Origin of the sequence: Gallibacterium melopsittaci (assembly GCF_042433085.1) — a bacterium.
In the GTDB taxonomy this organism is placed as follows: domain Bacteria; phylum Pseudomonadota; class Gammaproteobacteria; order Enterobacterales; family Pasteurellaceae; genus Gallibacterium; species Gallibacterium melopsittaci.
In genome coordinates, this window is sequence record NZ_JBHLWA010000001.1 from 57,672 (window position 1) to 144,924 (window position 87,253).

Below are 87,253 nucleotides of genomic sequence, written 5' to 3' on the forward strand. Positions count from 1 at the left end.
CGGATCAAAGGTTTACCTAACTCTAAAGCACGCATTCTTGCCATTTGGAAATGTTGCCAAGGACCAATTGAAGTACCAAACCACGCGTCATTAGATACGGTTAGAATAAAATCTGCGCCATTCTGGACACTATGTCGAACTTGATTATCGAAAATAATTTCGTAACAAATAGCATTAGCAAATTTTGCACCTTTTACATCAAGTGGTACTTGAGTATAAGGACCTTCGCTCATATCAGAAAAAGGAATATCCAGTATATTTTTAATCCAAGACAATGGAATATATTCACCAAATGGCACCAAGTGATGTTTTAAATAACGAGGGACGTTATCAATGGAATAAGGTTGTTCAGGCTTTAATGCAATAAGGGAGTTAAATAATTGCTCGGTATTTGGTTTTTGATAAATTGTGCCTAATAAAATAGCACTATGCGATTGCTGTGAAAAACGAGAGAGCATCGTAATATAAGGCTCAAGTTGATTTTCTAATAGTGGCAATACTGATTCAGGTAAAATAATAATGTCGCTTTTACCGAGTTGTGATTCAACCAAGTTTTTATGAATATCTAATGATTGATAGAGATAATCAGGATTCCATTTTAGTTGTTGCTCAATATTGCCTTGAACTAAAGTAATAGTCAGTGGTTTTTCAGTTGTATTGGGTTTGATAAATGAAATTTGTTGGCTGTAATAGCTGATCCCTACTAGTAAGATTGCTAGTAATGCTTGCGAGCTTGTTAATAGCCAATGGCGTTGTTTATTGATAAAAAGGCTATCAATCACATTTAAAACTAATGCAGATAACCAAACCATTACAAACGTAATACCTTGCACACCAAAAAATGGGGCGATGCTAGCAAAGAATGTATCAATTTGCGTATAGCCGAATTGTAACCAAGGAAAGCCTGAAAATAGCCAGCCACGCAAGAATTCAGTGAACGTCCATAAGATTGCAAAAATAATCGATTGGTTAATTGCTAATTTGCGAATTAACCAAGCAAATAGCATTGGAAATAGTGATAGATAAGCAGCGAGTAAAACGACTAACGCATAAGCAGCAATGGTAGGCAAACCGCCAAATTGATGCACACTAATGTTGATCCAATTTAACCCAAATGTGAAATATCCCATTCCCCAAAGGAAAACAGAGAATAATGTTTGTTTATTGGTTTTACTGTATTTGATAACGGTTAAAAGTAATAGGAGTGAGATAAATGCAAGGAAACTGTAATTAAATGGTGCATAAGCAAATACACCAATAATACCGCCCAATAAAGCACTAATCGGGAATAAATAAGTCAACATATCAATTCTCTGGTAAGTAAAAATATAGGTAGATTATTTTTGTAGGGTCAATAAATTGTCGGATACAAGTATCCGACTGGTTTTAATCCGCTTCAATAGATGAGTTTTGTTGTTCCATTTTTTCTAATTGTTCATCAGGCAAAATAACACGAAGTTGAATGATGCGACGACTATCGGCGGAGGTAACTTTAAATTCAATATTATCTAATTGAATACTTTCACCACGAGATGGCAAATAGCCAAAGGCTTGCATAATAACCCCACCAATCGTATCGACTTCTTCACCCGTAAAACCAGTACCGAAGTAATGGTTGAAATCTTCAATATCAGTTAATGCTTGTACTGCATAAGTATGTTTAGATAGTTGGCGAATATCTTCTACTTCTTCTTCATCAAATTCATCTTCAATATCTCCAACGATCTGTTCCAAAATATCTTCAATCGTTACTAGACCTGAAATCGAACCGAATTCATCGACAACAATTGCCATATGGAAACGTTCAGAACGGAACTCTTTCAACATTCGGTCAACTCGTTTACTTTCAGGAATAATCACGGCTGGGCGTAATACTTCTTGGATCGAAAACTCTGAAGAATCAGGGCGTAAATATTTAAGTAAATCTTTAGCGAGGAGTAAGCCGATAACATTATCACGTTCATCTGCGATCACAGGAAAACGGGAGTGAGCAGAATCAATGATAATATCTAAACATTCAGATAAGCTATGTTCTGCATTGATAAAGACAATCTGTGAACGAGGGATCATAATATCACGAACCCGTAACTCAGAAATTTCAATCACCCCTTCAATCATTTGACGGGTTTCTTGATTAATAATGTCGTTTTGTTCTGAATCTCGAATGGCTTCGACTAACTCTTCTCGATTTTTAGGTTCGGCAGGGAAGAAATTACTTAATAAAGATTGAAAGAAATTTTTCTTCTGATTGGACTCAGTTGAATGTTCGTCACTCATAATAATTGATTGCGTACTCCATATAAATTAACGTTGAAAAGCTATCACATTTGCTAGGGTTTTTCTAGGCTATATTGTGAGTATTGCATAAATATCTGATAAAAAATTCCCTTTTGTATTGAACAAAAGGGAAGTCATCAATTATTTGTAAAATTACGCAGCAACAAATGCTTGAGCGGTTTGTTGAAAACGTTTTAAGCCTTCTTCAAGTTCTTGGGCTGTAATATTCAGTGCAGGAGCAAAACGTACTACATTTGGCCCAGCTACGAGTAGCATCAAACCATATTGATTTGCTACATGACAGAAGTCCATCGCTTTACCTTGATATTGTTCGACCAATTCTGCACCAATTAATAGTCCTTCACCGCGTATTTGTTTAAATAGTGATACTTGTTGATTAATTTCAGCAATGGCTTGTTTGATCTGCTCGCTTTTTGCTCTTACTTGAGCTAAGAAATTTTCATCTGCAATAATTTCAACTACTTTGTTAGCAACGGCACAAGCGAGAGGATTACCACCAAATGTTGTACCGTGTACACCTGGTTTGAAACTTGCCGCAATTTTATCAGTAGTCAGCATGGCGCCAATCGGGAAACCATTCGCTAATGCTTTCGCACTGGTCAAAATATCAGGCACAACACCATACTTCATATAAGTATAAAAATAACCAGAACGTCCCACACCAGTTTGCACTTCATCAAAGATTAATAGTGCTTGGTATTGATCACAAAGTTGGCGTAAGCCTTGCAAAAATGCAGGATCAGCAGGTAAGACACCACTTTCACCTTGGATTGGCTCAATAATTACCGCACAAGTATGATCGTCAATCACCGCTTTCACAGCCTCTAAATCATTGTAAGGAATATGCACAATATCAGCAGGTTTAGGGCCAAATCCATCGGAATATTTTGCTTGACCGCCGACACTTACCGTGAAAAGAGTACGTCCGTGGAAACTCTGTTTAAAAGAGATAATTTTACTTTTTTGATAACCGAAATGATCAACAGCATAACGGCGAGCAAGTTTAAGCGCAGCTTCGTTTGCTTCGGCGCCTGAATTGACGAACATCACACGCTCGGCAAAGGTTTTTTCCACTAAAGATTTTGCTAAAGCGATAGTCGGTTCACTGGTAAACCAGTTACTAGAATGCCACAACGTTGAACCTTGTTGTTGCAATACAGCTAATAACTCATCAGGACAATGTCCTAGTGCATTCACTGCAATCCCACCAGTTAAATCAATGTATTCTTTGCCTTGTTGATCCCAAACTCGGCTACCTTTACCTTTTACGGGGATAAAGTCTGCTGGAGAGTAATTTTGTACTAGATATTGATCAAAATCGCTGCGTGTAATTTGTTGTGTCATATTATTGCCTCAGATCATTATTCGTCTAACTTGTTTGATTCCTCAAATAAATGAAGATTGGGGAAGATTCTTTTATCCGAAAAATACCCCTCTATAGTATAGAGGGGATATTTTTATGGTTTATGTTCTACTTAAAAGCCAAATAAGCATACGACTGATTGCATATATAGTCAATAAAATGAATAAAAATTCATTTTAATTGGTGCCCCCAACAGTAATTTTCTCAATTTTTAACGCTGGTTGTCCTACGCCGACAGGGACACTTTGTCCTTGTTTACCACAGACACCAATACCGTGATCAATCGCCAGTTCATCTGCCACCATGGAAATATTGTTCATTACTTCAATACCACTACCAATCAAGGTTGCACCTTTAATTGGTTTGCTAATTTTTCCTTTTTCAATCAGATAGGCTTCTGAAGTGGAGAAAACAAATTTTCCAGAGGTAATATCCACTTGCCCACCACCAAAATGTGGGGCATACACACCATAATCCACCGATTGGATCAGATCATCAAACTTACTTTCACCTGGCAACATATAAGTATTGGTCATACGTGGCATTGGCAGATGTGCATAGGATTCACGGCGTGCATTCCCTGTTGGCTGCATTCCCATTAATTTTGCATTTAATTTATCCTGCATATAGCCTTGTAAAACACCGTCTTTGATTAATACATTGTATTGGCTTGGTACACCTTCATCATCAATCGTTAATGAACCACGTCGATTAGCAAGCGTACCATCATCGACAATAGTGCAGAGTGGAGAGGTAACTAATTCACCTAATTTGCCACTGAAAATTGAAGATTGTTTTCGATTAAAATCACCTTCTAAACCATGCCCAACGGCTTCGTGGAGTAAAACGCCTGGCCAGCCAGCACCGAGAATTACAGGCATCATACCTGCTGGTGCAGCGATAGCATTCAGATTAACCAACGCTTGACGTACTGCTTCTTTTGCAAAATAAATCGCACGTTGTTCACCTTGATACTGCTCAAAGAACCAATTCAATCCACAACGTCCACCAACGCCAGCACTACCACGTTCACGTTTGCCATCTTGTTCCGCTAAAACGGAAATGGATAAGCGAATTAATGGGCGAATATCAGCGGCTAATGTGCCATCAGTGGCAGCAATTAAGACTTCTTCATAGAGTGTAGATAAACTCACAGAAACACGAGTAATACGTGGATCTTCTGCACGAGCAACACGATCGACGAGATGTAATAACTCAATTTTCTTTTCTCGACTTAAGCTATCTAAGGGATTAATCGCTGCATAACGTAGAATTGGATTAACGGGAGTAAAACCTTGTGGAACAAAAAGTGGTTTCGCAGGAGTTTTACTTTGTGCAATCCCTTTTGCTGCTAAGGCACAATCTTGTAAAGCGGCTAAACTAATGACATCAGAGTAAGCAAACCCCGTCTTTTCACCACTAATCGCTCGAATGCCTACGCCACGATCAATATGAAATCCACCTTCTTTGATAATACCATCTTCTAAAGTCCAGACTTCGTCCATTGAGGTTTGAAAAAAGAGATCGGCAAAATCAATCTGCCGATCAGCAAAAATATCAAAAATGGTGGGTAACTGTTGAATGGATAATTGGTTTGGTGAAAGTAAAGAATCGGTTACTTGTTCAATAATCATTATTTTATTCCTACATTAATCTTACATCACAACGACATCAAACTGTTCTTGCGTATAATAAGGCTCCATTTTAATTTGTACTTTTTTGCCAATAAAGACTTCAACTTCAGCCAGTAAAGCGTGAGTTTCTTCATTGATAAGATGTTCTGCGACTGCACGAGAGGCATAGACCAAAAATTGTTCGCTTGAGTATAAATGGTGAACACGAATAATTTCCCGAGCAATTTCATAACATACGGTTTCCACACTTTTGACTCGACCACGACCTTGACAGTTTGGGCATTCTTCACATAAGACGTGTTCCAAACTTTCGCGTGTTCTTTTGCGGGTCATTTCCACTAAGCCAAGTTGAGTAAAGCCATTTACCGTTGTTTTAACACGATCTTTCGCTAACGCTTCTTTTAGCGATTGCAATACCCGTTCTTGATGTTCTTCAATTTGCATATCAATAAAATCGATAATAATGATGCCACCAAGATTGCGTAATTGTAGTTGGTGTGCAATCGCTTGTGTCGCTTCAATATTGGTATTAAATATGGTTTCTTCTAAATTACGATGTCCAACGAAGCCACCAGTATTGATATCAATCGTTGTCATCGCTTCAGTTTGCTCGATAATCAAATAGCCACCAGATTTTAAATTAACGCGTTTATTCAAGGCTTTTTGAATACTTTCTTCAACACCATACAAATCAAACAATGGTTGAGGACCCGTATAAACGGATAATGTTTGCGTTAAGTGTGGTAAAAACTCTTCAATAAACTCTTTAACTTCAAGATAAATCAATTTGGAATCAATTCTAATACTATCAATCGTCATGCCAACGAAATCACGAATAATACGCTGTGCTAATGCAGGTTCGGCATAGAGCATTGCTGGTGCGGTAGAACGTACTTTACGTTCTAACACTTTACGCCATAAACGTTTCAAAAAGTCAGCATCTTGTTGCAATTCATCTAAAGAAACATTTTCCGATGCTGTACGAATAATGAAGCCCCCAAGTTCATCACAAAACGGCGTCACTAATTCTTTAAGCCTTGCCCTCTCTTCTTCACTTTCAATACGTTGTGACACACCAACATGACTATTTTCTGGCATAAAAACCAGATAACGAGAAGGTAATGTGATGTCAGTCGTTAGGCGGGCCCCTTTTGTACCCAGTGGATCTTTGACGACTTGTACAATAATATCTTGTCCTTCACGCACTAATTCGGCGATATCTTTTACGACAAATTGTTTTTGTTCATTTTCATCTACACATTCAGTGTGAGAAACAATATCAGAAGCATGTAAAAATGCGGCTTTTTCTAAACCAATATCAACAAAAGCTGACTGCATTCCAGGTAAAACTCGTGTTACTCGACCTTTATAAATATTTCCGACAATTCCCCGCTTTGTTTCCCGTTCAACGTGAACTTCACGCAAAATGCCCGCCGCAACGAGCGCAATCCTTGTTTCATTCGGGGTAACATTGACTAATAATTCTACTTTGTTACCGTTTTCCATAAATGTTATACCTATTAATATGACAACTGCGCGTTAGTCTAACGAAATCGAAAATTAAATCCTAGTGCATTTTGTATTGTTCTACATAATCTTTGCTTAATATCATTTCTTAAGGGATTATTTTGTTGGTGAGGAATGAGGAAAAGGGAGAGAAGTAATAATCCCCACATAATGTGGGGATTGATAGACTTATTAAGCTAATTCTGCACGCAATTTTTTCGTGACTTTAACCATATTTTCTAGTGCAGCAAGCGTTTCTGGCCAAGCACGAGTTTTTAAACCACAGTCAGGGTTGACCCATAAACGTTCTTTTGGAATGACATTTAATGCTTTGCGTAACAGATGTTCAATTTCTGCTTCCGTTGGTACACGAGGGCTGTGGATATCATACACACCTGGACCAATTTCATTTGGATATTTGAAATCTGCAAATGCAGTTAATAGCTCCATATCTGAACGAGAAGTTTCAATCGTGATGACATCCGCATCTAATGCAGCGATTGCTGGCAAAATGTCGTTGAATTCTGAATAACACATATGAGTATGAATTTGTGTACTGTCCTCACAGCCACTAGAAGATAGGCGGAATGCTTCACCAGCCCAATCTAAGTATGCTTGCCAATCTGCACGTTTGAGTGGCAGACCTTCACGAATGGCTGGTTCATCAATTTGAATCACTTTAATTCCTGCTTTTTCTAAATCCAATACTTCATCGTTTAATGCTAATGCGATTTGCTTACATACCGTTGCACGGCTAATATCATTACGCACAAATGACCATTGTAAAATTGTGACAGGGCCAGTTAACATTCCTTTCATTACACGATTTGTTAAACTTTGAGCGTAGGTTGACCACGCAACTGTCATTGGTTCAGGACGTACCACATCACCAAAAATAATAGGTGGTTTCACGCAACGACTACCGTAACTTTGTACCCAACCAAATTTAGTAAATGCGAAGCCGTCAAGTAATTCACCAAAGTATTCCACCATATCATTACGTTCTGCTTCACCATGTACTAAAACATCAAGATCTAATTTTTCTTGTTCACGAACAACAAACTCAATCTCTTTTTTCATTGCAGCTTCATAATCCGCAGCAGAAAGTTCACCTTTTTTAAATTTTGCTCGCGCGTGACGAATTTCTGTTGTTTGTGGGAATGAACCAATATTAGTTGTTGGTAATAATGGTAAATTTAACCATGCTTTTTGTAGTTTAATTCGTTCGGCGAATGGCGATTTACGTTGATCAGCATTAGCTGGCAAAGCGGCTAAACGAGCAGCCACTTCTGGGCGGTGGATCACTTTGCTGTTTGCACGAGCTTCTGCAGCAGCCTGACTTGCATCTAATTCAGTTTGTACTGAAGCACGTCCTTGATCTAATGCTTTTTTCAAAATGCTTAGCTCTTCAACTTTTTGTAAACAAAATGCTAACCAAGAATAGAGATCTTTATCTAATTGAGTTTCAACCGATAAATCATAAGGAACATGTAGTAATGAACAACTTGGAGCAATCCATAGTCTTTCTGCAAAGATATCTTTTAATGGTTCAAGAATATCTAATTCTTTATTTAAATTTGCACGCCAGATATTACGGCCATCAATAATCCCTACCGAAAGTACTTTGTGATAATCGGCAAAGGTTGCTAATTGTTCTGGTGCTCGCACTACATCAATATGTAATCCAGCAACTGGAAGTGATTTTAATAAATCCGCATGTTCAGCGACTGAACCAAAATAAGTAGCTAATAAAATGTTAGCTTTTGTTGCTAGGTGAGTATATACCGCTTGGAATTTTGCTAACCATTCATCAGGTAAATCTAAAGTTAATGCAGGTTCATCAATTTGAATCCAAGTTGCACCTTTTGCAACTAAAGCATCGAGGATTTGTTCATAAACAGGTAGTAATTTATCTAGTAAGGATAGACGATCAAAGGCTTCGCCTTTCTCTTTACCTAGATAAAGGAAGGTAATTGGCCCAACTAAAGTTGGTTTTGCTTGATAACCTAATGCCTGAGCTTCTTCTAATTGTTGTACATAGTGCGTTGGATTCGCTTTAAATTCCGTATTTTTATGAAATTCAGGGACAAGATAGTGATAGTTGGTATCAAACCATTTCGTCATTTCAATCGCAAATTGGCTTTCATTACCACGTGCTAGTTGGAAATATTGATCCAAGGTTAAATTTTGGCTATCGAAACCGAAACGAGCAGGGATTGCACCTGTTGCGACTTGTAAATCTAAAATATGATCATAGAAAGTAAAATCTGCGACACTGACAAAATCGGCATTCGCTGCTGCTTGATGTTTCCAATTCTTTTCACGCAATAATTTTGCGACAGTTAATAAATCTTGTTCGGATAATTCTTTACGCCAATAACGTTCTTGAGCAAATTTTAGTTCACGTTTGGCACCGACACGAGGAAATCCTGCTAGATGAAATGTTGTCATAATCGCTTCTCCATATCTTTTTTTCATTAATTCGGTAAAATAGACGGCTAAACGTCTATCTGCAATGCAGAATAACGAAAAATGTTATATGATGAAAGCTCATAATTTTCATAAATAAGATGAATTAATTTAATACAGATGAAACCAACTTTTTTAGAATTACGTCATTTAAAAACCTTACTCGCATTGAAAGAAACGGGTAGTGTGTCGTCAGCAGCGAAACGAGTGTATTTAACTCAATCAGCCCTTTCACACCAATTAAAATTAATGGAAGAACAATTTGGTTTACCTTTGTTTGAACGTAAAACAAATCCAATTCGTTTTACAGCAGCAGGTGAGCGTTTAATCCAATTAGCCCATGAAGTATTACCTAAAGTGGCGATGGCGGAACGAGATCTTGCACGTGTTCAGCAAGGTGAAGCGGGTGAGTTACGTATTGCAGTAGAATGTCATACTTGCTTTGATTGGTTAATGCCTGCAATGGATGAATTTCGTCAGCATTGGGGATTGGTCGAATTGGATATCGTTTCTGGATTCCATACCGATCCTGTTGGATTATTATTAACTGATCGTGCCGATTTAGCGATAGTTTCTGAGCTAGAAGAGAATAGTGATGTTATTTATCGTCCGCTATTTGCTTATGAAATGGTAGGAATTTGTTCACGTGATCATGAGTTGGTGAATAAAGATATTTGGCAAGCAGAAGATTTTATTGATCAAACTGTGATTACTTATCCAGTGCCAGATGATATGTTGGATCTATTACGCAAAGTATTAAAACCAGCTGGAATTAACCCAATTCGTCGCACAACTGAATTAACCATTGCGATGATCCAATTAGTTGCCAGTAAGCGAGGTATAGCAGCTGTGCCTTATTGGGCAGTATTGCCATATTTAGAGCGTGGCTATGTGGTCGCACGTAAAATTACGAATAAAGGGTTATACAGTAATTTATATGCTGCGATTCGAGCGGAAGATCAGAATATTGCCTATATTGATGACTTTTATGAAACAGTAAAAAATAAAAGTTTTGCTACGTTACCAGATTTGATTGTTTTAGATTAAAGAGGATTTTAAATATGTCGTTACAGTTCAATGGGATTGCCTTGTTTTTGGTTGCACTTATTGCATTAGGTGTCATTGGGCATAATCATTCTATTACTGTCGCTGCGTCAGTATTGCTATTAATGCATGAAACGGTGTTGTCAAAATATATTGTTTGGTTAGATAAATATGGCTTAACAATCGGGATCATTATTTTAACGATTGGAGTACTGAGTCCATTGGTATCAGGCAAGATTAGTTTGCCTGAAATAAAAGAGTTATTACATTGGAAAATGTTATTAGCTGTTGCTGTTGGGATTTTAGTTGCTTGGTTAGGTGGACGAGGTGTTACTTTGATGAGTGGAGCACCAACGCTTGTCACTGGATTATTGATTGGCACAATTATTGGTGTAGCCTTTTTAGGCGGTGTGCCAGTTGGGCCGTTAATTGCTGCGGGGATTTTATCTTTAGTATTGAGTAAATAAACTGAAACATATCGCAGGAATAACACTAAAAAGTCAAATAAGCAGCGAAATAGAGATAAGTTGTTGAAAATAGCAACGAACAGATATTTTCTCTCATTTTCTGCTTGCAACGAGTTGAAACATCCGTATAATTTGCTCCGTTCATTACTTGCCTGGGTGGCGAAATTGGTAGACGCAGCGGATTCAAAATCCGCCGCCCTTAAAAGCGTGTCGGTTCGAGTCCGACCCTAGGCACCAATAAAAAGATTTCAAAAAAAAGACCGCCGATAAAAAGGCGGTTTTTTATTATGGCTAGCTAACGTCTAACTATAATAAAAAAACTTCATCTTTTTTTACGAGATGAAGTTTTTTGTATTGTTATCAAAGATTATTTCACTTCACGAATCATAATTTCTGCAGGAATGGTTTCTCCTTGCCAGTATAGTTCTGCCGCAACAGTTTGTGCTAACTCAAGGAATGATTGGGTGATTTCGTGTTCTGGTGCAGCAATAACTGTTGGTTTACCTTGATCAAGATCTTCGCGTAAACGGATATGTAATGGCAGTTGCCCTAACAGTTTGATCTGGTATTTTTCCGCCACTTTTTCTGCACCGCCAGTACCGAAAATAGCTTCGTGATGTCCACAGTTTGCACAAATATGTACACTCATATTTTCAATAATACCTAATACAGGAACGGAAACACGTTTGAACATTGCAATACCTTTAATCGCATCCAGTAATGCAATATCTTGTGGTGTGGTAACAACTAAAGCACCTGTTACTGGGATCTGCTGTGACAGGGTTAATTGAATATCACCAGTGCCTGGAGGCATATCAATCACTAAATAATCTAAATCCGTCCACCAAGTTTCATTGAGTAATTGACTTAATGCACTACTTGCCATTGGGCCACGCCAAATAGTGGCGCTATCTGCATCCATTAAATAACCAATCGAGTTAGATTGTAAACCGTGTGCCACGATTGGCACCATATGTTGATTATCTGGTGAGGTTGGACGTTGTCCTTCGGCACCTAACATATAGGGAATAGATGGACCATAAATATCAGCATCTAAGATACCTACTTTTGCACCTTGTGCTTGTAATGCTAACGCTAAGTTCACGGCGGTTGTTGACTTACCTACGCCTCCTTTACCAGAACTTACCGCAATAATATTTTTTACTCCATTCACTGCAGGTTGATTATTGGCCCGTTTTAAAGTGGCAATTTGGTATTGAATTGACCATTCTACTTTAGAAACTTTGGCTAATTGAGCAAGTGGTGCTGTAAGTGTTTGTTTTAAATCAGCAAAACCACTATTCCATGCGAATGGCATAGTTAAAGTAATGTGTAATGTTCCCTCTTGAATAGAGAGTTTTTTGAGGGCTTTTAGCGTTAGTAAATCTTTTTGTAAGGTTGAGTGTTGGAATTGTTGGATTTTTTCTGCAATTTGCTGTGCAAGTGCTTCATCCATATTGGAAAAAGTAAAGGTTAAATTACTCATTTATCCATCCTTTTTTGTTTGTAGAGTTAATTTGCCCGCTTATTTAACCACGCAAGCTACCACCTGTTAAGCAAAATATTGCGTTAATCGAGAAAGTTACTCGATGGAGTTAGCATGCTGGAAAAGTTAAGGGCAATAGAGTAACATTAGCCGTTATTTTGCAAATTGAAAAAATGATTATGATAGAAGGAAAGTTTATGTCTAGTTGCCGTCAAATACTTGTTACTTGTGCATTACCTTATGCTAACGGCCCGATTCATTTAGGTCATATGCTTGAGCATATCCAAGCAGATATTTGGGTACGTTTTCAAAGAATGCGTGGAAATGAAATTTATTTTGTTTGTGCAGATGATGCACATGGCACGCCGATTATGCTGAAAGCGGATCAAATGGGAATTTCACCAGAACAATTAATTGCGGATGTACAACAACAACATATCTCTTCTTTTGCAGGGTTTAATATTAGTTATGACAACTATTATTCAACGCATAGCCCAGAAAACCAAGAATTATCAGGCATTATTTATCATAAATTAAAAGAGAACGGTTTTATCAAAAGTCGCACGATTTCTCAATTATTCGATCCTGAAAAAAGTATGTTCTTGCCAGATCGTTTTGTGAAAGGGACTTGCCCAAAATGTAAAGCAGAGGATCAGTATGGCGATAATTGTGAAGTCTGTTCGGCAACCTATAGTCCAACAGAATTGATTAATCCTCGTTCTGTTGTTTCTGGTGCTACCCCAGTATTAAAAGAATCAGAGCATTTTTTCTTTGATTTACCTGCTTTTGAGTCAATGCTAAAAGAGTGGATTAAATCAGGTACATTGCAAGCAGAAGTTGCCAATAAAATGATGGAATGGTTTGAGTCTGGCTTACAGCAATGGGATATCTCGCGTGATGCACCTTATTTTGGTTTTGAGATCCCAAATCAACCAGGTAAATATTTTTATGTTTGGTTAGATGCACCAATAGGCTATATGGCATCATTTAAAAACCTTTGTTCTCGTCAAGGTATTGACTTTGATCGTTTCTGGAATCAAGCAAGTACCACTGAGCTTTATCATTTTATTGGTAAGGATATTGTTTATTTCCATAGTCTATTCTGGCCAGCAATGCTAGAAGGTTCGGGTTATCGTAAACCAACCAATATTTTTGTCCATGGCTATGTGACCGTAAATGGCGAAAAAATGTCAAAATCTCGTGGTACATTTATTCAGGCGAAAACCTATTTAAATCATCTTGATCCTGAATGTTTACGTTATTACTACGCAGCGAAATTGAGCAATAGAATTGATGATTTAGATCTGAATTTGGAAGATTTTGTCCAACGTGTAAATAGCGATATTGTGAATAAATTAGTCAATTTAGCTAGCCGTAATGCAGGCTTTATTCAAAAACGCTTTGCAGGTAAATTAGCAAATCGCTTACATGACCAAGCATTATGGCAAGCATTCTGTGAACAAGCAGAACAAATTGCACAATATTATGAGAATCGAGAATTTAATAAAGCTATCCGCGAAATTATGAATTTATGCGACAAAGCGAATAAATATGTTGATGAGATGGCACCATGGGTGATTGCGAAAGATGAAGCACGTACACAAGAATTACACGAAATCTGCTCAATGGGTATTCAGTTATTCCGTATGCTAATGGGGTATTTGAAACCAGTATTACCGAAGTTAGCGGAACGTGCAGAAGCATTTCTCAATGATCAATTACAATGGGCAAATTTAGCAACACCATTACTCGATCATCAAATTGCACCATTTAAAGCCTTATTTAGTCGTTTAGAGATGAGTCAGATTGAGACATTAATTGAGGCTTCAAAAGCCGAAAATGCAGCAGTAAATGCGGCACCAGCCAAAGCAGTGGATAGTAATATCGATCCGATTGCCGACACAATTTCAATCGATGACTTTGCAAAAATTGATTTACGGGTGGCAAAAATTGTCAAAGCAGAAGCGGTACCAGAAGCGAATAAGTTGGTGAAATTAACCTTAGATATTGGTAATGAAACTCGCCAAGTGTTTGCTGGGATTAAGTCAGCCTATAAACCAGAAGAATTGGAAGGACGTTTAACGGTGATGGTGGCAAATTTGGCACCACGCAAAATGAAATTTGGTGTGTCTGAAGGAATGGTGTTAGCAGCAGGACCTGGTGGTAGTGATATTTTCTTATTAACACCAGATCAAGGTGCAACACCAGGAATGCGAGTCAAATAATTGTTTAATTATGATGAAAAATAGCGATCTTGGTGTCGCTATTTTTAGCTTGCTAACATTATATAAATTAGCATTTATTGTATTCTTAACTAAGTTTAGATTTAGGTTTCGCCCTAAAGGTCGACTTCATTTTTTTGCTCGTGCAAAAAAACGAAGCAAAAAAAGCACGCCCTAGTGCCTTGCTATTTCCTCATTCCGTCAAGATTTTCCGGGCGGCAAAAAACTGATATTTTTCTGCGAAAAATTAGACGTTTTTTGCCTGAAAATCTTTCCTGCATTCGGGCAAGACACAAGGGGATTTTTAGCATTTATAGAGATTTATTCTTGAAGTTAGGTTTGTTAGTAGTTTACCCATTTTTTATTTTAATCAAGAAAATATAGAGGAAATATCCCGTGATACTCACCCCAGAAAGCCAAGTATTAGCTCGCCATTTAGATCTATTTACTGATAAAAAAGTACTTTTTCTCGGCAATGTACAAGATGATTTTCCTGCGACTTGCCAACAAACTGCACGTGAAGTGCGAGTGGTGAGTAGTTATTTCGATTATGTACAACGTGCAAAATTAACCCCTATTTTTGCCCTAGAAGCCGAATATCAAGCAGAAGATTTGATCGTCTTTTATTGGGGTAAAAATAAACAAGAGTGCCAATTTCAACTACAACAGATGTTGTCGCAAGTCCCAATCGGTCAATCAGTATTGATTGTGGGAGAAAATCGAGGCGGTGTGCGTTCTGCAGAAACGTTCTGTGAAAAATGGGGAAATATTGCCAAAATTGATTCGGCTCGCCGTTGCGGTTTATACCATTTTGAACTACAACAAGCCCCTGATTTTCGGTTAGCTGAGTGGTGGAGAGAATATACCTTAGCAAAATATGCTGATTTAACGGTTTGTTCGTTACCAGGGGTGTTTAGTGCTACTGAATTGGATCAAGGAACAGCACTGCTATTGAGTACGTTACAACAACCAATTCAAGGCAATGTACTGGATGTTGGATGTGGGGCAGGTGTAATTGGTGCTTATTTGAAACAACAAAATCCAACGATTGAATTAACGATGACGGATATTCATGCGATGGCACTAGCATCTGCACAACAAACATTAGCTAAAAATCATTTAGCAGGAAATGTGATTGCAAGTAATGTATTTTCTGCCATTCCACAAAAGTTTAATTTGATTGTATCTAATCCACCATTTCATGCAGGAATTGATACCGCATATGATGCGGTAGAAACGTTAATTCGTGAAGCGAAAGCACATCTATATAAAGGCGGTGAATTGCGTATTGTAGCTAATGCGTTTTTACCTTATCCAGATGTGTTAGATCGTTATTTTGGTAGTCATCAAGTATTAGCGAAAACAGGGAAGTTTAAGGTTTATCGAGTGATTAATTAGATAAAGAAATTGGATGCAATGTATCCGATTTATAAGTAGAAAAGTACCTATTAATAGGTACTTTTTTATAATAATAACTTATTGAATTACTTAAAATAAATTAAATCCCCCCCCCCCTAGTAATTTCTTGAAAATCTGTTAAAATCGCGCGCCAATGTCAACAATTGTAAAAATTAACTTACAGCAACATTTAAATAACATTTATTTTTCATTTTCTTTAAGGGTATCTATATGAACAAAATTTATCGTGTAGTATGGAATAGCGCTTTAGGGCTTTGGCAGTGTGTTTCGGAACTCGCAACTGCAAAAGGTAAAAGCAAATCGCAAACCTCAACCTCGCAAAATGTGATGGGGGGGGGTACAGCACTAATCATTCTTCTTCTTTCAAATTAGCCTTTCTTCCTTTAGCAGTAAGTCTGCTAACTCTTCCTTCTATTAGCTGGGCAAGTATTACATCGAAAACTGATTTAATAAGCCAATCGACAGGCTCAGTTTCTACTCAGATATTTTCAAATAACGGTAAAATTGCCTTTAGCGGCACCATTGATATTACTGGAGAGACAAGAAGCACAGCCGATGCTACAGCCACAATGTTTAGAGAAGCGGGATATGGTGTGGTATCAGAGGATGCAAACTATACTAAATATGGCAAAGATATTTATGTAGGCGCTAATAATAAAGCAGGGATATTGAATATTTCAGGTTCTACGTTGGTTTTTGGCGGTGATTTTGGGCTGTCTAATAATAATAATACGGGTTATCAATCAAAGCCTTCTCCTTTGTCTATGGGGGATTCAACTGTAAACATTACCGGTTCCACCGTAACCACTGAAGGGAGTTTCAGAATCGGTGGTAGTTATAAAAGATCTGAGGGTGAAGCATATAAAAATGCAACGGTCAATATTGAAGGCTCTACTGTAAATGTTAAAGGCAATGGTCTTTATTTTGTTGCTGCGCCTGCAAGTCAGAGTGGTAATGCCGGTGGTGATGTCACTTTGACTATGAATGATGGTGCACATGTAAAACTTCAACAAATGTATATTGGCAATGGTATCACGGGAGCATATACTGGGACGACTGCGATTACGTTAAAACAAGGCTCTGTTATTGAATTTACGGGTATGCGGGGCGGTTCTGAGGCAACAGGTAGCTGGAACGGTTTTTCAAAACAAAATAACCATGTTAAGGTTAATCTTAACTTGGAAGGTGGTACAATTATTCTAAACAGTAGTGATGCTGATCGCGTATTGTTCAATAGCTTTAGCGCTACGGATAATATCACGTTAAAAGATGGCACAATGACAACCATCAGCGTAACTTCTCCAAAAGAAGATGTGGATGGTTTGTTCTACCAAGCGCAACCAAGCGTAACAGGTAATGTTGCTGTTATGAAAGGTACTGGTGGGCTTATCAAAGATGGCAAAGGTACATTGGTTATCAACCAAGATAACACCTATTCTGGCGCAACCAATATCGATAAAGGAACATTACAACTCGGTAATGGCGGTACGATTGGTTCTTTAAATGCCGATAGTGTTATTACTGTTTCCAATGACGCCAATTTAAAAGTTAATCGTTCTAATACCTATCAAATTGATAACAAAATTTTGGGCGAAGGTAATTTAATACAAGCTGGTAGAGGTACAACGATTATTACCAATACTGCAAATAATTTCAGTGGTGATACTTCAATCATTGGTGGTGTTTTGCAATTTAATAGTTTGGCATCAATGGGCGCAGGTGAAACTGATATTTCTACTGGTGTCGGTGCAACTAAAGGGACATTAAAACTCAATTTTGCGGACGCAACTACCTTAGCGCGTGATGTAAATGGTACAGGTAATTTTGAAAAATCGGAAGCAGGCGTATTAACACTAAATGGCGATTTGACCCATACAGGGAAAACAACCGTTTCTGGCGGTGAAGTAATTGTTAGCGCAGGCAAAAAAATCGAAGGCACTAGCGATGTCTTAATCGATAATGGTAGTGATTATGCGACCAACAGCAATGTGGCGAAATTAACCGTTAATGGCTCATTAACTACGGCGCAAACTGGCGATGATTCTGGTGATGTCGAAATCAATAACGGTACCTTTACTGTCGCAGCAGGCGGAACCGCAACAGTCGGTAATATTAAAACCACTGATGAAGCTGGTGCAGATCAAGCAACGGTTACTGTATTAGGTGAATTAACCACTAATTTAGTGAATGGCGATGTGTTATTCCAAAACTTCAAAAAAGCCGCTGCAACCGACACTATTACCTTTAATGGCACTTGGAACGCTAATGTCGCCGAAGGTGCAACTGTTAAACAACAAGAAGGCGCAGGCTTTACTGGTACTGGTACATTTAACAAAGATGGTAAAGGTGAATTAGACTTTACTGCTGATAATACAATTGCCAACGCCAATATTAACGATGGTACGGTGAAAGTTAAGGCAGGTACAAAATTTAAAACAACTGAAACGTTAACAGTTGGCAATACAAAAGACGGTAAAAATACTGCAATATTAGATAATGCTGGTGTTGTTGAAGCTAAAAATATTATTGTAAATTCTGATGGAAATTTAATTAATAGTGGTACAGCTAGAGCAACTAACGACTTAACTGTAGATGGCGGTCAATTAGATTCGAGTGGTACTACTGCTGCGAAAAATTTAATAGTGGATAATAACGGTACTGTAAACATTACTGCTGGTAGAGTTGTAGCATCTGTTGGTGCTAAGGTTAACAGTGGCACAGTAACAGTTGGTTCTGATGGAACATTAAGTGTTGGCACGGGTACCAGCAGTACGGAAAATTTAGAGCTGAACGGCGGTGATCTTAAAGTTGCTGGTACAGTAAACGCGAAAAATATCATTTCTAATCCTGCTGAAGGTAGTGATATCGATGCCAAAATTGCTATTGATTCCACAGGTAAATTGAATTTGAAACCAGCTAGTGGCGATACCTTGTTTAACGGTATTGATACCACTCAAGGTGATGAAATTAAAGTTAATGGTGAATTAAATGTGACCGTTGCTGACGGCACTGTGAATCAAGCAGAAAATGCAGGATTAAGCGGTACAGGTACACTCAATAAAGACGGTGCAGGCGAGTTGGCATTACAAGCGGATAATACGATCGGCACAACCAATGTGAAAGACGGCAAAGTCAGTGTTGCGACTGGTAAAACGTTAAACAGTGGTACTGTGAACGTTGGTGATAGCACAGGTAGTGCAGGCAGTGCTGCATTAGATATTCTTGGTACGCTGGATAATGTAACTAACTTAAATGTGAAAGCAGATGGTAGCGTCAATGTGGGCGATACGACTAACACAGGTACAGTAAATACCGATAATTTAACTGTAGATGGCGGTACTGTAGATGTGAATAAAGGTACGGTAGGATCTAAAGCAACCAATCTCAACGCGGGTAATGTAACTGTCGATAAAGACGGTACCTTAAATGGTGGCGTTGTGAAAGTTGGTGACGGTAATGGTGATGCTGGTACAGCAACCTTAACCAATGAAGGACAAGTGACTGCGTCAAGTGTAACCGTTGAGAAAGACGGTAATGTCACCAACAATGACGGTAAATTAGATGCAGGTGATGCATTAACCGTAAATGGCGGTACCGTAGATGTGAATAAAGGTACAGTAGAAGCGGATGCGACCAATATTAACGATGGTACAGTTACGGTTGATAATGGAGCTAAATTAGATGGTGGCGCTATTACCGTTGGTGATGGTGATAGTGATGCAGCTCAATTAGTGGCTAATGGTGAAGTAACTGCTGACAGTGTTACTGTGAATAAAGATGGTACCTTAAACGTAGGTGATGACACCAATAAGGGTTCATTAGCTGTAGAAGGTTCAGACGGTTTAGTCGTTAATGGTGGTACTGTAGATGTGAATAACGGTAGTGTAGAGACACCGAAAACTACGATTAACGATGGTGATATGACTGTTGTAAAAGAAGGTACCTTAAATGGTGGTGAAATCAAAGTTGGTGACGGTAATGGTGATGCTGGTACTGCAACCTTAACCAATGCAGGACAAGTGAATGCGTCAAGCGTAACCGTTGAGAAAGACGGCAAAGTCACCAACAATGATGGTACATTAGATGCTGGTGATGCATTAAGCGTAAATGGCGGTACCGTAGATGTGAATAAAGGTACGGTAGGAGCTAAAGCAACCAATATCAATGATGGTGATGTGACTGTCGCAAAAGACGGTGCCTTAGATGGTGGCGTTGTGAAAGTTGGTGACGGTAATGGTGATGCTGGTACTGCAACCTTAACCAATGCAGGACAAGTGACTGCGTCAAGCGTAACCGTTGAGAAAGACGGCAACTTAACCAACAATGACGGCAAATTAGATGCAGGTGATGCATTAACCGTGAATGGCGGTACCGTAGATGTGAATAAAGGTACGGTAGGAGCTAAAGCAACCAATATCAATGATGGTGATGTGACTGTCGCAAAAGACGGTACCTTAAATGGTGGTGAAATCAAAGTTGGTGATGGTAATGGTGATGCAGGTACAGCAACCTTAACCAATGCAGGACAAGTGACTGCGTCAAGTGTAACCGTTGAGAAAGACAGCAACTTAACCAACAATGACGGCAAATTAGATGCTGGTGATGCATTAAGCGTGAATGGCGGTACCGTAGATGTGAATAAAGGTACAGTAGAAGCGGATGCAACCAATATTAACGATGGTGCAGTAAACGTTGCAAAAGATGGTACCTTAAATGGTGGCGATATTACTGTCGGTGATGGTAATGGTACACCAGACTCTGCAAAACTTACTTCATCAGGTACAGTGAATGCGGATACACTTGATGTGAAAAAAGATGGTAATTTAACTATCGAAAATGGCGAAGTTACCGCAGCAAATGGTGCAACTGTTAATGGTGGTAATGTTCAAGTAAATCAAGATGGTACGTTAACATCTGGAACGTTGCCAAATGACTTGAAAGACTTTGCGGTAAATTCAGGCAATGTACAAATTGACGGTACCTTGAATGCGAAAAATATCACGTCTGATCTAGCACAAGATGACAGTGCGGATGATGCGAAGATTAACGTAAGCAAAGATGGCAACCTAAACTTAAAACCAGCTGATGGGGATACACTCTTTAATGGTTTAGATACAAGTAAAGGTGATGCGATTAATCTTGATGGTGCGTTAAATGTTGATGTTGATGAGGGTACTGTTAGCCAACAAAATACAGCTGACATTACAGGTTCAGGCACATTGAATAAAGCAGGTGAGGGTGAACTCAAACTTACCGCAGACAATAAAGTCGCTGAAACCAATGTGAATGATGGCACATTAACCATAGCGCAAGGTTCAACCTTAGACAGCGATAAGATTAATGTTGGTAATAAAGATATTGATGCTGGTTCAAATGATAGTAGCTCACCAGATACCTTAAATATTGAAGGTAAAGTGAATACGGATGCCTTAACAGTAAAAGATAATGGTGAAGTTAATCTCGATAATGGTGGTAAATTGACTACCGATAACAATGTTGTGGTTGATGGCGGTGCGTTAAACGTGAATAACGGTGAGCTTACTGCAGATAATATCATCACAACTGATACCAATGATGAGAAAGCCTCTAGCGTCAATGTTGGTGCAAATGGCACATTAACCTTAAATCCAAATGATGGTGATAAACTCTTTGATGGTTTTAATACAACGGCAACAGGTAAAGATGCGATTGAAATTGCAGGTAAATTAAATGTTAACGTTGCGGATAATACGACCGTCACGCAAGATGTGAACTCACCAATTAATGGTACTGGCGAGTTCAATAAGAATGGTAAAGGAACATTTGATGTGAAAGCCGATAATCCATTTAGCGGTGATGTAAATGTGAATGACGGTACATTATACATCTCTAAAGGCGGTAAATTAGGTAATGCCACAGTGAATGTGAAACCAGATGCGACGTTATCTGTGAATGAAGAAGGTACTTCTTTAGGTAATCTCAATCTTGATGGTACGTTAAAAGTCGTTGCGACACCTGATGGCCATACGAAGATTAATGTTGCAGGCAATGCAGATATTAGTAACGGTAAACTCTTTACAGATATTGCTGGTAGTAACGAAGAAGATTTGAAAAACGGTAGGTTTGAAAATGTGATTACAGCTGGTGGCAATATTATCGGCGATCAATTTGCAAGCTATGATGACAATAGTGCATTGTTTGATTTTGTGCCTTATGTTTCACCAGATAAGAAATCTGTTGGTTTAACGCCGTATTCTTCTGAAGGAAATAGCTTAGTAGAGATTGCGAACCAATTTGGCTTAGATCGTGCTAGCGGTGCAGCTCGTGCTTTAGATACGAACTTTAAGAACTCGCCAGCGAATGAATTATCACGTCTGTTCTATACCATTCGTGATAAACAACAAGCTGCAGATGCCTTATTAGCTTCATTACCAACCTTAGCAGGCGCAAGCAGTCAAGTGATTGCCGATACCAGCAGAGCGTTGGCAGATTTAGCGACGATTTATGATCGTTGTGAAAGTGACTTACTGCAAAAAGATAAAAATCTTTGGGTAAGAACATTCGGTAGTTTCGGACAACAAAATGCGTATAAAGGGGCAGCAGGTTATAATGACGATACTTATGGCTTTGCGGTTGGTGCAGAAAAATGTCATCAACAAACCCGTTTAGGTGTAATGATGGGCTATGCGTATGACAATGTTCATAGTCGTGAATCTGTGTCTGATCAAAGCGTGAAAGCGGAAACTATTCAGTTAGGTGTGTATGGTAATACGCCAGTAAGTTCGTTGATTGATTTAGATTTCCGTGCAGGTATAGGTTATAGCGATGTGAGTACGCAACGTACTATCAACTTTGCAAATCGTAGCGCAAAAGCGGATTACGGTAATAAATTGGCGTATGCTGGTTTAGGTGTGAACTTCTCTGCTTATAGCAGCGATAATGCAGAAATCAAACCATTTGTCCGTATGGATTACCAAGTAGTACGCAATAATCATTACCAAGAAAAAGGCGCTGGTGTATTAAATCTTCAAGCTGACGCAGGTACAAACCAAGCGTTAGTGAGCAAAGCAGGTATCGCAACACAATTCCGTGTAGCGGATAAAGTATCTGTTGGTGCAAGAGCAGCCGTTGGTTATGACCTCATTGGTGAACCAGCAGAAGTTCGCGCAGCCTTTGCAGGCGCACCAGATCTAAAATTCACCACAAAAGGCGCACAACATGGACGTGTGAGCGGTGAAATGGGAGTAGATATTCGTTATCAAATTACCCCAGCGGCGAGCTTATCATTAAGTTATGATGCTGATGTGCGTAAAGGTTACGTTGAGCATACTCCGACTGTTTCATTTAAGATGGCATTTTAATTAGTCCTCTTAATTGAACATTTATAACTTATCACGCCACTTTCTCCCCTAAATAGAGTGGCGTGATTTTTTTTACTTACTGAAAAGTGGTGGCAGTTTTGTTAGAATTTAGCAGATTTTGCAGATGAACAAAGGAGTTGATATGCAACAAATTATTGAGGTGAATACACAAAATTTGGCTGAAGTGCTAGAGATGGGAAAAACACAGCCATTAGTCTTTGTCTTTTATGCGGCCACAGACAGTAGTTCACAAAATTTTGTGACAGGATTAGAACGATTAACAGAGCAGTATCCGAACCAATTTCTTCTCGCTAAAGTGAATTGTGAAACTGAACAAATGATTGCTGCACAATTCAGAATTCAAGCACTGCCAACCACCTATTTATTTAAAGATGGTGCGCCTATTGATGGTTTTCATGGTGTGTTACCAGAACAAGAGTTACAGCAACGTTTAAGCGTTATTTTGCCAAAAGAAGATGAGATCAAATTTAATCAAGCATTGGATTATCTGGCTGTTGAGAATTACGAACAAGCATTACCTTTGTTAAAAGAGGCGTGGGAACTTTCTGATAAGAAAAATAGTGATGTCGCTTTACTTTATGCTGAAACCTATATTGCGATGAAGAAAGTTGAACCAGCACAGGAGATTTTAAAACAGATTCCATTGCAAGATCGTGATAGCCGTTGGCAAGGATTGCAAGCACAAATTGAGTTATTAATCCAAGCGGCAGATACCCCAGAAATTCAACAATTACAGCAAGATTATCAACGTAATCCAACCCCTGAAATTGCGATAAAATTAGCAGTACAATTACATCAAGCGAATCGAAACGAAGAAGCGTTAAATTTATTATTGGCGATTTTACAAAAAGATCTCAATGCAGAAGAGGGCGAGGTAAAACGTCAGTATCTCGCGATTTTGTCGGCAATGGGGAATAGTGATCCATTAACGAATAAATATCGCCGTTTCGTCTATTCATTGCTTTATTAAGTCGTGAAGCAGAATAAATAACAAATTACATCGGAGCAAAATATGACAAGCAAGCATAGTAAATTATTAATCCTAGGATCAGGCCCTGCAGGTTATACCGCAGCGATTTATGCGGCACGTGCTAATTTAAAGCCAGTATTAGTAACAGGTTTACAGCAAGGTGGGCAGTTAACAACCACCAATGAAATTGAAAACTGGCCAGGAGATGCAGGTGAAACAACAGGCCCAGAATTAATGCAGCGAATGCTGGAACACGCAGAAAAATTTGAGGCAGAAATTATTTTCGATCATATTAATCAGGTCGATCTCTCTAAGCGTCCTTTTACCCTTTATGGCGATAGTCAAACCTTTACCTGTGATGCGTTGATTATTGCAACGGGGGCTTCAGCGAAATATCTTGGTTTGCCGTCAGAAGAGGCTTATAAAGGACGTGGTGTGTCAGCTTGCGCAACTTGTGATGGTTTTTTCTATCGCAATAAGCCTGTGGCGGTAATTGGTGGCGGAAATACGGCAGTGGAAGAGGCATTATATCTTGCGAATATTGCTTCAGAAGTGCATCTTATTCATCGCCGTGATAGCTTCCGTAGTGAAAAAATCTTATTAGATCGTTTAATGAAGAAAGTCGAAGAGGGCAAGATTGTTTTGCATACTAACCGTACGCTTACCGAAGTGTGTGGCGATAATATGGGGGTAACGCATTTACAGTTACAAGATACCCAATCTGATTTGCAAGAAAAAGTTGAGGTGGAGGGCGTCTTTATTGCGATCGGACACGCACCAAATACCGATATTTTTTCAGGACAATTAGCCTTAAATAACGGCTATATTGTGGTGAAATCAGGATTACAAGGTAATGCGACAGCAACGTCTGTTGAAGGGGTCTTTGCAGCGGGTGATGTGATGGATCAACATTATCGTCAAGCGATTACTTCTGCTGGCACAGGTTGTATGGCAGCACTAGATGCGGAACGTTATCTTGATGCCTTAGACGCTCAAAACGCATAATATTTTAATTCACTCCCCTCATTATTGAGGGGATTTTATTGTATTTTTCTCGATTTTTTAGGTTATGGATAAATCTCGCCAGAAACAGCTACAAACTTGGCTTAGACAGCAAAGTCAAATCATTAAAAAACCGCTTAAACTCAATCTGCTTTTTGCGATTATTTCGACCATTTTATTAGTTGTGCAAACGTGGTTATTAGCTTCGTTGTTGCATAATCTGATTATTGTTGGTATGCCACGAGAGCAGTTATGGGGAATATTTCTTATATTGCCGTTGATTTTTGCGGTAAGGGCTGGATTGTTATATGCACGAGAAAAAGTAGGCTTTTATAGTGGTAAGCTATTACGCCAACATCTACGCCAACAAATTTTGCATAAATTAGAACAAGTTGGTCCAGCAACATTAACTTATCGTCCAGTGGGAAGCTGGGCAACGTTGGCATTGGAACAAGTCGAGAACTTACACAATTTTTATGCACGCTATTTACCACAACAATATTTATCTGGTATTGCACCATTAATTTTATTAATTGCCGTGTTTCCAATTAATTGGGCAGCAGGATTAATTTTATTATTAACTGCTCCTTTGATCCCATTATTTATGATTTTAGTTGGGAAAAAAGCATCTGAGGCAAATCAGCGTAATATCAATATGTTGGCACGTTTAAGTGGGCAATTTTTGGATCGTTTACAAGGATTAGAGAATTTACGCATTTTTAATCGTACTAAAGAGCAAACAGAACAAATTGAAGAACGAAGCGAGGATTTTCGTGAAACGACAATGGATGTATTAAGAGTTGCGTTTCTTTCCTCTTCGGTGTTGGAATTTTTTACTTCTATTTCGATTGCGTTAACTGCGGTTTATTTTGGTTTTAGTTATTTAGGGCAGATTAATTTTGGTGGATATAGCACAGGTGTAACCTTGTTTTCAGGTTTTTTCTGTTTAATTTTAGCACCAGAGTTTTATCAACCATTGAGAGATCTTGGGACTTATTATCACGATAAAGCAGCTGCAGTAGGCGCAGCAGAAACGATTGAGGAATTTCTTACACAAGACTTTTTAATTGCTCAACAAGGTGAGCAGGAATTGAATACAGATGCAATTCAGTTGCAAGCGGAACAATTAGTCGTACTGTCGCCGACAGGTACTCCATTAACTAAGCCACTCAGTTTTTCTATTAATTCAGGAGAAAATGTTGCCTTAGTTGGGCAAAGTGGTGCAGGTAAAACATCATTAATGAATGTATTACTTGGCTTTTTACCCTATCAAGGGAGTTTGCGGATCAATGGCATTGAGTTAAATCAGCTTAATGTCACATCGTGGCGTAATAAATTGGCGTGGGTAGGGCAAAATCCTTTTCTGTTACAGGGAACGATCCGTGAGAATTTACGCTTAGCCAATCCACAGGCAACGGAAGAACAATTACAGTCTGCTTTGACGCAAGCCTATGTTACAGAATTGATTCCTTTACTCGATAAAGTACTACAAGATGGCGGTTTAGGGGTATCCGTAGGGCAGGCGCAACGATTGGCGGTGGCGAGAGCATTACTAAAAACAGAAACACCGTTACTGCTATTAGATGAGCCAACAGCTAGTTTAGATGCACGTTCAGAAAATCAAGTATTGGCAAGTTTACAGCAACTGAGTCAGGGCAAAACAACCTTAATGATTACACATCGAATTGAAGATCTGAAACAGTCAGATCGAATTTTAGTGATGCAAGCGGGCGAGATCGTGCAACAAGGTACCTTTAGCGAACTGCAACATCAAGGTTATTTTGCTGATCTCTTAGCACAACGTGAAACCGTTCTTAACTAAGGATAATTTAATGCGTTCATTACTTCCTTTTTTTGCAATGTTTAAACATTCCCCAAGTCGTCTGTTATTGGGAATTGTGCTAATGCTGACAGGGCTAGCGGCGAGCATTGGACTATTAACACTTTCAGGCTGGTTTTTAGCAGCATCGGCATTAGCTGGCGTGTCGATTCTATTTAATTTCTTTTATCCTTCTTCTGGCGTAAGAGGTTTAGCGATTGGCAGAACGGTAGCTCGTTATTTTGAAAAGATTGTTACGCATGATGTTACCTTTGAAATTTTAGCCAAATTGCGGGTAATGGTGTTTGCTAAAATTATTCCACTTAGTCCAGCGGTATTAAGCCGTTATCGTAATAGCGAGTTGTTAAATCGATTAGTGGCTGATGTGGATACCTTGGATACATTATATTTACGTCTGCTCGCACCATTTGTAAGTGCTATTTGTATGATCATTTTTATTGGCATTGGGATCAGTTTTCTTGATGTCAAAATTGCGTGGTTTATTGCGGGCAGTTTGCTATTTTTATTATGTGTAATTCCAACAGTCTTTTACCACTTAGGGCAAAAATTTGGTGCAACATTGACCGCAAATCGAGCAAAATATCGTAGCCAATTTGTGGAATATATCCAAGCACAAGCGGAGTTATTGTTGTTTAATGCGACCGATAGGGTTACACAACAATTACAACAAACCGAACAGCAATGGCTGCAAAATCAACAGCGAGAAGCACAATTAGCTGGGTTATCTAGTGCAGTATTATTGTTTGCTAATGGTGTGATTGTGGTGATTACTCTTTGGTTGGCAGCAGCAACACCTATGGGCGAAGGGGATTTTAAATTAGCACTGATTGCGTTAGTCACCTTTTCGGCATTAGCCTCATTTGAAATTTTAATGCCAATCGGAGCGGCATTTTTGCATTTAGGGCAAGTGATTGCTTCGGCAGAACACGTAACAGAGATTATTTCGCAACAACCTTTGGTGAAATTTGATGGAACAGTAACCGAGTTTGTGCCACAAGAGAAGTTGATTCAATTTGAGCATCTTTCTTTTGCTTATCCTGATATGTCAGAAAAAGCGTTAGATGATGTTAGTTTTTCGCTTGCTAGAGCGCAAAAAATCGCTATTTTGGGGAAAACAGGCAGTGGTAAATCGACCTTATTACAACTGCTTATTCGCAACTACTTACCAACGCAAGGTGATATTTTGTTAGCGGGCAAGCCGATAGCACAATATAGTGAAGCAACGTTACGCGAGCAGATAATTTTATTAACGCAACGTGTACATATTTTTAGCGATACCTTGCGTGAGAATTTATTATTGGCTAATCCAACGGCGAGTGATGAGCAACTGGCAGAATTATTGACGAAAGTAGGGTTAGGTTATTTATTAACACAAGAACAAGGCTTGGAAACGTGGTTAGGTGATGGTGGACGCACCTTATCAGGCGGTGAACAACGCCGTTTGGGCATTGCTCGTGTGTTATTATCGTCTGCTTCAATCATTTTATTAGATGAACCAACGGAAGGGCTAGATCGGGAAACTGAACGGCAAGTGTTGGCATTATTGCTTGAGTACTGCCAAGATAAAACGGTTATTATGGTTACCCATCGATTAACAGGGTTATCTCAGTTTGATCAAGTCATTGTGATGGATAATGCTAAGTTAGTGGAGCAAGGCGATTTTACGCAGTTATCACAAACAGCGGATTCATTGTTATTTAAATTGGTTAATCGGATTTCTTATTAAACATCGTGTGGATAGCTAGTGGTTATTGGCTATTTAAATTACTTAGGCTTATAAGATAAAGATTTTTTATTTATCTTATATTATATTATGCGAAGTTTTAGATAGGAGGCGATATGTCTGATTTTGTTTGGTCTTATATGGTTGTTCCTGTAGCTATAATTAGTATGGTAATAATTGGCATTAAATTATTTTGGCCACAAGATTATGCACCGGATAGAAGAATAGCGGCAGCAGAATATAGAAAATATATGAAAAATAGAAAAAATAGAAAAAATATAGAAGATGAGCCTCATATTGATGATTGGCTCTTTGAGAGAGGCATTCCTTATCTTGGCTTTTTTATATTTATAATTTATTTGGCTGCACTCTTTCTGGACTTCTTAACTTATTTGGCTGCACTCTTTCTGGACTTCTTAAAATATTTATTTTTTTGATAAGCCCCAGCCAAATCATTATTTAAGTGGAGCTTTGAGTTTTTCGTTATGTCTATGATAAATCGTTATGTGTATCATCAAAAACAAGATTCATATAATGTTCATACTGTTTCAAAATATCCATGATTAATTCATCTTTACTTATAATTGTACATTATATATACGCAGGGTTTTGATAGGGGGATGTATGTCTGATTTTGTTTGGTCTTATATGGTTGTTCCTTTAGCAGTAATAGGGTTGATACTGGTAGTTCTTATGTTTTTATCATCGTATAATACAGCTCGGGCACAGGTTTCAGCATTTTTATTACCAGGTATTGTTGCTCTTTTTGGGTTGGCACTTGCATTGTTTTTTGGTTCGACAATATTTGAGTTTATCTTTCCCTGAAAATATTTATTTTTTGTAGGTAATAAGCCCCACTCAAATCGATATTTAAGTGGGGCTTTTAGTTTTTCGTTATGTCTATGATAAATCGTTAAGTAATAAGCTATGTGTATCATCAAAAGCAAGATTCATATAACGTTCATATTGTTTCAAAATATCCACGATTAATTCATCTTTACTCATATATTGCACATCATAACCTTCACGCCCATCATTAAAAAACGTAATTGGTTCATAAATATTATGGCGTTCGATATGTGGCAAGCTATCATCTTCAATTAATAGATTGGACAATGATCGCTTTTCACTAGATACGCCATACACAAAATTATGAATATTGTCATTTTTAACAATTAATGCGATACGTAATGGGGCATAATGTTTAATCGCAACATTTAACCCATAACTTTTAAGTTCGGTTTCTAATTCAGTAAATGCTGGTAATACAATTTTATCAAAGAATGCTTTGATGTCGGCACGTTGTGGTTGCGTCATAATTTTACTTAACCGTTCACGCCATTGTTTACCTGTCCAAACTGAACTACCGTGGGCAAATTTTTTCGAAAAGTATTGGCTATCTACCATCAAACCACGCCATAACCCAACACAAAGTAATAACATAATTAAGGTGAAAGGTAAGGCAATAATTAAGGTCATTGTTTGTAGTGCAGCTAATCCGCCAGAACGTAATAAAGCAATGGCTAAAGCAGCTAATAAGATAGCCCAGAATGCACTTTGCCATGCTGGTGAACGATCTTTACCTTGTGAAGCAATGTTATTAATGACATAGATACCTGAATCAGCAGAGGTAATAAAAAATAGTGCAATAATTAACATTGCAATCAATGAAGCAATAGTTGACCCTGGTAAATGTTCAAAAAAGGTAAACAATAATGCTTCAGTATTGCTACTCAATGCCGCAAGTTCGCCTTGCGTTTGTTGATCGATCCAAATTGCGGTATCACCGAAGATTGTCATCCAAAGTGCATTAAAGAGCGATGGAACGAATAATACACCGAGAATAAATTCACGGATTGAACGTCCTTTAGAAATTTTCGCAATAAATAAACCAACAAATGGTGCCCATGAAACCCACCATGCCCAATAAAGAACAGTCCAACCATTAAACCAACCTTGTTTTTCAGGTTGATTAGCAAAGGTACGGAAACTTAATTCAATAAAGTTACTAAGGTAATTACCAATGTTTTCCGAAAAATTACTAAATAGATAGATCGTAGGGCCAGCAACTAAGACGAATATCATTAATAAGATCGCCATACCTAAGTTAATTTCACTTAAACGGCGAACCCCTTTAGCAACGCCTGTAATTGCAGAAATTGCCGCTAATGTCATCACAATAAGGATAATGATAGAAAGCGTTGTTAAACTACGATCATCCATCCACCCAACAGCATGTAATCCTGCATCTAATTGCAATGCGCCATAACCTAAGGTAGTAGTGACCCCGAATACGGTGCTACATAAGGCGACAATGTCAATCACATGCCCCCAGAAGCCAGATACTCTATGTTTTAAAATTGGGTAAAAGCCAGAACGGATTGTTAGTGGTAATTTGTAACGGAAACTGAAATACGCAAGCGTTAGACCGATAACGGCATAAATTGCCCAAGCATGGATACCCCAATGGAAAAAGGAGAGAAGTAACGCATTTTCAACTTTTTCCGTTTGAGTAGCATTAGTAGCCAGAGGAGCAACATAATGTGAAATAGGTTCAGCAACACCGAAATACATTAAACCAATTCCCATTCCAGCGGCGAATAACATTGCCATCCATGACATAAATGGATACTCAGGTTCTTCATTTTCAGTACCTAATTTAATATCTCCTAGGCTACTAGCACAAAGTAGCAGTAAGAAAAGGATAAAAATGGATACTGCCATAACATAAAACCAACTAAAGTTAGTAAAAATATGACTTTTAATACTATTCAGTAAGGTTTCTGTTGTTTGCGGTGTAAAAATCCCTAATCCTGTTACACCTAAGATAAATATAATACTTGGCACAAAAATTGGTGCTTTAAATGTACTCGTTGTTTTGAAATAACGTAGTAAATTCAAAATAAGATCTCCCATATTTTTTTATTTAGATGATAAGTATGCATAAGGCCTTATCATTGAAAGCAAAAGCGGTTGTAACAACAGTTTTGCAAAGTGGTAGATAACTTAAGAATTAAGCAATCTAAATTAGATGGAAACATAATGTTTCCGATAAAAGTGTCAAAAAACTTAAAGAGGGTAACAGATTATATCTTTAAAGGCAAATTTTTAGATTTTAATGCTGCTTTAATGATTAAAGCAGCATTTTTATCTAGTTAATTTTCAGGTTGGTAACCGTTGTCTGTTTGTGTTGGTTGAGCTGCGGCTTGTTTTGCTAATTGATCGCATAATTCATTTTCTGGATGTCCAGCATGCCCTTTTACCCATTGCCAATGAATATGATGGGCTTGAATTGCTTGATCTAATGCTATCCATAAGTCTTGATTTTTAACTGGCTTTTTTTGACTGGTTTGCCATTGATTAAGTTTCCATTTACTGATCCATTCAGTGATACCTTTGCGTAGATATTGGCTATCACTGTAAAGTGTGACTTCGCAAGGTTCTTTTAGTGCATTTAATGCCGTAATGGCAGCTAATAATTCCATTCGATTGTTAGTGGTTAGGAAATAACCAATAGAAAGCTGTTTTTGGTGTTGTTTATAGCGTAATACGACCCCTATCCCACCTGCACCAGGATTACCTAAACAAGAACCATCTGTAAAAATCTCGATTTTTTTTCGCATAACAAAATTTGAATTGTTAAAATAGCGTTCAATTATAGAGAGTCCATTGAGAAAAGAAAAACAAAGTATGCAAATTAATGAAAATAGAATTGTTGTGCTAGATACAGAAACCACGGGGATGAGTGGGGGTAGTGAACCGCAAATTGGGCATCGCATCATTGAAATTGGTGCGGTGGAGTTGCTTAATCGGCGACATACAGGACGTAATTTTCATGTTTATTTACAACCTGATCGTGAAGTTGATCCCGCTGCGATTGAAGTTCATGGTATTACTAATGAATTTTTAGCAGATAAGCCGCGATTTGCTGATGTATTCAACGAATTTATTGAATTTATTAAAGGTTCTGAACTAGTTATCCATAACGCTCCCTTCGATGTTGCTTTTATCAATCAAGAGTTTGAATTATTACATCAAACCTTAAAAACAGATGAACTGTGTAAAGTGACGGATTCATTAAAAGTGGCTCGTCAGATGTATCCAGGGAAGAAGAATTCATTAGATGTGCTTTGTGGGCGTTTAGGTATTGATAATAGCAAGCGTACTTTGCACGGTGCGTTACTGGATGCGGAGATTTTGGCAGATGTTTATTTAGCAATGACAGGTGGGCAAGGAAGCCTAATGTTAGATGCAGAGCCATTAGCAGTGACATCTGGAAATATGGCACAAAATGAAGAAAAAAGCGTGATAAAGCGTCATAATTTAGCCATTTTAAAACCTACTGCAGAAGAATTAGCAGCCCACCAAAAATATATTGAACTGATAAATAAAAAAAGTGGCAATCAATGTTTGTGGGAGAAGTTACTCGCAGAAGCATCATCAACACAATAGGCTTCCAATTAGCCACTTGCATTCTTAGCGGTGGCTGATTAAAATTCTTGCCCCATTATTTATGCCTTATTAATGGCATAACCTGACCTGAGATCAGAAATAAGAGATAATTATGACAACTGAATATAACAAACCAGAGCTGCTTTCTCCTGCAGGCTCATTAAAAAATATGCGTTATGCCTTTGCTTATGGAGCAGATGCGGTTTACGCAGGACAACCTCGTTATAGTTTACGTGTGCGGAATAATGAATTTAATCATGCTAATCTTAAAATTGGGATTGATGAAGCACATGCATTAGGTAAGAAGTTTTATGTGGTAGTAAATATTGCACCGCATAATTCCAAATTAAAAACTTTTATTAAAGACCTAACACCCGTTGTAGAAATGGGACCAGATGCGTTAATTATGTCTGATCCTGGTTTGATTATGCTGGTGCGTGAGCATTTTCCTGATATGCCAATTCATTTATCAGTACAGGCCAATGCGGTGAATTGGGCGAGTGTAAAATTTTGGCATCAAATGGGCTTAACTCGAGTCATTTTATCGCGTGAATTATCGTTAGAAGAGATTGCCGAAATCCGTCGTCAAGTACCAGATATTGAAATTGAAGTGTTTGTACATGGTGCATTATGTATGGCGTATTCTGGGCGTTGTTTATTATCTGGGTACATTAATAAACGCGATCCAAATCAAGGTACTTGTACCAATGCGTGTCGTTGGGAATATCAAGTGAAAGAAGGGCAAGAAGATGAGATTGGCAATATTGTTGATGGCAATAAGTTGATCCCAATTAAAAATGTTGCTCCAACGTTAGGTGAAGGTGCAACTACAGATAAAGTCTTTTTGTTAACAGAAAGTCAACGGCCAGAAGAACAAATGCAGGCGTTTGAAGATGAGCATGGTACTTATATTATGAATTCTAAGGATTTACGTGCTGTACAACATGTGGAAACGTTGGCAAAAATGGGCGTACATTCATTAAAAATCGAGGGTCGTACAAAATCTTTCTATTATTGTGCAAGAACCGCACAGGTTTATCGTAAAGCGATTGATGATGCAGCTGCAGGTAAACCATTTGATGAAAGTTTATTAACAACTTTAGAATCATTAGCACATCGTGGTTATACAGAAGGTTTTTTACGTCGTCATACACATGATGAATATCAAAATTATGATTATGGCTATTCAATTTCAGTGCGCCAACAATTTGTAGGAGAATTTACTGGTATTCGCCGTAATGGTATGGCAGAAGTTGCCGTAAAAAATAAGTTCCTATTAGGCGATGAAGTGGAGATGATGACACCAAATGGTAACATTATTTTTACAATTAAAGAGATGTTTAATCGTAAAGGTGAAGCAGTAGAAGCAGCTTTAGGAGATGGGCACTTTGTAATGATACCAGTGCCTGAGGACGTTCAGCTAGAGTATGCACTCTTAATGCGAAACCTAGTTGATGCAGATACGCGTAATCCACACGGAGAAAAGAAAAGTTAAAAAAGTTAAAAAAATATTAAAAATGTTATTGCATTATAACATTTAACTAATTATAATCCGCTTCGTACCCTAAAATATGACTCCAAATGTTTTCCCCTTTATTTATCCCGAATAAAGGGGATTTTTTTATTTGTAGTATTTCTATTTTTAAATCATATAGATACAAAAAATCAATGCCATTTTTTACAGTATAATTACTGTATATTTATACAGTATTGAATGCTATAATATTGTCTGTTTAATGATCCAAAATGATCACTAAAGAAATGAATTGCACCAAAATTGCACCAAAAAATTTCTTTAAATGTTACAAGATTTAACAAATTTAACAGCAGAAAATGGCAACTATATCCAAGTTAAAAAAAGGCTGGCGAGTCCAGATTCGACGCAGAAATATCACTCGATCTGCTAATTTCAGAACTAAGGCAGAAGCTCAAGCGTGGGCGTTAAAAATTGAATCAGATATAGCTCTTGGTGTGTACGATACTGCACCAAAAGATATAACATTTGACGATTTGATAGATAAATACATCCACGAAGTGTCTATCAATAAAAAGACATACCGAGCCGAAAGTTTACGATTACTCAAAATTGCGAAAATTAACAACATCGGGAAAATCCAATTATCAGATCTCACTGAAGAACATTTTATAAAATGGCGAGATACAAGATTGACGCAAATAAAGTCATCCTCTGTTGCCAGAGAATTTGCAACGTTATCTAATTTGTGCAAAATCGCGACAAATCAATGGAAATTACTTAAAGTCAATCCCATTGAGAATATTAAACGCCCAAAGCCTCTACCATCAAGAACAAGACGCTTTGAAGAATCTGAAATCAAGTCTTTAGTTTTTGCAGCAGAATACGACAGCGAAAAATTATTATATTCCCAATCTGAAAAAACCGCTGCCGCGATGCTGTTTGCTATAGAAACAGGAATGCGTGCTGGAGAAATCTGCAATGCAAAATGGGAACATTTAAACCGAAAAATTCGCGTTTTACATTTACCCGCAACAAAGAACGGCTACGCAAGAGATGTTCCGCTATCAACGAAAGCTTATCAAATTATTAAACAGCTTGAACAAAATAGCGGTGAATCTGATTTTATATTTAGGCTTACAGCTAAGCAGCTTGATTATTCATTTCGGAAGCTAAAAGAAAAAGCAGGTTTAAAAGAGAGTAACTTACATTTCCACGACACCCGCCGTGAAGCGCTAACACGGCTCGCCAAAAAAGTTGATGTAATGACACTTGCAAAAATATCAGGGCATAGAGATATTAAAATTCTGCTTAATACTTACTATGCCCCGAATATGGTTGATGTGGTTAAATTGCTTGATTAACTAATCTATATAAAAAACCGCTTTTAGCGGTTTTTAATCTTGTTACTGTTATAATTCTTTCATATTATTTTTCATATCTTAATAATGCAGATGCCATCTTTTCTGCATCACATCTATTTTTAAAAATTAAACCATTCCTCAATAACATTATATGTGCAACTGATTCTGAACAAAAAACAATCTCTTTTGCTCCGCTTACATATTCATAATCTACAGTATAATAAACCTCGTTGTCTTTTACATATAATTCATTCAAGCCAACATAAGTATCATTAACTTTTTTAACAAATTTAATCATTCTTTTGCTAGCTAGACATAATCTATTACTTTTATCTCTTTCAAAATCATTATCAAAAATCAATAAACAATCACCATTTTTATCATTTAGCAATATATTACGATCCGCATCAATAAGAACAAATCTTACACCGCCCAAAAGAATTTCAGATAAATCATCACGACTTTTACATCCAAAATCAAATACTACATCTGCTATAGTGGAATCATTTAATTCCACTTTCATATTTTCTGTTGTATTTGCATATTTATGAATAAAAACTCTAAAGTTTTTTAAAATATCTTCAAACATTTTCTTTTCCCCTAACATCTCTTTGCTTTCTTACGTTCTGCATACCGCACAACATCGCCTGCAATCCAACGTAAACTTGAGCTTTTCTTTCTAATGTCACGCTGAGATGGAACTTGCACTGGTTGCGGAAAATATGGATCCGCAATGACCGCGCCGCGAATATGACGCTCGCTTAACTTAAAATAAGCCGCAATATCTGCCACTGTCCAAAGCTCTTTACTATCTTCTGTTAGAGTTTCTTTTTGCTGCAGTAATAACGCTTCTACTGCTTGCAATTTTTCTAATAGTGCTTGGACTTGGTTTGTAATTTGTTCCATAATCACCTCACATCGTTAAATGTTTCATCACGATTTTTCATTAATAATCGTTCATTTCTTAGCTCTAAATAGTTAAACCTTGTTATATACAACCGATTTCCGTTCAATAAATAATCAATGTGATGTTCTGTTGCTGTTCCTAATATCAAATTCAGCTCACTTCTTAGCAATTGTTTAATATTTGAACGGTTACAGTTATTGACACAAGTCCAAGGGCGGGCAAGCCCGCCAATTTGAGCAGATTCACGATTTGCGGTTGTGGCGACATCTTCGCTTTGCGATTTCTTTTTGATTGCCCATTTCTTTGTTCTGGTTTTAATTATTTCAGGGGTCGGGTTGTTTTTTGGATTTTCCATCACGCCAACGACCTTTTTATAAGTTTGTCCATCGGCGTTTGGTTCGCTTTCTTCATATTTCAATACCGCAAGCCATTCCTTGCGGCTTGCTCCTGCTCCGCCTTGACGCTGTAAAAATGCGGCTTGATCGCCAATATCTGCACAAATGCGTAATTCTTCTAATTTGTTGTTTTCTAATGCTCGTGTTAAACGACGCAATTCACGCCAAACGCCAATGCTGGAAGCTCCGTAAAATTGAAATTGACGAATTCCCCAAATACTTGCCCACGCTTTTACGCGTTTTGCATTGTCTTTTAGTGATAAGTTTTCGACTTCGTCCGACATTTCGCCATTTTGAGCAAAACCATCAATATTTTTTGCGAGATATTTACCAAGATAACCAGCTGCCGATCCCTTTTCTTTGTCGATTTCATCTACTTTTAAACGATGTTCTTTCGCCCCTTTTTCGTCACCGTCTTTCTCAAGGGCTTTTTGGCGAAATAGCTCGATTACGGCAGCTTTGTGATCTGCGTGTACAAATAGCAATAAATGCCAGTGCGGTGTTGCGTCGTGATGTGGTTCAGCAATTCTCACACCGTAAAATTTAATATCCCTTTTTGCTAATAACGCACGATAACGTTGCCATACGGCATTTAAATATTGATGAGTTTCGCGAGGGCTTGCACCATTCCATTTTTTATTTTGTGCGCCATTCTGATGTTGTGCGTGATAGGCTGACGGAGCTGTTAATGTGATAAATAAACCGACGGCGTTTTCACTTTCTGCCCATTCTTCTATGCCCCGCAATCTTGTCATCATCTCCAAACGACGCAAAGATGGATTAGATGAGGAGCGGAGATACATATCAAGTAAATCGACCTGTTCGTTAGGGTCGTCGATATTCTCAAGCACCATTTGCTTTAAAAAATCGTAATTCTTTTTGACTTGCTGTGCGTGTTGATAAAAGGCACTGTTTGAGATATACGGTGCAACACGTTTTTGCACTTCACCGCACGCAATAGCGATATGCTCAACTTGTCGCTTTTGCGTTTGTTGCATACGTTTTAGCCAATATTTTTTACGAGCAATTTCTGCTAGGGCTTTATCGACTTGTGCATTAGATAACGGTTTGCTATCTACATCATTAAATTGTTGCCAATAACGAATCGGGAATCCAATATGCTCTAACAGATCCCCTAATTTTTGATATAGTTCGACAAAAATAGCGTCTTTACCCGCTGCTGATAACTCATGCTTTTTATCAACAAATTGCAAAATAAAATCATATTGATAGTTTGAGATAAGCTTACTTAATGTTTCTGCAACTTCTTCAACACGCCCAGGCGACAACATAAAAAACGGCAATTTTGCCTTTTCTAGCGTTTTAAATTTTGATTTTTCTGCTGTAATGCGGTTTTTAATACGTCTGATTGTGTTATCACGTTTAATTTGTGCTTTTTGTTGTTCGCTTAATTGTTCTCGTTGTACGTCTGTAAGTTCGTCTGATTCTGCGAGTTCTTCTTCTCTTCGTGATAATCCGACTTCCAATATATCGACCCACGCCACATCAAAATCATAGCGTTGCATAACCATATCTAAACGGTTTAGTAAAATTTCGCGGATTGCTTCGTTAGCGTGCTTACGTTGTTTGTTGCCGACCTTAAATGCAATAGTTCCATCATCTTTAACGGATTTATATTCACGGATATAAATTTTTCTAAAATGTTCACGTTGTTGCTGTCTAGGTAACTTCAATAACCATTGCTCGATAAGATCATAATCATCAGAATTAAGCTTAAACAGTTCTAATTGTGCTTTTGTTGGATTAGGGTTAGACAGCGTTCTTTGAACATTCTGCGGTTCACTTAAATTAGGCACATAATTTGGCACATAGTTAAACTGCTGTTCTTGCTGCCACCCTGAATAAATCACAATAAACTCCTACAAATCTCTTACTCGAATCACTTCTTCTTTCATCTGCCCGATAACCGCATTGGCGGCATTAAACACAGCGACAGGGGAGCGATCAGTCTTAGCAAATTGTTCCTTAAAAATCGCTAGCAATAAGTCTTCAAAATTAGTGTATTCTGTGATTTCAGCTGGTTTCCAAACCCCATGTTTCACATCAAACACATATGATGTCTTACAAAAACCTTGACCGTTTTCTGCACGTTGTACGCAAAAACGCTCGCCCAAATCGAAAAAGATACGTTCTCCCATTGTTGTTACTCCTAATGTAAAGTGATATAAGTTGCCGCTAATGTTTTATTAATTCTTGCTCGTAACTGCATAAATTCCGCTGCAGCTTTTCGTTGCAGGCTTGCCTTAGCTAATAACTTCACTCGTTCAGCACGAGGTTTATGCTTACACAACCCTAAATAACCCAAGCAATTCTCCGTAAAGTAATAAATTGACCCGTTCACCATTTCACGGTTAACACTTAATTTTTGTTTAATCTTCATACACCACCTCATAATCTATTTTTGTAAAATCATTCACACTAACGGGTAACACAAACGCTTGCGCAATCTGCCTAATTCGACTAATAGCCGTAATGATCTTTGCTTGCTCGTTGGCATCGTATTGCGGCAAATGCTCCCGAAACTCAACCTCTGCCACTCTAGCCACTAACATCTTCTGCATTGACGTTAACCGCTCAAATTTTCGTGCCGCGCAACTCATTTCCGACTCGACTAACACCTGCTGCACATAAGCAAAAAATGACATTTTGCTTAGCTTGGTGTTCGCTAAATAGTCTGGTAATGCCCCGAACATCTGATCGATCCGTTTCATCTCACGAATGACATGACCAATACTGCGTTGTACACTAACAACGTAATCACGCAAATGCCGCTTAAACTCAACGCTAGCCGCTCTCGCCACCGCCGTTTTTTGCATTAACGTTAACTGTTCAAAAAGTCGCTCCGCCGCAAATTCTGACTCGTTGTAAAGTCGATGAAATGATTTAAAAAACTCATCTTTTGCTAAATTTGCAGCAGCCATAGCCAACCCCTTACTTACCTAATTTCCCAAATAACCAACTCAAAAACGTTGGCTTGTAGTGCAATGCTTCTAATGCTTCCACCCGATCTAACAAGCTTTCGTTTGCCAAATTGATAATCTCATTACGGCTTGTTAAGTAATCGTTCATTCTTTGCTGTTGTGCGACAATTCGCTCCAACGCTGTAACACGCTGTTCTAATGCAAAAAAGTTTGTTCGTTTTTTCTGCTGTCTAACGACTTTGTAGCGATAAGGTTGTTTAATCATTGTTCAAATCCTCGAATTTAGGGTGCAAAAAAAACTCGCCCTTTACTAAAAAGGCTATAATTTGCACAGTGTTTTAATTAAAAAAGAATTACGACTGTTGTTCTGCTTCGAACATATCTAGCGTTTTATTGTCTATTTGTAACAACGGCTTATTTATTCGCAATGCTTCCGGTCGCTCATGATATGTCGGCGTGAATACACGCATAATCTGACTTTTTACCTCAAGTTTTGTCCCGCAGTTATTACAATAAAGAGTAGTACTAATGACGAGTAGCCCCACCTTTTCCGATGTCCTTACTCTTAAATTTGGACTCCCGCAGTTTGTGCAACGATGATCGATATTTGCCATTTACACCACCTTTCCTTTATAAACTTGCTTTAATTGTGTCCCAATCAACATCAGGACGGAGATCTCTTGCAGTTACTTCACCGTTGCTAATCTCGATAATTTTCGGAATGTATTTCACATCCATTTTCCTACCGTTTACCCACTTAAATACAGTTGGCTGACTAACATCACAGGCTTTTGCCAAATAAGATTGACCACCGAATTTATCGATAAAAGATTTTAATTTTTTATTCATTTTAATACCTTTAGTTATTGATTGGATCTAATATTAATTCCTTAAGGTATTAAAGTCAATACTTAAAAGTTCATTTATTTTTATAACTTAGGGTATAAAATGAGTATAGGAGAAAATTATGAAAACATTAGCAGACAGACTTAAATCATTGTTAATAGAGAAAAATATATCTCAAGCTGATTTAGCTAGAGATGTTGGTGTTGCTCAACCAACTATCTTTAAAATAGTTAATGGAGATACCAGAAACCCTAAAAATATAGTAGAAATTGCTAACGCATTAGGTGTAGATCCTCACTGGCTAAAAACTGGCGAAGGTGAGCAGAAGCAAATAGAAAACAATGTAATTTCTGCGATGAGCTATGAAGAAGATGAAGAACATCAATATTGTATTCATCAATTAGATGCTTATGCCGTTGCAGGCAGACAGGGTTTTATTAATCAAGAATTTCCCGATATTGTGCGATCAATCTATTTTTCGCAACAAGGATTAGCTGAAATTGTTGGAATTAAAAACGCTGACGGTATTAGCATGATTTCCGTACCAACAGACTCAATGTCCCCAACAATCGAAAAAGGAGATATTGTGTTTATTGATACTCGTATTGATTGCTATAACGGCGAGGGGATTTATATTTTTGATTTAGATGGAGAAACCTATATTAAACGTTTACAGAAAATTCCATTCCAAGGAATGTTAGCATTATCTGATAACGAACGGTATAAGCCGATTCCAATTAGCGATAAAGATTTTAGTTCTGCTGTAATTCGCGGCAAATTTATCAGAGTTTTACCAATCAACCCAAGAGATCTTTAAAATGAAAAAGTTAGTTTTATTTTTTGCTTTATTATTCAGTATTAATACTTATGCACTTACTCCACAAGAAGAGTTAAAAGATTATAAATTTACTCAAAATGACGTAGGAGTAGTTCAATTTGATAATGCAGTTGATATTTTTGATAGCTTTGGTGATTACTACAATGAAAATAATTCTTTAAAAATTGAGAGTAAGAAACCACTGAAACTAAGAATATCACCTATCGTTTTATCAAATGATGATAAAGAAGTGATAAAAAATATGGTTGATCGTGCTTTTTTATATGCAGTTTATAATACTTTTACTTATTCCACTCTTGATAAAGTGACAGTTTCATCTATTCCTGTTGATATGGAATCATCTAAATTATTAAAAAATATTTATCAAATAAAACCAGTTACTGTTACTAGAGAGAAAGCTTTAGAAGCATTGAATAAATTTAATATAGCATCGTCATTTAATGATTTAGTTGTATTGAAGACAGATAGTGAGATTTTGACAGCTGGATTAAGCCATTCAGATAAATATAAAGAGTTAATGTATAACGATAAGAAATTAAATGAATATGTTCAATTTTTAATTAAAAAATAGGTTGATTTTATGAAAAAATTACTTCTTATCATCAGTGCATTATTATTAACCCAGTCCGCATTAGCAGCAAAACAAGAATATAGCTGTGACGACGGCAAACGCTATTGCAAAGAAATGCGATCATGTGAAGAAGCGAAGTTTTACCTTAACCAATGCGGCGTTGGGCGTTTAGATCGCGATAAAGACGGCGTACCGTGTGAGAGTATTTGTAGGTAATAATAATGACAACAAATTTAAATAAAAGAATAAATGAAGTTTCTAAGCAAAAAATTTCAGTATCTTTAGAAACTTACAAGCACAGACCATCTCCTTACAACAAGAAAGATACTGATTATAAAAATACGGTAAAGAAACGTGATGATAACAATAATAACAAGTGATCAACAAAATCACATATTAAACAATTATGTAAAAGGTTTCGCTTTCTTTTATTGTGAGCGTGACGACTATACTAGCCGTCACCGTCCAAGTCCATATAAAGAGAAAGATAAAGATGACCAAGATAGAATTAGAGAATAGTAAAAAAGATCTATTATTCGATATTAACCGTTCAATTCGTTACAACGCAAAACGGTGTAAATTTTTTGAGTGTTTAAATCGATTTGTTAATTTTATTGGAGTAGTTTTTAGTTCTAGTATAATTTACGCAATTACTCAAGAATATCAGTTAGCAGCAACACTTTTCGGTGTTGTAGTTACAGTGTCTTCTAGTTTAGCCTTGGTAATAGGTTTTGGGGATAAAGCACGGGATCATCGCGATTTTATTAATGATTTTTCTCAATTGCAGACGTTACTATTAACTAGTGAATTATCTGAAAAGTTAATCAATGATGTTACTGCTAAAATGTGTGAACTTGATAGCAAAGAGCCGGCAGTACTAATAGTTCTTGAGCAGATTTGTTATAATGAACAGTTAATTGCTGAAGGATTTCCTAAAGAAAGATGTTCAAAAATTTCTTGGTATCAACGTTTATTTGCTCAATTTTTTGATATACGTTCGCATAAAATTTTTGAAAAACTAGAAAAATAATATGTTATTCCTTGTTAGGACTTAACTCAAACTCCACATTACTTGTATAGCCGCTATCGTTTAAATTATGTGTAACTTGAGTAACAATCCATTTACTACTATCAATTTGTCCCTTAAAGCCAGCCAAAACGGCTGGCATTTCTGGGATTAATTCAGGTCTGCCGTAAGCAAGCGTTAGCGAAAAACTAGCAACACCACGCTTCATTTTATCATATGCGGCTTTTGCTCCAGTAATTGCCGCTGCTTCTGTTTTATAAACGTGACGTAGTGTTTTCATTTGATTGGCGTCCGTTTCGACTGGCTGATGTTGAACTAATACATTTTTTTTATTTTTACTGACTTTACCCGTTTTTGTTATAGCATTTTTTCGCTGTATGTCTGAATTTGCATCAATAACAACATCGCCTTTTTTGCCGCTATCTGGATCATAGTAATAAGCACGCACTGCACTATAATTATCTCCCTCCGCAATATTAAAACGATAACTATCGCCCGATTGTTTTGTAATCAAGATTGACGGCAACGGCTTACCGTTAGCGGTTTTCATTTCGCCTGCATAGAAAAACATTAAATAACCATTTTTTACCGTGGCAATGGCATCATATTCTTTTGCAAGGCGCGTGAGTAAATTAATCGTACTTTCATTTTGTTGATCTAAGTGTTCGATAGTTTGCTCGCCAAGTTCCTTATCGCAAAGCGGTTTTAGCTTGTTCTCCGTGGCAAGTTGTGCCACTAAATCTTTAATTTTTATTTTATGGAATGAACGCTCTTGCTTTGTTGTTAGTGAGCCGAATAGATCTGCCGACCTTGCTCGCAAAACAAGCGTATCAGGCGGACCACTAAACTCAATCTCGTCAACTTTATAACTACCTTTATCGACTAAGCCTGCATCTTTAAAACCAATCGCTAAATTAATTGTTGCACCACGGCTCGGTAATACTAGCTCGCTATCGTGATCGCTTAATGTAATATCAAGTTGATCTGCCTCAAAACCGCGATTATCGGTAAGCGTGAGCGAGATTAAACGCTCGCTGACAATGTGTGTAATATCTTTTTGCGTTTTATCATCTTTTGATGTAACAACAACCTTAAAAATAGGTTTGCGATGATTGCTATTAAAGAGATCACTAATAATATCAATCATAAGTAATCCATTACTTTTTGCACGAGCTTAACAGACAGCGGATCATCTGTACGCTTTAATGTCATACTAAAATCAATTAATCGTGGTGCGCCGTCCCCGAATAACTCTGTCCGTTCTTCACTAATTTTTTCAATCACGAAATAACCTATCAGCTCAAACGTTGCGCCATCAATCAACGGGTAAGCGTCGCCCAAATCTGCCATAAGTTCCAACAGTTTAATGCTAACTCTTCCGCCCGTAACTTCGGGAGCTAAACGCCCGCTAATGGTGATAGTTTCGCTTTCTTTGCCAATAAATTGAGTTTTTGGCATTAAGCCAATAACGCTATTTGTTGGATGTCGCCAAGATGATTCACGGCTTAATGATTGAAAAGGGATTGTTCGCTGCATAAAAACGAACAATCCAAGTGAAGCAAGTGCGAAATTTTGAAACATTGCTATAAATCTTCCGCCATTCTTTTGCAAACAATATAGAGATCATTAGGGGAGAATCGCCAGCTTTGATTAAATCCCAGTGCCGCAGCACAAAATTCTGAACAAAACCATTTATTAGCAGATTGTCGCCATTTTAAGACAACACCAATCGCACCAAGCCAATCATAATCTTGCCCTTTCACTCCATTGTAAAAATAATCTAAGTAACGTTTATCTAAATCAATCGGCACAAGATCCCATTTTTCTAAATCTAGTTGCATTCGCTTATGACGTACACCGCCGTCCCGCACCGAAGCAGAGAAGCAATGATAATCGCCTTCCTTAGTGCGATAAACGATTTCGCAGTGCGAATATTTACCCTTCGTTGTTTTACGCGTTAACCAATCGCAAAACCTTGCCCAGATAGCGGATAGTGATTTACCTTGTTTTTGCCCCTTATAAAAAGCGATATAAATATTATTCTGCTGCATAAATCTCGCTCCAACCTGTTGAGTAGTCGTAATTATCTGGATCATCACTTGCTAACATTCCAAGTCTGTGTTGTTCTGCGTTTGCAAAATTAGCTTGTTCCATCTGCAAAATCGCTAGTGACAACTTATCAAGTAATGTTTTATCCATTTCAACAAACGTCCCGTCCATTGTTTTCCAGTTTAGCGTTTCGAAAACTGGTAACGTCCGCATAAATGTGTACTGTTGCCGACTTGGCTCGTCCGTATGAAACCATTTATCAACGCTAGCGACATAAACGCCGCTATGCGTTCTTTTATAGCGCTCCGCTTTAATCCTTTCCCAAACCGCATCTTGCCGCTGCTCAATCGGAATAATGACTGGAGGCGCATCAACCACTTGCCCATCAATATATAATTTATTCTGGTTAACAAGTTGCTGTTGTAATGTGCCGTCATCTTCGAGATAGAGATAATTCGGATATTTCTCTCGCGCCATTTCTTTAGCTTTTTCAAATGTCTGCGCAGTAATACCAATCACAAAAGAGGTTTCACGCTTGCCCGTTTCTGGGTTAATAATAATTAGATAATCGTTTTTCATTCCGTTTGACTTCGTTCTATTGCTTTTTCACGCCATGACATTAATTCATCTAAGTACATATCGTTAAATGTTGATGGCTGCCAATGAAAGACCGTTGCAATATCTGCAATCGCGTCATCAACGGTCTTTGGCACTAAAATCACGCCGTTTCGAGTTGATCCGGTTTGATAAAAAAAGTGATAACGCTTGTCGCTAATTCTGTAAAATCAACAATATCAAGCGATTTAATTTCCACTTCTGTTAACGCTGGCGAGGTAACGCGAGGTAACAACCTCGTAATTGCGTCAACATCAACATTAAGTACGTCAACCAGTTTTAGCCCCTTTAACGCAAAGACATTCGGCTTATTAATCACAATGTCTGTAATTGTGTTTTCGCCACGACGAATACCTGCAGTTAATGTTACTGTTTTTTGATTATCTGTTTTTACTTTAGTCATTTTTTAATCCTTAAGTTGTAATTGAGAAAAGCCCCTTTACGGGGCATAGGGTGGTGTAAAAATTAGATACCGATTGCTGCTCGGTGATCTGCTAACTTATCGTCGCCATCAACGATATAGATCATATTCAGCATATCGATTTCAACGACATCACGACTATTTTCAATGAGCTTGTAATAGGTTAATGAGGCTTTAAATGTTTGTTCCGTATCATCGCCAGCCTTGCTATTTCCTGGGTCGATTTCAGTAAAACGACCGTGCATTACAATTTCAATCGGCGTTACCTCGCCGCTATCATCTTGTTGATACGCTCCTGTAAAACGTAATTGCACGTCTGAAATATTTTTGCCAAATTGGCGGAATAGTTCGGTCATATAACCGCCCATCTTGATTTCTGCTTCCAGCTTTTCTAGACCAAGATCAACGTCAACCGCACCAATCATTCCGCCAGAGCGATACTCTTCAGATTTAATTGCCAGTTTAGGTTGCGTAACTTCGGTAACTTGTCCTCGATAGTTATTACCATCAATAAACATATTCATATATTTTAGTTTTCTTGGCATTGCCATGTGTTACGCTCCTATGAATTTACTCGACTAACAAAATCAACAAGATAAGAATCGGTAAAGCGTTGATTGAATTGCAACTGTTCTAGTGGCGGTACAGGTGTATAGTCATAATCAATAATTAACTTACCGTCTGATAGATTTTCTTTCGAATTTAGATCTGCAGTAATCCAAGCGTTACCGCCCATCAACATACCTTTATTTGTAAGATCGCGCCATTTCGCTTTGATGCCCTCGATAATGTCTTTCACTAATGTAACCGACATATCTTTATCCATCGCCCAATCAAACGCTTGTGCAATTGTATCTTTCAGCACTTGTGCCGTGCGGGTGTAAACTTCAAACTTAAATTTAGGTTCGTCCGAACAGGTGCGCAAGCCCCAAAAACGGAATCCGTTGTGGTTAACACAACAGGTAATGCCTTTTTCATTCAAAAAGTTTACGTCTGTTGAGCTGTCGTTAATATCAAAGTAAATTTCTTTTGTAACGCCAGAAACGCCGTTAATCGCTTTATTAGAAATAGAAGTATGCCAACCTTGCTCTTTGTCTAAATAAGCACGCACTGCTGCAGCTCGCACGACCGCATAATCGACTTCATCTTTGAGTGTAATAGGATTAAACGAAATGAAATCGCCAAAGATCAACATGATTTCACGTTGTGAGAAGTTTTTGCGATACGTGATAACTTCTTCTTTAGTGTTGCAACCGTAACAAGAGAGATAAGCAAACGCGTTCATTTTCGCTGCCAATGCAGCTAACTCGACAGCAACTTCTTTCGTATCATGTTTTGGCACGCATAAAATACGCGGCTTAATTCCGTATTTAACTGATGCAGTGAGTAAGGCTTTCATACCCGTATAATTTCCCGTTGCGTCAGTAGTGCCGATAATATTCGCGTTCATTTCTGACGTATATTCTTCTGATTCCGTTGATTCATCGTGTGTTGATTCCGGCACACGCACAACAATCACTTTACAGTTAACAATATCAGCAATGCCATCTAGTGATCTTGCTAGCGTTCCTTTTGTGCCAGCTTTGGCAATGTAGGCTTGTGGGTTGGTAAGCAATACAGCTTTATTTAGCGGAAAAGTATCATCGTCAGCGTCTGGTGCAGTAGCGACTAGCCCAATAATGGCTGTTGATACCATTTGAATTGAGCGAATGCCTTCTGTAATCTCGTTGACTCTGACCCCGTGTAGGTATTCTTCGGACATAGCAAATCCTTGTTTCTGTTTGTTGTTGAGATATTGCTATTGTGATTGTCAGCTAATTTATATGCTATTTAATAAATTTGTGAAATTACTTATCACATTACAGAGCTTGTAAGTTAGCTTGTAAGTTAGACACTAAAAAATAGGAGAAAATGATGAGATTACCTAATGGCTACGGAAGTGTAATAAAATTAAGCGGCAACAGACGCAGACCCTATATTGCGAGAAAAACTGTTGGATATGATAAAAATGGTCGGCAAATTTATCACATCATCGGTTATTTTGCGACAAAAGATGATGCTATTACTGCTTTATCTAACTACAATCAGCAAGATATTCCTGAGCCATCAATTACTTTAGCTAAAGTATTTCAAGCGTGGTACCCAATTCACTCGAAACATGTCGCAGAATCTACGGCTGAAAGTTATAAAAATAGCTATCGACATTTAGAACAAGTTATATCTATGCCGATAACAAAAATAAAATACCGACATTTACAAGCTGTTATAGATAAAATGCGAAAAAACAATTTATCTTATGCAAGTATGAAAAAAGTTAGATCATTAATTAATCAACTTTTTGCTTACGCAATAATCAATGAGTGGTGTGAGCGTGATTTTGGAAAATATCTTGAAATGGGGAAAAATATTATTAAGCACCCTCATAAACCATTTACCACACAACAAATAAATAAAGTTTGGAAATGCACTCAAGAAAATACAGATCTTGTATTAATCTTGCTATATACGGGAATGAGAGTGGGCGAGTTATTGAATTTAAAAAAATCAAATATTAATCTTAAACAAAAATATTTTGATATTGTTACATCAAAGACAAAATCGGGTATTCGTATTATTCCAATACACCCTCGAATCTTGCCAATCGTTGAACGAAGAATAAAAGAGAATCCTAAATCAAAATATTTATTTTCGAACTCCGACTTAAAACCTCTCTCATATACACAAGCAGCGAATCAATTTGAAAAAGTAATGCGAGTAATTAAAGCCAAGCATAATACGCATGATTGTCGTCATACAGTTGCAACATTACTCGACGCTGCCGACGCAAATAAAGTTGCCAGAGATCGAATATTGGGTCATGCGTCTAGCAATGTTGGTGATGCTGTTTACACACATAAAACGCTACAACATCTCAGAAAAACTATTAATCTTTTAAAATAGTGCTACTTTTATGATCTTTTAAACAAAATTTAAAACACGTTTAAAGCATTGCTATATCTGCTTTAAGCGTGTTACTTATTTGATCCTTAAATATGTATTTTTGAGCAAATTTACTCAATTTACCCCGCAAAAATCATTCCCCAAGGGGGAATATTTAACAATGGGATTATAAGTAGAGGTATAGGTATTTTTGAGTTAAGTAATCCGATATCTTTTTCAAAGAATTTATTGCATGCAGAAGTGCATGAAAACAATCCTGAGGGTTGGGTGGAATCTGGTGTTTGTAATGTAATGACTGCTGATTTATCACTATCAACAACATCTATAACTATTGTATTCAACCGAGAAATTTTGCAGTCGGGTGGCACTAGACAGTCAAATTCGTGTTCAATCAAAGCTGTTATGATTGGCATTTAGTGAGCCAAGGGGGACGGTATTATTCTAGCGACATTGATTTTGTTGTTGTCAAACCTATTTTTTCAAAAACCTTATATTGTGATTTTTTTGATTCGTCTAGTTTAAAACCCCCAGTCTATTCCGGTGCTTCAGATGCTAAGGATGATAAAATATTTTTTTATATAAAATCAGATATCTATCTAGGTAGTTTACATTGGTTTTCGATTTGCATTTCATAGCCAAGGGGGAACGTTTGTCATTAACTCTTCGCAATTTATTGTTACACTACCAGTTATTGTTAATAAAGTTTTGTTTGCTACAAATGCACAAATTGAGGGCGATACTGATAGTGCACCGCCGTATTATTATGCGTGGAGTGTAATTGGAGCTGACAATAAAAGACAAATACGTTTTCTGACTAATAAAAATCTGCCGTACGCGGATACCCAGCAATGGGTAGTTATTGCTTATTAACCGAGCCAAGGGGGAAGCGCTTATGTAATAACAACAGCAACTGTAAAAGATTCTGTTGCTGAACGACAAATAAATTATGCGACATCATTTTCTAAAATATTAAATACAACAATCACAACAATGACTAGTGATGAATCGTATGAAAATAATTTCTCAATATCAAAACAGAATAATAATGGTTTTAATGTTGTTATGATCCGTATTACTGGGAGCAATAATGATTTAACGCAGGGAACTTATATTAACTATCGTGCGTGGGGTATCGCATAGCCAAGGGGGAGATTTCTTAAACAAAATAAAAGATGGTGATACATTTTACTTTCCGATTGCAGTTAATGTTCCACTTTGCGCTTTTGCATCAGATTATACAAGCACACAAAATCCAATTGTGTATAGCTTTTACTCTTATACACAAACATCATTTAGAGTCGTTACTGAAAGACTAAATTACCCAGCATTTAGTGAAGTGTGGGGCAGATATGTATTTATCGGCAAATCATAAAATACTTTATAGTTTCTAAATTTGCTTTTGTGATAATTTTTAGCACATTTGTGCCATATGTCAGTTGCATTGTTGTATCTCTATCTGAAACAGTTAAGTCTGCTGATATATCAACTGCATCACAATATAAAACATTATAGTTAAAAAAATTAAGTGCGGGAGTTATTGATATTGATGTCCCGCTCATAATTACACCTCCCCCTTGGCTATAAGGTATTAAGCTAAAATCCGATTACTAATGTACGTAAGTACCAATTGCCTACGGTGCCAATGTGAGACATACCTTTTAGAGTTATTTTATTCTCTAACCTAGGTCCTTGATTGCTTTCCGATACGATAATTGATCCGCTACCTGCGTGTAACCCAACAATCTTATAAGATCCTTTATTTAAAAATGAGATTGGAAATGTAATTGTAGTATATCCATCAATTGTTGCTGTATCTATCCCTTGGCTAGGCTAAATACCTGTTGCTAAATACATATATGTTGTTTCGCCAGCAGTGTATTTACTGCACGAAAAATAAGTATTATTAAATTGTACATTTTCGATAACACTTCTGTCGCCACTAATTGGAGCAAATCCTCCGGTGTAAAGAGGTTTTAATTTAAATGTGATTGGGTAATTAATAGACTTTCTTTCAGCACCATTTAGATAAAAGTATCCCCCTTGGCTAGACTCCAACAGACACATAGCGACTATACAATGATGTGATAGATGTAATACGTCTGCCATAAACCTGGATTTTACTTAAACCCAAGCCGTAAGATAAAACACATGGATTGTTTGTGTCTGTCATATCAGCCCCAGTTGCAACGAAATGCTTTGAGGAATATGTAATCGGTAATGTGACATAATCACCGCTATTCAAATTATTAATCAATCCCCCTTGGCTAGCCAAGGGGGAAGAGTTGTTATGAGTGATGGCGTTGCTTACGTTGACATAATATATCCAGTATCTACAAAAACAACTCTAACAATATTTGGCTATGATACATTAAACAGTCAAGCAGAAATAATGAATGAAAATCATTCAATATCAACAAATTTTTATTACTCGACAAATAACGGAACTAGAATGTTATCAGCAAACAAGAATACAGCATCATTAGCATGGTTCGGATGTTTTAAATCCTAAACTCCGAACGCTACCCAAAAACACCCAAATCCAGAAATTTGATTATTAAGATAAACTTTTACATGTAATTCTTGTGCTTGATTTATCCAAGTTGTTTCATATCTTGTAATTACAACTGAATTCGGATTTTGATTACCATCTGCCATATGAGGAGTTAACATTCTAACTGGCACCGCAGAACTAAATCTAATCGGATAACTAATTATTCTAATTTCATTACCTCCTGCATTAAAAAATCCCCCTTGGATAATTAGGTTCCCAAAAAGCTTGCCGAAGCATATCCACCACGCATTAGGATTATTAAAATCATATCTAACACCCAACGCTGACAGCGTTTTCTCTCCGATTATTGCAATGATATTATTTTTAAATTCATCTTGATTATGCGCTTTAATACCAACAATCAGATCATAGACTTTTTTAACTGCCCAACTTGTCGCAACATTGTCGGAGCTTGTTGAGTTAATCTCATCTGACTTTTTGCTATTTGGAATATAGTTCGCCAGATTTGAGATGATACCGCTGATCAATCTTTTTAGTTTCTTAATAACTCTTAATGTTGGCGCTTTCTTATCATCATCATTATTATCAGCACTATCATCATCATCGCTAAGCTCAACGATACCAGCAACGCCGACCCTTGCTTTATTAATTTCGTGCGAATGTCCTGTTTGATCAAATTTATTACGTGATTCTGCTGTTATCGTTTGCGGTTCTAACTCTAAACGTGTTGCGTAAACTGTCGAACTATCAATCGTCAATTCAACATTTTCAGCAGATTGCACTTTTAAGATTAAGCGAATTAATAATGATTGACCGCTACCGCTCGAAAGCATTGGCTTGAATGTTTCTGGATAATTACCAACCGCAATTAGCTGATCCTGTTCGTTATAAACACCAATTTCACGAATATAAAAACCGCCAATTTCAGGAGGAATATTTAGTTCAACGACAACATTTTGATTATTATTTCTATCAGAATAAACTGCAGTAACAGTGTTGCGATAAACTTCGTGCATTAATGCTGTTTGCGTGCGAAGCGGTACAACTGCTGCACCATTGCCATCTCCGACAGCAATTTTCTTAACTTTAACCGTATCTACATCAGCAACTGCTTGAGCAACATCTAATTCGCCCTGCGCCGTCAAAATTGAATAATATTGTTTTGCCATTTTTTAGTCCTTAGGATAAATAGTTGTAATTGTGCCAGTCGTGATAGTGCTTGCTGTGTTTGTATCGCAGATGTTTGTTAATGTAATAATGAGCTGGCGTAGCGTGCGTGATACAGGTTTTGTGTTATCAATTAAGCGTAGTAATTCTTTATTTAGCTTTTCAGTTAATCCTGATGCGGGAACTTCAATCGATAATCTAAATGTTCCCGCTTGTGCTGCGGGAGTTTCTTCAAACCATTCTGTCAAATCGGTGATATAGCCAAACGGCTCAATAGCACGCTTGATTGCTGATATTGTTCCTTTGTATTTATGCGTTCTGAATGCGTTACGAATTACTTCACGTTTCTTTTCTTGATTCCAACTTTCTTCCCAATAATCAACGGATAGCGCCCACGCTAAAAATGGGAGCAGCGGTTCTGGGCATTTGTCTGCGTTCCATAAAATTGAATAGTCCACATTCAGATGCTCAGCTAATGCACAAATTTGAGCTGCTTTTTGTTCTAACTGACTTGAGCCAACGGGTAACAGTGATTTAGTCATCTGATTCTGCGACCTCCAAATTGATTGATTCGCAGTAACCAGCTTGATCATGTGCTAGCACAATGTTTTGTGTTGGCTGTATTACTTCAACGCGTTGTACGCCTTCAACGTGTAGTGCGGCATGGATTGCAGAGATATTAATATCTTTACCAAGTCTTAATTGGCGACGAACAAATTCATTAATTCTTTTTAATGCTTCGGCTTTAATCGGTTCTGCTTCCGGACCTTTATATGTGTATAGTGTTGCTTGGATTTGATAGGTTCTAATTTGTGCGGATTGTACTGTTACGCGGTCGGCAACAGGACGTACATTTTCATCATTTAATGCAGAGCGTACTTTATTTAAGAGATCTGCTTCTGCGGTTCCGTTGCCGTTATATGACAAAACAGACACAGTCACATAACATGGCTGTGGTGAATAAACATCAACATCCGCAACACGTCCATCACTCGATAAAGCGTGATATTCATAACTTGACTTTGCGCCTGCCGTGCTGATCGAATCAAATGCTAATTGAGTGCGATAGCGTAATGCTTCATCACTTTCTAAAATTTCAAGAATCGGTGGATTTGCAGTAGTGTCTGCTTGTTGGATAACTAAACGCGCTACATTGTAATTAGCGGCGATAGCATCAAGATCTGCACCAGTTGCGTGTGCCAGTGATACGGCTAATGCACCGTTATTAATACGTTGTCTAAGTAATAATTCTCGATAAGCATTTTCTTGTAATAGCTTAACGATTGGCTCGCTTTCTAACTGCAATCGTTGTAACCAAAAATCTTTGTCTTCTTGCTTGTCGTATAATGCAATAAATGCTTGTTTCCTTGCTTCAAAGATCGCTTCAAAATTTAATGCTTCGACAAAATCAGGCTGCGGTATTTTTGATAAATCAATTAATGCACTCATAACGTTAAGCCTATTTTTTGATAGTTGATGTTTTGTTGATTACGTTTAAGTACGCCGCTTAGATCTGCTACAATTTTTTGATCTTGCAGATAAACCTTAAATGCTTTTATGTCGATACGCGGCTCCCACTGTTTTATTGCAATAATGCAAGCCGCAGATATTTGCAGCATTAGTGCTTGACTTAACGGACGATCGATAAGTTGATAGAGATAACTGCCGTATTCACGCCGTTGAATTCTTGATCCGACAGCAGTAATTAAAATATCGGTAACAGACTGTTTAATATGTGCTATTTCATCGGTGATTTGTGTGCCGTTACTTTTGTTCATTACTGCGGTTTCCCTGTTTTGCCACCGCTGTCGCCCGGGTAAATGTGCTTAACTAGGCTAATTCCAGACGCAATGACATCACCGTCAGCGGTGACATCGCCTTTGACGTGTACATTGCCAGTGCAGGTCACGTTTGGCGTGTCGGCGGTAATGTATTGGCTCGCTTGGATTAAAGCAGTGCTGATCCCTCGTGCGATCAGGGCGTGCGTTTGTTGGTTGTAGATAATGGTTGCACCGTCTGCAAATTGGATAACGTGTTCATCAGGGCTATTGCTTGGTGATTGATTTTTTAAATAGATACCAGTAATAACCACGCCCGTATTGAGTTCGCCGCTGGGTGCAAGCAACAAGCATTGTTCGCCAACAGTCGGTGGCGACCAAGTGACGGTTGTTCCTGTGCGCAAGGTTAAAAATGGCAACCAGTCACTAATTATTTGTCCCGATTGCACCCTTGCTCTTGCTTGTTGATAATCCACGGCGTGGATAACGCCAATCTTGATTAAGCTTTCAAGTCGGCGAATGATGTCTGCGATATTCATACCGCTATTATTGAGAGGATAAAGAGGGTAGGCGAGCTGATAAGATTGTGAGATTTGCTATCACAAATAGAGATAAAAAAAGGAAAGTTTTAAACTTTCCTTTTTTTGTTGGTTTGATTTGTTAATTATTGAGTAACTTTTAATCTCTGTCGGACAATAAACTACGATTTTTTGCTTGTTGTTGTCGTTGTATAGACTCAATTTCTTTTCTTACCGCTGCCGCGATTGCTTCTGGATTGCCGTTTTGCACATTGATATTTATTGAGATGTTCATTGGCGTAGATTGTACTTGTGTTTGTCGCTGTTGTTGCACTGCAATAGGCGGTCTATTGTCAATGCTAACAGGTTGAGCAAAAGCCACGCTACTTGCTAATCCTGCAGCAACCATTCCTGCTTTAGCGGTTTTTGCTCTGTGTAGTGTTGATAAAAAGCCAGTGCCGAGGCGGGAAGTCGCTTCTTTATTAAATACAAACTCGCCACGATGCACAATGCCCGCTGGATCGTATTTACCACCGCTACCAGTATAACCGCCTGTGGCTTTTTGTTGTGTTAATACCCCTCGCATAGCTTCATCCATTAAAATATTGGTACCACCGTGGAATTGTTGTACTGCTTTTTGTAGCGATTCTTGTTCTGCTTTTTCTTTAATTTCATTAATTTTTGTTTCTGCCTCGGTGGAGAAGCCGAGTTTTTGTTTAATCCAATCAACTTTTTCTTTTATGTAATTGGTAACTGAGCTGAATTTATTTTCAATACCTTTTTTTAGTGAATCTACAATATTTGTGCCAAATTGCACAAAATTATCCGGCAGTTCTATCCCAAAATAGGACATTACTTTAGCTAAAGCTTTGTAAAATAGCCCGATGGGCGACCAATTCACAATAAGCTTTCCAATTTCACCAATTCCACCGTCGAACGTGGCTTTGATGTTTGTCCAAATTTGCACAAAAAAGTTCTTGATTGGTTCCCAGTTTTTATAAATAAGGTAGCCAATGGCTGCTAATGTTGCAATCACTGCTACAATAGCAAGAATAATAGGATTCGTCATTGCAAATAAAGAAATCACTCTAATTAGCCCTAAGAATTTACCACCTAGTGAAAGCGCTATTCCGCCAACTTTTAGAAATCCTAACCCCATTCTTGCTATTGGGTAGAGTATAAAACTCGATGCAATACTTACTGCACCGATTACTGTTGCGGCACTGGCTAAAATAGCAACCCATCTAATAATTTTCGAGGTAAGCTCTGGATTCGCTTTTATCCACTCATTTACTGTTCTTAGCCAGCTCGTTGCGGTTTGCGTAAGTTCTCGCAGTGCTTTCGATTGCCCGTCAAAAATAGTAATACCCAACGCTTCACGGGCAGAATCAAGTCCTTTTAAATCACCCATTAAATTGTCGGACATAGTATCCGCAACTTTTTGACTAGTACCTTGTGCTTCTTTTAGTTTTCTAAAAAACTCCTCAATATTTCCTTCACCTGCTTGCTTAATTAATTCTGCTGCTGCGGTCGCGGCTTCTTCGCCAAAAATATCTTTCAAAATAGCAATCTGATCGGCACTACCCATTTTTTTTGTTTTCTTAGCAACATCAGCCAAAATATCAGGTACTGCACGTAAATTACCTTTCGCGTCTTTGGTTTTAATGCCTAATTTATTAAGTTGTTTTGTGGCTTCTTTTGTTGGTCCAGATAATCGGTTGAGCATAGCTCGTAACGCCGTCCCAGCTTGAGATCCTTTAATCCCTACATTACCCAGCAACCCCACCATTGCCGCCATACTTTCAAAACTTTGTCCTGTTTTAGTGGCGATAGGTCCAACATATTTCATTGATTCGCCGAGCATTTCTAGGTTGACGTTTGAGCTAGTAAAGGTAAGCGTTAGTACATCTGCAACATGACCCATCTCTTCAGCTTTTTTTCCATAGCCACTTAAAATATCTGAGCTAATATCTGATACTCGCCCCATATCCATATCAGCCGCTTTTGTCATGTTAAGGATAGCTGGCATTGATTGAGTAATTTGTTCTTGGTTAAATCCTGCCATCGCTAAATAACTTTGACCTGCAGCGACATCTGTTGATGTAAATGATGTTGTTGCCCCTAGATTGATCGCTTGATCTCTTAATGCCTTTATTTTTGCTGCATCTTCAGCATTGTTTTTGTCTAATCTGGTTAATGCCTGTACTTTTGAAAATGCTTGTTCAAACTCAACTGCTGGCTTCATCATCGCAGCACCAGTACCTAATACAGCCCCGCCCATAACCATTGAGCGTTGTCCGAATTCTTTTGTTTTATCACTCGTATTTTTTAGAGCTTCTACTTGTTTTTGATATTTTTGTTGTTGTGCTTGTACTTTATTTAGTCTTTCTAGTGATTGTTTTTGTTTATCAATAGATTTAGTAACGCTATCAATTTTAGTTTTTAATTTTGTATCTTCTGTCGATAAATTTTTACTGCTTATACCAGCTTGCTGTAACGCTGTCCGCATTTCTTTTAATTTTGCGATTTGTTCAGTATGTTTTACTTTCAGCTTTTGTACTGATTCATGTGCCTTTTTATAGCTGTTAGTGAGTTTTGTTGTTGGATTATCATTATTTTTTAATTCTGTTTTTAATTGTGATGCTTTTGTTTTCGCTTGATCAAATTGATTAGCTGTTTGGGAGAGTGTTTTCTCTAACTCACGATAAGCACTAATGAGTTTTTGCTGTTTTTCTAATGCTTTTCGTTGTTCATATTGATCTTTTAATGCTGTTGATAATGTCTTACTAGCTTTGGATGCACTTTTAAACGGTGCAGTAATTTTATCTACTGCATTTAATAAAATAGTTAAATTGAGATTGCTCATAGTTTTACCCTGTTTTGGTTGACATCATTAATATCGCTATCAATAATGTAATAAAACGATTAAGGAGAAATTGAATTATGTTTAGCATCTTATTAATTTTCTTCTGGATTCTTATGGTTATTTTTTGTGTCGTTTTTGTGCCACTTGGTCTTTTATTTGGTATTGTTTTAGGTACAAAAGATCAATATGAATTTGCTGTAACACGTAAAGAGAAAGTACAAGCGTTATTAACCCCTTTAATGCTTGCCTCGCCTTTTATCTATTACAATTTTATTAATGACTCTTTATGGCAAGCAGCGTTATCTCTTTTGTTTATTCCTATCGTCACTGAAGCTATTTTTACCAATGCTAAAAGGTAATCATTATGGAGCTAATTTATTTTGTCCTTTTGCTTATCGGTGTTGGTTTTTCGCTAGCCTTTGCTTTTACTGCGACTTTTGCGATGATTGCAGCAGCAGTTTATTTATTGCCTCTCGTTGTTGCGATTGCGATTCCTTTATTTATTCTTGTCTGTATTCTGATTGGCATTGGATTTTTGGTTGGCTGGATTGGTGAAACAGCCACTTTTATTTTGTTATGTATTTGCGGCTTAATCTATTTTTTCAGCCGTAAAAAGTCTTAATTGTTCCAGCTTAACCACTGAATAATTAACTCTTCTACCAAAGCTTTATCTTGTTCAGTAAACCCTAATAATTCCCGTTTGGCGTATTGTGTTGAGATATTACGTTTCTCATTCACGACACCACGTTTACCCAGTTGATGCACAGCAGCAATATTTGCTGCAGATCCACTAAAGCCGACAGTAACTTGATTGGCTGTATTTTTTGCTTTTAAGTAACGTGCCATTTTTAATTTTACAAACATCTTTTGTCGTTTAATCCGCCCTTTCTTTTTTCTTAAGTTTTTGCGCGGAATAAAACTTGTGCCATCTGGATTTTGTTGATTAGTAATGCGTTGGCGCTGTGATTGTGCGATTTTCTGCCCGATATTTTTTGCGAGATGACGTCTAGCTTGCGGTGATAAATTAGCGATTAAAGTGCTTAATTTATTGGTTAATTCATCAACGTTATCCATGATGCTCACCGTCCGTCGAGGTAATAAATTCATCTTTGATATAGAGTTCTAATCGCTCAAGCGTTTCGTTGGCCGCTATAGGTTCTGGTAAATAAGTGATTTCTGTTCCTTTGTCGGCTTGTTCGACTTTTACACGTTCGGTTAATTTGATTTTGAGTGATAAATCTTGTGTCGTCTGGTTAATTAAATCCGTTTCAAAGGCGATAGCGTCGGGGCGTTTTGTTGGATTATCAAACAATTCATTCTGGTTTTTTCTTAAATAGGCGAGTAGTGGTACGATAATGATCGCCATATCCTTATCAAAATCGGTAATGATAATATTTAGGGTGTATTGATACTCATAGCTTAATGACGCTGCATTCGTGGCGATAATATGCCCGTCATCAATAAAAATTTGTAGCCTATCTGGATTATTACGTAAATACGGATAGGCTTTTTCAATCACTTCTCTTAGTTGTGCTGGTTTTTTCATTTGCGATATTGCTTCTGTTGCTGTTCGTAAATAGTTTGACAATCAATGCAACGTGTCACGCCCTGTAACTTTCTTCTATTTTCTGGGATAGGTTCTTCACAATCGATACAGTGCGTTAAACTTTGCCTTACTGTTTTTTGTTGTCGTTGTTGCAAGTTGTAGTCACGTTCTAATTGTGCTAATTCGTTCGCTCTGTCAATTTGATCCATCTTTATTCTCTATACAGTCAATTAATGCTTGTTTTTCAATTTTGCAGATTTCAATCGTATTTAATGTGTCTGTTAATGTTGTTACTAAATCGCCATTGGTTTTAATACTGATAACTGGTGTCTGACATTGATTGCTTTGCGGGCAAATCAGATGATTAGTTGTTGACTTTTTCGGTGTTGAGCAGGCGGCTAATATCGCTAGGCACAGGCTGATCACGCCAGTTTTTATTGTTTTCATGCTGTAACACCTCGTTAATTTGTTGCTTTTGTTTCGTTGCTTGTTGCTGTTGTTGCTCTAGCAATCCCAATAGACGCTGTTGTGATTGCTTAAATTGTTCAATTTGTTGTGTTGTTTGTTGTAATTGTTGAGTAAGCTCGGTGATTGTTTGACGTTGGCGCTTTGTTTTGTCGTAGAGCGCACTGCTTATGGTTGCTAACATTACAAAAACAAATAAAACAACAATTTCAATTGTGGTTGCTAGTTTAGGCATAATGAACGTTCCTTGTTTCGGCGCTGGATTAAGCCGTTTGATTTTTGCCCAGCAATATAGATCCAGCGAGGGAATTGGTCGCACATGGCAGGCGTGTAGCCTTGGCGAGCCAGTTTAAATAGAGTGGAGTTTCGTAATTTTGCACACCCCACGTTAAAGGTGATTGAGGTGAGTGCATCGAACGCCCCTTGCGGCATTGCTTTTCCGTTCGCAAATTGATTCACACATTGTTCAGCGATTTTTATATCATTGACCCAGCGTTCTGCGATTTCTTGCAAGCTGTATTTACGTTGTTCTATTACTTGTCCGCTTGCTTCGGTTGAGCCTATGCCGACAGTCAACACATCATTTGGGCATTGGTAAGGTTGTTGCACACAGCCCTCTGCATTACCAATCAACTCTAAACCTTTTTGTGATGTTTTTATATCATTGGCAAACTGGCTTAATACAATGGCTATAACTGCTGTTACGCTGCAATATTTAATGACTTTCTTCATCATGATGTTGTTTCTTTAGTTTTAATTCTTCGCTCTTGAAATACCAGTTAACTAAAAATGTGGCGATACCAAGCCCAATCCCGATGAGTGACGCCCATTCATTGATTGACAATCCGCTCAAAAATGAGAGGACTGCACCCCAATATGCATAAGTTGTTGAATCTTTCATATTTAGTCCCACAGATTCACGGATTGAATCGTTTTTCCTTGTTTAATCGTTTCATAATCTGGCAAATTGACTTCCGTTCCCATTTCAATAATCTCCGTTTCGGTAAGATGTGGATTGAGAGCTAATGTTGGCTCTAGCAAGCCGTCAACCCGACCAAAATAGCGGTAAATGATGGCATCTAAGTTGTCATTTTGTATTGCAAACACTTTCATAGTAATGTCGCTGTGATTTTTGGTTTGCCGAGTATTGCACGGATTGCAAAGCGCGCATCTCGCCGTAAATCGCCGATACTTTCTTCCAACATCATCATGCGTTTTTCGCCGTCGTTAGTGAGATCGTAACTTGCATAACGTTCATACAGTGTTGCTACCGCTAAGCAATAAACGGCACGTAAGTAGTAATAGCTTTGTTGATTTTGGTTATCAATCATTACACTTTTAATGTTTGCAAGTGTAGTAACGTTAGCTTCGAGTTGTTTAGCTTTAAATGCTTCTAGCTCCGTATTTACATCTAGCACGGCGTGTAATGTAGCCTCTTTTAGACGTTCGTTTGATACATTGCTATCAATTCGCATTGCGTTGCGTAATGATGTTAGTTCAATGTTTGGATAAAATGGATCGTTATTGATGATGTCGTTTGCGGGTTGCGATTGTTCAATGTTTTTTTGTACTGTTGGCATAGCAAGATCATCATCTGGGTACATAGTAATCGTAAGATCTGCCATTTTGTTACTCCTTAAAAAAACGGGGTGAGGATTACTTAATCACCTCGAAGAGGCTTTTTCATCCGCCCCGTGCGTTGCGTGGTCGCATTCTTTCTATTCGGTTTCTTCGATTAAATTTAATTTTTTGCGCAAGGCCTTAATTTCACCTTTAACCCCGACATTTTGGTTAAGTGATAAAGCACGAGTTAAATTGATTAACGCTTGTTCTGGGTTACTTTCTTTTTGTTGTAAGCCCAATTCTTTCAGTAATCGCGCACGGCTTTCATCGGGCATATCGCTATTTTGAGTGATGTCATTTGCTTTTAGTAATAAATTCAAATCAAATGCTTGATTTAATGTTGCTGCTTTACTTGCTGCGTCGGCAAACTCTTCGGCGATTGCGGTTGCGGTGGTGCGGTTAAATCCCTCTGGCAATGTGAGGTCGTGGAAAAGAGCATATTCACCGATTTTTAACGCTAATTCATATTCGCCACAATCTGTTGCCCAAATAAGCCACATCATTAATACATCGTCTTGGCGTCCTGTTCCTGCTTGCATGACACCGTTAATCCAGTCGAGGTAGTCGGGCAAGATTTTGCGTTTGTATTCCGCCTTGGCTTCTTTTGATTGGATATTGCTTAAATCTTTTTTATGCCGCGCGAGCAAGTACAACATCTTGTCGTACTCGCTAAGGTGTGCCAGATCTTGTTGCTCGCCCTGTAACTGTGCAGCAATATGCTGCACATGGCGTTGAGCGGGTGATAATCTTTTCATTATGCTGCGTCCTCAAAAGTAATATTTTCGATCAATGCGGCACAATCGTAGTCTTCAATCTTGAAATCAATGTTTTTCGAGATGTAATCTTCAATACGATTACGCTTCGGATTGTTGATAATCGCACGGCGTAGCGATTGAGTTTGATAATAAACAGATAGATTATCTAATCGAGTAATCAAAATTGCATTAGCGGGGAAATATGGTACGCGAATCGCTTTCAAGCCACCGATTTGTTTTTGTGACATAATGATTTGTCCCGCTAATTCCTCGGTCGGCTCAGTAGTTTTGTTGACCATTTGGAAATATTTATCATTCAGGATTTCTCGGCCACAAATTGCAACTAATTCGGTATCATCGGCATACACTTCACTAATTAAATTGTTCGTTGCGTCTAATACAAGTGCATCAAGATTTTCATAACCTTTGCCTGCGTTTGCCCCTGTTCCTTGTCCTTTTCCAACTTTGATTTTATTTTCAGTGGTTGATCCGTTCATCACGTGCGTTGGCATATCTTCACGGAGTTGTTGTAACCAACCTTTTTTAACATCTTGTAGCAGAGTATTGCTGTTCGGGTTTGATGTTTCCGAACGGCTCGTGCCGTTTAATGCCATCATAATGATATTAAGTGCAATGGTGCGTTGGGTCTGATTGGCTAATTTTTGTTGGAAATCAGGGAATTTAGCCCATTGATCTAAGCGTTGGTAAGTGATGTGAGTGTCAAAATTCACTTGTTCGCAGAGATATTTGCGAGAGTCTAATTTTGCAATATCTTTTGTATCACGATCTTTTGCGTTGGTGTCAGTAGTACTAGCGATAACATTCGCAACTGACAAACCGATTAATTCTCCTGTCATTTCGTCAACATTGACAGAATTGACTTTTTGCAAAAATTCGGAACTTAACAGCACTTTTTCAAACAATTTTTGCTCTGGTGTTGGCTCAACGGAAAATCCCTCTGCGACATCTTTTTCAGTAATTCCATTAAGTTGAGCAATACGAGCAACGTAAGCATTATATTGTTGTTTTGTAGTATTTTTCATTGTGCGTTCCTTAAATTAGCAATCTGTTTCAATCATTGATTTTTCTGCACCCGTAATTACTGGGCGATTAAATTCAACGGGTTCTTTTTCTAGAGTAGTGATTTTTTGTTCTAACGCTTGTAATTGTTGTGTAAGATTTTCGTTTTCTTCTTGAACTTGCTTAATTTGTTCAGTTAATAACGTGCTAACATCTTCCAACGTTTTGTAGAGTTGCTGTTCTGTTTGCTTTGAGTTTTCTTTCGCTGTAAACATTGCTTTGAGTTTATCTAGCAAACTTTCTTTTTCTTGCTCTTCAAGTTCTAGCGTAAATTCGATCGCTTCTGAAAATAAGTTATCTTTATCTTGTTTGCGGTGTGCCAATGGGTTTTGTTTTGCTTGTGCGGAAAAGGCAAGCATTTCTGTTCCCAAACTTGCTGGGTCATCTGTAACTGCAAGCCCGACAAGATAAGCACTGTTTAAATCAGCAAAATTTGGGTTGACTTCAATCGACGTGTAAACTTTTTGTTTATTTTTTACCATTTCGATTAAGTCTTTTGTCGGTTCAATTTGTGCTAACAAACGGAGCTTTCCGTCGCGTTCTTCGGTTTTTAACGCTAACACATCGCCAAGGCGTTTAAAGTCACCATCTGGAAAAATCCCTTTAAAGTGTTCTAGATTGACTCTTGCACCATAGATTTTTGGATCGTAATTAGCCGCCATTTCTTCTAGCCATTTACGTTCAATATTACGTCCGTCTGCGGTTGCACCTTCAGTCGCAACGACAAACCACTTAGATTTTGTTGACATAGTTTTTTTGCTCCGTTTTTAAGATTGCCAACAATATTGAACGCTTAAAAATATTTTTCTATTTTTGTCTTGTGTGAAATTAGCAATCACAAATAACAAAACAAGCCAATATCTATGTGCTGTCTATGATTAACGCATGGAAAAAGAAAACATTAAAACAACACTATCTGCAGAACAAAAACGCCAAGCTCAAATCATGTATTGGGCTGGTTATCGTATTACCGAAATTGCGAAAACCTTAGCAATTCCCGCCTCGACAATATCAAGCTGGAAAGAACGTGAAAGATGGGAAGATACCGCACCAGTTGGGCGAGTAGAAGTCTCTTTAGAGGCTAGACTTTGTTTATTGATTAACAAAGACGACAAAACAGGTCATGACTTCAAAGAAATAGATTTACTAAGTCGTCAAATGGAGCGGATTGCTCGAATCAAGAAATATAGTAACGGCGGGGGTAATGAAACTGATCTTAACCCTAAGATTAAAAGCCGTTATAAATCGGAGCGGAAACAAGCTGAAAAGAATGCGATTAATGAGGAACAGGAAGAAGCATTAATTAATAGCTTTTTGTCTGAAATGTTTGCGTATCAGCGAAGATGGTACGACGCTGGGCTGCAATATCGGATTCGCAATATTTTAAAAAGTCGTCAAATCGGTGCGACTTATTATTTTGCGCACGAAGCTTTTATTGATTCGCTAAAAACAGGGCGGAATCAGATCTTTTTATCGGCGAGTAAAAAACAAGCTTTACAATTTCGTAGTTACATTTGTGATTATGCAAAAAAAACAGCGGATGTGGATTTAAAAGGTGAAACAATCAAATTACCTAATCAAGCCGAATTGATTTTTTTAGGAACAAATTCAAACACCGCACAATCTTATCACGGCAATTTGTATTTTGACGAAATTTTCTGGGTGCCTCGTTTTGAAGAAATTCGCAAAGTGGCATCTGGCATGGCATCACAAAAGCAATTTAGACAAACTTATTTTTCTACCCCATCTGCGATTTCTCATTCCGCTTATCCTTTTTGGTCGGGACAACGTTTTAATAAAGGGCGACCGGCGGATCAGCGACAAGAATTTAATTTATCGCACGATTATTTAAAAGCTGGTCGACTAATGCCTGATGGGCAGTGGCGTCAGATTGTAACAATTTATGATGCAGAAGCAGGCGGTTGTAATCTATTTGATATTGAAGCGTTGAAACTTGAATATTCTGTTGATGAGTTTGAGCAGCTATTTTTATGCCAATTTATTGACGATAACAGTAGCGTATTTAAGTTTATTGATTTACAGAAGTGCGGGATTGATTCGCTTGAGGAATGGCGCGATTTTAATCCATTTTATCAACGGCCGTTTGGTAATCGTCCTGTATGGATTGGCTATGATCCCGCTTATACAGGAGATAGGGCCGCGTTGGTAATTGTTGCTCCGCCTGCGGTTGAGGGCGGTAAGTTTAGATTGCTGCATTATCAAACTTTTCACGGCATGGATTTTGAGCAGCAAGCTGCACGAATTAAGCATTATTGTGATTGCTATAATGTGGCACGTATTACGATTGACAAGACGGGTATGGGGGAGGGCGTTTTTCAGTTAGTGAGCAAGTTTTTTCCTACTGCACAGGGGCTATCTTATAACTTAGATATAAAAAATGAGATGGTCTTAAAAACGTTAAATATTATTCAGAAACGCCGTTTTGAGTTCGATCAAGGGGATAAAGATATTATTACTAGCTTTATGACGATTAAAAAACAAGTCACGAAATCAGGACGTCAAATTACTTATATATCTGATCGCTCGGAAGAAGCCAGTCACGGCGATATTGCGTGGGCAATTATGAGCTGCTTTATTAATGAGCCTTACGACGCTAAAACCAACACCTCTGCCAGAATTATTGAATTTCACTAAAAGGAACTAACAATGACTACACAACCCAAACTATTTGCTTTTGATGATCCAATCCCTGTTATTGATAAAGCGGAGATTTTATCTTACTTTGAAAGTGCGATTTATCTTAATAAGTATTATACAACGCCAGTTAACTTTACTGGTTTAGCAAAAGCATTTCACTCAACTTCATATCATTCAACTGCACTTACAGTAAAGAAAAATATTTTATTAAGTACATTGCAAACATCTTATTTAATCTCACGTTTGGACTTAGAACGATTTGTCTTAGATTATTTGATCTTTGGCAATGCTTATTTTTATATTCACAAAAATAAATTTGGAATGCCGGTTAGACTGCAAGCTATGTTAGCAAAGTATGTCAGAAAAGGTGTTAAAGATGGAATTTATTATCAAGTCACTAATTTTGTAGAGGACTTTGAATTTCCTAAAGATAGTATTTATCACTTTATCCAACCCGATTTTAACCAAGAGATTTACGGTTTACCCGAATATTTATCTGCATTACAGTCTTCATTCTTAAATGAAGCGGCTACTTTATTTCGCCGCAAATATTATATTAATGGCGCTCATGCAGGAAGTATTATCTATTTGACTGATCCGCTACAATCGGAAGCGAGTATTGATAACTTGGAACAGCAGATCAAATCGGCAAAGGGAAAAGGTAATTTTAAAAACCTTTTTATCTATTCGCCAAATGGTAAAGAGAAAGGATTGCAAGTAATACCGTTATCAGATATTACGGCGAAAGATGAATTCTTGAACGTTAAGAACACTAGCCGCGATGACATCTTAGCCGCGCACCGAGTGCCTCCTCAATTACTCGGCATTATTCCGAATAATACTGGTGGTTTCGGTGATGTGGAAAAAGCAGGCAAAGTCTTTTTCATCAATGAAATCGAACCATTGCAGCGAAAACTTAATGAAATAAATATCTGGTTTAGAGATAATTATAATATTCAACAAGATTTGATTAAGTTTAGTAATTACAGACTGCTAGACACAGAAAATTAATTTATATTTTTATAATCAGATAAAAGTAAAAAGCTATTGAGTGTTTTCTCAATAGCTTTTTTCTTTTTTGATGTTCGTTACCAAAAAATCGCGATGCGTACCTCGCCACGCCCGCACAATAAAAGTGTAGAAAATTACGCAAAAACGCAAACATCACAGATCCTTTTTATAGCTAACAGATCTTCTATTTGATACCAGATCTTTTTTAACGCATTTTTACGCAAAACTTTGCATTTTTATGATCTAAAAAGATCGCATTAATATGACTTAAATCATTAAATTGCTAAAAAGTAGTAATAGATTACTTATTAAAAAATAAGCTGATATTTTTGCACAAATAATAATATAAGTTATTGATAATATTTAATTTATTAATCCTAAAATATGACTCCAAATGTTTGCCCCTCTATTTTTCCCGAATAGAGGGGATTTTTTTATATCTAATTTAGTTAAATCAACATTTTATTTTTCTTTTCTTATAAAGAACCAGTATCCTATATTAATGATTTAGCTTACACCCTATGCTTTGCCGCATTAAAATAAGGACTGGTTATGCGCAATAAAAAAGATTATCTTTCCTCCTCACATCTCCAAACAATTCTCCATTCTAAACGAGCCAATATCTATTATTTAGAGCATTGTCGAATCTTGCTGAACGGCGGCAGAGTAGAATATGTAACGGATCAAGGTAAAGAATCCTTTTATTGGAATATTCCTATTGCAAATACAACTTGTATTTTATTAGGCACAGGCACCTCTATTACGCAAGCGGCAGTCAGAGAATTAGCCCGTGCTGGTGTGATGATGGGGTTTTGTGGTGGTGGCGGCTCGCCATTATTTGCAGGGACAGAAGCCGAGATTGGCTGTGATTTTTTCAGTCCACAAAGTGAGTATCGTCCAGTGCAGTAATATGATTAAAGATGCCTTAATTTTGCCACAAGCCTTTATCTCCGCTTTACAAGGCGATGAAGAAAATGATTTTCGCCATCATTGCATTGAGAATTTGCTCCAGTTTGCAGCCTTAGATGTCATTATTGAGGGATTAAAGCAGTTGGCTCAACAAGGGGCGGAACTATGAATATTTTATTAGTCAGTCAGTGCCATAAGAATGCGTTAAAAAAAACACGACGAATTTTGGACCAGTTTGCAGAACGTTGTGGTGATCGTGTCTGGCAAACGGCTATCACGCAAGCAGGACTACAAACACTAAAACAGTTATTACGACAAACTGCACGAAAAAATACTGCGGTAGCGTGTTATTGGACACATGGAAAAAATAAAACGGATTTACTTTGGATTATTGGTGATAAACGCCAATTTAATCAAGATGGTCGTACGCCAACGAACCGAACTCAACGGGATATTTTGCGTAAAGATGATGAGGTTGCTTGGGTTCATGCGTATAGCATACAAATTATTACGGCATTGGCAGCACTCTTACATGACTTAGGCAAAGCGAGTACCGCTTTTCAGGATAAATTAAAACCAGAAGCGCGTTTTTTTGCCGATTCTTATCGGCATGAATGGGTATCAGTGAGATTATTTGCCGCTATGATTGCAAATTGTCAAACTGATGCTGAGTGGCTGTATCGTTTAGCAAATTGGGCGGAGTATCAACAGCAAAACCCTGATTGGCTAAAACATCTAAAAAAAGAGGGTAAGCAGCCTAATCAAGATGGCTTTGACTGCTTACCCCCATTAGCAAAAGCATTAATTTGGTTGATCGCTTCACATCATAGAACACCTTATTTAGCAGAGTTTTCTGAAAATAATGCGAATAAGAAAAAAGTATGGGCACGTGAAGTCCCTGAGACGTTAACGCGTTTTTATCGTCGTTTATCGGCGAGCAGTGGGTGGGTGTTTAATCCACATAGTGAACACCCTCAACCAGAAAAATTTTGGCAATTTTCTCATTTGGTTTCAGATAGTCCTGCATGGCAAAAAGCAATGTGTCGTTGGGCAAATAAAGCGTTAACCCATCAAGGGTTGATGACTTTACTTAGCCAGAATGAAAACATAACGGACAGTTTTTTATTACTTCTGGCACGTTTATCGTTAATGACTGCCGATCATCATTATTCTTCACTCCCCTCAGATCAAAAATTAGGAGAAAAAGATTTTCCATTAATTGCTAATACAGATTCACAGGGGCAGCCAAAACAACGATTAGATGAGCATTTATTAGGTGTCTGTCAGAGTGCAGTACGTTTTGTACGGATATTACCGAAATTACCATCGTTGTTACCATTTTTACAGCATAAAGGATTTAATAAACGGAATAGCATCGAACGTTTTCGCTGGCAGGATCGTGCTTTTGATTTAGCGAAGCGTTTACAGCCCATCACAGAACAACAAGGCTTTTTTGGCATTAATATGGCGAGTACGGGGTGTGGTAAAACGCTAGGTAATGCTAGGATTATGTATGCTTTAGCCAACCCACAGCAAGGCGCAAGGTTTACGATTGCATTAGGGCTAAGAGTACTCACATTGCAGACAGGGAAAGCATTGCAACATAAATTAAACTTAGATGATGATGCGTTGGCAGTGTTAGTAGGTGGTGAAGCAGTAAGCCAATTATTTGAGTTGCAAGAAAAAAGAGGTAGTGAATCAGCAGAAGATTGGTTAGATACATTAGAAATTGAGGGTGGGATTGTAGGAGAAAGTGCGGTTGATACTATTGCTGAATTTGGCACATTATTAGCCAATAAGAAAGCAAAACAGCTATTACAGACACCATTAGTTACTTGTACTGTCGATTATTTGATGAATGCCAGTGAAAGTTTGCGTGGTGGTAAACATATTGTGCCGATTTTACGCTTATTAACGGGTGATCTTATCTTAGATGAACCAGATGATTTTGATCAAAATGATTTACCTGCATTAAGTCGTTTAGTGCATTTAGCGGGCTTGTTTGGTAGTAAAGTGTTACTTTCGTCTGCAACATTAACTCCAGATTTAGTTGCTGGATTATATGAAGCTTATCAAGCAGGGCGAAAAGTTTGGAATCATAATCATCAATTTGCATCAAATGAGGTTTGTTGTGCTTGGTTTGATGAGTTTCATCAGCAAACTTTCTCTTGTCAGAATGTAACTGATTATCAACAAAGGCATACTGAATTTGCGCAGCTACGGTTGACTAAATTGCAGCAACAACCGATTCGGCGTATTGCGGAGATTATGCCTTTACCTAATGTGGCAGGTGGTGAAAATCAATTATTGAATTGGTCTTTGTTGGCAGAATATCTATTGAAAAAAGCGCTTGATTTTCATCATCAATATTTTACGCAGGATAAAACCACTAATAAGACAGTGAGTTTAGGTTTAATTCGCTTTGCGAATATTAGACCGATTATTCCAACGGTATTAGCAATGTTACAACAACAATGCCCAGAAGATACAGAGATTCATCTGTGCTGTTATCATTCACGACAATTACTACTCTTGCGAAATCGTTTAGAACAATGCTTAGATAGATTACTTACTCGTTATGATCCACAATCTATTTTCCAAGAACCAGAAATTCAAATTGCCTTACAGAATAGCGATAAACAACACCATATTTTTATTGTGATCGGAAGCCCTGTAACGGAAGTGGGGCGAGATCACGATTATGATTGGGCGATTATTGATCCTTCGTCTATGCGTTCCATTATTCAATTAGCAGGACGAGTATGGCGACACAGACCAGATAAAGTTGCACAAATACCTAATATTGCGTTATTACCAAGTAATTGGCGGGGATTAACAGGCAAATTTTATCCAAATGGGATCTTTTCACGACCTGGATTTGAAAGTAAAGAGAATGGACTGGTTTCACATCAAACGGAACAACTTATTACACCAGATCAACTGGCAGTAATTGATGCTATTCCAAGAATTACTTATCAGGCAGAAGAGATTGCCCCTAAGAAAAACAAATATGACACATTAGCGATACTTGAACATAATGTGATGTTTAAGCTATTTCAGAGTGAGAACTTCAATTATGTAAATGGCTATTGGCGTACAGAAAATGCAAAATTAACAGCGCATTATAGTTTAACTACACCATTTCGAGCTTCCCAACTGATGGAGGAGTTTGTCTGTTTACCAGATGAGCTGAGTGAGTGGCAATATGCTTTTGCCTATCGAGATAAAGTTTACCAAGATCCTATTGGTTGTGCGAAAGAGTACCATCGTTTTGAGTATCGACTAATTAAGTCAAGTAATTCGCAAATTAAGCCTTGGCTTGCTTTTTCACTGACAGCCGTATTAGAGGAATTAGCGGATGCGTGGAAAAATAAAGAAATTGAACAAATTGCGTTTTCTTATGCAACGGTTTCTTTAAATAAAAATTCACAAACAGAAACGATCTGGCAATTTAATGAATTTTTGGGTTTCTGGGAAAAAGAAAATGAACAATAATAATTCTGCCTAAATGAGAACTAAAGCTGATTTAAAGCGTATTTAAATAGCTATTAAAAACAATTTAAAATAGGTAATAAGCTGCCTATGCGGCAGTAATGTGACGATACTCTATTAGCAGATTAATCTATTATTTCTAAGCTGCCTATGCGGCAGTGAACAGAGGGTGACATCTTATGTTGTTCCGATTCACTTTCTAAGCTGCCTATGCGGCAGTGAACATCTAAATCGGTTGCAACATATCTTGCTTCCATTTCTAAGCTGCCTATGCGGCAGTGAACTGTGATGGTTGGATGGTTTTCTTTTGCGACAATTTCTAAGCTGCCTATGCGGCAGTGAACTAGAACGAAAACTCACTTTATCCTAGATAAGACAAGGATTGTAAGAGAAAAATATAACAATTACCTTTTTTTAAAGGAAATAAAAAATGATAATAAAATCATGAGGTTATATTGTATAAAGAAAAAAGGGTACAACTTATTTAGGATATCCAACAAAAACATCTAATTATTACGAATTAATGCAATTTCTAGTAAGCTAAATCGCAATATGTCCTCTCTCTGTTTGGATTGAGTATTCTAGATAAAAGAGCGGTCAGTTTTGACCGCATTTTTAGTCGAAGCTCAAATTTTAAAGATACGAGTTTCTCCCATTGGCATATCAATCGCAAGACTGAGTTTTCCTCCCATGGTTTCAACATAACGCTTGAGGGTGGAAAGACGTAATTCATTACCGCGTTGCTCAATTTGAGCAACAGCAGGTTGTGAAATACCAAGTGCGTCAGCGAGTTGTTTTTGTGAAATTTCCATTTCTTGTCGAATAAGAGAAAGTCCTGATTCTAGTAATAGTTCATCAGTCATTCTTTCTATATCTTTACGATCTTCAGGGGAAAATTCATCTAAGAATTGTTCAAATGTTTTCATCTTATTTCTCCAAGTTTGCTAAATAAGCAGTAAATTCGGTATCAGCCAATGCAATCATTCGCTTGTAAAACTGTTTATCGTTACTTTTATCACCAGCACACAGTATGATGGCTTGACGTAGAGGATCAAAGGCGAAAAATGCTCTTAAAGGTTTACCTTGATGTTGAATGCGTAACTCTTTCATATTTGGATATTGTGAACCTTTTATCGTATCAGCATAAGGACGAGAAAGTTCAGGACCATTTATTTTCAATAAATTGAGTGTAGCAGCAACACTTTTCTTTGTTGGAATATCCTGTTGATCAAGCCAACTTGAAAAACGGTTTGTAAAGAGAATATTCCATTGGTGATTTGTAACCATCATTTCCTTTATAAGTTATGGCTTATATATAAATTATAAATTATTGCCTTGAGTTGTCAATTATTATGAGCATAGTAAATCTGTTATTTTTTGCTTTTTAAGCTGCCTATGCGGCAGTAATGTTCTGTCTGGACTTGTCCTGTCTGCTCTGCCATTTCTAAGCTGCCTATGCGGCAGTAATGGTACTACAAGGTTTTAATGTTTAGCCTCCCAATTTCTAAGCTGCCTATGCGGCAGTAATGCACAGAATTTATTGGCTTGCGGGATTTACACATTTCTAAGCTGCCTATGCGGCAGTAATGAGTAAGTCAAGCTGGTACACACCGCTTAGGTGTTTCTAAGCTGCCTATGCGGCAGTAATGTAGAGTATTCTTCTTACTAATACTATCTATTTCAATTATTAAAGAACATTTAAATTAAAATACCCTTTTTTCTGAGTGTATATATAACCTATTGATTTTTAAAAGATATATTTTCCTCTGGAAAAAAGGGTTTTTAGTATTAAAAATCAGGAATAGTTGCGGTTGCTTCTTTACTTAAACCATAACCAGTGAATATCCCCTCTTGGTGTACTGTACATACCACGCGTTTTATTTCTAACAACATTTTTGCTTGATTTGTGCTGGCACTTTTTAGAAATACATGAGGATATCTTTTCACCTGCTGCTGTTTTAGACGCATATTATCTAAAACTTCATCAGAGAAATTGCCCCTTGCTTTCATACGTTTTTCTGCACGCTTCAAAGCACTCTTTCCTTTATGTTGGATACGTTGAAAGCGAACAGGAGTTGTTTCCTCAGGAATTTTCATGATTTCTTGAATAAGAAAGTAATTGCGTAATGGTTCTAATTGAAAATGAATAAATTCTAAATCCATTTCAGAACCGAATAGGCGAATTATCCAACCTAAACCACGATTTTGTTGGTATTTAGGAAAGCCAATCCCAATTCTGCCTTCAAAGGATGGTAAAAGTTGATGTAATGTTTGCATTGCGTAAGCCATTACATCAGAATGTCTTATTTCGAGCTGAGGAATGGCTTCTAATTCAATGTAATGTGTTAGTTGGTTCATATTTAGTCCTTACCGCTTGCACCAAAAACACCGCCACGAATAAGAACACTAATCACATAGTATTGTTGTTCTAATGGTGGTTCTTTGCCATTTAGAATCCAATTATCAAATAGCGAATAGAAATCCATTTTTTGTTTAGGTTGACGGAAAGCTCGTCCTAGATTAGTGACTGCACCATAAGGTTCAACAGCAATCGGGAATTGTGCATTATCATCATACCAAGTATCAATAGTACGAATGGCATTGCCAATTTTTTGTGAGTGCAATCCTGCAATGCCATTAACTTGATATAGGATCTTACTTTTTCGATTGTTTGAGTTATCTAGCACTAATTCTTGAGATGGATAAACTTCTTGTCCTTCCCCCACTTTTACTTCTGCTTCTACTTTAATCAGGGTGAATTGTTTACCTTGAAAACCGAGTTCAATATACTCCGCAAGTTCAGTCAGTTTTTCATCTTGATAGGTAAAACTATTCAATGGAAGTTGTTTAACATCAGTAAATTCAAGGGTTTTGTCGCCTAATATGACAGAAATTTTTATCTCTTCTGCCCCCATTCGATTACGCCATAACCAACGACCATTGATAATATTATAGGCATAACGATACGCTAATTCTTTTGTACCAACTTTTTCTAAATAACCTTGAATAGTGGTTTCTAGGGCTTCTTTATACTCTGGGTTGTTACAAACATTTGGCTTACCTGCAAAAGGGAGGACTTTACAGCTCCATTGGACAACCAATGTATCTTTGGTGTGATCTAAAGCGGCAATATCAACAGTTTGTAAATTCGGTTTATCAATTTCGGCATCTAATTTTGTTGGATCATTTGAAATCGCCTTTTTAAGGCGATTAGAGATTGTGCCGCGTACTGCTTTTTCGGTAATTTTTACTGGGGATAACTGATCTGATGTTGCCGATTTTTGGAAAAAGATAGCATCAGAAATATCTAAACGACGTTCAAATGCGAGAACTGTTGCGGTAATAAGTTTGGTCATTGTGCATCTCCTTGAGTGAATAAAAATAAATTGTCTTGTGTATGGGTATAACGCCAGAAATATTGGCTAAATCGATCTTTGAGATGATAAGGGAATACCCATTGTCCTAAACCATAAATCACTTCCACATATTGACTTGGATAGTGTGGGGATCGGCAGTTTTGTAGTTCACCAGCCTCAAATTTAGGGTAGATCCCTTGGTAACCGATAGGAATCGGTACTAGCCAACCACGTTCTTGTTTGGCACTGTGAATATTCCATTCGGTCTTTTTCTCGGATTGCGTTGGAATATGATGTAAACAGGCGATTTCAAGCAATGCGTCTAACTCAGTTGCATTTGGGTTTGCCATATAGAAAGAGGAAAGCGGTTGCTTATTTTCATCTTTCATCATCGTAATTTCACCATTGGCAATATGATGTTTAATACCAGTTTGTAGTTCTTTAGTAATAGCCAGTAAATGTTGGTTTGCCTCTATCAAGACAAATGCAGGCTGGATACTGCGTAAAAGTTTATCGCTAGCTGATGGAGTAAATAATTCAACATCAGGAATTGCTAGCACACTCCCGCCTGCAATTCGTTGTTGTGCTAATAGTTCGCCAAGATAATGGGTAAATTCTGCTGATTTTTCAGGGTTAGCCAAAGTATCTTGAAAGTCTGGTGTTGTCATGACTTCTACAACAAGATGAAGATCTAAATGAATTTTTCCCTCTTCAATAATGGGTGCATTACTGCCGTCTTTTTTCAATGGATTACGGGTTTGCTTAAATGTGTAATCTGCATATCGGTGTGGGCGATAGGCTTGCAATTCATAATGATGGCAAGCAATTAATACTCCATTCAGTGAAGCATCAGGATAACGCTGTTGCATTTTTCGGCTTAAATTATGGATAGCACCAACAAACCCACTAATAGCAGGGAAGCCGTAAGTTAACGGGCTTGAAATCGCATTAGCTTGGTGAAGCTTAATATGCTTAAACAGGAGATAAAAATTTGCTTCTGACATAAAAACTCCTAGTGTTGTTGTCTTAATTTGCGTTTAAAGACTCTACGCCATTCATTAAATTCAGGGGCAGAAAAGTCTGAGGCAATGTTTTTGAAACGTTGTTTGAGATGATGATTGACCCATCCTGCAAATTGTTTTGCCACTTCATTGTGCCAATCTTCTTTATCATATTCGAGTTGAAATGCTTCTTCGCCCTCTAACTCGCCTCTTTCAGGATCTAACCAATATTTTTGGCTAATATTCATAAATTGATAATCCTTACTCCAACCAGGTGTACGTTGTTGATAGAACTTAGCAATGCTAAAAATCACATCGATCATTTCTGTGATGGCATCCTTCCGTTTATCCCGTTCGGTATATACATTTTTTTCGGCTAATACGACATCAAATAGCTGGTCAAATAATGGCTTACACTGCCAATAGAGATCATTGTCAAAAATTGTGTTATTCGTAAATTTGTATGGCGCTGAAAAAATAGGGGGCAGAGAAGGGAGTAGGTAATGTTTGCCTGCCTGTTGGTTATTAAGTGATGACACGTTCTGGGGTTGTGAGCCCCCTAATTTGACGATAGCTAAATTATTGATTGTGGCATAACGTTGTTGAATAACTTCATCACTCTCTTTTTTACGATTTTCTTTGGCAACTTTAGTTTCCTCAGAGAAGCGTAACTGTTGGATTTTATTATAAATAGTATGTGTCAAAACAGTTGGGTATAAAGGGATAATACAATGGTAATGATCAGAAGTTATTTTTTCGGGTTCAAGTGGCCAAAGTAACTGTTTATTTTTTTCGTAGGTTATCGGTTCTGTAATCTCATTTAGTAATGCTTTTTGAAATTGATGTTTATAAAAATCCGATAACTGTTCATCTTCGGAAAAAGCCTTTTTTAATAAGGGTGAATCCATTAACAACAAATCACGTAGTAGCAAGTTCTCTTTTTCATCAACCACTATATTTAGAAAGGCGACTAAAGGTAATGCTGCAGCGTTACCACTCGCATCAAGAATATTTTCAGAAACAAGTTGAGAACCAACAAATTGATGTAATACGGTTTGTCTAAAATTGACATTGTTTCCTTTAGAGTCGGGGTGAAGTGGTTTTGATAAATGAGTAGAAAAGGAAATTTGTTTTGCCATTCGATTAGCGGCTTCATTAAGCCAGTTTTCAGGTAAGTATTTTTGTTCAATTTCTTGGATTTTTTGTTCTATCTTAGTGATTTCTTCTGGGGAAGTGGCTTTAGCCAACTTTTTACGTTCATCTTCTATCTTTTTGCTTGCTAAAGATTTTAGATAATTGTTAATGAGTTTATTTAGCATAGATAACCTCTTAAGTTAGGTGGCGATGGTGTTCTATTTGTTCAACATTATATATATTTTTTTCTTTAGATCAACTTTTTAAAAGTCAAAAAATAAATTTATTGTGGATTATATCTAATAATAGAATGGATTGAAAGTAATTAATTCTTTAATTAGTATAAACAGTCTGTTCTAATAGAGGAATCCTTTATAAAGAACAGTTTTTCTATCGTATAGATAGCTTAGAAAACAATAAATTTTTTATTGGTTCTTTACTGCTGCACAAGCAGATCTTACCCATTCAAGGAGATTGTTTATTAACAATCTCCTTTTCTTTTTTGTGTTCCATAGTATGTAGTATATCTTTAAATTTTAATAAGAATAATTCTCAAAAATATCTTGAAAAAGATTTTTATTTAATGATAATGGTTCTCATTAATTTAAGCGATAGAAAAAACATACCTAAGGAGCTATTTAATCATGAAAAAAACAACATTTGTCTTATTACCATTAGCCGCATTAGTAAGCGGTATGGCTGTTGCAGATGACACAAACAATTTAGATGCGATAGAGGTGGTGAGTGATAATCTTTCACCTCAAAAAGAAAATGTGAAGGCAGGAAATACAGTTAAAGTCCGCCAAGCTACAAGTATGGCAGATGTACTACGAGGAATTCCTGGCGTAAATGTAAATGGAGCCCGTTCTGTTGTACAACGTTATAATATTCGTGGTGTGAGCGAAGAATATCTGGCGATTACTGTTGATGGAGCAAGACAAAATGGTTATGCGTTCCACCATTCAGGAAATTATGGGATTGATCCTGAAATCCTCAAGCGTGTAGATATTGATGTGGGATCTAATTCGATCATTAATGGAGCTGGTTCATTAGGTGGTGCAATTCGTTTTGAAACAGTGGATGCAGCAGATCTATTAAGACAAGGTGAAAATTTTGGTGCTAAAGTAAAATGGAGCTATGGTTCAAATGGTGATTCTAATCAGGCAACCACTACTTTGTATGGGCGAGCAGGAAATTTAGATTTATTAGGTTATTTCAATTATCGCCATCAAGAAAATAATGAAGATGGTGCAGGTGTTGAAAATGCAAATAAAGGCAAATTGCAAAATTATTTACTTAAAGCAAAATATAATATTAGTAATGATCAATGGATAAAGGCCTCTGCAGAACATTATATTAATAGTGCATTTAGTTGTTTCCGAGCTAATATGGCACAATGTATTGGCGATGCACCAACAAACCCAGATAAAGCCTACGCAGGGATTGAACGTAATACTTATACTTTAGGCTATGGGTATTCTCCAAGTGATAATCCTCTAATCAATGTGAAAGCTAATGCTTATACCACTGATACAACAACAGGGGCGATGGGTGCAGATAAAGCTAAAGTTAAAACTTATGGCGGGACACTTTCTAATAAATCAGAATTGGATTTAGGTAGTACTCATCACACAATTACTGTAGGTGGTGAGTATTATCATACTATTTCACAAAAATTGGATTCGACAGTTGATGATGCAAAATTATCAAATACTTCACTTTATTTAGAAGATCAGATTTCTTTTGGGGCATTGAGTGTGATCCCAGGAATTCGCTATGACTATTATACAGCAAAATTAGCAGATGATTTTGATAAGAATTTTAGCCGAGTATCTAAAGCACTAGGCCTAAAATATGCACTTACTGATGATTTTATGGTATTTGCTAATTATACAGAATTGTTTAAAGGACCAGATGCTGGAGAAATAGTTTTACGTGGTACAAACCGATTAACTTATGATAAGAGCTTAGAAGCGACAAAAGGTGATAATAAAGAAGTTGGTTTTAGTTATGTAACAGATCAATTATTTGCTGCAGATGATGCACTCACTTTTACAGCGAAATATTTCAATACACATTACGATAATATCAGCCAATCTATTGCTAATCCTAATGGTGGAGGCAGTATTTATGCGAATTTAGGCAAGGTTGTGCTACAAGGGGTAGAAGCATCAGCAAAATATAGTATTAATAATATTACTGCACATATTACATATGCGAGAGCAAGAAGTAAGCAAGTTGAGAACCATAATTATGCTGCATTTCCTGACACAGGAGATCGTTATACTTTAGGATTAAGTTACCAAGTACCTAATGCACAAGTTGAAATGGGATGGAATACCATTTGGGTAAGAGGTATTGATTTACGTAGTAGTGCAACATCTTTAGTAAATAAAGAAAGTTATTCAGTTAGTAATCTCTATGTTACTTGGTCACCAGCGCAGTTACCTGATTTAGAATTAACTGCGGGTATCGATAATGTATTTAACAAAGTCTATAAAGATCAAAGTACGCAGTATTATAGCTCAGTAGATAATGAACTGGGTCGTAATTATAAATTTACCATTTCATATAAATTCTAATTTGATCCTCTGTGTGTAATGAATATAAGGTGTGCGTGGTCGCACCTTATATTTCTTTGTTTTTAAGGAAGAAAAATGGATAGCTTATTTCACTTTTTAGAGCAGTATATTGATTACATTATTTTAGGTTTGTTGGCGTTAATGAGTTTCGTGATGGTCTGGATGGTCATTGAGCGAATTTTCTTTTTAAATAAAATTGATATTAAAAAGTACCAAAATCGTCACGATTTAGAAATTGATTTAACTCGTCATCTCACCATTATCTCTTCAGTGGGAGCAAATGCACCTTACGTCGGATTATTAGGAACTGTTATTGGAATTTTATTAACCTTTTATCAATTAGGGCAATCAGGTGGTGATATTGATGCCAGTGCGATTATGTTGCATCTATCATTAGCATTAAAAGCGACTGCAGTGGGTATTTTAGTTGCGATCCCATCTATGATGTTTTACAACGGTCTAGGACGAAAAGTTGAAGTAAAACGTTTGCAATGGAAATCTTGGCAAGAAAATCAACAAGCATAGGCAGTAGTAACAATGAAAAAGTTTGATGAAATTAATATTATCCCTTTCATTGATATTATGTTGGTGTTGTTAGCAATCGTCTTAATTACCGCTTCATTTATCTCGCAAGGTAAGATTAAAGTGAATGTACCCAAAGCAAGTAGCACTGTTGCATTTAAGTCTGATGAATTGGCTAAATTATTGACTGTCACTAAAGATGGACAGTTATATTTTAATGATAAACCGATCGATAAAGAAGCTTTGGAAAAAGAGGTTTCTTCTTGGGATAAAACACAAAAGGTAACATTAAAAGTTGATTCAGAAGCAACTTTCCAAGAATTTGTGACGATTACAGATTTGCTAGGTAAAAATGAAATTAAAAATGTAGCGATTGTAACAGTAAAGGATAAAGGAGAGCAGTAATGGCAGGGCATTATACTAAGCCAGCTTTCTATGTTGCAGCTATGCTTTATGGGACATTATTTGCAGGTGCTGTTTGGTCATTGGATCGTGATCAGACAGCAAATAGTGTAAGTGGAGAACTTTCTCCGACAATTTCAATGGAATTATTAACTGCTAATGTGTTACCAGAAGAAAAAATTGAGGAGAACATAGAGAAAATTATTGAACCACAAGAGGAACCAGAGCCAATTAAAGAAGAACCTGAACCAAAACCAGAGCCGAAAAAAGAGATAATTCCTGATCCCACTACAAAAAAGGCTATTGAAAAAAAAGAGGTAGATCCGCCTAAAAAAGTGGAAAAGAAAAAACATCACAAACGTGAACATATTAAACGGGAACATCAGCGAAAACCTCAACCACAAATTCAATCTAAAGCACAAGGTGCACCAGTAACGACTACCCAGCAAAATTTGCAAGGTGTAGGTGCGAGTAGTGATGAATTAGCTGCTTATCGTTCTGCACTACGCCGAGAAATAGAGAAACATAAACGTTATTCCCAACGAGCGAGAATGTTACGTCGTCAAGGTACAGTCGTTGTTGAATTTAGTTTGATGAATGATGGCTCGATCCAGAATGTGCGATTACATCGTTCTTCTGGTTATGATGAGTTAGATCAATTAGCGTTAAATGCAGTATCTCAAGCAAAAAGTGTTGGGCAACGACCAATAGGTTTATCCGCGGAACAAAAAATTCCTATTAAATTTATGTTGCGATAATTAAGATTTGCGGGAGTTTGGTGTTTTCTTTTTTAACTTATCCCACATTTTGTCTTCTTGTCCACGCCATAAACGTTGAATATTATTGTGGTGGCGATAGACAAGAAGGCAGCAAACAAGTGCAGTTGGGAAAGTAAACTCAGGTCTAAACCACCAAACATAGAAAGGAATTGTTAAAGCTGCAATAACAGCACTTAATGAAGAATAGCCTGTCAATAAAAACACAAATAACCAAATACCTAACATAAACCCAGCAACTGACCAACCGATAGGGGCAATCGCACCAAAAGCAGTTGCCACGCCTTTACCGCCACGAAATCTGTAATAGATTGGAAAAATATGCCCTAGACAAGCACCTAACGCTACCATACCTAATTCAAACTGGGTTAAGTGTAAATAGTAACCAAGCCAAACAGGTAACATACCTTTTAAAATATCAAACACTAGGACGAATAGTGCTGGAATACGTCCACCAATACGCAATACATTAGTTGCACCAGGATTATGGGAACCATTTTCACGAGGATCAGGAAGTTGGAAAAGTTTACAGAGAATAATTGCACTAGAAATAGAACCAATTAGGTAGGCGAGTAACATATAACAAATAGCAAATAGACTCATTTCATTTTCCTTTTTACGCATTTTGGCTTCCGCCTATTGTAGCAAAATTGGTAATATACGCACCTGAATTTGTTATGAATAAGGAAAAAACACAATGTCATCACAAGAATATATTTTTATCGAAGAATTAACGGCATTTACGCAGATTGGTGTTTATGATTGGGAACAAAAAATTAAGCAAAAACTGATCTTTGATGTTGAAATGGCATGGGATAGTGAGCAAGCAGCAAAAACGGACGATGTCCAATTTTGCTTAAATTATGCTGAGGTGAGCGAATTTATTCTAAATTATGTTGAAAAACGGGCATTTTTGCTTATTGAGCGTGTTGCCTACGAAGTGATCGAGCAATTACATCAACACTTCCAGATTAAACATATTCGCTTAAAATTGCGTAAACCTGATGCAGTAGCACAAGCAAAATCTGTGGGTATTGTAGTAGAGAAAAGTTTTCAGTAGAAAAAGTGAAGGGAAAGTGTTGTAGTCACTTTCCCTTTTTAGATTACTCAAATTTAATATTGGCACGATTTAACAAGAATTGGACTAAAAGCGAAACTGGACGACCTGTTGCACCTTTATTTGCACCTTGTTGCCAAGCTGTTCCTGCAATATCTAAATGTGCCCAATTATATTTTTTGGTGAAGTTGGCTAAGAAACAGGCAGCAGTAATTGCACCACCCCAACGTCCACCAACATTAGCTAAATCAGCAAAGTTTGACTTCAACAGCTCATTATATTCTTCATTCATTGGCAAACGCCATGCCTTATCAGTTGAAAGATCTGCAGCACTTTGTAACTCATTTGCTAAGGTATTAACTGGTGAAAAGAAGCCACTATTAACACTGCCTAAAGCAACAACACAAGCACCTGTTAATGTAGCAATATCAATAACAGTATCAGGATCAAAACGTTCGACATAAGTCAACGCATCACATAAAACTAAACGTCCTTCAGCGTCAGTATTTAATACTTCTACTGTTAAGCCAGACATAGTAGTCAAAATATCACCTGGACGATAGGCATTACCACCAGGAAGATTTTCACAACCTGCTAATACACCAATGATATTTAGTGGTAAATTTAATTCAGCAACTGCTTTCATTACTCCATATACCGTAGCAGCACCACACATATCATATTTCATTTCATCCATACCAGCGGCAGGTTTAATGGAAATACCACCAGAATCAAAGGTTAATCCCTTACCGACTAAAACAATTGGTTTAGCTTGTGGATCAGGGTTATTTCTAAATTCAATGATGGACATAAAGGCTTCATTTTTTGCACCCTGAGAAACAGCTAGATAAGATTTCATGCCTAATTTAGCCATTTGTTGTTCATCAACAACATGACTTTGAATCGTTTTATAGTCTTGTGCTAATTCAATGGCTTTATCAGCAAGATAACGAGGCGTACAAACGTTAGGAGGAGTATTAGCAAGATCTTTAGTTACTTTAATTCCCGCACTAATCGCCACAGCATGTTGAATAGCACTTTCTGCTAATGGCAATTCACGACGAGAAGGAACATTAAACACAATTTTACGTAATTCACGACGTGTTTCAGGTTTAATACTCTTAAAGTCATTAAAGCTATACAATGTTTCTTGTGCAGCTTCGACTGCAAAACGCACATTCCAATAAGTATTACGACCTTTAATATGTAACCCTGTAAGATAACAAACCGCTTCCATTGAACCTGTATCATTTAATACTTTAACGGTTTGCTGAATGATTTGTTTATATTGACGATCATTTAATTCTCTTTCTTTACCGCAACCAACAAGCAGAATACGATCAGCAGAAATATTAGGCACATGATGCAGTAATAGTGTTTGACCAACTTTACCTTCAATATCGCCTCGACGTAATAATGTACTGATATATCCTTCACTGATACTATCAAGCTGTTCTGCGGAGCTAGAAAGACGACGAGGTTCAAATACACCAACGACTAAACAAGCAGTACGTTGTTTTTCAATACTGCCATTTTTGACGCTAAATTCCATATTCACATCCTTAATTATGATTTCTATTGTTGTTAGGCATTGAAACAAGGTATTATATGCCGCTGTAAAAAATGTTTTGGGGAAAAACAAAACAGCGGAATCAAAACAAAATGGTCTTTTAAAGTATCGTTTTTTGTAAAAAAATCAAGTAAAAATAGAGAGAAAACATAGGCCAAACGACGTGATTTTAACTAAATATCTAATTAGAGAAGTATTAAAGAGCCAACTGGCTATTTTATTCATTTTACTCATCATTTTTTTAGCCCAACAATTAGTTCGTGTTCTCGGTTCTGCCGTGAATGGTAATGTTCCAGTTGATGTCATTTTGCCCTTATTAGGATTGGGAATGCCAACGATGGCACAGTTAATGTTGCCATTAAGTCTATTCTTAGCATTACTCTTAACTTTAGGGCGTTTATATAGTGAGAGTGAAATTACCGTAATGCAGGCATGTGGTATTGGTCCAAATGCGTTGATTAAAGTAGGGCTATTACTTTCTGTCATTACAGCAGGTATTGCAGCATATAACTCACTTTACCTGACACCTTGGGCGTTAAAAAAACAAGTAGAAGTTGTTGAAAATGCTAAAGCTAACCCGAGTGCTTCTGCCATTACACCAGGACAGTTTATTTCTTCCAGTAAAGGTGATTTTGTTTTATTTGTGGAGAAAGTTAAAGGTGAGGATCTCTCGGATATTTATTTATTTCAAACTAAGCAAATTGGTAAAGTTAAACCTTCTGTTGTGGTAGCAGAACAAGGAAAATTTACATCTGCAGCAGATGGAGGACAAATTCTATCACTTAAAAATGGCGAACGTTTTGAAGGGAGTGCAACCTTACCAGAGTTTCGTATTACCCATTTTACTGATTATTTAGCATTTCTTACATTTAACCAAGCACAAAGCGATGAATCTGACTTAGATATGCAGGATAGTTATACACTATTGGCAGACTCATCAGTGAAAGCAAAAGCAGAAATATTGTGGCGAATTACGCTATTTTTGGCTGTGCCGTTAATGATGTTAATTGCTATTCCTTTAAGTAAAGTGAATCCTCGTCAGGGAAGATTTGCCAAAATCTTACCAGCATTATTACTTTATTTAATTTATTTCTTATTACAAAGTTCATTAAAAACAGCTGGAATTAATGGCAAATTAGCTGCGCATTATTGGATGATTGTTGTTAATGTTGCATTTTTAGGATTAGGAATAATGCTAAATCTACCATCTGTTAGATCGAAACTTGTGCAACCATTTAAACGTAAAGTAGCAAGAGGTTAGTATGTTTAATGCTTTAGATCGTTATATCGGTAAAACGATTTTGGCCACCATTTTTGTTACCTTATTCTTATTGGTTGGCTTATCTGCAATTATTAAATTTGTGGAGCAATTTCGAGCTATTGGAGAAGGGAATTATGATACGTTAAAGGCTATTGCTTATACCTTATTAACAATTCCGAAAGATATAGAAACTTTTTTCCCAATGGCAGCATTACTTGGTGCATTGATTGGTTTAGGGTCATTAGCATCAAATAGTGAATTAGTCGTAATGCAAGCATCAGGATTTTCACGTTTTCAAATTGGGATGGCAGTGATGAAAACAGCGATTCCATTGATTGTATTGAATATGGCATTAGGTGAATGGGGGATACCGCAAACCGAACAATTTGCCCGTGAGATGCGATATAAATCATTAACAGGTGGTTCGTTACTTTCAGTTAAAGGTTCAATTTGGGCAAAAGATGGGAATAGTTTTGTTTATATTCAAAATGTACCAAAAGAGAATGAGTTGGAAGGCATCTATATTTATCAATTTGATCAAGAACGTAATTTAAAGAAACTTAGTCAAGCTAATCGAGCCGTATATAAAAATAATGAGTGGCATTTTAATCAACTATCTGAATCTATTTTAGATGAAGATAAGGTTACTAATAAAAACTATTTAAACCTGCCATGGAAGACAAGCATTACGCCAGATAAGTTAGGAATAGTGTCCTTACGACCGAGTATGTTATCTATTAGTGGTTTATCGGAGTATATTCAATTTCTAAAAAATACAGGGCAGGATACAAAAACGTTTGAATTAACATATTGGCGTAAAATCTTACAACCAATTTCAATTAGTGTGATGATGCTATTAGCGTTATCTTTTATTTTTGGCCCATTACGCAGTGTAACGCCAGGCGTACGTGTTGTGACAGGGATCTGTTGTGGTTTTACTTTTTATGTATTAGATGAGGTTTTTGGTCCATTAAGTCTTGTTTATAATATTCCACCAATTATTGGCGCGTTAGCACCAAGTGTCTTTTTTGCAGTGATTATTTGGTGGTTGATGGTACATAAACGTCATTAAAATTCAGTATTGCTATAATAAAAAACTTCATCTTTTTTACGAGATGAAGTTTTTTATTAATTTTTAAGTTGCTGCCTATGCGGCAGGCAGGGAACAAAATATGCCAATAATTGTCTTTTTCTTCATCATTTCTAAGCTGCCTATGCGGCAGGGAACGTTACCTGTTAGTCGTAGATGTCCAATAATCCTTTCTAAGCTGCCTATGCGGCAGTAATGAACAAGAACCAGAAGAAAAGGAAATCCCTATTTTTCTAAGCTGCCTATGCGGCAGTAATGCAAGATATTACTCTAAAACTAAATTTGTAGTATTTCTAAGCTGCCTATGCGGCAGTGAACAAACAATTCGGTGAAATGCCTGAATCGGACATCTTTCTAAGCTGCCTATGCGGCAGGGAACATTTTGTATTCAATGACGTGATTACTTTCTTATGGCATAGTAGACAAAATTGTTGCTGATGTGTCAAAAACTATGCCAAGTGGACAAAATTGTGGCTA

Annotated in this window: 88 protein-coding genes, 1 tRNA gene, 1 pseudogene and 2 CRISPR repeat arrays (1 of these 92 running past the window's edge); of the genes and pseudogenes, 36 read left to right on the plus strand and 54 right to left on the minus strand. The window is 37.4% G+C overall.

What is annotated here, in order from left to right:
- The 6 genes from lnt to metE form a co-directional block, all read right to left on the minus strand.
- Positions 1-1,304, minus strand: the 5' portion of a protein-coding gene (gene lnt, locus ACFFHT_RS00235; RefSeq protein ID WP_382372349.1) for an apolipoprotein N-acyltransferase. The gene continues 235 nt to the left of window position 1, outside the view; the window shows 1,304 of its 1,539 coding nt (coding positions 1-1,304); its start codon is at positions 1,302-1,304; its stop codon lies off the left edge, out of view.
- 82 nt (positions 1,305-1,386) lie between these two features.
- The gene (corC, locus tag ACFFHT_RS00240; protein WP_382372351.1) at positions 1,387-2,277 is read right to left on the minus strand and encodes a CNNM family magnesium/cobalt transport protein CorC; all 891 of its coding nucleotides are present in this window, start codon (positions 2,275-2,277) and stop codon (positions 1,387-1,389) included.
- A 153-nt stretch (positions 2,278-2,430) separates the two neighbouring features.
- Positions 2,431-3,642 carry an aspartate aminotransferase family protein gene (locus ACFFHT_RS00245; RefSeq protein ID WP_382372353.1) on the minus strand — a complete coding sequence of 404 codons (1,212 nt, stop codon included), beginning with the start codon at positions 3,640-3,642 and terminating at the stop codon, positions 2,431-2,433.
- A 195-nt stretch (positions 3,643-3,837) separates the two neighbouring features.
- Positions 3,838-5,295, minus strand: coding sequence for a metalloprotease TldD (gene tldD, locus ACFFHT_RS00250; RefSeq protein ID WP_382372355.1), 1,458 nt, complete (start codon positions 5,293-5,295; stop codon positions 3,838-3,840).
- Between the two features lie 21 nt (positions 5,296-5,316).
- Positions 5,317-6,801: a ribonuclease G gene (gene rng, locus ACFFHT_RS00255; RefSeq protein ID WP_382372357.1), complete on the minus strand. Its 1,485-nt coding sequence runs from the start codon at positions 6,799-6,801 to the stop codon at positions 5,317-5,319.
- A gap of 192 nt (positions 6,802-6,993) precedes the next feature.
- Positions 6,994-9,252, minus strand: a complete 2,259-nt coding sequence (gene metE, locus ACFFHT_RS00260) for a 5-methyltetrahydropteroyltriglutamate--homocysteine S-methyltransferase (RefSeq protein ID WP_382372359.1) — start codon at positions 9,250-9,252, stop codon at positions 6,994-6,996.
- A 138-nt stretch (positions 9,253-9,390) separates the two neighbouring features.
- Between metE and ACFFHT_RS00265 the strand changes: the two genes are divergently transcribed.
- From ACFFHT_RS00265 to ACFFHT_RS00275, 3 genes are all read left to right on the plus strand, one after another.
- Positions 9,391-10,317 (plus strand): LysR family transcriptional regulator, encoded by a 927-nt coding sequence (locus ACFFHT_RS00265; RefSeq protein WP_382372360.1) that lies wholly within the window; start codon positions 9,391-9,393, stop codon positions 10,315-10,317.
- A 14-nt stretch (positions 10,318-10,331) separates the two neighbouring features.
- Positions 10,332-10,781, plus strand: a complete 450-nt coding sequence (locus tag ACFFHT_RS00270) for a DUF441 domain-containing protein (protein ID WP_382372362.1) — start codon at positions 10,332-10,334, stop codon at positions 10,779-10,781.
- A gap of 150 nt (positions 10,782-10,931) precedes the next feature.
- Positions 10,932-11,018, plus strand: a tRNA-Leu gene (locus ACFFHT_RS00275).
- 130 nt (positions 11,019-11,148) lie between these two features.
- On the opposite strand, the gene apbC is transcribed toward ACFFHT_RS00275, so the two are convergent.
- Positions 11,149-12,237 (minus strand): iron-sulfur cluster carrier protein ApbC, encoded by a 1,089-nt coding sequence (apbC, locus tag ACFFHT_RS00280; protein ID WP_382372508.1) that lies wholly within the window; start codon positions 12,235-12,237, stop codon positions 11,149-11,151.
- A gap of 227 nt (positions 12,238-12,464) precedes the next feature.
- Between apbC and metG the strand changes: the two genes are divergently transcribed.
- The 10 genes from metG to ACFFHT_RS00330 all read left to right on the plus strand — a co-directional run bounded on the left by metG (position 12,465) and on the right by ACFFHT_RS00330 (position 29,629).
- Positions 12,465-14,492 carry a methionine--tRNA ligase gene (gene metG, locus ACFFHT_RS00285; protein ID WP_382372364.1) on the plus strand — a complete coding sequence of 676 codons (2,028 nt, stop codon included), beginning with the start codon at positions 12,465-12,467 and terminating at the stop codon, positions 14,490-14,492.
- Between the two features lie 396 nt (positions 14,493-14,888).
- Positions 14,889-15,887, plus strand: coding sequence for a 16S rRNA (guanine(1207)-N(2))-methyltransferase RsmC (gene rsmC / locus ACFFHT_RS00290; protein ID WP_382372510.1), 999 nt, complete (start codon positions 14,889-14,891; stop codon positions 15,885-15,887).
- Positions 15,888-16,118: 231 nt separating this feature from the next.
- Positions 16,119-16,280 (plus strand): ESPR domain-containing protein, encoded by a 162-nt coding sequence (locus ACFFHT_RS00295; protein ID WP_382372366.1) that lies wholly within the window; start codon positions 16,119-16,121, stop codon positions 16,278-16,280.
- Positions 16,281-16,477: 197 nt separating this feature from the next.
- Positions 16,478-23,248 carry an autotransporter domain-containing protein gene (locus ACFFHT_RS00300; RefSeq protein ID WP_382372368.1) on the plus strand — a complete coding sequence of 2,257 codons (6,771 nt, stop codon included), beginning with the start codon at positions 16,478-16,480 and terminating at the stop codon, positions 23,246-23,248.
- Between the two features lie 142 nt (positions 23,249-23,390).
- Positions 23,391-24,239, plus strand: coding sequence for a co-chaperone YbbN (locus tag ACFFHT_RS00305; RefSeq protein WP_382372370.1), 849 nt, complete (start codon positions 23,391-23,393; stop codon positions 24,237-24,239).
- 42 nt (positions 24,240-24,281) lie between these two features.
- Positions 24,282-25,244 (plus strand): thioredoxin-disulfide reductase, encoded by a 963-nt coding sequence (gene trxB, locus ACFFHT_RS00310; RefSeq protein ID WP_382372372.1) that lies wholly within the window; start codon positions 24,282-24,284, stop codon positions 25,242-25,244.
- Positions 25,245-25,308: 64 nt separating this feature from the next.
- On the plus strand, positions 25,309-27,063 hold the full coding sequence (gene cydD / locus ACFFHT_RS00315) for a heme ABC transporter permease/ATP-binding protein CydD (protein WP_382372374.1): 1,755 nt from the start codon (positions 25,309-25,311) through the stop codon (positions 27,061-27,063).
- 10 nt (positions 27,064-27,073) lie between these two features.
- A complete protein-coding gene (gene cydC, locus ACFFHT_RS00320; protein WP_382372376.1) occupies positions 27,074-28,807 on the plus strand; it encodes a heme ABC transporter ATP-binding protein/permease CydC in 1,734 nt (577 codons plus the stop codon).
- A 113-nt stretch (positions 28,808-28,920) separates the two neighbouring features.
- Positions 28,921-29,241, plus strand: a complete 321-nt coding sequence (locus ACFFHT_RS00325; protein WP_382372378.1) for a hypothetical protein — start codon at positions 28,921-28,923, stop codon at positions 29,239-29,241.
- A gap of 187 nt (positions 29,242-29,428) precedes the next feature.
- Entirely contained in the window at positions 29,429-29,629 is a 201-nt protein-coding gene (locus ACFFHT_RS00330) for a hypothetical protein (RefSeq protein ID WP_382372380.1), read from the plus strand.
- Between the two features lie 75 nt (positions 29,630-29,704).
- Here the strand turns inward: ACFFHT_RS00330 and ACFFHT_RS00335 are convergent, their stop codons facing one another.
- Together ACFFHT_RS00335 and rnhA are read right to left on the minus strand one after the other, a co-directional pair.
- The gene (locus ACFFHT_RS00335) at positions 29,705-31,705 is read right to left on the minus strand and encodes a BCCT family transporter (protein WP_382372382.1); all 2,001 of its coding nucleotides are present in this window, start codon (positions 31,703-31,705) and stop codon (positions 29,705-29,707) included.
- Between the two features lie 254 nt (positions 31,706-31,959).
- On the minus strand, positions 31,960-32,427 hold the full coding sequence (rnhA, locus tag ACFFHT_RS00340) for a ribonuclease HI (RefSeq protein ID WP_382372384.1): 468 nt from the start codon (positions 32,425-32,427) through the stop codon (positions 31,960-31,962).
- Positions 32,428-32,494: 67 nt separating this feature from the next.
- Between rnhA and dnaQ the strand changes: the two genes are divergently transcribed.
- The 3 genes from dnaQ (at position 32,495) to ACFFHT_RS00355 (ending at position 36,094) form a co-directional block, all read left to right on the plus strand.
- Positions 32,495-33,256, plus strand: coding sequence for a DNA polymerase III subunit epsilon (gene dnaQ / locus ACFFHT_RS00345; RefSeq protein WP_382372386.1), 762 nt, complete (start codon positions 32,495-32,497; stop codon positions 33,254-33,256).
- 112 nt (positions 33,257-33,368) lie between these two features.
- Positions 33,369-34,751 carry a prephenate-dependent tRNA uridine(34) hydroxylase TrhP gene (gene trhP / locus ACFFHT_RS00350; RefSeq protein ID WP_382372387.1) on the plus strand — a complete coding sequence of 461 codons (1,383 nt, stop codon included), beginning with the start codon at positions 33,369-33,371 and terminating at the stop codon, positions 34,749-34,751.
- 338 nt (positions 34,752-35,089) lie between these two features.
- Complete coding sequence (locus ACFFHT_RS00355; RefSeq protein WP_382372389.1) at positions 35,090-36,094, plus strand: tyrosine-type recombinase/integrase; 1,005 nt, start codon at positions 35,090-35,092, stop codon at positions 36,092-36,094.
- Between the two features lie 64 nt (positions 36,095-36,158).
- Here the strand turns inward: ACFFHT_RS00355 and ACFFHT_RS00360 are convergent, their stop codons facing one another.
- The 9 genes from ACFFHT_RS00360 to ACFFHT_RS00400 form a co-directional block, all read right to left on the minus strand.
- On the minus strand, positions 36,159-36,683 hold the full coding sequence (locus ACFFHT_RS00360; RefSeq protein ID WP_382372391.1) for a hypothetical protein: 525 nt from the start codon (positions 36,681-36,683) through the stop codon (positions 36,159-36,161).
- An 11-nt stretch (positions 36,684-36,694) separates the two neighbouring features.
- On the minus strand, positions 36,695-37,000 hold the full coding sequence (locus ACFFHT_RS00365) for a hypothetical protein (protein WP_382372393.1): 306 nt from the start codon (positions 36,998-37,000) through the stop codon (positions 36,695-36,697).
- Positions 37,001-37,002: 2 nt separating this feature from the next.
- Positions 37,003-39,267, minus strand: coding sequence for a replication endonuclease (locus tag ACFFHT_RS00370; protein ID WP_382372395.1), 2,265 nt, complete (start codon positions 39,265-39,267; stop codon positions 37,003-37,005).
- 9 nt (positions 39,268-39,276) lie between these two features.
- Positions 39,277-39,555, minus strand: a complete 279-nt coding sequence (locus tag ACFFHT_RS00375; RefSeq protein WP_382372397.1) for a hypothetical protein — start codon at positions 39,553-39,555, stop codon at positions 39,277-39,279.
- A gap of 11 nt (positions 39,556-39,566) precedes the next feature.
- The gene (locus tag ACFFHT_RS00380; RefSeq protein ID WP_382372399.1) at positions 39,567-39,797 is read right to left on the minus strand and encodes a hypothetical protein; all 231 of its coding nucleotides are present in this window, start codon (positions 39,795-39,797) and stop codon (positions 39,567-39,569) included.
- Positions 39,787-40,338, minus strand: coding sequence for a hypothetical protein (locus ACFFHT_RS00385; RefSeq protein ID WP_382372401.1), 552 nt, complete (start codon positions 40,336-40,338; stop codon positions 39,787-39,789). The genes ACFFHT_RS00380 and ACFFHT_RS00385 overlap by 11 nt, the downstream gene beginning before the upstream one ends.
- 10 nt (positions 40,339-40,348) lie before the next feature.
- Positions 40,349-40,603, minus strand: coding sequence for a hypothetical protein (locus tag ACFFHT_RS00390; protein ID WP_065236463.1), 255 nt, complete (start codon positions 40,601-40,603; stop codon positions 40,349-40,351).
- Positions 40,604-40,691: 88 nt separating this feature from the next.
- Positions 40,692-40,952: a hypothetical protein gene (locus tag ACFFHT_RS00395; RefSeq protein ID WP_382372403.1), complete on the minus strand. Its 261-nt coding sequence runs from the start codon at positions 40,950-40,952 to the stop codon at positions 40,692-40,694.
- 16 nt (positions 40,953-40,968) lie between these two features.
- The gene (locus tag ACFFHT_RS00400; RefSeq protein ID WP_039092513.1) at positions 40,969-41,187 is read right to left on the minus strand and encodes a helix-turn-helix domain-containing protein; all 219 of its coding nucleotides are present in this window, start codon (positions 41,185-41,187) and stop codon (positions 40,969-40,971) included.
- A 118-nt stretch (positions 41,188-41,305) separates the two neighbouring features.
- Between ACFFHT_RS00400 and ACFFHT_RS00405 the strand changes: the two genes are divergently transcribed.
- The 5 genes from ACFFHT_RS00405 to ACFFHT_RS00425 all read left to right on the plus strand — a co-directional run bounded on the left by ACFFHT_RS00405 (position 41,306) and on the right by ACFFHT_RS00425 (position 43,623).
- Entirely contained in the window at positions 41,306-42,001 is a 696-nt protein-coding gene (locus ACFFHT_RS00405; protein WP_382372405.1) for an XRE family transcriptional regulator, read from the plus strand.
- Position 42,002: 1 nt separating this feature from the next.
- Positions 42,003-42,593 (plus strand): hypothetical protein, encoded by a 591-nt coding sequence (locus ACFFHT_RS00410; RefSeq protein WP_382372407.1) that lies wholly within the window; start codon positions 42,003-42,005, stop codon positions 42,591-42,593.
- Between the two features lie 9 nt (positions 42,594-42,602).
- On the plus strand, positions 42,603-42,809 hold the full coding sequence (locus ACFFHT_RS00415; protein WP_271142033.1) for an excalibur calcium-binding domain-containing protein: 207 nt from the start codon (positions 42,603-42,605) through the stop codon (positions 42,807-42,809).
- A 5-nt stretch (positions 42,810-42,814) separates the two neighbouring features.
- On the plus strand, positions 42,815-42,973 hold the full coding sequence (locus ACFFHT_RS00420; RefSeq protein ID WP_382372409.1) for a hypothetical protein: 159 nt from the start codon (positions 42,815-42,817) through the stop codon (positions 42,971-42,973).
- A gap of 113 nt (positions 42,974-43,086) precedes the next feature.
- The gene (locus tag ACFFHT_RS00425; protein WP_382372411.1) at positions 43,087-43,623 is read left to right on the plus strand and encodes a hypothetical protein; all 537 of its coding nucleotides are present in this window, start codon (positions 43,087-43,089) and stop codon (positions 43,621-43,623) included.
- 4 nt (positions 43,624-43,627) lie between these two features.
- Here ACFFHT_RS00425 and ACFFHT_RS00430 read toward each other — a convergent pair whose 3' ends face one another.
- From ACFFHT_RS00430 to ACFFHT_RS00465, 8 genes are all read right to left on the minus strand, one after another.
- Positions 43,628-44,767: a phage late control D family tail protein gene (locus tag ACFFHT_RS00430; protein WP_382372413.1), complete on the minus strand. Its 1,140-nt coding sequence runs from the start codon at positions 44,765-44,767 to the stop codon at positions 43,628-43,630.
- Positions 44,764-45,201, minus strand: coding sequence for a phage tail protein (locus ACFFHT_RS00435; RefSeq protein WP_382372415.1), 438 nt, complete (start codon positions 45,199-45,201; stop codon positions 44,764-44,766). The genes ACFFHT_RS00430 and ACFFHT_RS00435 overlap by 4 nt, the downstream gene beginning before the upstream one ends.
- A gap of 2 nt (positions 45,202-45,203) precedes the next feature.
- Positions 45,204-45,671: a hypothetical protein gene (locus tag ACFFHT_RS00440; RefSeq protein WP_382372417.1), complete on the minus strand. Its 468-nt coding sequence runs from the start codon at positions 45,669-45,671 to the stop codon at positions 45,204-45,206.
- A complete protein-coding gene (locus ACFFHT_RS00445) occupies positions 45,658-46,248 on the minus strand; it encodes a DUF4376 domain-containing protein (RefSeq protein WP_382372418.1) in 591 nt (196 codons plus the stop codon). The genes ACFFHT_RS00440 and ACFFHT_RS00445 overlap by 14 nt, the downstream gene beginning before the upstream one ends.
- Positions 46,245-46,382: a GpE family phage tail protein gene (locus ACFFHT_RS00450; RefSeq protein WP_382372420.1), complete on the minus strand. Its 138-nt coding sequence runs from the start codon at positions 46,380-46,382 to the stop codon at positions 46,245-46,247. The genes ACFFHT_RS00445 and ACFFHT_RS00450 overlap by 4 nt, the downstream gene beginning before the upstream one ends.
- Before the next feature lie 5 nt (positions 46,383-46,387).
- Positions 46,388-46,687: a phage tail assembly protein gene (locus tag ACFFHT_RS00455; protein ID WP_382372422.1), complete on the minus strand. Its 300-nt coding sequence runs from the start codon at positions 46,685-46,687 to the stop codon at positions 46,388-46,390.
- Positions 46,688-46,749: 62 nt separating this feature from the next.
- On the minus strand, positions 46,750-47,256 hold the full coding sequence (locus ACFFHT_RS00460) for a phage major tail tube protein (protein ID WP_382372424.1): 507 nt from the start codon (positions 47,254-47,256) through the stop codon (positions 46,750-46,752).
- 11 nt (positions 47,257-47,267) lie between these two features.
- Positions 47,268-48,467, minus strand: coding sequence for a phage tail sheath protein (locus ACFFHT_RS00465; RefSeq protein WP_382372426.1), 1,200 nt, complete (start codon positions 48,465-48,467; stop codon positions 47,268-47,270).
- Positions 48,468-48,616: 149 nt separating this feature from the next.
- Between ACFFHT_RS00465 and ACFFHT_RS00470 the strand changes: the two genes are divergently transcribed.
- A complete protein-coding gene (locus ACFFHT_RS00470) occupies positions 48,617-49,645 on the plus strand; it encodes a tyrosine-type recombinase/integrase (protein WP_382372428.1) in 1,029 nt (342 codons plus the stop codon).
- A 1,355-nt stretch (positions 49,646-51,000) separates the two neighbouring features.
- Here ACFFHT_RS00470 and ACFFHT_RS00475 read toward each other — a convergent pair.
- Positions 51,001-51,204, minus strand: coding sequence for a hypothetical protein (locus ACFFHT_RS00475; protein ID WP_382372430.1), 204 nt, complete (start codon positions 51,202-51,204; stop codon positions 51,001-51,003).
- Positions 51,205-51,475: 271 nt separating this feature from the next.
- A complete protein-coding gene (locus ACFFHT_RS00480) occupies positions 51,476-51,751 on the minus strand; it encodes a hypothetical protein (protein ID WP_382372432.1) in 276 nt (91 codons plus the stop codon).
- 181 nt (positions 51,752-51,932) lie between these two features.
- Here ACFFHT_RS00480 and ACFFHT_RS00485 point away from each other — a divergent pair, with 181 nt between their 5' ends.
- A complete protein-coding gene (locus ACFFHT_RS00485; protein ID WP_382372433.1) occupies positions 51,933-52,154 on the plus strand; it encodes a hypothetical protein in 222 nt (73 codons plus the stop codon).
- Here ACFFHT_RS00485 and ACFFHT_RS00490 read toward each other — a convergent pair.
- The 6 genes from ACFFHT_RS00490 to ACFFHT_RS00515 all read right to left on the minus strand — a co-directional run bounded on the left by ACFFHT_RS00490 (position 52,151) and on the right by ACFFHT_RS00515 (position 58,486).
- Positions 52,151-53,326, minus strand: coding sequence for a phage tail-collar fiber domain-containing protein (locus ACFFHT_RS00490; protein WP_382372435.1), 1,176 nt, complete (start codon positions 53,324-53,326; stop codon positions 52,151-52,153). The genes ACFFHT_RS00485 and ACFFHT_RS00490 overlap by 4 nt on opposite strands.
- Positions 53,327-53,329: 3 nt before the next feature.
- Positions 53,330-53,866: a phage tail protein I gene (locus tag ACFFHT_RS00495; RefSeq protein ID WP_382372437.1), complete on the minus strand. Its 537-nt coding sequence runs from the start codon at positions 53,864-53,866 to the stop codon at positions 53,330-53,332.
- A complete protein-coding gene (locus ACFFHT_RS00500) occupies positions 53,859-54,773 on the minus strand; it encodes a baseplate assembly protein (protein ID WP_382372439.1) in 915 nt (304 codons plus the stop codon). The genes ACFFHT_RS00495 and ACFFHT_RS00500 overlap by 8 nt, the downstream gene beginning before the upstream one ends.
- The gene (locus tag ACFFHT_RS00505) at positions 54,770-55,102 is read right to left on the minus strand and encodes a GPW/gp25 family protein (protein WP_382372441.1); all 333 of its coding nucleotides are present in this window, start codon (positions 55,100-55,102) and stop codon (positions 54,770-54,772) included. Before ACFFHT_RS00505 ends, ACFFHT_RS00500 begins: the two co-directional genes overlap by 4 nt.
- Positions 55,102-55,641, minus strand: a complete 540-nt coding sequence (locus ACFFHT_RS00510; RefSeq protein WP_382372443.1) for a phage baseplate assembly protein V — start codon at positions 55,639-55,641, stop codon at positions 55,102-55,104. The genes ACFFHT_RS00505 and ACFFHT_RS00510 overlap by 1 nt, the downstream gene beginning before the upstream one ends.
- Before the next feature lie 139 nt (positions 55,642-55,780).
- Positions 55,781-58,486, minus strand: a complete 2,706-nt coding sequence (locus ACFFHT_RS00515) for a phage tail tape measure protein (protein WP_382372444.1) — start codon at positions 58,484-58,486, stop codon at positions 55,781-55,783.
- Positions 58,487-58,563: 77 nt separating this feature from the next.
- Between ACFFHT_RS00515 and ACFFHT_RS00520 the strand changes: the two genes are divergently transcribed.
- Together ACFFHT_RS00520 and ACFFHT_RS00525 are read left to right on the plus strand one after the other, a co-directional pair.
- Positions 58,564-58,845, plus strand: coding sequence for a hypothetical protein (locus ACFFHT_RS00520; protein ID WP_382372446.1), 282 nt, complete (start codon positions 58,564-58,566; stop codon positions 58,843-58,845).
- Positions 58,846-58,850: 5 nt separating this feature from the next.
- Complete coding sequence (locus ACFFHT_RS00525) at positions 58,851-59,108, plus strand: hypothetical protein (protein WP_382372447.1); 258 nt, start codon at positions 58,851-58,853, stop codon at positions 59,106-59,108.
- Here ACFFHT_RS00525 and ACFFHT_RS00530 read toward each other — a convergent pair.
- The 12 genes from ACFFHT_RS00530 to ACFFHT_RS00585 all read right to left on the minus strand — a co-directional run bounded on the left by ACFFHT_RS00530 (position 59,105) and on the right by ACFFHT_RS00585 (position 64,704).
- Complete coding sequence (locus ACFFHT_RS00530; RefSeq protein ID WP_382372449.1) at positions 59,105-59,560, minus strand: phage virion morphogenesis protein; 456 nt, start codon at positions 59,558-59,560, stop codon at positions 59,105-59,107. The genes ACFFHT_RS00525 and ACFFHT_RS00530 overlap by 4 nt on opposite strands.
- A complete protein-coding gene (locus ACFFHT_RS00535) occupies positions 59,553-60,032 on the minus strand; it encodes a phage tail protein (protein ID WP_382372451.1) in 480 nt (159 codons plus the stop codon). Before ACFFHT_RS00535 ends, ACFFHT_RS00530 begins: the two co-directional genes overlap by 8 nt.
- Positions 60,029-60,241, minus strand: coding sequence for a TraR/DksA C4-type zinc finger protein (locus ACFFHT_RS00540; protein WP_382372453.1), 213 nt, complete (start codon positions 60,239-60,241; stop codon positions 60,029-60,031). Before ACFFHT_RS00540 ends, ACFFHT_RS00535 begins: the two co-directional genes overlap by 4 nt.
- Positions 60,228-60,479: an Rz1-like lysis system protein LysC gene (lysC, locus tag ACFFHT_RS00545; RefSeq protein ID WP_382372455.1), complete on the minus strand. Its 252-nt coding sequence runs from the start codon at positions 60,477-60,479 to the stop codon at positions 60,228-60,230. The genes ACFFHT_RS00540 and lysC overlap by 14 nt, the downstream gene beginning before the upstream one ends.
- On the minus strand, positions 60,397-60,732 hold the full coding sequence (locus tag ACFFHT_RS00550; protein WP_382372457.1) for a hypothetical protein: 336 nt from the start codon (positions 60,730-60,732) through the stop codon (positions 60,397-60,399). Before ACFFHT_RS00550 ends, lysC begins: the two co-directional genes overlap by 83 nt.
- Positions 60,720-61,232 (minus strand): lysozyme, encoded by a 513-nt coding sequence (locus tag ACFFHT_RS00555; protein ID WP_382372459.1) that lies wholly within the window; start codon positions 61,230-61,232, stop codon positions 60,720-60,722. The genes ACFFHT_RS00550 and ACFFHT_RS00555 overlap by 13 nt, the downstream gene beginning before the upstream one ends.
- Entirely contained in the window at positions 61,213-61,398 is a 186-nt protein-coding gene (locus tag ACFFHT_RS00560; protein ID WP_382372461.1) for a phage holin, read from the minus strand. Before ACFFHT_RS00560 ends, ACFFHT_RS00555 begins: the two co-directional genes overlap by 20 nt.
- A gap of 2 nt (positions 61,399-61,400) precedes the next feature.
- Positions 61,401-61,610 (minus strand): tail protein X, encoded by a 210-nt coding sequence (locus ACFFHT_RS00565; protein ID WP_382372462.1) that lies wholly within the window; start codon positions 61,608-61,610, stop codon positions 61,401-61,403.
- Positions 61,607-62,122, minus strand: coding sequence for a head completion/stabilization protein (locus tag ACFFHT_RS00570; RefSeq protein WP_382372464.1), 516 nt, complete (start codon positions 62,120-62,122; stop codon positions 61,607-61,609). The genes ACFFHT_RS00565 and ACFFHT_RS00570 overlap by 4 nt, the downstream gene beginning before the upstream one ends.
- Before the next feature lie 93 nt (positions 62,123-62,215).
- Positions 62,216-62,875 carry a phage terminase small subunit gene (gene gpM, locus ACFFHT_RS00575; protein WP_382372465.1) on the minus strand — a complete coding sequence of 220 codons (660 nt, stop codon included), beginning with the start codon at positions 62,873-62,875 and terminating at the stop codon, positions 62,216-62,218.
- On the minus strand, positions 62,875-63,918 hold the full coding sequence (locus tag ACFFHT_RS00580; RefSeq protein ID WP_382372467.1) for a phage major capsid protein, P2 family: 1,044 nt from the start codon (positions 63,916-63,918) through the stop codon (positions 62,875-62,877). The genes gpM and ACFFHT_RS00580 overlap by 1 nt, the downstream gene beginning before the upstream one ends.
- Before the next feature lie 15 nt (positions 63,919-63,933).
- Positions 63,934-64,704, minus strand: a complete 771-nt coding sequence (locus ACFFHT_RS00585; RefSeq protein WP_382372469.1) for a GPO family capsid scaffolding protein — start codon at positions 64,702-64,704, stop codon at positions 63,934-63,936.
- Between the two features lie 136 nt (positions 64,705-64,840).
- On the opposite strand from ACFFHT_RS00585, the gene ACFFHT_RS00590 reads away from it, so the two are divergent.
- From ACFFHT_RS00590 to cas3f, 4 genes and pseudogenes are all read left to right on the plus strand, one after another.
- The gene (locus ACFFHT_RS00590) at positions 64,841-66,610 is read left to right on the plus strand and encodes a terminase large subunit domain-containing protein (RefSeq protein WP_382372471.1); all 1,770 of its coding nucleotides are present in this window, start codon (positions 64,841-64,843) and stop codon (positions 66,608-66,610) included.
- A gap of 12 nt (positions 66,611-66,622) precedes the next feature.
- Positions 66,623-67,624, plus strand: coding sequence for a phage portal protein (locus ACFFHT_RS00595; RefSeq protein WP_382372472.1), 1,002 nt, complete (start codon positions 66,623-66,625; stop codon positions 67,622-67,624).
- Between the two features lie 552 nt (positions 67,625-68,176).
- Positions 68,177-68,702, plus strand: a pseudogene (gene cas1f, locus ACFFHT_RS00600) (type I-F CRISPR-associated endonuclease Cas1f).
- A complete protein-coding gene (gene cas3f / locus ACFFHT_RS00605) occupies positions 68,699-72,028 on the plus strand; it encodes a type I-F CRISPR-associated helicase Cas3f (protein ID WP_382372474.1) in 3,330 nt (1,109 codons plus the stop codon). Before cas1f ends, cas3f begins: the two are co-directional and overlap by 4 nt.
- A gap of 623 nt (positions 72,029-72,651) precedes the next feature.
- On the opposite strand, the gene ACFFHT_RS00610 is transcribed toward cas3f, so the two are convergent.
- From ACFFHT_RS00610 to csy1, 6 genes are all read right to left on the minus strand, one after another.
- Entirely contained in the window at positions 72,652-72,951 is a 300-nt protein-coding gene (locus ACFFHT_RS00610; protein WP_382372476.1) for a helix-turn-helix domain-containing protein, read from the minus strand.
- Position 72,952: 1 nt separating this feature from the next.
- A complete protein-coding gene (locus ACFFHT_RS00615) occupies positions 72,953-73,312 on the minus strand; it encodes a type II toxin-antitoxin system RelE/ParE family toxin (RefSeq protein ID WP_382372512.1) in 360 nt (119 codons plus the stop codon).
- Between the two features lie 94 nt (positions 73,313-73,406).
- Positions 73,407-73,674: direct repeats of the CRISPR family, unit length 28 nt; unit sequence TTTCTAAGCTGCCTATGCGGCAGTAATG.
- Between the two features lie 139 nt (positions 73,675-73,813).
- A complete protein-coding gene (gene cas6f, locus ACFFHT_RS00620; protein WP_382372478.1) occupies positions 73,814-74,383 on the minus strand; it encodes a type I-F CRISPR-associated endoribonuclease Cas6/Csy4 in 570 nt (189 codons plus the stop codon).
- Positions 74,384-74,385: 2 nt separating this feature from the next.
- The gene (csy3, locus tag ACFFHT_RS00625; protein WP_382372480.1) at positions 74,386-75,381 is read right to left on the minus strand and encodes a type I-F CRISPR-associated protein Csy3; all 996 of its coding nucleotides are present in this window, start codon (positions 75,379-75,381) and stop codon (positions 74,386-74,388) included.
- Positions 75,378-76,385 carry a type I-F CRISPR-associated protein Csy2 gene (csy2, locus tag ACFFHT_RS00630; protein WP_382372482.1) on the minus strand — a complete coding sequence of 336 codons (1,008 nt, stop codon included), beginning with the start codon at positions 76,383-76,385 and terminating at the stop codon, positions 75,378-75,380. The genes csy3 and csy2 overlap by 4 nt, the downstream gene beginning before the upstream one ends.
- An 8-nt stretch (positions 76,386-76,393) precedes the next feature.
- Positions 76,394-77,701: a type I-F CRISPR-associated protein Csy1 gene (gene csy1, locus ACFFHT_RS00635; protein WP_382372484.1), complete on the minus strand. Its 1,308-nt coding sequence runs from the start codon at positions 77,699-77,701 to the stop codon at positions 76,394-76,396.
- Positions 77,702-78,160: 459 nt separating this feature from the next.
- On the opposite strand from csy1, the gene ACFFHT_RS00640 reads away from it, so the two are divergent.
- From ACFFHT_RS00640 to ACFFHT_RS00655, 4 genes are all read left to right on the plus strand, one after another.
- Positions 78,161-80,098: a TonB-dependent receptor domain-containing protein gene (locus tag ACFFHT_RS00640; RefSeq protein WP_382372485.1), complete on the plus strand. Its 1,938-nt coding sequence runs from the start codon at positions 78,161-78,163 to the stop codon at positions 80,096-80,098.
- A 75-nt stretch (positions 80,099-80,173) separates the two neighbouring features.
- Complete coding sequence (exbB, locus tag ACFFHT_RS00645; protein ID WP_382372487.1) at positions 80,174-80,623, plus strand: TonB-system energizer ExbB; 450 nt, start codon at positions 80,174-80,176, stop codon at positions 80,621-80,623.
- Between the two features lie 12 nt (positions 80,624-80,635).
- Complete coding sequence (gene exbD / locus ACFFHT_RS00650) at positions 80,636-81,025, plus strand: TonB system transport protein ExbD (protein ID WP_382372489.1); 390 nt, start codon at positions 80,636-80,638, stop codon at positions 81,023-81,025.
- Entirely contained in the window at positions 81,025-81,780 is a 756-nt protein-coding gene (locus tag ACFFHT_RS00655) for an energy transducer TonB (protein ID WP_382372490.1), read from the plus strand. The genes exbD and ACFFHT_RS00655 overlap by 1 nt, the downstream gene beginning before the upstream one ends.
- On the opposite strand, the gene plsY is transcribed toward ACFFHT_RS00655, so the two are convergent.
- Positions 81,781-82,401 carry a glycerol-3-phosphate 1-O-acyltransferase PlsY gene (gene plsY / locus ACFFHT_RS00660; RefSeq protein ID WP_382372492.1) on the minus strand — a complete coding sequence of 207 codons (621 nt, stop codon included), beginning with the start codon at positions 82,399-82,401 and terminating at the stop codon, positions 81,781-81,783.
- Between the two features lie 94 nt (positions 82,402-82,495).
- Between plsY and folB the strand changes: the two genes are divergently transcribed.
- Positions 82,496-82,858, plus strand: coding sequence for a dihydroneopterin aldolase (gene folB / locus ACFFHT_RS00665; RefSeq protein ID WP_382372494.1), 363 nt, complete (start codon positions 82,496-82,498; stop codon positions 82,856-82,858).
- Between the two features lie 43 nt (positions 82,859-82,901).
- Here folB and pepA read toward each other — a convergent pair whose 3' ends face one another.
- Complete coding sequence (gene pepA, locus ACFFHT_RS00670) at positions 82,902-84,407, minus strand: leucyl aminopeptidase (RefSeq protein ID WP_382372495.1); 1,506 nt, start codon at positions 84,405-84,407, stop codon at positions 82,902-82,904.
- 181 nt (positions 84,408-84,588) lie between these two features.
- On the opposite strand from pepA, the gene lptF reads away from it, so the two are divergent.
- Together lptF and lptG are read left to right on the plus strand one after the other, a co-directional pair.
- Complete coding sequence (gene lptF / locus ACFFHT_RS00675) at positions 84,589-85,686, plus strand: LPS export ABC transporter permease LptF (protein WP_382372497.1); 1,098 nt, start codon at positions 84,589-84,591, stop codon at positions 85,684-85,686.
- Between the two features lies 1 nt (position 85,687).
- Positions 85,688-86,758 carry an LPS export ABC transporter permease LptG gene (gene lptG, locus ACFFHT_RS00680; RefSeq protein WP_382372499.1) on the plus strand — a complete coding sequence of 357 codons (1,071 nt, stop codon included), beginning with the start codon at positions 85,688-85,690 and terminating at the stop codon, positions 86,756-86,758.
- Between the two features lie 128 nt (positions 86,759-86,886).
- Positions 86,887-87,150: a CRISPR direct-repeat array (repeat unit 23 nt; unit sequence TTTCTAAGCTGCCTATGCGGCAG).
- The last annotated feature ends 103 nt before the right edge of the window (positions 87,151-87,253 follow it).

Bases quoted from the DNA above. Each gene is read 5' to 3' on its own strand.
- exbD (WP_382372489.1), top strand. From the start codon at position 80,636: ATGAAAAAGTTTGATGAAATTAATATTATCCCTTTCATTGATATTATG.
- ACFFHT_RS00500 (WP_382372439.1), bottom strand. From the start codon at position 54,773: ATGAGTGCATTAATTGATTTATCAAAAATACCGCAGCCTGATTTTGTC.
- ACFFHT_RS00380 (WP_382372399.1), bottom strand. From the start codon at position 39,797: ATGAAGATTAAACAAAAATTAAGTGTTAACCGTGAAATGGTGAACGGG.
- ACFFHT_RS00530 (WP_382372449.1), bottom strand. From the start codon at position 59,560: ATGGATAACGTTGATGAATTAACCAATAAATTAAGCACTTTAATCGCT.
- apbC (WP_382372508.1), bottom strand. From the start codon at position 12,237: ATGGATGAAGCACTTGCACAGCAAATTGCAGAAAAAATCCAACAATTC.
- ACFFHT_RS00435 (WP_382372415.1), bottom strand. From the start codon at position 45,201: ATGTTTCAAAATTTCGCACTTGCTTCACTTGGATTGTTCGTTTTTATG.
- ACFFHT_RS00390 (WP_065236463.1), bottom strand. From the start codon at position 40,603: ATGATTAAACAACCTTATCGCTACAAAGTCGTTAGACAGCAGAAAAAA.
- ACFFHT_RS00570 (WP_382372464.1), bottom strand. From the start codon at position 62,122: ATGGCAGATCTTACGATTACTATGTACCCAGATGATGATCTTGCTATG.
- ACFFHT_RS00445 (WP_382372418.1), bottom strand. From the start codon at position 46,248: ATGAAAAACGATTATCTAATTATTATTAACCCAGAAACGGGCAAGCGT.
- ACFFHT_RS00510 (WP_382372443.1), bottom strand. From the start codon at position 55,641: ATGAATATCGCAGACATCATTCGCCGACTTGAAAGCTTAATCAAGATT.
- ACFFHT_RS00590 (WP_382372471.1), top strand. From the start codon at position 64,841: ATGGAAAAAGAAAACATTAAAACAACACTATCTGCAGAACAAAAACGC.
- ACFFHT_RS00360 (WP_382372391.1), bottom strand. From the start codon at position 36,683: ATGTTTGAAGATATTTTAAAAAACTTTAGAGTTTTTATTCATAAATAT.
- rnhA (WP_382372384.1), bottom strand. From the start codon at position 32,427: ATGCGAAAAAAAATCGAGATTTTTACAGATGGTTCTTGTTTAGGTAAT.
- ACFFHT_RS00245 (WP_382372353.1), bottom strand. From the start codon at position 3,642: ATGACACAACAAATTACACGCAGCGATTTTGATCAATATCTAGTACAA.
- dnaQ (WP_382372386.1), top strand. From the start codon at position 32,495: ATGCAAATTAATGAAAATAGAATTGTTGTGCTAGATACAGAAACCACG.
- ACFFHT_RS00300 (WP_382372368.1), top strand. From the start codon at position 16,478: ATGTTTAGAGAAGCGGGATATGGTGTGGTATCAGAGGATGCAAACTAT.
- ACFFHT_RS00495 (WP_382372437.1), bottom strand. From the start codon at position 53,866: ATGACTAAATCACTGTTACCCGTTGGCTCAAGTCAGTTAGAACAAAAA.
- csy2 (WP_382372482.1), bottom strand. From the start codon at position 76,385: ATGTCAGAAGCAAATTTTTATCTCCTGTTTAAGCATATTAAGCTTCAC.
- cydD (WP_382372374.1), top strand. From the start codon at position 25,309: ATGGATAAATCTCGCCAGAAACAGCTACAAACTTGGCTTAGACAGCAA.
- pepA (WP_382372495.1), bottom strand. From the start codon at position 84,407: ATGGAATTTAGCGTCAAAAATGGCAGTATTGAAAAACAACGTACTGCT.
- ACFFHT_RS00560 (WP_382372461.1), bottom strand. From the start codon at position 61,398: ATGAAAGATTCAACAACTTATGCATATTGGGGTGCAGTCCTCTCATTT.
- ACFFHT_RS00580 (WP_382372467.1), bottom strand. From the start codon at position 63,918: ATGAAAAATACTACAAAACAACAATATAATGCTTACGTTGCTCGTATT.
- metE (WP_382372359.1), bottom strand. From the start codon at position 9,252: ATGACAACATTTCATCTAGCAGGATTTCCTCGTGTCGGTGCCAAACGT.
- ACFFHT_RS00485 (WP_382372433.1), top strand. From the start codon at position 51,933: ATGAGTGATGGCGTTGCTTACGTTGACATAATATATCCAGTATCTACA.
- ACFFHT_RS00540 (WP_382372453.1), bottom strand. From the start codon at position 60,241: ATGGATCAAATTGACAGAGCGAACGAATTAGCACAATTAGAACGTGAC.
- ACFFHT_RS00330 (WP_382372380.1), top strand. From the start codon at position 29,429: ATGTCTGATTTTGTTTGGTCTTATATGGTTGTTCCTTTAGCAGTAATA.
- ACFFHT_RS00415 (WP_271142033.1), top strand. From the start codon at position 42,603: ATGAAAAAATTACTTCTTATCATCAGTGCATTATTATTAACCCAGTCC.
- trxB (WP_382372372.1), top strand. From the start codon at position 24,282: ATGACAAGCAAGCATAGTAAATTATTAATCCTAGGATCAGGCCCTGCA.
- corC (WP_382372351.1), bottom strand. From the start codon at position 2,277: ATGAGTGACGAACATTCAACTGAGTCCAATCAGAAGAAAAATTTCTTT.
- cydC (WP_382372376.1), top strand. From the start codon at position 27,074: ATGCGTTCATTACTTCCTTTTTTTGCAATGTTTAAACATTCCCCAAGT.
- ACFFHT_RS00325 (WP_382372378.1), top strand. From the start codon at position 28,921: ATGTCTGATTTTGTTTGGTCTTATATGGTTGTTCCTGTAGCTATAATT.
- folB (WP_382372494.1), top strand. From the start codon at position 82,496: ATGTCATCACAAGAATATATTTTTATCGAAGAATTAACGGCATTTACG.
- tldD (WP_382372355.1), bottom strand. From the start codon at position 5,295: ATGATTATTGAACAAGTAACCGATTCTTTACTTTCACCAAACCAATTA.
- ACFFHT_RS00520 (WP_382372446.1), top strand. From the start codon at position 58,564: ATGTTTAGCATCTTATTAATTTTCTTCTGGATTCTTATGGTTATTTTT.
- ACFFHT_RS00405 (WP_382372405.1), top strand. From the start codon at position 41,306: ATGAAAACATTAGCAGACAGACTTAAATCATTGTTAATAGAGAAAAAT.
- ACFFHT_RS00505 (WP_382372441.1), bottom strand. From the start codon at position 55,102: ATGAACAAAAGTAACGGCACACAAATCACCGATGAAATAGCACATATT.
- ACFFHT_RS00400 (WP_039092513.1), bottom strand. From the start codon at position 41,187: ATGAATAAAAAATTAAAATCTTTTATCGATAAATTCGGTGGTCAATCT.
- lysC (WP_382372455.1), bottom strand. From the start codon at position 60,479: ATGAAAACAATAAAAACTGGCGTGATCAGCCTGTGCCTAGCGATATTA.
- cas3f (WP_382372474.1), top strand. From the start codon at position 68,699: ATGAATATTTTATTAGTCAGTCAGTGCCATAAGAATGCGTTAAAAAAA.
- ACFFHT_RS00655 (WP_382372490.1), top strand. From the start codon at position 81,025: ATGGCAGGGCATTATACTAAGCCAGCTTTCTATGTTGCAGCTATGCTT.
- ACFFHT_RS00515 (WP_382372444.1), bottom strand. From the start codon at position 58,486: ATGAGCAATCTCAATTTAACTATTTTATTAAATGCAGTAGATAAAATT.
- ACFFHT_RS00465 (WP_382372426.1), bottom strand. From the start codon at position 48,467: ATGTCCGAAGAATACCTACACGGGGTCAGAGTCAACGAGATTACAGAA.
- ACFFHT_RS00270 (WP_382372362.1), top strand. From the start codon at position 10,332: ATGTCGTTACAGTTCAATGGGATTGCCTTGTTTTTGGTTGCACTTATT.
- csy1 (WP_382372484.1), bottom strand. From the start codon at position 77,701: ATGCTAAATAAACTCATTAACAATTATCTAAAATCTTTAGCAAGCAAA.
- exbB (WP_382372487.1), top strand. From the start codon at position 80,174: ATGGATAGCTTATTTCACTTTTTAGAGCAGTATATTGATTACATTATT.
- ACFFHT_RS00585 (WP_382372469.1), bottom strand. From the start codon at position 64,704: ATGTCAACAAAATCTAAGTGGTTTGTCGTTGCGACTGAAGGTGCAACC.
- ACFFHT_RS00425 (WP_382372411.1), top strand. From the start codon at position 43,087: ATGACCAAGATAGAATTAGAGAATAGTAAAAAAGATCTATTATTCGAT.
- ACFFHT_RS00470 (WP_382372428.1), top strand. From the start codon at position 48,617: ATGATGAGATTACCTAATGGCTACGGAAGTGTAATAAAATTAAGCGGC.
- csy3 (WP_382372480.1), bottom strand. From the start codon at position 75,381: ATGACCAAACTTATTACCGCAACAGTTCTCGCATTTGAACGTCGTTTA.
- ACFFHT_RS00265 (WP_382372360.1), top strand. From the start codon at position 9,391: ATGAAACCAACTTTTTTAGAATTACGTCATTTAAAAACCTTACTCGCA.
- ACFFHT_RS00375 (WP_382372397.1), bottom strand. From the start codon at position 39,555: ATGGGAGAACGTATCTTTTTCGATTTGGGCGAGCGTTTTTGCGTACAA.
- ACFFHT_RS00355 (WP_382372389.1), top strand. From the start codon at position 35,090: ATGGCAACTATATCCAAGTTAAAAAAAGGCTGGCGAGTCCAGATTCGA.
- ACFFHT_RS00420 (WP_382372409.1), top strand. From the start codon at position 42,815: ATGACAACAAATTTAAATAAAAGAATAAATGAAGTTTCTAAGCAAAAA.
- ACFFHT_RS00640 (WP_382372485.1), top strand. From the start codon at position 78,161: ATGAAAAAAACAACATTTGTCTTATTACCATTAGCCGCATTAGTAAGC.
- ACFFHT_RS00410 (WP_382372407.1), top strand. From the start codon at position 42,003: ATGAAAAAGTTAGTTTTATTTTTTGCTTTATTATTCAGTATTAATACT.
- ACFFHT_RS00535 (WP_382372451.1), bottom strand. From the start codon at position 60,032: ATGAAAAAACCAGCACAACTAAGAGAAGTGATTGAAAAAGCCTATCCG.
- metG (WP_382372364.1), top strand. From the start codon at position 12,465: ATGTCTAGTTGCCGTCAAATACTTGTTACTTGTGCATTACCTTATGCT.
- ACFFHT_RS00460 (WP_382372424.1), bottom strand. From the start codon at position 47,256: ATGGCAATGCCAAGAAAACTAAAATATATGAATATGTTTATTGATGGT.
- ACFFHT_RS00305 (WP_382372370.1), top strand. From the start codon at position 23,391: ATGCAACAAATTATTGAGGTGAATACACAAAATTTGGCTGAAGTGCTA.
- ACFFHT_RS00490 (WP_382372435.1), bottom strand. From the start codon at position 53,326: ATGGCAAAACAATATTATTCAATTTTGACGGCGCAGGGCGAATTAGAT.
- gpM (WP_382372465.1), bottom strand. From the start codon at position 62,875: ATGAAAAGATTATCACCCGCTCAACGCCATGTGCAGCATATTGCTGCA.
- ACFFHT_RS00455 (WP_382372422.1), bottom strand. From the start codon at position 46,687: ATGACTAAAGTAAAAACAGATAATCAAAAAACAGTAACATTAACTGCA.
- ACFFHT_RS00525 (WP_382372447.1), top strand. From the start codon at position 58,851: ATGGAGCTAATTTATTTTGTCCTTTTGCTTATCGGTGTTGGTTTTTCG.
- trhP (WP_382372387.1), top strand. From the start codon at position 33,369: ATGACAACTGAATATAACAAACCAGAGCTGCTTTCTCCTGCAGGCTCA.
- ACFFHT_RS00475 (WP_382372430.1), bottom strand. From the start codon at position 51,204: ATGAGCGGGACATCAATATCAATAACTCCCGCACTTAATTTTTTTAAC.
- ACFFHT_RS00365 (WP_382372393.1), bottom strand. From the start codon at position 37,000: ATGGAACAAATTACAAACCAAGTCCAAGCACTATTAGAAAAATTGCAA.
- ACFFHT_RS00595 (WP_382372472.1), top strand. From the start codon at position 66,623: ATGACTACACAACCCAAACTATTTGCTTTTGATGATCCAATCCCTGTT.
- ACFFHT_RS00555 (WP_382372459.1), bottom strand. From the start codon at position 61,232: ATGATGAAGAAAGTCATTAAATATTGCAGCGTAACAGCAGTTATAGCC.
- ACFFHT_RS00440 (WP_382372417.1), bottom strand. From the start codon at position 45,671: ATGCAGCAGAATAATATTTATATCGCTTTTTATAAGGGGCAAAAACAA.
- lptG (WP_382372499.1), top strand. From the start codon at position 85,688: ATGTTTAATGCTTTAGATCGTTATATCGGTAAAACGATTTTGGCCACC.
- ACFFHT_RS00430 (WP_382372413.1), bottom strand. From the start codon at position 44,767: ATGATTGATATTATTAGTGATCTCTTTAATAGCAATCATCGCAAACCT.
- ACFFHT_RS00615 (WP_382372512.1), bottom strand. From the start codon at position 73,312: ATGGTTACAAATCACCAATGGAATATTCTCTTTACAAACCGTTTTTCA.
- ACFFHT_RS00550 (WP_382372457.1), bottom strand. From the start codon at position 60,732: ATGCCTAAACTAGCAACCACAATTGAAATTGTTGTTTTATTTGTTTTT.
- ACFFHT_RS00480 (WP_382372432.1), bottom strand. From the start codon at position 51,751: ATGGCAGACGTATTACATCTATCACATCATTGTATAGTCGCTATGTGT.
- ACFFHT_RS00385 (WP_382372401.1), bottom strand. From the start codon at position 40,338: ATGGCTGCTGCAAATTTAGCAAAAGATGAGTTTTTTAAATCATTTCAT.
- cas6f (WP_382372478.1), bottom strand. From the start codon at position 74,383: ATGAACCAACTAACACATTACATTGAATTAGAAGCCATTCCTCAGCTC.
- rng (WP_382372357.1), bottom strand. From the start codon at position 6,801: ATGGAAAACGGTAACAAAGTAGAATTATTAGTCAATGTTACCCCGAAT.
- ACFFHT_RS00610 (WP_382372476.1), bottom strand. From the start codon at position 72,951: ATGAAAACATTTGAACAATTCTTAGATGAATTTTCCCCTGAAGATCGT.
- plsY (WP_382372492.1), bottom strand. From the start codon at position 82,401: ATGAGTCTATTTGCTATTTGTTATATGTTACTCGCCTACCTAATTGGT.
- ACFFHT_RS00395 (WP_382372403.1), bottom strand. From the start codon at position 40,952: ATGGCAAATATCGATCATCGTTGCACAAACTGCGGGAGTCCAAATTTA.
- ACFFHT_RS00295 (WP_382372366.1), top strand. From the start codon at position 16,119: ATGAACAAAATTTATCGTGTAGTATGGAATAGCGCTTTAGGGCTTTGG.
- ACFFHT_RS00565 (WP_382372462.1), bottom strand. From the start codon at position 61,610: ATGAAAGTGTTTGCAATACAAAATGACAACTTAGATGCCATCATTTAC.